Raw genomic sequence first — 115,343 nt, 5'->3', positions numbered from 1 at the left:
CCGCTCAAAAAGAGTGCCTGTCTAAAAAGGATGCCCTCGGGAACGAGGGCACCTCCACCACGGAGCAAAAGTGGAAACTATTCCAGGCGCACGGATGAAACGCTCTGCCGGTTTTTATTACTGACTGCGTTATTTACGTCATGCTTTTCTTTGATCAAGCTAGATCTCGCAAGAAGTACAGAACATTTGCCAGGTAAAACTCGGCGATCCGACGGTGGGCTATGGTGTTTGCAGGGATACAACTTTATCTAAACGCCTAGGAACAAAAACAGGTGACATCAGTCACCTGCCAGGTATCAAAATGTCGTAGCAAACACCAACTGGGTGTACACATTTGTATCGTTGTTACCCAACTGCGCCCCCCCCTTCTCTGCGCTCTTGTCTGGCTGGTAGATGCCTAACAACGGCAAAACGGTCAAGTGCTGATTAACGCGCCATTCGGCATACAAGTCGATTTCATGACCATCGCTGTTACGCACGTTACGATCAATGGTGTCGTAATTAAAGTACATGGCTCCGAGGGTCAGGCTTTCCAAAGGAGAGACCTTGAACGTGACGTTCTGGATACGAGCATTATTATTGAAGGGCCCGGCATAGTTACTTGCCACCTCACCTTGGAACCATGTGCCATAGCCACGGCCCGTTCCATAAAACAAGGTGTCATAACCCTCTGAAAAGCGGCTGTAGCGATAGCTGGCGCTCGGCTTCCACGGAGCATCAGCAAAGGTCCACCCTGCTTCCAGATACCAAGCGTCCTCATTCGCCGCATTCGGTTTGTTTTGCCTGGCGTATTCACCCGACAAAAACAGGTTTTCCACGCCCGCATTACCCACTGCGCGCACGCTGTAGGTCTTCATGCCGTCACGCTCAAGCTGCAGGGGCGAAGCGTACTGTTCAGCGATTTTCGTGGTGTTGACGTACGTCAGGCCAACCGTACCGGCTGCAGCCACGTGTTCCAGCGCACCGACGTACATCTCGGTATTGGCCTGAGAGGGATTATCGGATTTAAGCCACATCAGATCGCCACGCCAGCCCTCTTTACCGCCAATGCGCAACACGGCTGTCTTATCGAACGCTTTGCGGGCAGCCACGTAGAAAGCACCTCCACGATTGTACTGTCCGTCGCCGAGGCCGCGACCCGCACTGAAGGCGTCGCCCTGAATAAGGAAGCCGTCGCCCACTGCAATATTCTGTCGACCGAATGAAAAGTCGATGCCGTCTTTGCCAAGGACTTCAAACAGGTTGCCCGAGCGCCATCCCAGATAAGCATCTTCAATCTTGGTGGTGCGCTCAGATCCATCAGTGTAGCCTGCAGCGTCCCCGTCCCCCCAAGTGGCCGAACTGACCAGTGAGAAGGCGCCATAGGCCGTCCCTGCGCCTCGCAATCCCTGATCGCCGCTCACGCCATACTTGATGTAGCCCTCTCTCCATGAGGACGCTCCCTGTGTTAACCGGCCAGAGGCTGGATAACTTTCCCGACTGTGGAAAACGCCAAAAACCGCATCCAGGTTAGCATTGACATGGGTGTCATCTCGGGAAAAAAGCTCGTAAGCGCCCGCGGGAGTTGTAGCATTGAATAGTGCAGCGAGGGTAAAAAAGTGAAGCAGGGAATATCGACGCATGGTTGCATTTCCATTTTTTTTATTGGGTTAAGCGATACATTAAATGGGCTATTGCTCACCTGCATTTAAAGGCCGCCAGGATTCTGCAGTCGTTGGGGTAGTCAATGCGAACTACTGTTTAATAGTGCGCAGTCTATGCTTTAAACATCTGTTGCGTTTTTAAATTTTCACCTCCTCGCGATAGCTTGCTTGAATAGCTCTCTACCAGGCCTAACATGAGCATTATTATCTGTAAAGCAATCGCCTGATTGTCTGACGTACTTTTTTGTAGAGCATGTGTCAAGTATAAGAAGGGCTAGAAACTTAACCATGCTGAACCAACAGAAAACGCCCGCTTCTACAGAGACTGATATTTAAATCTATAACCGATACCCTCAGCAGACACTGTTTAAGCCCTATAAGGTGCCTTCCGATCAAAACGCTTGGCAAGTGTCAGAAGGCACCGCTCTTATAGCCGGCAGAAACAGTGCGGACACTCCTCGTCTCCGGCACCCGAACTTTCAACTTAAAGTATATAACCGATCCCAGCGAGCGCGTCGTCAGCATTAATCAACCGGATCAACTTACGCTGAATCTTGAAAGTGTCACTGACGCGCTCAAGCTCGTAGACGATGTCCGCGCTGTAATGTTTGAGCGAGTCCTTACGGAATTCGCGCAAGTTTTGCGCGCAACGGACCGTCACTTTTTCATTGCTTTCGAACAGCACACGAAAACGTGACAGGGTGCGCACGGTACGCGGCTGCGGGCTGGTGGAAATCGAATCACCTCCGGTCAGACGCTGGATTCGTAACTGACGCATGTGATGATCGTCATAGGCGTAGTTGAGGGTGTTTTCGAAGTCTTCTTCCTTGGGATTGATCGGGATAATGTAAGTACCCTTTTCGTTCCACAGGCTCAACCAGGTTTCGAATTCGCCATGGTCGAGCATGTCGCCTTCAGCCCAGATAAAAGCGGTGACTTGATTCAGTAATTGCAGGTTCATTTACTTAGTCTCTGCCATCATCATCTTTTTCCACTGCTGGTAAGCAGCGCGCATGCCGGTCTCGGCGCTTACGTCGCTGACCAGCCCGTCTTCGGTCGGTTTCTCACCCGGCAGGCCACGGTTCAACATGATCCACAGGTCTTCGCCAGCACTGGCGCCTTTCTGCACACGCTCCCAGGCTTCGGAATCGTCCGGAGTACCAAAGCCCATCGGCCCCTGGAAGTGCTCATGCAAACGCAGGCGGTAGCGGTTGGCTATAGCCGGGCCGCCGTCCATGGTGATTACCGAGTGATGAATTTCCGTCTCTGTCACCGATATCGGTTGCAGCGCGCGAAAAAACGCCATGGAACAGGCAACGTTGGGGAACAGGTTAAGATTGAAACCCGAGCCACCGACAGCACGAACAATACGGCGTACTTGCTGCTCTTTGATACCGTCTTCGCGCAATTGCGCAGCAAGCTCCTCGAAGCGCTCCGGGATCGGTTTGTCGAGATCGGCTTCAAGATCCACCAAGTCGGGGATCATCACCATTACGCTGTGCCCGTTACCAAGGTCTTCGACGTAACCCGGCCCTTCAACGAAGTCGAAAAGTTTAAGGGTTTGCTCATCTACCGATGCCAGGAATGACTTGTGCACCAGCGGGAAGTGGTAGGCGTCTGTGGTATTTTCCAACTGGATTTTCCAGTTGCCCGGAAAACGGAAACGGTGCTCGCCTGGGACCTTGATCGGGTAACCGGCGCCCTGTTTCATGAACAGGTCGATCCATTTCTTGGCAGGCCCGAGGAAGTCGACCAGTGGTTCGATGTCATCCTTGAGAGTGGCAAACAGCATGCCCGCATATTCTTCAACACGCAGGCTGACCAGAGGCAGCTCGCCCTTATCGAGGCAATCACCGTAGCTTTCAGGGCTCGGCACACCACGCAGTGAACCATCCAGCGCGTAACTCCAGCCGTGATATGGGCAGACAAAGCTGTTGGTCTTGCCCTTCTTGTGTTCGCATACCGTAGCGCCGCGATGGCGGCAGCGGTTGAGGTGCACATGGACCTGTTTCTTGCGGTCGCGCACCACGATCACCGGCTGCTTGCCGATGTAGGTGCTTTTGTAGCTGCCCGCCTCCGGGATCTCGCTGACGTGCGCGACCCAGACCCAGGTACTGTAGAAAATCTTTTCCAGTTCCATGTCAAACAGCTTGGCATCGGTGTACAACGACGTGTGCACGCGGTCGTGCTTGACCAAGCTTGCGGGCTCCATATCAAGCCCGACAACGTTAATTAAATCGCTCACAATTAATTACCTTTCTATCGCAATGTGACGAGAGTTATTTTGAAATAACCTTAAGCCCGCACCCACACCTCATCAACCGCCGACCGCGAGAGGTTTATTGTTTTAAAGACAACAAGCGTCAATCCACCTGGATCAAGCTTAACGGCGGTGTAGGCATGGCCTATATCATTTGATCCCGGACGAGTCAGCTTTCCTGATGCGCCCCTTGATTATCCCGTAGATAAATAAGACAACCAGAAGTAATGGAGTGCCATTGACCCAGGCAGATTCACTGCCCGTTAGCATGCCGTAATTATCGTAGATGAGATAAACGGCAGTACTCAGCCCAGCCAGTGCGATGAGCGGGCTGAGTAACGTTTTAAAATACCGTTTATCGTTGGCTCTTTTGAAGTGAACGACGACCCCCAATGTGACAAATGTCTGAAGCCCTATCAATCCAAGCGTCGACAATGCCACCGTTACGGGAAACAAAAATACAAAGGCGTCATAGCCCAGGGAGGAAGAGACGATAATGGTCAGCGCGACGAGCACGGTTACAAGAAGACTTGCATTGGCTGGAGATTTTTTCGTTTCATGAACATGTGAAAGAACATTCGGCAAGTGCCTGTCTTTGGCCAAAACTTGAACATACCGCGTCGCAGCATTATGCAGTGACAACAAACAGCAAAAGTTGCTGGTGCACAGCATGAGGGAAACAATTGTCGCCATCGTGCTACCCAAACGAGTCGTGAACAAATTGATGACCAACCCGCCCTTCGCTATTGCTGCCTCGTCCTTGATGGAGTCAAACCCAACCTCACCGATGATCAGCCAGATAATGATCAAGTAGGCGACGCCTACCAAAACGACCGCCAAACGAGTGGCATGCGGAATGGTTTTTGCTGGCTTCCTGGCTTCCATCGCATAAAGCGCGGCGGACTCGACACCGAGGAATGATGCCAGCGCCACCATGAGCCCAACCCCCAGCCCCGGCAACATTATTGCGTCTACCGAGATGGCTTGAACCGGGAAGGCGTTAAGACCTTTATCCAAGAATATGGAAATACCCAGTAGAAAAAGCACAAAAAACTCTGCAAGCACCAAAGGCACGAGGATCTTTGCCGCAAAATCAATATTCGCCCGACCCAGGTAACAAATCGCCCCCACGTATAAGACGGTCCATGCTGCCCAGCCGATATCAATACCAAACCCTTGCATGGTCATATTCGTGTAATACCCGGACGCCACAGCAATCGCCGTAGTAATCGCCAGATAAGAGGCTAAGGCAACCCATGCCGCCCCCGCTCCTACGCCCCGTCCAAAGATCACCGTGAGGTACTTGTAAAATGCGCCGGCCCCCGGGACCGCCCGGATTAATTCGCCATAGCCTATCGAGAAAAAAATCATCAGAATTCCCGCCAGCAGGAATGCTCCGGCAAGGCCAGCGCCATTACCGTGCTCAAAAGCGATGGGGGCCGCGGTGAGAACCGCCCCTAACGGTCCTGCGGCTGCAATCACCAATAACGCGATTTTATAAGCACTTAGATTACCTTCTAATTGCTGGCCGCCTGCAGGCACATCTGCAGATAGGGGTTCGGATAGCTCTGTCATCCCAATTCTCCACTCTAATTATTTTATGAATAACGGAAATAAATCGATGCAGCAGCGTCCTTGCGGACCAACGCGAGCGCTCCTCAAGCGCAAGCGATACCTGCCCGCTGCCCCTGAAAACCGCAGCCTGGCTATTCTTTATATCGCTCTTCACTCGTTGCCAAGTTCACCAAACTCTTATCTTGCCAAAAGGCGGGTACTCAGAAACTCAAACCAATCACTTGTCTTCGATGACACGATTCATGACGCCTATTCAACGAGGCATCAATGTCCAGTGTATATTCCTGGCCTTGGCAATCGGATTGAATCTGGTTCAAGCGTATCCTTCTAATTGTCGGCGCGATGTAGATTGCGCATCACAGGTAGCCGGCTTCATATGGGTGTACGGCCTACCGGTATCCTTGCAGTACTTCGCCACGAAAACGATGACACCGTAAGCGACATTCGTTGTACAGATTGCAACGCTGCAACCTTTTGGGTGACATCCCTGATCAGGTCCTTGGTCACCCGAGAAGGAACTGAGTCACTTTTTGATTGCACCGCCTGACCCGCGTGCTTGCTGCGCTCGATGACGAACGCTGATTTATTCAAAGGAACGCACCAGCAATGGCACACAGACGTGCATCGTCACCCTTTGCTCCGATGAGTTGCAGGCTGGTTTTAATGGAGGAACCCGGATAGGGAATTGGCACACTCAATGCCGGGTGCCCGCTCAAGTTGAACGGCCTGAGGAAGCGCGTCAGATCGATCACCGATTCACCCTTGCATAAATCAACCAATAGCGGTGGCAGACGAGGCAAACTCGGAAGGACAAGTGTATCGAAGCGCTCCAGTAAATGGTCTACCTGTTCGCTGAATGCCATGCGCACCGCATCCGCAGCTTGTACGGCTACGGCATCAGTATTGGCCGCACGCAGTAACCTCGCCTCAATATCGGCACCCAGTAAAGCCTGGCCGGTGTAATGACCATAAGCAGCCCACGTTTCAGCATTAATGACGGTCAATGCAGCTTCGAATGCCTGATCAAGAAGCGGCAGCGTGACGACTTCCCAGGCCCAGCCGCGACGATTCATCTCGTCCCGTATGGCTTGCTCAATCGCCGGATCGCAAGAGACATTGACTAAACCTACCCGAAATTTCCCGAGAGGCTTATGCGCCGAAAAAGTTGAGTCCATTGACGTCATCGCAGCCACGATCGTCTCGAGATCACGAGCCATGGGCCCTACAACATCAAGAGAACTGGAAGCCGGATACACACCGTGACGACTCAAACGACCGAACGATGGCTTGAGACCCAAGACCCCACAGCAGGCAGCCGGCATGCGCACAGAACCTCCTGTATCAGTACCCAATGCCACATCCACATTTCCCTGAGCAACGATGACCGCTGAGCCACTGGAAGACCCACCAGGTATCCGATCCGGTGCCTGTGGATTAACTGGCGTTCCAGCCCACTCGTTGATACCGGTCACACCGAAAGCCAGCTCATGCAGCACAGTCTTGCCAATGATTTGCCAGCCATCGTCGAGAAGCGCCTCCACAACAGTTGCATGGTCTTGGGCTGGCGGGGCGTGTTCGAAAGCACGACTCCCACACCGTGTTGGCCAACCTGCCACATCCAAAGAATCTTTGATGGCGACCGTCCGACCCGGCCCCCCGATGCAACCTTCAATGACCAGCGGGCTCACAGTGACGCCTCCTGGACATTCTCGAGACGAAAGGCATCAACGCGTTCAGTTGAAAAAGAGGAGATGCGCCAGGCGCCTGCCTCCCAGAGAAAATCAACGCTGAGGGCGGCGACAATTGATCCTGATTGGCCAGATTCGTAGCGACTGAGTTGCTGCATTACCCATCGGCCTTTGGCTTGAAAACCATCGACAGATATCTGCTCACCGGAAAGAAAGTGCATATTTGACAGAAAGTGTGGAGCTGGCGGCAGGTAACTCATGAGCATCGCCACTATCGCTTTGCGTCCGTCTAGACGACCAAACTTAAGGGCATACCGAGATCCGACCCCCTGCCACACTGCGTCCTGGCAGAACAATTGGCCCAGCTCGCTTTCACGTGTTTCAGGCCCGGGAACGTCGCACAAAAACATATACCGATTCAGTAAATGGCGAACCGCAGATTCGGCCTCAAGTACCCGAATACGCTCTTCCAGCAGGGAAATGTCAGAAATGAGGGGAATCATGAAAAGGCTCCTGTCGAATTTGCAAAAACAAGACAAGGAAATTACTGACATAGAAATCGGGCCACAATCACAGTAACCAGGGATCATGTTGCTTTTTAGGCAATGACGTTGATCGGTGCTTGACCGGAATAGCCTCTATACCCTGCTAGCGCAAGCGTTGTCATTACCACAACAAGTGTCGCCTCGAATGTCATCGAGTTCAAAAAATCGAACTGTAGGATAAGCGTGGTCTGTTACCTAGTTTAGCTTGAGCGCCAGAACTCATGCCGAATGCTCCAAGGCTGATTGGGAGCAGTTAAGCGCCGAAAAAAGCGCCTAACCGTCATGGCTCACCCGATTATTCGAAGGCCCTGCGGTTTGGACCGTTCGATTCAGAATGACAACGGCGTTGAAGGTTAGAGCGCAACCGGTCAGATCACGTCCCCGCTGAGAAGGGTTCGCATCAGCGGCAAGAGCAGTATTTCAAAATGAGCATCAACGACTATGCACAACTTACCAAATATTGATTTCATCTACCTCTCTGAACCGGACATGATTCAGGCGGGCGTTACCAATATGGCAGCCTGCGTTGACACGATGGAAGAAATGTTTTCCCTGATGTACCACGGCGACTACCGCATGGCAGGTCCCAATAACAATTCCCACGGATCTGTGGTGGTATTTCCCGAAGACTCACCTTTTCCGGACATGCCTAAACCTACCCCCGATCGACGCTTCATGGCGATGCCTGCGTACCTTGGCGGTCAATTTCGGACGGCCGGGATGAAATGGTACGGATCCAATATCGCGAATAGAGAGAAGGGTCTGCCCCGCTCCATCCTTCTGTTCGTACTCAACGATGCCGATACGGGCGCTCCTCTGGCAATCATGTCAGCGAATCTTCTTTCTGCTTATCGAACAGGCGCGGTGCCTGGCGTAGGCGCTCGCCATCTGGCCAAAAAGAATTCGAAGGTGGTTGGCATTCTGGGTCCAGGCGTGATGGCGAAAACCTCACTTTCGGCATTCGTTGCCGAATGTCCTGAGATTGACACAGTTAAAGTCAAGGGCCGCGGCCAAAAAAATATCGATGCGTTTACATCGTGGGTTCGTGAGACTTTTCCGCAGATTGTCAACATTCATGTGGTTGACACCAACGAAGCTGTGGTACGCGACTGTGACATCGTCACCTTCTGCAATTCCGGAGCAATTGGTGACGCCTCTGCCTATCCTGTGGTGAAGCGTGAATGGGTAAGCCCTGGTACGTTCCTGTCCATGCCCGCCTTGACGAGTATCGATGAAGGCATGCAGTCACCCGACATTCGCAAGGTTCTGGACAATCCTTCTCTCTACCAGGCATGGCATGAAGAAAATCCCAAGCCAGTGCACAACATCGTGCCAGTAGTGGGCATCCAATTCCTGGATCTGATCGACGAAGGAAAAATGTCACCTGACCAGCTCGAGGATCTGGGCAAGATTGTTGTCGGTGAAGCACCCGGCCGTAAAAACGACGATGAAATCATCATCATGTCGGTCGGCGGTATGCCAGTAGAAGATGTTGCGTGGGGCACCGTGATTTATCGGAACGCATGCGAAAAAGGCATAGGCGTCAAACTTAATCTCTGGGAAACCCCAACGCTAAGTTGAGCCCGCACGGCCACCGCGCCTTCTGAGTCTTCATTGAATATCGGACACTCCACATGAAAGAAGTTATCGACGTTATTAAAGTTAAAACCGGATCCAAGTTTGAGGAGCTGGGTAGCTATTCGCGCCTGATCGCCGTCGGCGATCTGATTTTCGTATCCAATACCGCCGGCCGCAATCCCGCCACAAAGGAAATGCCCGAAGACCCGGCTGAGCAGACGCTTCAAGTCTTGGCCAATATAGAACATGCCCTTTCGGCCGTTGACGCTTCGCTTGGCGATATCGTTGCCGCGCGCGTGTTCATACCGTTTGCGAAGGACATAGATATCGTAATGGCCACCTACGCAGAAAAAATGCGAGGCATTAATCCAACGCTGACGCTGACCAGCCCTCCCCTGGGATCTGAGATATACAAAGTTGAAATTGAAGTCACCGCCTATCGCGGGGTTTCAAAGGCCGATGTCAAAGAAATCACGATTACTCATAATAATACGTGACACTTAGCAGCCTCAGGGCGCAGCGATTCAGTGCACTTTCGATAACGTATACAATATCAAGGATAAGAAACTTGGCCCCCTCTATCTCTCCCGTTCAGACTTCTGTCGTTCTTCCTGCCTCCACGACAGTGGTGGTGATCGGAGGGGGCATTATCGGACTCACCGCGGCATTGTCGCTGGCAGAACGTGGCATACCCGTCACAGTACTTGAAAAGGGCCGAATTGCTGGCGAACAATCCTCGCGAAATCTGGGTTGGATCCGGAAAATGGGGCGGGACAAACTGGACCTCCCTCTTTCAATCGCTGCAGAAAAACTCTGGGGCACCATGGCGCAACGGCTCAATGCCGATGTTGGCTACAGACAGACCGGTATTTTGTATACCGCCAGTTCAGCCTCAGAAATGGCTTCACATCAAGAATGGTTGAACTCAGTCGCTGATGCCTCGCTCGACTCACGCCTGGTCACGGCGAGAGAAATCGCTGATCTTTCTCCAGGGTGCACCGTCGATTGGGCAGGCGGAATTTATACAGCCTCTGATGGCCGAGCAGAGCCTACTCTTGCCAGCAGCGCCATCGCACGGGCGGCTATTGCAAAAGGCGTTATCATCGTGGAGAACTGCGCGGTGCGAACGCTTTCCATGTCGGCAGGCAGCGTAAGCGGTGTTGTAACCGAGCGGGGGGAAGTGCGTTGCGATAACGTAATCCTTTCCGGCGGCACGTGGTCGAGACGCTTCCTGGCTACCTTGGGTGTTCCCCTCTTGACGTTGCCGGTAGTCGCCTCAGTCCTTCGAACGGCTCCGCTGACGATAGAGGGAATGACTGAGATCGCGGTAGGAACTCCAGATATCTCTTTTCGCAAACATCAGGACGGCGGATATATCATTACGAACCGGGGAGCTTTCATGGTGCCGATCGTACCTGACAGCTTGCTGATCGGGCATCACTACTTTTCCACACTGCGTTCCCAATGGAAAAACATGAATCTTTCCCTGGGACGAGAGTTCATGACAGAACTGGCCCTGTCGCGACGCAGTTCTGATCAAGGTAGCTCTGCTTTCGAGCGGAGACGGACAATAGACCCAAACGTCAATCACGGACTGAATCGGGCTGCATTACGCAATCTCACTGAAGCTTGGCCCGCCTTTAAAAAAGCCACCATAGAGCTCGAATGGGCTGGCATGATCGATGTAACGCCGGACGGCCTCCCAGTGATATCCCCCGTGGATAAAATCCCGGGCTTGACGCTTGCTTCCGGATTCTCAGGGCATGGTTTTGGCACCTCTCCAGCAGCCGGACAACTGGTCGCTGATCTCGTCACTGGCGACACACCCATAGTTAATCCCGCACCGTATCACCTCAAGCGCCAGCACAGCTGATCAAGCCAGGAAATCAGGGGTACCTCAGCAATCAAGCGTCCCATAGAACGTTAAACATGCAACCTGGAACCGCAAATTTCGGCGCAGACAGAAAAGCCTTCTTAGATCAAAAAGCTATAAAAATATTGTAGGTCACTGACCAAAAAAACTAGCCCGCGGTATTGCTTCCCGGCATTCACTAGCATAGATTCGTCAGCATAATAAAAACTTGATGATGCGAACCGTGCGAGGCACCCATGATGAATTCCCAAACTGAGCTTCAAGATCAACGCTTCAAGTATCTGTATTTAAGCTCCAGATTGGGAACCATGCGCGCGGCGGCCGAAGAGCTGGAGCTCGCCGTCTCCTCCATCAGTCGCCAGATTGCAAAACTGGAGTCCGATCTCGGTATTCAGCTCATACAAGAAGGTACTCACAGGATCTGCTTGACCGCCGCTGGTCAGGCTGCAGTTGATTATTATGTTGAGCGTATGGGTCATCACAATCTACTTTTGAAAAAACTCGGCCAACTCAAAGAAGGATATTTAAATAGAACAAGTATTGCGGTGGGCGAAGGACTGCTTAGCACTCAGGCCATAGGTGAGCTTTATCAATTTTTCAAAGCTAACCGACAATCGCACACTGAGCTTTTGATTGCGCCCTCTCACGAAGTTGAGCGAATGGTCGCTGAAGACGAAGCAGACATAGGATTGGTGTTTTCCCCTACCAAGACCGCAAACATCAATAGGCTCCATTCTTTCGATCAACCCATGAGAGCTATTGTCCACCCCGACCACCCGCTGGCGGGCAGATCGATACTCAGTCTTCAAGACTTGGCTGACGAAGATATTGTTCTACCCCCCCCTGAGTACCGGATCAGAGGGATTATTGATCAGTTGCGAAGTGAAAGCAGCGCTCACTTCCAGCCTTACATTACTTCAAACTCACTGAAGATAATGTTGGATCTCACGCGCAACGGCATAGCCTCGACAATACTCAGTGACTTCCCCGTCATTGATGAGTTATGCAATGGCACGTTAAAAGCTATTCCTATCGATTATCACGCGCTGAATGTAACACAAGTACAAATTATTTCGCGCCAATCCAGGAAGCTGTCCCCTCTTTCGCGTGATTTGGTGCATTACTTGGCAATGGCGATAAACGCACAGATTCGGCGCATTCGTGATTGCAACAGCAGAAACCCCAATAAGATTTTCTTGGTTCGGAAAAATGCCATCGCTACGGCAGTTGACTAGCCTCTTTTTTCTGAGCGATATTTTCCATGATTCTCCATATGATTGATTTAGCGTCTTGAACTATTCGTTCATAATTCTGTGCATCCGGCCAATCCACCATGTAAAGCACCATAATGCCATCGATGTGTAACAGCACCTGGGTTGCGACCCGTTTTATGGTCTCACGCGATGCATCAGGGTAAACCCTGGTAAGGATTGTCGAAAATTTTCGCCTATTGACTCTGTACAGTTTACGCTGAAAAAGGCGAGCCTCTACATCCCGGAGTGCCATCCCCCAGAGCTCGACGAAGATAGCTGTAACATCCAGTCGCATGAGATCGCTAAATAAATAATCCAACACAGCACACATCTGTTGCTCGGGACTGTTATAGGACTCCATCATTATGAGTTTATAATTTCTCAGATAGTCATTTACGGTGTACCTGACCATCTCCAAAAATAGTTGATCTTTGGTCGGAAAAAAATATTGAAGATGACTCAGCGACATATCGACTTTTTTAGCCACGCTTCTCATACTGAATCCAGCATTTCCCGAGTCGAGAAATACCATCCTTGCCTCGACCAAAATAGCCGTACGCCTCTCTTCAGTCTTTTGATTGTTTTTAGCAATCCTCATTGAGAATTTCCTTTTTCACCTAAAAATTTCCAGAAATTATACAACACTCTTAATTCGCCTTAAAGCCCATACTTGCTTGTATTACATACAGGTCAGATATACCTGGCCGGTTAGATGCACTACTTTTTTACCCGATATCGTCGTCTAAGCTTAGTGCAGTTGTGGTCCATGGCCTAGGGCACGATCAGCAAAAACCAATCCGTCCTACACGCAAGTGAGACATTGGACGCACCACCTGGATGATTCGCCTTTGTTGCAGCAAGGGCAACAATAGGTACCTCTGCTGTCATTGTTCAACTCTTGACGGTGCGGGATATTAATTTCCATTATATTCCGCTAGTACGATAGCGGCCCCTGAAACAATAACAATGGGCATTCGATCATGACATTGGCAAATAACTACGAACACCTCAGCGCTGGGGCTAAATCCAGGATCGGCAAACGCACTCAAATCTTCATTAATGGTGAGTTCAGGGACCCGCATTCAGAAAAATACTTTTCTATCGCCGATCCTAGTAACGGTCTTGAATTAGGTCAAATCGCACAGGCAGACCAATTTGACGTCGACCTGGCAGTGGCCGCTGCACGCAAGGCATTTGAAGACAGCACCTGGTCCAGAATGAGACCCTACCAACGTGAAGCTTTGATGCTGCGGCTAGCTGATTTGATTGCGGAAAATGCTCAGGAGCTTTCTGAACTCGAGACGCTCAGCAGTGGCCGCCTTATTCGAAACACTCGCGCATTCGATGCGGACCTGTCGGTTTATACGCTGCGTTATATGGCGGGGTGGTCCACCAAAATCTCTGGAAAAACCCTGGATTTGTCCGTTCCTTACCTTCCGGATCAAAAATTCTTTGGTTTCACAAAACGATCGCCTCTGGGTGTCGTAGCAGCAATTACCCCGTGGAACGTGCCGCTTTGCCAAGCGGTCTGGAAATTGGCACCTGTTCTTGCAACGGGGTGCACTGTTGTTCTCAAGCCCGCTGAGCAAACCCCGTTCACTACTTTGCGCCTGGCGGAGCTGTGTAATGAAGCTGGTATTCCACCTGGAGTTGTCAATGTCATTACCGGCCTAGGTCATGAAGTGGGTGCGGCGCTTGTTGAGCACCCTGGCGTGGACAAGATAAGTTTTACAGGCTCGACCGAGACAGGGAAACGAATCGCCGCAATAGCAGCGCCCCTGATGAAAAAGTACACGCTTGAACTCGGCGGAAAGTCACCGGTCGTCATCGCCGAAGATGCCGATCTGAACATCGCTATTCCCGGCGCTGCCTGGGCTATTTTCGGCAATCATGGTCAAAACTGCTGCGCAGGTTCTCGGCTGTACGTCCACGAACGCCACTACGCCGAAGTCACTGCGGGAGTCGCTGAAATCGCACGGACCATCAAAATTGGCCCGGGTCTGGATTTAAGTTCGCAGATGGGCCCACTCGTTCATCACGCCCACCGCGACAAGGTTATGAGCATGATCCACCAGGGCCTTGAGTCCGGTGCAGAATTACTGTGTGGGGGCGAAACGATCAACAGCCCTGGTGCTTATATTCAGCCTACCATTTTGACCGACCTTACAAACAACAGCATCACATCCCAAAAGGAGATTTTTGGGCCGGTGCTAACAGCCTTTTCCTTCAAGGACGACCGTGAGGTTATCCAGCGCGCCAATGCGACCTCATTTGGTTTGGGAGCCAGTATCTGGACCAAAAACGTCGATCGGATCACGAGCTTCTTCGGCGGCGTGAAGGCAGGCACTATCTGGATCAATAACCACAATGTGCTGGATCTCAGTCTCCCCTTCGGCGGCATGAAGGATTCGGGCGCAGGTCATGAATTGGGTGAAGAAGGCTTACTCGCCCACACGTCACTCAAGGCCGGTGTTATGCGTGTTTTTGATCAGGCTGAATGAAGATTGGCGAGCTTTTTTTAAACCATCAAGATGAATTGTCTTCCCGCGTGCGTACAGGTATTACCCGATGAATGAACTCCTAAACGTAGTCGTGCTTAAACGAGTGCTGCAAGGTGATGATGTGGTCGTCATCGAGCTGGCGCGGGCAGACCGCGGCAATTTGCCGACCTTTGAAGCCGGTGCCCATATTGATGTGCACCTCCCCTCAAGTGTGATCCGCCAATATTCGTTGTGCGGAGATCCCGCTGACGCAGGCATTTATCGCCTTGGGGTATTGAGAGATCCTCAATCCAGGGGGGGATCCATTGCAGTCCATCAGGAATTGCTTGAAGGCGTAAAGGTCAACATTAGCCTGCCTCGTAACCATTTCCCGCTGGACTTGAATGCCGAACGTTCAATCCTGCTCGGAGGGGGTATTGGCATCACACCGATGCTGGCCATGGCCTATGCGCTTGAAGCCAAGGGCAAGGCGTTTGAAATGCATTATTGCGCACGCTCACGTAGCCGAAGTGCGTTTCTTGAAGAGTTGGAGGGCTCCGTATTTTCCCAAGCCGTCCAGCTGCACTTCGACGATGAACCTGAAAGCAAACTGGACCTCAAACGCGTATTAGGAGGCAGCCAGGAGACGGCTCACATCTATACATGCGGCCCGGGAGGTTTTATGGAGTGGGTTATCAATAATGCTCTTGAACTCGGCTACCCTGATGCACACATTCACCGCGAATACTTTCAGGCCGACATTGATACCAATGGGTCTGGTTTTGAGGTTGTGGCGGCGCGCAGCGGTAAAACCGTCAATGTCATGACCGGGCAGACCATTTATCAAGCACTGGCTGAAGTAGGTATTGATATCGAAATATCCTGCGAGCAGGGTGTTTGTGGCACATGCCTTTGTGATGTTTTAGAGGGTGAACCAGACCATCGAGATGTGTATCTCACTGCTGATGAAAAAGCGGCGAACGATATGATATTAGTATGCTGTTCACGATCAAAATCTCCACGATTGGTGCTGGACATATAACGTCAAAATGGGTGCACCGCCGGCGTCATTTGCCTTGGGCGTCCTCAGCAATGTAATGACACACACAGGCTATGGCGCAGGGGCTATCATGCTTTGCCGCTCAAGCAAACCCATTGAGCCCACCGGGATTTTTTCCTGCCATATCGGCGATTGAAATCCCTCTGTCTTACACATGACTACTGCTTTGCGCCGGTTAGTGTTGGCGCTATCCATTCGGCAGTTTCAATCCAGCGCTGCCTGACAAAGTGCAGCTGAGAATTTTATGCTTAAGAATAACCTTCAGGGCTTATGGAAATATCGAGTGCCGTTGTTGGGCATATTCAGTATCGCGACTGCTCTTGTGCTGGCTTTTGCCTGGACAGGAGGATTCTTAGGCACCGGCGTTACCACAAAAGAATTTCTGGGTGATTCCCTGGATCATTTTCCGCCAGGCTATCGACGGGCCCACGGTAAGGGTATGTGTTTCAGTGGGACTTTTCATGCGAGCGGCGCAGCCGTCCCTCTGTCGACCTCACGTATTTTTCTACCGGCTAACATTCCCGCTGTCGGGCGTTTTTCAATCGGCACCGTGGACCCGCATGCGGCGGACAATTCGACGGCGACCGTCAGCATGGCACTCATGCTGGTAGGCGACGATAAGTCACAGTGGCGAATGAAGCTCAACAACGAACCCTACTTCGCGACTCGGGATGCTGAGGGTTTCCTGGCCCAGGTCGAAGCCTTTGAACCGGTGGCTGGGACTGGACAACCAGCCCCGGACAAGGTGGCCGCGTTTTTTCAAAAATATCCAGAGGCTCGCAAGTCTGTAGAGCGAGAGGCGAACGCAACTTGGCCGGCCAGTTTTGCAGGAACCGAATATAATTCCATCAACGCCTTCGTACTCATTGCAGCGGATGGAAAACGTCAACCTGTGCGCTGGTCCATGCGCCCTCGTGCGGCTGTAGAGATGTTGAGCAAAGAGGCTCATGCGCAAGCCAGTCATGACTTCCTGTTTGATGAAATAACTCAGCGTGTGGGTGTAGCACCCTTGTATTGGGATCTGGTATTCCAACTGGCCGAGGCAGGAGATCCGGTGAACGACCCTTCTCAACCATGGCCGAGCAATCGCAAGGAGGTAATCGCTGGGACGCTAGAGGTCAACCAGGTGGTAGAGCAAATTCATGGGGCATGTCGTGACATTAACTTTGACCCTACGCTTGTACCTTCAGGAATAGCACTTTCAGACGATCCGGTGCTTGCAGCCCGTGCGGGTATTTATTCCCAGTCCTATAACGCCAGGTTAAGAGAAATCGGTTTTGGTAAAGCCACTGACGCGGTTGGCAAAAAGGAAACCAAATAATGCATACCCAGCAGAAGCACACCGGTGTGCAAAATTTCAATTTCGCGGCACGGGTGCTCCATTGGCTCATGGCTGTACTTATCCTGGCCATGCTATTTATAGGCGTCGGCATGATGTCTTCTCTGAGCCTGCGTCCCTGGCTCATTGATCTTCATAGGCCTCTGGGAATCGCCATTCTTCTTTTGGCTATCCTGCGTCTAGGCAATCGGCTTTTAAGCGCCACGCCGCCATTGCCTGCCAGCGTACCGTACTGGCAGGCAATGGCGGCGCATGTCTCGCATCTATTGCTTTACATGCTGATGCTCTGCCTGCCACTGCTCGGCTGGGCGACGCTCTCTGCCGGCAATTGGCCTGTCACCATGTTCGCGGGCTGGAACCTTCCACCAATTGCTCCAGTCAGCTCCGTGCTTTACGCTTGGTTTCGGGCCGCACATGGGCTATTCGCCTGGCTTCTGTTTCTGCTTGTATTAGGACATCTTTGCGCAGCGCTGATACATGCCTGGATATACCGCGACGGCGTCTTCTCCAGCATCACGCGTAAGGCTCCTGGTAAATAATGACGCACATCAACATGGCCACGATCGATCTGAATCTTCTCAGGACTTTTGTGGCTATTTGGGAATACCGCAGCCTGACAATCGCGGCCGAACGCCTACACCTCAGCCAGCCCGCCGTCAGTCACGCACTGCGCCGACTACGTGATGTGTTTGACGATCCGCTGTTCGTACGAACAGCAACGTCGATGGAGCCTACTGACGCAGCTATTCGCCTGCACGGCCCCATTGAACATGCACTGATTATTATTCAAAGCGCATTAATGATGTTTTCGAACTTTGAACCTAAAACAGCGGATCGTACTTTTCGCATCTCCATGTCGGATATGTCGCAACTTTATGTGCTACCGACGGTGATGGAAGTGCTAGCGCGCGAGGCGCCGAAAGTACGCCTGGATGTGCGTCAAATGCCTATAGAACAACTGGCTATAGCATTGCGCAAAGGTGAAGTAGATATCGCGATAGGCTATCTAGTGGAACTTGGTGAAGAGTGCATCTACGAAAAATTTCTAGACGACGAATTCATTTGTTTGTTGCGCAACGGCCATCCTTTTCAGGAAGATGAATTGAGCGTTCAGGACATACTCGCCCTGCGCTATGTTGACGTTTCGAGCAATATTACCGGCCATGGCCTAACCGCCGATGCAGCATTCGGAAAGGCCGGCATTGCGCGCGAAATCGCTCTGAAAGTACCTAACTTCACGATCGCCCCGAAAATCGTTGCTAACACTAATCTGGCATTGATTCTGCCGCGTGTCATTGCCATGCAGCTAAACCGCGACCAGCGCTATCGGCTGCTGAGTCTGCCCATCGAATTGCCGTCAATCTCGGTGGGACTTTATTGCCATAGCCATTTCCTATCGGATGCCGGGATAACCTGGCTGCGCGGGTTAATCATTAGTCTGTTTGCCTCCGGCAGCCGTACTGGAGTTCACATCAAATGATGCGCGCGAGCATTATTCAAAACCATGTAACCCGCGAATGGGGAACTGCAATTATTCAGGACGCAGGAGTCTGCACGTTGGCGGCTGCAGCCCGCCCCAGACGGTGAAAGTTTCTCCCAAAGTAAATCAGACTCTCGCCCTCTTCACGGACCTGAATTTGGTTAATTTCGACAAATAATACCGAGTGCGATCCGACTTCCTTGATGTCTACTATGTTTCCTTCGAGGCTTGCTAGGGCGTCGTTCAACACCGGCAGGCCCGAGGAGCCTGTCCGCCAATCCTGGCCGGTAAAACGTTCAGCAGGCGGCAGGTCAGTCATACCAGCAAACTGTCGCGCAACACCCTCCAGATCACCGGTCAGTATATTTACGCACAACGCCCTGTTGCCCAGCAACGCCTCATGAATTGAACTGTTACGGTTGATGCAAACCAATAATGTTGGGGGCGTATCAGTGACCGAGCAGACCGCACTCGCAGTTAATCCGAAGCGACCATGGAGGCCATCGGTAGTAATGATATTCACCGCCGCAGACAACAATGACAGCGCTTGCCGAAAATGTTGTTTTGATTGATCGCTAACCATAACCTTCACCTTGTAATTATTGACTTGGTGAATCTATATTGAGACGGATTGTTCATCCGGTCAAATTCGCTTTACTCATACGAACTATTGACAGCAGGAATAGCCATCGCGCTTAAACGCCCTCCCCTTTAGAGGCGCATGGCACGACAGTTAATTCCCACAGATTATTAAGCTTATTCATATTCCGAATTTGATTTTTTCTTATCAGCTCACGCATCCTGAACGTGTATGCAGTCACCCTATCCAGAGAACAATAAACATGAACAGCAAAAACAATTTCGATGATCGTGACACACGTAAAGGCGCTCCAATCAGCATCAAGGCGATTTCCCTGGATGATGTGATCGCGGAGATTGCCGAGCGTCGCGGCGAGTTTAATCAACGCTCCCATGTCCCTTTAGACATGATCGAAAAAATGAAAGCAGTCGGTATCTTCCGCGCCAGTACTCCCAAATGTTTCGGTGGCGATGCGCTGGCTCCAGCCGAGTTCCTGCGCATTGTAGAGCGGGTTTCCGAAGCCGACGGTTCGGTCGGTTGGGTAACCGCATTCGGCTCAGCCAACATCTACCTGGCGGCACTCCCCCAGGCAACCCAAGCGTTGATTTATGCCAACGGGCCAGACCAGGTCTATGCTGGCGGCCTTTACCCTCTACAACCCGCCAAAGAGACTGAAAATGGCTGGGAAGTCAGCGGGCACTGGCGGTTTGCTAGTGGGTGCAAAGGTGCCAACTGGATTGGTGTAGGTATCGGTGGCACATCGGCCAACGGTGGAGGACCGACGGCAGGCAAACCGCTGACCGCTGTGTTCCCGGCAAGCGAAGTGCAGATCGTCGACAACTGGAATGTTGTCGGAATGCAAGGGACGGGAAGCCATGACCTCAAATTGCACCAAAAGAACATCCAACACGAGTGGACTTTCGTGCGTGGCAGTGCCTCCACAATTGACGAGCCCCTCTATCATTACCCGTCCGTTTCCTACCAGGCGCAAGTTCACGCCGCCGTTAACCTTGGGCTGGCACGCGCAGCACTGGACTTGGTGATCGCAATGTCGGGCAGCACCAAGACTGTCACCGGTGCCCCGCGCTTGGGTGATCGCGCTTATTACCGCAGCGAACTGGGTAAGGCAGAGGCGATGCTGCGAAGCGCCCAGGCGTTTTTCTACGAATCCGCCGAAGCTGTATGGGCCTCGCTTTTGGCCGGTAATCCGGTGACCCTGCAGCAGACAAACTTATTGCGCCTCAGCGCTACCCATGCCGCTCATACCGGAGCGGACGTAGTCATGAAGGCTTATCGACTGGCTGGGACTGCAGCCATCTTCAATGACAATCGTCTGCAATGGATCGTACGCGACTCCATGGTAGTGACACAGCATGCTTTCCTCGGCGAAGCGACTTACGACGGCGCTGGCGCGGTGTTCGCCGGCATCGAACCGACCATCCCCTATCCTTGAGCACCATTATGCACAGCAGCTTCTGCCACGCTGCCGCAGCCTCTAGAGCTGATTCTGTAGGAGAAATATGCAGCCTTGTTAGCGAGTCTCTACCAACTTAACGAAAATCGCGTTCAGGTCATTTGGGTTGAAGATTGTCGCAATCGGGCTGCATCGGGCCAACATCAATCGATGTGTGCAAGTTGGTGAGTGGGCAATATCAGTTTTAATATGCGGTACACAGCTGTTTTCGCTCAAGTGTGTCATCAAGCGACCGATAAAAACTTATGCGCTGGGCCATCCGCCGCTGCTTGCGGGGAGCACATTCCACGCTCTAGGAAAACCATGACAATAAGAACAATGAACATTGCTCCGCGCGCATTTCTGGGGTTCTCCCTGATAGGCGCGCTAATGCTGATTCTCGGCCTCTTCGCCCTGTCTCAGATGAGCAAGATCCGAGCAGCTGGCGACGACATTGCGATAAATGGCGTCCCTAGCTTTCAGACCCTGAATGCTCTCACTGTGACGGGCGTCCGCATGCGGGTTTTATCGCATCGGCTGTTGACTGATCGCGAACCGAATATTCAGAACAGGACCATCGAATTACTTGAGGAACAAAACCAACAACTTAACAAGTTGCAGGCAGCATACGCCAAACTGATTTCATCCCCTGTAGAGCAATCCGACTACAACGACTATATGCGGCTGATGGGTGAATATCGCAAAATTGAAACGCGCCTTGTTACCCTCAGTCGGGCTGGCGATCTGCAGGAGCTAACGCGCGTGCTGAACGCCGAGTCTGCGGCTAACGCTGAGCAGATCAACGTAGCGTTGAATAAGCTTACTGACTTCAATAACGCCCAGCTGGCTATCATCAATCAATCCGCTGCTGACCAGTACAGCTCTGCGTTCAACTGGGTTGTCGGCCTCCTCATTATTGCCTCGCTGCTGACCATGCTGTTTGCCTGGCTGCTGACCAAGAGCATCACCCAACCGATAGCGTTGGCACTTGAAGCGGCTGAAACCATCGCCGAAGGTAATCTGACCCGACCAATAAAGGTTGATGGCACTGACGAAGCGGGCCGGTTGCTGCTAGCCATGCAAAAAATGCAGGAGAAACTGCGCGATACCTTGATGCGTATTTCCGGATCCGCAACACAACTGGCTTCCGCTGCCGAGGAACTGAACGCAGTTACCGATGAAAGCGCCCGTGGCCTTGCGCAGCAGGACAACGAAATAGAACAAGCCGCGACTGCAGTCAACGAAATGACCAGCGCCGTCGAAGAAGTGGCGCGTAACGCAGTGAGCACTTCAGAGGCGTCAAAAAACGCGACGGCGTCAGCAGGCGATGGCCGGGATCTGGTTCACGAAACCGTCAACGCTATCGAACGCATGAGCGGGGATGTGCAAAGCACCGCCAATCTGATTGGTAATCTTGCGGAAGAGTCCCGCGACATCGGCAAGGTTCTGGACGTGATTCGTGGCTTGGCGGATCAGACCAACCTGCTGGCGCTGAACGCAGCTATCGAAGCGGCCCGGGCCGGTGAAGCCGGTCGCGGCTTTGCGGTTGTCGCCGATGAAGTACGCGCCTTGGCCCATCGCACCCAGCAGTCCACCAGCGAAATTGAACGCATGGTTGGCAGCATTCAAGGCGGCACCCAAAAAGCGGTCAGTTCAATGCGTAACAGCACTGAACGTGCTGAATCTACCCTGAACATTGCGAAAGGCGCAGGCTTGGCGCTGGAAACCATCAACACCGCAGTGATCGAGATCAACGAGCGTAACCTGGTCATCGCCGCCGCTGCGGAAGAACAGGCTGCAGTCGCCCGTGAAGTGGACCGCAACTTGGTCAACATCCGGGACCTGTCGACGCAATCTTCCAACGGCGCAGCCCAGACCAGCGCCGCCAGCGGCGAGTTGACCCGCTTGGCGGTTGACCTGAACAGCATGGTGTCGAGGTTTCGCTTGTAAGAGGTATCGGAGACCATCTGTTAGAGTGAGACTTGCCCGCGCGTGCGATGAAGAGGTCTGCCTGATACACCAAGGCGCCTAGATCGCAGGCAAATCTGGCTCTCACAGAGTTCAATTTGAACCCTGATCCTGCCCACAAAATTACGGCCATTGGCGCTAAGTGTCCCATTGGCGTGTGGGCCAACCGTGGCGCTGGATAACGGCGCCATATGGTCCTCTGTGTTGCCTCCAAATTGCCCCGACTACAACGAGATGGCCACCCTCTCCGCTCCCATCGCTGGTGCGGAAGGTGACTGCGTCTGTCGATACATCCAGTGCGCCAGGCTCGAACGCAGCGTGATCGATTTGGCCAACCCGTTTCTGCGCACTGAGTCGCTTAACTCGATCGCTTAAAAATGATGTTTCACAGATTCCGCTCATTTCAGCCGCTTCTTGAAAAAAACACTTTGAACTGAAGCCTAAAACACTTTCGTGCGCATGCCTTGCCCGGAGCGCTGGCAGGTGCTGCCTGGCCACTAAGAAAATAACGGCTTGACCCTGCCTCTCGGTTCTCGTTAACCTCACCAAACCATCCTACCTTCCGGTAGGACGCCTATCATGAGTTTGTTATGGAAAAGAGTCATTTCGGCAATCCTTCACTGAAGTTTGCCATTGCCTTGGGCGCCATCGCCGCACTGGGGCCCTCAGCCGTCGATATGTATTTGCCAAGCCTGCCCGAAATGGCGGTTGATTATTCGACCAGTGTTGCCAGCATTCAGCTGACGCTCACGGTCTTTTTATTGGCAATGGGGCTTGGGCAACTGCTGTTCGGGCCGGTAGTCGACGCCCTGGGCCGTCGACGTCCACTGATAGCAGGCTTGTTGCTGTTCAGTTTGAGTGCGCTGGCTGCAGGAGCGGCACCAACCCTTGAGTGGCTACTCGTGGCACGATTTGCCCAAGGGATAGGCAGTGCTTTGACGTTGGTAGTCATCATGAGCATGGTGCGTGACGTCACTCAGGGCGTTCAGGCAGCAAAACTTTTTGGCCTGCTGCTGACCATTCAAGGCGTTGCTCCCATCATCGCCCCGGGGTTGGGTGGTTACATTGAGGCGCATTTCGGATGGCGGGCCGTCATGCTGGTACTGGCTGTTCTCGGTGCGCTGGTGGCGGTGAATTCGATGGCTGTTTTGCCTGAAACACTCCCCATGCAAAAGCGCGAGCCATTGAATATGAGACTTGCGATACGCACGTATGCGCGCATCGCAAAAGACTGTCGTTTTCTAAGGCCAGCCTTAGCGCTGTCAGCCGTGTTCTTCTTTCTCTTTGCCTATGTGGGCGGCGCTACATTTGTTTATCAGAAGGAATACGGACTTCCTGCTGCCCAGTTCGGTACGCTGTTTGGCGCAACCGGCATCGCGATTCTCATAGGGGCCGTCGTGGCTACCAGACTTGTGGGCAAGTACGGTTTGGCCCGCATGGCAACGGCTGGAGCTTTTTGCATCTTTGCAGGTTCTGTCATGGCCTACGGCGCAGCAGTATCTGGTTCTAGTTTGTACTGGCTGGCTGCCGGTGTTGCGGTAGCACTGCTTGGATTGGGGATTGCAGAAACCTCACTGATGACGCTGGTGATGTCTTCGCAAACCACTGCCCTGGGTTCAACGGCTGCATTGCTCGGCGCGTTTCAGCTTGGCATCTCGGCCTTCGCCACACCGTTGACCGGCTGGGCGAGCAGCCATGGCGCCATTGCCTGGTGCGCATTCCTGATAGTCTGCGCCGTTATGGTGGGTGCGCTGACCTGGGTCAGTGTGCGCGAAGGCAGGGCCGAGCACATCACCGCGTTAAATCACTGAATTAAAAGGTCATCCCGATGAAAGTGCTGAGCCCTTCGGCAAGCAGAATCTGTGATATCGCTCTGGTGCATTTCGCTGAGCGGGGATACGACGCCTCTTCGCTCAATGAAATCGCTGTCGTGGCAGGTATGCGCAAGCCCTCGTTATACGCGCACTTCAAGAGCAAGGATGATCTGTTCAACGCCGTGCTGAATCTGGCGCTGGCGACGGAGAGGCACTATATCGAAGAGATGTTTGCAAGCGTCCCGGCGAATGATGACGAGCCCGGCAAGCTGTACACGGACAATCTTTCAAACCGCTACGAGTCTTCCGCTGCTCTGCGTTTCCTGCTGCGCACGGCATTCTTTCCGCCTTCGGAATTAAAGGCATCGGTTACAAGTGGCTTTGAAGCCTATCTGGACCGTCTTCGTGAACGCTTCGGCGTAAGCCTTGAGAACAGGTATCCAGCACTGTCGGCGAACGAGATTTCAATGTTTCAGGATGCTTATATCGCGGTTATCGATAGCCTTCATGTCGAGTTGATTTACTGTAGTGAAGGCACCTACTGTCGGCGTCTTACCGCTTTGTGGCGCATTCTTGGTGATTCGCTGTCTCTGGCTGTGGGAAAGGTGGCGCATGAGTAACTCATCCATGCAAACGGTGCAAAACGTAGCGAGCGAGTCGCTTACAAAGCGAACTAACATAGGCTTCACATTTTAAAGCACGACAATTAATTCCATGGAGATCACAGAATGAAGCTCTACTACAAGCCTGGCGCCTGCTCCCTTTCGCCACACATCGTTGCAAACGAACTTGGCCTCAATGTCGAATTCATCAAGGTCGACCTCAAAGATCATGTAACAGAACAGGGAAAGAATTTTTACAAGGTCAACCCGCACGGCTACATTCCTGCGCTTGAGCTTGATAATGGTGAACTGCTCTTGGAGGGAGTTGTAATCATTCAATATCTTGCGGACCAGCACCCCGAAATAGGCCTCGCTCCAGCCAACGGAACGTTTGAAAGATACAAGCTTCAGGAAATGCTCGCCTTCCTCTCAACGGAAATCCATAAGGGCTTTATTCCGCTCTTTTATGCTACTCCGGCAGGAGATTACATTGAGATCGCAAGACCGAAGCTGGAGAAACGCTACGCTTGGATTAATCAGCATCTCTCAGACAAACAGTTTCTTATGGGTGAAAAATTCACGGTCGCTGACACCTACCTGTTTGCGGTGACTGGATGGGCTAAGGCGTCCTGGCTTAAGTCCTACGAGGATACGCCACTTCATCTTGACAGTCTTCATCACCTGCAAGCTTGGTACGAGCGTGTGAAGAGCCGTGAAGCCGTGCAACAGTCCATACTTGAGGAAGGTCTCGACTTGAACTAGCGTCTTGATGACTGTTGCCAACGGGTAGCCCACTGCAGACAATCGCAGCTAGCAAACACCGAGCTTGTCCAAGTTGGCTACAGGCGTCCAGTGGATTGACGTTTCATAGCAGCGTATGCGTCCGGCCAAGTCATCTACCAGCGCCGGAAGTTGATCGGTATCCAGCTCCATTTCGCTGGATTGGGCACACTCCTGAATGACCTGGACTTTGAAGGAGTTGGAGTAGGAATAGCGTGTTGGCTGCATGAAATACCCGCTTAAAAGGCTAGAACTGGTGTCCACTTAAACTTAAGTGCATACCATGTCTGGGCTTTGCGGGGTTGGGTACCCCCTCTGCTCTGAATATCGTCTGGATGTCTGATGAACCTGCGCGCGATCCTTATTCTCGGTGCCTTGAGCGCCTTTGGCCCCTTGGCCGTCGACTTTTATCTTCCTGGCTTCCCGGCCATTGCCCTGGCGTTTGGCACTGACGAGAAGCATGTCCAGTTGACCCTGGCGTCATATTTTCTGGGCTTGTCCATCGGTCAACTGGCTTACGGGCCGGTGGCGGATCGCTTCGGCCGACGTATCCCGCTGCTGTTCGGGGCTTCGCTCTTCACCCTCGCATCGCTGGCGTGTGCCTTCGCGCCGAATCTGGAATGGCTGATCGGCGCGCGCTTCGTTCAGGCGCTGGGCGGCTGTGCGGGGATGGTGATTGCCCGAGCCATTGTCAGCGACAGGTGCGATGCCGTTCAGTCGGCCAAAGTATTCTCGCAATTAATGCTGGTGATGGGCTTGGCGCCGATTCTGGCGCCCATGCTCGGCGGCTTGCTGGTCAACCTCTATGGGTGGCAGTCGATCTTCATCAGCCTGACGGCGTTCAGTGCGCTGGCTTCAATAGCCGTGGCGCTGGGCCTGCCGGAAAGCATGCCCGCCACTCATCCTCGCCAGCCTTTATCAGGCGCACTGACTCAGTACCGCCGCTTGTTGGGCGATCGTATTTTTCTAGGCCACGCGCTCACTGGCGGGATCGCCATGGCTGGGATGTTTTCTTACATCGCCGGTTCGCCGTTCGTGTTCATCAAGCTGTACGGAGTGCCGCCTGAGCACTATGGCTGGCTGTTCGGTACCAATGCGGCGGGTTTCATTCTGGTCTCGCAGCTCAATGCCCGGTTGGTGGGCAAAAAGGGGCCTGCGTTCCTGTTGTCGCGGGTTATCTGGATGTACCTCGCTGCTGCACTGGCATTGTTGGCGATTGCCGGTCTGCGCACCGAACAGCTCTGGCCCCTGCTGGTGCCCTTGTTTATTTGCATTGCCTGCCTGGGCTCCATCACCCCCAATGCCTCAGCCTGCGCTATGAACGGGCAATGGGCGCGTGCGGGCAGCGCGTCAGCATTGCTCGGTTGCCTGCAGTTCAGCGTGGCGGCAGCAGCGGCCGCGCTGGTGGGTGTACTTCACGATGGTACGGCGTTGCCAATGGCGCTGGTTATCAGCTCATGCGGTGCGTTGGCCGTGACGCTTGCAATGCTGACCCGCCGTTTGCAGCACAAACGTGATGTAGCGCTCCCGGGCTCATAGAAGGTTACTCGATGCTTCACCGCCGAGTAACAAAACCTGCACCTACCCCGATGGTCAACCTGTCCTTCAGGGCAAGTTCACCCTCATGTCGAGAGCGACCAATATCCAATCTCATTTCATCGCCACTGTTTCGTATCGAAGAGTTTCCTGACCGTAGATGCATACGTTTGCGATGAGCAAGACAATCTAGTGTCATCTCTGCATGTTGTCTCGCACGTGGCTGAGAATCTGGCTGACCCGGTCCTGGAATTGCAGGTTGACCAACACTTCGGTCATCTCGTCGCGAATTCCGTAGCTTTCCTGATTGAGCAGGTCGGCGGATTCGGCCATGGGCTCGGTGGCAAGCCAGATGTCGTCGATACGGATCAATGGGCAAGCTCACGGATAAAACGAGCGCATCCTTCAGGGTTTGAAGAGAGCCAGTGCACGGTCAATTTTTGCTGCCCGAAAGGGATCTCGATACTGACGGGCATTTGCTGATCGAGCTGGATCGCGGGCGCTAGTTTCATCGGGACGAAAGCGGGCAATGCCGACGCCTGATGATCACGATATGCGGGTATCCGCTTTCGAACTAAATTGGCGTTGATGCCGTGCCGCAGGGCTACGCTGGCCATAGACACGCCAGGTTGCAGACATTCTTGGACGACTTGGGCTTTAAAGGGTTTGGGATAGGAAGTTCTTTGGCGCATGGTAATCCTGACAATAAGGGTGATGGTGTCCACGTATTTTTAGGTGGAGAACATCGCCCTTATCGCTGGGATCGGATAGGTGACTTCGCTGAACGCTTACGTCCAAATCACAGCGGGTACGACCGGGATGAAAGCGAACCAGCGAAAACGCGGATAACCGGGAGGGGGGATGCGGCTAGATTGGCGCTGGGTCATGGGTTCGATCCTTGAACTTTGTTGCGGATATAAACAACATAGGAGTTTTCTGCCCTGTGCGTAACAACTTTAGATATCCAATGTGCCTTCCGTCTGATTTATGAGCAGCAGGTCACTGTTTCTTGGGTCTACCTACAGAGCCTAGGTTTCGCATGAGCCGAACCAACGACACCGGCAGTGACAGCTTTCTTGGCAAAGATATTTTTGGGTGCTAAATGCCGAAACGAAGAGTTCATTAAAATGACACTCGCGGTGCTGATGGCGCCGGAGTGACGTCGGCTAGGCGACACATGCGGAGCGCTGCCTGATGCCTCCGAGGGGAAAAATACCAAACAATCCCGTTGGGTAACTGCCTGAAAAATGCTTCTGTAACTCGACCGCTGATCCCCTCCTCCGACTGCCTTTATCTGTTGACAACAGGCAACAATCGGCCAATAGCGGACTCTCAGCCACGGCCAAAAGCGGACGTTCACATACCGTTTGGGAGTTTTAAAGCGTGAGAAAGGTGCGTCATCAAGCTAATTGACACACCCGTCAATCCGCAGAGACTACTGCGTGCCATTAATAGCAAAGTCGAAGATTTGGTAGCTCTTGATTTCGCTGCAAGCGACTTGCTGGCGGTATTCTGTATTCAATGGTCGGTTAAGAATGAATGGAACCCGCGTTTCCGAGACGCCGCCATGGGTTCGTAGGCGGTTGCCTTTCAAGCCCTCCAGGTCATGCAGCTTGGCAGAGCTGCCGAGGCAGACATCTTTTCTCGACACCACTATCACATCCGCCTCGCGATCTTCCGGCAGCTCGAACAGTCGACATGCGGTTTTCTTGTCCAGGGACAGATCAACTCCGTCGATCGCCGCTACTCGATCAATGACCGCTTGAGCGCTGACATTGCCTCGTGTCCAAACCCGCACAAACCCGCCAAGTGCACCGTGGTGGGCAACAAATGCGTCGGTGATGGGACAGATCACTGTGGTTTCGCCCGCTCCAAATTCCGCATCGAGAATATCTTGTAGCCAGATTACATTAGGTTCACCGTCTTCGTTGCTTTTGTCACTCATGCCGTGATCGGCGATCAGTCCCAACACAATGTCTTCGTTGACCAGCCGGCCGAAGGCATCGTCCAATGCTTGGTAGAACTGCCGAGCCTGGTCGTGATCGGGTGCCCACTTGTGTTGAACGAAGTCGGTCAGTGAGAGATACATCAGGCTCGGGCGCAGGTCCTGAAGCAACTTGATCCCCGCTTCCAATACGAATAGCGAAAGCTCCATTGAGTACATGTCAGGCCTGGGCATGCCGACATATTCCAATACGTTTTCAATACCGTTTTCCGCCAGCGTACAACGGTCGGCGAATTCCGATGAGAACGACACATGACCCTGGCTGACATCCAGCCCCTTGCCCAGTTGGCGGCGCAGTTTGTCCTTGGCCGTAATGGTCACCACTTTGGCACCGGCGTCGGCAAATCCGGCCAGAATTGTTTCGCCGCGCAGCAGTTCAGGGCCCGTCATGACGACCGGTTGCCAGGTAGCGGTATCCAGGTAGTAATTGCCGGATATGCCATGCTTGGCCACGGGCGTTCCAGTAATGATCGACATGTTGTTCGGGCAAGTGAACGAAGGCATCGACCCCATGGCGACCGTGGAGTAACCCTCTTCAACAAACCGCTGGATATTGGGTACCGTCCCCTCTGCCAGAAACTGGTGAAGATACTCCGGGTCTCCTCCATCGATGCACACCACTACGACGGGGCGTTCAGGTTGACGGTAGGATTTACCATTGATGGTGATAGTGCTGTTCATGATGACTCCTTTTGAATAATTCGAATGAGGCGTTTAGCGCCGTTTTTTGAGTAACGCTACGCGTGCGTGTGACGAGAGTTTTTCCACTGACAGAACCAGCAGGAACACCAGCAGAATGATGGTGGCGGCTTGGTCGAAGCGGAACATTTCCATGGCCGTCGCCAGTTCCGCACCAATGCCGCCGGCGCCTACCAGGCCCAGTACAACGGAGGCACGTACGGATTTTTCAAGGGCGAAAAGGCTGGTATTGATAAGGCTCGGCATTGCCATCGGCAGCGCGGCGCAGACCACTATCGAAGCGCGAGGCGCACCGATGGCGGTCAATGCTTCGGGCGCCCCGTCATCAACCTCCTCAATGGCCTCGGCAAAAAAACGCGCGCAAAAGCCCACGGTGTCCATGACCAGGGTCAGGGTGCCGGCAAAGGTACCCAGGCCCACGGAAGCAACGAAAAACAGTGCCCATGCCAAATCCGGAACGGTTCGGATAAAGCTCACCACGCTGCGAACGAAGGTGCGCACCAAGGGATGCGGCGTGTAATTACGCGCCATCAGCACCGCCAGGGGCAGGCTGATCAGCACGCCCAGTACAGTACCGACCAACGCCATCTGGAAAGTGACCAGCACTGCCACCAGCATTGGGCTTATGCGGTCCGTGGCGGGTGGCACCATTTCTCCGGCAATCTTCGCCATGTTCGGCAAACCGCTGAGCAGTTGCGGCAACGACAGGCCCGCCGCCGAGACCGACCAACAGAACAAGGCGATAAAACCCGCGAACAGCAAGGCTGAAACCAGTGAGGGTCGCTCGAAACGAGCTGGCAGGCCGGCCGTGGATTTATCACTCATACAGGCCTCGCAATTGCTGAACGCTTAACTGCTGGCTCACCGCATCCAGATGCAGCTTGCTGTCGCGCAGTCCCAGTACGCGGTCGGCGTAGTGCAAGGCGTGATCCAAGTGATGGGTGACGAATACCAAGGTCAGGTTCTGGCTGCGCACTAACGCCGAGAACACCTGCATTACGTCCTCTCCCGCCTGTGGGTCGAGGCTGGCGACGGGCTCGTCGGCAAAGATCATTTTCGGTTTTTGCATCAGTACGCGAGCAATGGCCACTCGTTGTGACTGGCCACCCGACAGTTCGCCGGCATAGCGACCACTCAAGTGCCCGAGATGAACTTGCTCCAGGCAATGCATGGCGTAGTCGAGGTGTTCGCGAGTGGCGATGGAGTGGAACCACAAGCGCGGCGTCCGCGAGTAGGCCATCGCGCCGTGCAACACATTTGTCAACACCGAAAGGCGGCTGACCAGATTGTGTTTTTGAAACACAAAGCCCACCTGCGAACGCGCTTTGGCGAGCGGCCTCAGGCCCAGGCCAGTGACGCTATGCCCAGCGAATTCGACGCTGCCGCTGTCAGGTTCTACAAGCCGCATGCAGCAACGCAACAGGGTGCTTTTGCCGGCGCCGTTTCCACCCACAATGGCGACCCGCTGACCTCGGGGAACATCGAAGGAAACATTGGACCACACGGGTGTGGGAGCACCTTCAAACTGCTTGCTCAGGTCACGCACCCGCAATGCGGTGTTCGAAATATTCGGAGGTGCCGAGGCATTCATGTCACTCACCTATGAAGTCAGAAAATTCCGGATACCCCACAGTGCGATACATCGAGCGCACCACGTTGTAATCCTTGTCGGCGATAGCGGAGAGAAAGCGCATGCCCTGATAACGTTTCACTTGCTCGGGACCTTGGCTGATGCTGTTGATCAACGCTGCCGAGTTATCCACGATCGCCTTGCGTAGACTCGCAATCGTTTCGGCGGGGACATGCTCACCCGCCATCAGCAGATCGCTCGGCAAATCACCGCCGCGTGCCAGCACACGAAAGGCATTACGTTGGTCTTGCGGCTCCTGCGCAATAAAGGTTTCGTAGTCCGAGCGGCCCATGCCCATGGCGCTCAGGTCGCCCCGTTTAAGGCCCTCCCATGCCAAGCGCAAATTGGTGTTGGTGACACTGACGTCTTTGAGCGGGTCGAGGTTGGCATCGGCGAGTAACTGCATGGGGCCGAGTTGGCGCGAGGTCGAACCGACCGGTCCCATGCCCAGGCGCTGCCCCTTGAGTTCTTGCAGAGAAAACACAGGGCTATCGGCTTTCACCACGATCATTGAGTAGTAATTAGGTCGATATAAGCCCGCTACCACGATGGCATTCGCACGCTTGTGCATCACCACATATTCCGCTGGACCCGCCAGAACAAAATCCACCTTTTTAAAGCGAAGAGCCTCCAGGGCGGCAGTGCGATTGGTCACAGGCAAAAAATCAATGCTCAGCCCACTCGCACGCTCCAACTCGGCTTTAAACGGACCAAATTCGCGCTGTAGCTCTTCAAGCCCAACAAGGTCAGTGACGGCGAGCTTGACGGACTCCGCCTGGGCGACCAGAGAGGTGCTCGTAAGCGCAAGCGCCATTGCGCCGGTATGCAGAAGCTTTCGAAACATGGTCGGATGTCCTTAACAGTTTGCGGGGTATGGGGGCATCCTAGGCGTCATTTATTGCATATTGTTGACAATATGCAAATCTATTGAAGGTTTGGTAGGCTTTGCCACCTATCTCTAAGCTGGACGTTTTTGATGAGTTCTCTCGACGCCATAGCTCTGTTGCGTACCCAATCGCTTACCACATTGGCGCATGAGCGCCTTGAGCAGCGCATTGCCACCGGCGAACTAGCGCCTGGCGATCCTTTACGCGAAGCGGCGATTGCCAATGACTTGGGGATTTCCAGGGGGCCGGTGCGCGAGGCGTTTCGCATGCTGGAAGAGCGAGGCCTGGTGATTTTCGAGAAGAATTGCGGGGTTCGTGTGCGCCAGCTTGACTTGAGTCAGGCCGTCCAGATCTATCAGGTACGAATTTCGCTCGAAAGTCTGATAGGCGAATTGGTCACTCAACATCTAACGCCAGATGCTTGCGCTCACATCAGCAGCGTGCTCGATAGCATGGCTGACGCTGTCCAGCGAGAGGATTTTTCGGCCTACATTATCCTGAACTTCGAGTTCCACGATCTGCTCGCCCGGTTCACGACCAATGAAGCGCTATACGACACTTATCGTCGTTTGGTAGTGCAACTCAAACTGTTCAGAAGCTATTCGTTGCGACACACACCGCAGTCCATCCATATCTCGTTGGGCGAGCACCAGGCAATCTTCAAGGCGATAGTGGATTCAGACGCAGTGTTGGCCGGGGCGCGTCTGCGCCAGCACTCGATTGACAGCCTGGAACGGCTGCACGCTTCTGTAGCGCGTTGAATTGCTCATCCAATTGATCAGACGCGAGCTCAATTAACGGGTGCTATTCAAGCCCCAGCTTTCGGTCTTGGCCAGGTTGCCTTTGCAATACGCATGAAATTATTGCCGCAGATCGCCTGGATATCCGCATCTGCATAACCCAAGCGCGTTAATTGTTGTGCAACCTCACCCAGTGTCTCTGGCTGCAACTGGGTGTGTCCGTTCATCTGGCCATAGTGTTCAATCGGCCACCAGTCGTTCTCTTCTTCACCTTCCGGCAGATCTTTATGCTCAGGGTGCAACTCGGTATCCAGACCTATTCCGATATGGCTCGTCCCGATGCGCTCTGCCAGATAGTCGATCTGTCGAATGTAACTGTCCACCGAAGCGGAGGGATCGCCCAGGAATATGCCCAAGCCTGTCAGTCCGATCACTCCACCTTGAGCGGCACACGCGAATATTTGTTCGTCGTCGATGGTTCGCGGGTGGTCAAAAATCGCTTTAACGTTGGTGTGAGAGAAAACCGCGGGGTGCTGTGAAATTTCCATAATCTCAAGACTTGAGCGTTTGCTGGCGTGCGAACAGTCAATGACAATTCCTGCTGTATTAATACCCTGTACGATCTTGCGTCCCAGGGGGGTCAATCCGGTACCTGCTCCATGGCAGCCGCCAGCGCAACTGTTGTCGCGGTTGTAGGCGAGCAACATTTGGCGAACCCCTAAGCTTGCGAACAGTGCCACCATCGCAGGATCCTGTAGCAGCATATTTGAACCTTCGATGTCAAAGGAGACCGCGAGCTTTCGATACGTGCGCGCGTGGTAGATATCGTCGACGGTGTCCACCAAGACAAAGTCTTCCGGGTGATCAGCCAGCCAGCTTCTAAACCCCGCAATCGTTCGCATCACAGTTTCAAACGGGGTCATGTCCATGCCAACGTTGATCGACACATGATGGAAGCCGGCTTTTCGATACCTGTTCAGGCGGGACATATCCTGTCCGGGAATCAATGGCAAGCACGCATGGGCCTCCCATTGAATCACCGGGGCCTTACTGACTCCTGATGGGTCAAGCTTCATCATTTAAACCCCGTCTTATCGCTTTGCTGTCCGCGAGTGCGCTAATGATGCCACCGCGCATTTCGCAATCTGAGCATCCTGTACGCCCAAGCCTGTAAGGTCTGCAATGGTAATCTGCGTGTCGTCCTGTCGTCCGATGGCGTGACCGCTCAGTACGCTGCCGAGTACTACAAGGCTGCCTTTGTCGATCAGGCCGGATTTGAAGGCTCCTGAAATCTCACCGAATTGGCAGCATTGCTCTATTGAGTCCACAGCAATGACATCTGCACGTGCAACCAGGTGTACATCCAGCTCTTGCTTGCCAAGGCTGTCTGCGCCAATAGCCGTGATGTGTGTCCCTGGGTTGACCCATTCATTCGCTATGATGGCTTCGCGAGAGGGTGTCGCCGTGATGATCAGGTTGGAGTGGGTCGCAACGTCCTTTGCATCTTGGGTGGCAACAACATCAAAGCCTAAAGCTTCGGCAAACTCACAGTATTGTTCCAAGCCTTGCCGGTTGCGACCGTAAACCGTCAAGCGTCGACATGGCGTGACGGGCATCAGTTGTTCCAGTTGCATGCGTGCCTGATCGCCGGTACCCACCACACCAATGCCTTTCACCTGTGAAGGCGCCATAGCTCTTGCCACGATTTGCCCCGCCAGCGCTGTACGCATTGAGGTCAGCCAGCCGCCATCCCGAAGCAAAGCGACGGGTTGCCCCGTCAAGGCCGAGAAAATCAGCGTCAGCCCATCATTACTGGAAAAACCCTTCGCAGGATTGTCGTAGAAACCCGCCGAGACCCTGACTGAAAACACCTCGTCTCCAAGCATCCAAGCCGACTTCACGCAGCAGTCACCGTTGCTGTCCGGAAACTGAAAGCTTTGAACCGGAGGTAGTTGCCCCCGTCCGTTAGCATGAGCAATGAATCCTGCTGCGATCAGCGCAGCAGCGTCTCTCGGGCACAAGGCACTGATGATTTGCGCTTGGGTGTAGATATTCATCGATTGCTCCATCGGCTATTGAAAGACGGGCGTTGCGCTTACCCGGCTGACTGGCGGCTACCCGCCGCCGTTAGACGGGATATGGCGCTACAATCGGGCGCTTCAGTAAAAGCGGAATAACCATAGCACAAAAATACAGTTAGTATCCCGAAGACGTTTTGTGTTTTTTTTCGAGGCATATTTTTACCGTGAATAAACATCTGGATAATTACATCAGCAGCGCCCAGGCGATTGCGAAGCTCCTGGATCCGCACGCCGAGGTCATTATTCATGACTTGGCCTCCGGAAAGATTGCACATATCTTCAATGTGTTCTCTCAGCGGCGGGTCGGCGACAGTTCATTGACGGATATCAACGACGGGGCATCATTCGAGGGAGATGTGGCGGGCCCTTATAGAAAGGTGAATTTTGATCGCCGGCAGCTAAGGTCGGTTACCGCGGTGCTCCGGGATCCTGACGGAATTCAGATCGGGCTCTTATGCGTAAATTTTGACATCACGGTCATGAGCGGGATGGCAGAAATCGCTGCATCATTTTTAGGTATTGAACAGACCGTCGAGAAGCCTCCAGCATTGTTCGCCACAGATTTTCAAGAGTTAGCTCATTCTGTCATGGATGAATTTTTGAGGGCTCGCAGGGTGACGTTGGGGTCGCTTACGTCAGAAGAAATGGTGGCACTGATTGGCGAAATGGATAAAGGCGGCGTCTTCGCGCTGCGCAATGCAACCCATTATATTTGCGAGCTGTTATCGCTATCACGGGCTACCGTATATAAATATTTAAGGCGTTCTAGAGCAGCCACTGGTGATTAGTACGAGTTCGCCATACGGATTTCAAGGCGCTGTTGAATAAGCGTGGTTCTGGATGCTTCAACGGGATGAAGGTGTTCATCACTGCACCTTCGCCTTGCGATTTTTGGGTCTCAGATAACGGCTTTCCTCCTGAGTCTATCCGCCTGACTTGCTGAGATTCACTACCAGCAGGCCAACAATAGTGAGGCTTGCACCCAGCAGAAATCCGTAACTTGTTTTTTCTCCAAGCCATAGGTACCCCATGAGTACGCCAAAGAGCGGACTCATGAAAGCCAGCACGCCAAGGCGAGCTGCGAGGTAGCGACGAAGCATCCAGAACCAGATCAAGTAGCTTGCTACTGACACAACCACTGTTTGAAAAATCAAGCTGACCACAGCATGGGTTGAAAAGGTCACTGCGTTCTGGCCTAGCAGCAGACTCAAGGGCAACAAGAGGAGAAACGCGCCCGCGAGTTGGTAGAACAGAGTCTGGGTTGCGGGTGCCTCACTGAGGCGGCTGGTACGCACCGCCACGGTTGTGAATCCCCATGCGGCACCTGCGCACAAACCCAACAGATCACCCAGCAGACTGTCTGCTATGGCTAGCTGAGTAGCTACCCCCTCACGTGGCATGAGAAAGGTGATGGCAATACCCGCGAACGCTAGAGACATGCCAAGCCATTGAATTGCACCAAGGCGCTCCTCCGTCAGGCGCAGATGCAGGCCGATGGCGGCGAATAACGGCGCTGTATACAGAAAAACCGTCATATGCGAAGCACTTGTCCAGCGTAGTCCTTGCGCAACCAGCAGAAACTCAGTGGCAAATAAAACGCCCACGACTAACCCGGAGCGGCACCAAACGTTTGGTAACCACACCTCCCGCATGATCCATTTTCCTATTAGCCAGACCAGGAATGCAGCGACGCCGGAGCGAGCGGCGACCTGCATGATAGGGGCTATGTCGTCCGCAACCGCTTTGATCGCCACTTGCTGAGCACCCCATATGAGGCATAGCAGAACCATCACCGCTGTGGCGGTTCCGTCTACTGACTTTCTCATTTATCGATACCTTTTGATTTGGGCAACCCTTTATGGGGCTGCGACGACCTGCTTTTCACCGCTAGTGATTTATCGTCAAACCAGGTTGCTCGAACAATCGGCATTGGTCTTTCCTTGGAAGTTGGGATGTGTTGTTGCCTTGCGGCGAACTTCGATTGTGCGAAAGTAAGCAAGCCGCTACAAATCACGTGTTTTCAGCCTATAGAAGAGAAAAACTACGTTATGAGAGCTGATACGCCCCTTCGGGCCATAGCTTGTTTTGATGCGGTCATGCGAACGGGAAGCGTCAGTCTTGCGGCGAGCCAGTTGTTTGTGACGCCGGGAGCCGTAGGGCAACAAATTCGCAAGCTGGAAAGTTGGCTGGGAACGCCGCTGTTTGTGCGTGCTGCGCGCAGGCTACGACCGACCACTGAAGCGCTGAGCTATTGGGAGCAAGTCAAGCCGGCGCTTCGCCAGCTAGAGACCGCCAATCTCGCCGTCCGCGGTATCAGGGAGAAACAGGTACGTTTAAGCCTGCCGCCGGCGTTCGCTAACTCCTGGTTCGCACAGCGCATGCCTCTGTTCACGGAACGTCATCCAGAGGTGCAACTGCACGTGAGCGCATCTACCGAGGCTGTGGATTTCAATGACGCTACTTGCGACCTGGCAGTGCGGCATTTCGATGGATATGGCAGTGACGTGAACGCAGAACTGCTCTTGCCGGACGAGGTAAGGGTTTATTGCAGCCCGGCTTACCGCGAACGGCTCCAGTTGCATAGCCTTGATTGTTTGCTGGGAGCAACCTTGCTCTATACGACGTCTCATGCCCACTGGTCTCAATGGCTATCATCGGTCGGGATGTCTCCCGATAGCTTCTCCAGCAGCCTCAAATTCGATCAGTCTGAGCTGGCAATCGACGCGGCCCGGCGCGATCAAGGTCTAGTGCTCACCAGCCCTTGGCTGGTTGAGGAAGACGTACAGCGAGGCCTTCTCGTACCGGTCTTTGACGCTGTACTAAAGACGGGTAAAGGCTATTACGTGGTGCAGGCCAACGATGTGGTGTTGGGCGAGGCGGCCCAACTGTTGCGCCGGTGGCTTTGCGATGTAGCGCAGCGAGTTCAACAAAACTGATGACTTAAGGGCGATGCTTTCTACTTAACGTGAACGGCAGGGGTCGAGAAGGTGACTTTGCCAGACGCCTTTCGCCAAGGCGCCAGGATGAGTGCAATCGCGCAATGCAACCTCACAGGTTCACCGGACGACCGGACGAAGGTGTACACCATTCTGGAGCCCCATTTATGGAGCGGCATGGTGGTGCCGCTCAACAGTTGTCGGCCATGTGCGGTCTCATTAGTCGTTATGACCTCAAAGTCGTATTTGAGCGAGTTGGTGGTAACGTCGTACTGTCCAGCTCGCTGCCATTTTTTTATCTGGCTCAATCTGTATTGTGTATTCAGTACTCGTCGCGGGTGCTCCTGGAACGGTGCCTTCATTTCTTCGTAGATGTCCATCGTCCTTTCTTACCCGAGCGCAATTTGCCGGCGAGCCATGACAGCGTTATGGCCGGAATTGAGAGAACGGCCGCAACGATGATACCGGCAGCTAGCAACGGGGATGTACCAGAAGTCGCCAAAACCACGGGGACCTGAGAGAGCATTACGATGGCGCCTGCGGACCACTGTGAGCTTTTTAGAACGGCTCCAAGGATCACGGACAACGCTAGCGCGGCGGGATAGATGATGGTCCAGTAACTGGCCAGGTCCCAAGGCTCCTCAGCTCCTGTGATGGCTGAAACAACAGTCCAAAAAAACAGAGAAACAACACAGGCAACGATGAATGGCATAACAATTCCTAGACCTTCCGAGCCAGTCGGCGTTGGTCGTAATCGTAATCGTAATCGTAATCGTGGTGGAGGGTCCGGTCTCTTGATTTTGTTCTTAAACACTTCGTAGAAAAATGACAAATTCCCGCGATTGCAGCCATCAATTATGAAGAGGGGCGCCCAAATTCCAGCAATGGCTTTTTGGTCTACGGGTTGTCCGGCGATCAAAGCCAAAATAACAATAGCCAGCTTAGAGGTTTCCAGCCTTTAGCCCATGTCGTCGGCGTATCTGCGCCAAAATACCCAATATGAGCCTTATAACATTAGTATTGATTACGCACTCCATCGCTGAGTTTACTGATCCAGGCGTTGACGAAACCGAGGAATAGCAAAATCCAGGAATCGCCTCATTTTCAGGGGCATATGCCCAGGTGAGATGTGGATCAGGTTGATAGGCGCCGACGAAGGCTCATATTTTTCCAGCACAATTTCCAGCAGTCCCTCGCTGATCGCTTTCGCGACTTGGTAGTGCAATAACTGAACGACTCCCACTCCATCAGTGGCGGCCTGCGCCGCTGCTTCAGCGGTCGTCACCGATAAGCGCGGGGTCATCCGCCTCGTTGATTCCGCCACGCCATGTTTTGAGTGTTGAAAAGGCATAGGGGCGTCAAGTCGCACGGTTGGCAAATGCTGCAGATCTGCGGGACATTCAGGTCTTCCATACTCGTCCAGCAGCCTGGGACTCGCGCAAATGACAGTTCTCATGGCCCCCACGCGAGTGGCGATCATGCCGCTATCAGCGAGTGCTCCAATGCGCACTGCCATGTCCACGTGGTCTTCAACGAGGTGAGCGTTGCGATCAGAAAGCAAGAGCCGGATGTTGATTTCGGAAAACTCTCCTAAAAACGCGTTGACGATCGGCAGCACATGCAGCCGGCCGAACATGATTGGCGCGGTCAGGACCAGTTCGCCTTTGGGGACAATGAATTCTCCGGCAGCTTCGCGTTCGGCAACCTCCAACTGCTCCAGTATTCGGCGCGCAGCAGCCACATAAGCCTCTCCTGCATCGGTCAACGAGAGCCTACGCGTGGTTCGAATCAATAAACGGCTACCTATCAGCATCTCCAGGTCAGAAATTTTCCTGCTGATGGTGGGGAGAGGGATACCGGCTAGCCGTCCGGCTGCCGTCAGGCTGCCAGCATCAATCGCCGCCACGAGCAGCTTCATTGCCTCAAATCTGTCCATGGATTATTCCAATATCTGGTAGGGAGATTACCGAGATTCTCAGATTATGTTGATTGATTGAAATAGGCAATATAGCCCTATCAAGTTGGTGCGCCTGACGCCCGATAAGCCATGAACTCACCGCCTGATAAACCACTTATCTTTTTCATTCAGTGTCGAAGGAGTTTGCATGAGCATCAAGACTTTGTTAGCCGCAACTGCCCTCAGTGCCGCGCTCGCCAGCGCAGGCGTGGAAGCAGCCGAAATCAGCCACCAAAGGGTAACCGACGTCCAACACCATTTTGTAGAGGTAAAAGGGGTCCGCATTTTCTATCGGGAAGCGGGCGACCCATCGGCGCCAACCATCGTATTGCTTCATGGATTCCCTACCTCATCATTCATGTATCGCGACTTGATTGCGAAGCTGGCGGACCGTTACCACGTGATTGCCCCTGACTTCCCAGGGTTTGGCTTCTCGGACAGCCCTGATCGGGCGAAGTACTCATACACGTTCGACAACATCGCCAAAACCATGGACGGATTTACTGAAGCACTTGCGCTGAATCGCTACGCCCTTCAAGTGTTCGACTACGGTGCGCCTGTAGGCTGGCGGATGGCCGTCGCACACCCCGATCGAATCAGCGCAATCATCAGCCAGAACGGGAATGCTTACGTTGAAGGCCTCAGCGAGGGCTGGAACCCGATTCAACGTTACTGGAACGCTCCAACTGCCGAGAACCGCAACGCATTGCGCGAGCTGCTCAAACCAGAATCAATCAAGTGGCAATACACGCATGGCGTAGCGGACCCTGACAGTATCGCGCCTGAAACTTACACCCTGGATTACGCGTTCGTTTCGCGACCAGGTAACGATGAAATCCAGCTGGACCTGTTCGCAGACTACGCCACCAACGTGAAGCGCTACCCCGAGTTCCAGGCGTATTTCCGCAAATATCAGCCGCCGATGTTGGCCGTCTGGGGAAAGAACGATCCATTTTTTCTCCCTGCAGGCGCGAAAGCATTCAAGCGTGATATTCCCAAAGCCGAGGTACATTTCTACGACACCGGGCACTTCGCACTGGAAACACACTTGAACGAGATCAGCAGCGAAATCCACAATTTCCTGGACCGGAATGTGGTTCGGCAAAAATAAGCCCCGCCACACGTCTGCAACGGCGGGCCGTGCGCTCGCTGTTGCTGGTCCTCTATACTCACTCGTTAGTGTGTGGTGTGTTACGTGACTGAATAGCCCCTAGCTTCGTAGAAACAGTCGACTGACTCCTTTTGGCCCAGAGTGTGTAAAAACGCTCAAGGCCTCATCGTCTTGGACCATTCACGTTCGTGGCTGAAAGATCGCATGGCAAATGCTGCGTATTGCATCAGTCGCGACCGGGAACACGTCAACGCTGTTTTTACAGCCTCTTGGATGGGCCAAAATCAGCTTTTTTATGCCGATAGCGCATTCATCAAACCGTGAGCACCGATGATTTTCATGACCCGTTTCATGTTGTAGGCGAGCACATTTAAACTCATCTCCGCGCCCACCCCGGCCAGCTTTCGCGTCAGGAAGTGCGTCGCACCCATCCATTGTTTGAGCGTCCCGAAGGGATGCTCAACCGCCCGCTTTCGGACTCGCATCATCTCCGGTGCGTTGCTCAGCCGAAGCTGCATCTCGTCCAATACGGCTTCATGCTCCCAGCGTCGAACCCGCCGTTGTGTGCTCGGTGTGCACTGCGGCTTCATTGCGCAGCCCCGGCATTTCGAACTCCAGTAACGGTGCAACGCAGGCCTTTCCTGAGCAGTTCGATCCTGTTCATGCTTCTGTCGCAACGCCTGAGAATCATGCTGAAGTGCGTGGTTTGCTGTTGGATATCATGCCCATCACGCAACAGTACATCACGCTGGCGCTGCAACTCCTCAATCTGTGTCGTGCGCTCTTCCAAAAGCAGCTCCAGATCCGCTAAGCGAGTTTCGCTAACTTGCTGGCCATCGTATGTTGCCGAGCGAGCGCGGCGTCTTGACGCGCCTGGTCCTCGACGGAGGCGACGCGCTCGCGTTCGGCAGCCAAGACCTGACGCTGTTCGGACAGTGCCTGCTCAGCAACGCTTTGTGCCAGATGGATCGCCTTTTGCCACACGGCAACAAAGGCCTGTGACACTTCACCGGGTAATGTCGGCAAGCGATTCTCACCGCTCAGCCGTTCGGCCGGGCGTGCCCGCCATTGATCGAGCAGACCACCGACGCGAGCCGGACTGCCTCGCCCTAACTCGAGATGTACACGTTCGACCGTTGGCCGTTCGCCGCGGGCCAACACTGCGTCCGCGGCGGAAAAAACGTCGTTTTCCGGCCCCCCTACTGCCATGACTCCCCTCAGCGTATATTAGGTCTGATAATTAAATGTTATCCGACCTCATCTTCCTAAATATGGATTTAAAATACGTTGGACGTATTAAATATTACAAACCAGATTTCGCAGGTCGACGAAACGCCGCTGGACCTGCATTTTCTGACGCTAAACGCCCAGGAGGCAGCCGCAGCCTTTATTGCAGCAGGCACGGCGGCCAATACTGTGCGCAGCTATCGGAGTGCCCTCGCCTATTGGTCGGCGTGGTTACAACTGAGATATGGACACGCGTTAGGCGATACGCATTTACCCGTCGAAGTGGCGGTCCAGTTTGTGGTTGATCACCTCGCCCGTCCGACGGACGACGGCAAATGGGTGCATTTATTGCCAGCATCCATTGATGCTGCGCTTATCCGCGCAAAGGTCAAAGCCAAGCCGGGTGCGCTGGCCTATAACACCGTCAGTCATCGACTTTCGGTGCTGGGCAAATGGCATCGATTGAATAGCTGGGATAGCCCCACCGATGCACCGGTGCTCAAGAGCTTGCTACGCGAGGCACGCAAGGCGCAGTCACGCCAAGGGCTATCGGTGCGTAAGAAGACCGCCATCGTACTTGAGTCTCTACAGGCACTGCTGGCCACCTGCACTGATGGTCTTCGCGGTCAGCGTGACCGCGCCCTCCTCCTGCTGGCCTGGAGCGGCGGTGGCCGACGGCGTTCTGAGGTGGTGAACTTACAAATTAGCGATGTACGCCAACTGGATACCGACACCTGGTTGTATGCGTTGGGTCTGACCAAAACCAACACCGGCGGGGTACGCAGAGAAAAGCCGCTACGCGGTCCCGCGGCTGAGGCACTTAGCGTTTGGCTATTGGCAGCACCGGCGGAGTCAGGACCTTTATTTCGACGTATGTATAAAGGAGACAAAGTTGGATCAACGGGTCTGTCCGCTGACCAGGTGGCGCGGATTGTTCAGCGCAGAGCCAAATTGGCGGGCCTCGAGGGCGATTGGGCAGCGCACAGTTTGCGCTCAGGCTTTGTGACCGAGGCTGGCCGCCAGGGTGTACCGTTGGGTGACGTTATGGCAATGACCGAACATCGCAGTGTGAGTACGGTGATGGGCTACTTTCAAGCGGGTGCACTGCTCGAAAGCCGAGCCACCACCCTACTCAAGTTCTCAACAGTTGAGAACGAAGATACCTCCGGGGGGCATCACCTTGCCAGTGACTCAAAGAACCAAGCGTAATAGCCGCTAAAATGGACTCTCAATATGTGCGTCGATACGTCGAGACTTGCCGTTACATCAGCGATTGGTGGCTTCTTTTCGCACACTTGATTTTTAATCATTCGGGGGAACACGGGTTGCTCATGGCCTCAGTTGAGGCTAAGAGGTGCCCATAAATTCTGCTCCTCCGCGCCCGCCCGACTAGTGCCTTCCAAGAGCATGGTAATGGCTTTGTGATTTCAGTCCGGTTACGCTGATGCGCATCAGGGAGGAAGCGCGATGAGTCAGTATCTGTTGAGTTTTGCCAGACAGAACCTTGAAGGGCGAAACGAGCCTTATCTTATCCTCCTCTGGTGCATGTACCAAGCGAACCAGAGCAAGGGCCGCTATTCCGATCACATTAAAGCCCACATCACGGCAGCAGCAGATCAACTGCTGGGGCGGGATTATCAGCGTGTCGCCGCGCGCTTCAAAAGGGTGCTCGAAAATAGGCCCGAACTGGATCAGATCCCACCGTCCGATCTAGGTGCGTTGGACTACCTTCGCGTAAAAAACTTCCGTGGATTCGGAGAGTTCGGCTCTGACGACAAGGGCAATTTCATTCGCTTCAGCAAACTGAAAAACATCTTCTATGCGCCCAATGGAGGCGGTAAATCGTCGCTGTGTGAAGCGTTGGAATTAGGCACCACCGGAGACATCAAGGAAGCTGCCCGCCGCAAAACTAAGGTAAAGGAGTACATTTCACGGGGAGAGATTAAGCCCCAATTAATGCTTATGGGCAAAGACGGGAGCAAGGTCAATCAGAGCATCAGTTGGTCTAGTTGCTTCATCGACCGCAACCGGCTTCAAGAATTCTCGCTATTGGGTTCCAAGGACACGGGCAGCGGAGAAGGTGATGTGCTGGCCACCCTGTTCGGCTTAGAAGAACTACAAGAAGTCATCTCCCGTTTTGTTCGCCCGGAAAGCTTCACTCTTAAAACCTCTATGCGTACCGACCGGGCTGAAGCCCTCGCTGCCTTGGAGCGTGATCGGGCACAGCTCGGGCAGGCGCTGCGCCGACACAAGCATGACCTGCAGCGTAAGCGTCCGGCAGACACACCTTGACCACACCATTCTCCCCCGTGCTCCTCAAAACCACGCTCATTTGCAAGGCTTTAGTAAGCGCTTGGTTAAGTCACCGTGGTTCGGAATTCGCGCTTAGAAAACTCAATAGATAGTGAAGTGGGACGCCTCAGACCTCGGCAGATGGTGCGGATAAGATAAAGATTCGGTCGTCTTGGATTACCAGACCCATTCTCCGCGCCTTAGCTTCGGTTATCAGCGCCCATTATCAGACTGAGGAGCTTTTTAGCAGGTCAACTCCGAGCGCGAGAACGTTCGTTCAGCTACTGCCCTTATGCTGATGAGGTTGCCAGATTTGCACGGGCCCACTCCTCAGCGGTCGTGACTTGAGTCGACTGCTGCGCGTTGAAAGTGCCTGCTTTAGGCCAGGCCACGCCTCTGCCCTGGGCGAACACAGCGCGGTACTTCTTGATGTGATGCGTTGGGTCTCTCTCCAATTCTTGGAGCAAGTACGGAACAGTCCACACGTTACGTTTGAACGGGCGACCCAGTACACGTTCGAGGAGGCTCGCAACCTCTCCGTACGTCACTGTATCTCCCGAGAGGTACACAATCTGATCGCGGAAGCGAGGTTCGAAGAAAACAATTTCCGCTGTCAACGCACCAATGTCTTCTGGAGTCGTGAGCGTCACGCTGGTCTCAAGACTGCCTAGCGCGTTCACGGTATCGTTTTCGAAGTCAACCACCTCGAATACTGGCTCGAATAGAAAGCTGGTGAACATACCCGTCGAGATGATTACCCATTCAGTTTTATCCTGGGCGCGAAGCAATTCGCGTACATCAAGCTGAGCATCGAACAGATCTTGAGGACTGCCCCGACCGATTACCTCGAAGTCGACACCAAACTGCCAAGGAAAGTAGCGCTTCACACCGGACTTGAGAGCTGCTGTAGCCAGCTTCATCGGGGTTTCCCGGCCTGCAACCATGCCTGCGCAGCCTATTACGGTATCGAACCGTGCGAACACTTCAGCCAACTGATCGATTGAATTATTCACGAGATCTGCGGCCACCATCTGGATGCCAAGATCTCGAAGCTCATCGATTTCGACCTTTTTCTCGGGCACCTGAGTGTTGATGGTCGAATCCCTGAGCAGGACGCTGATTGTGGAGCCGGGCGCGCGCTTTGCTACTCGCGCAAGATTGCGCAGAACCGGCAGCCCAAGCTCACCGGCGCCTAGAACGAGAATGGATTGGGGGGAAAGCTGGGTCACTTCGGTCATGATTTCTCCTGAGACCTGTTGCCTGTAAGATGAACAAATGCTTGCACGATTAGGCAACGTTCGTAAGAAGGCACACCTGTGATACCAGAGAATGAAATGACCGATCAGGAGGCTCTCAGCCAGGCAGAAACAATTTGCCGAACGCTTAGAGAAGACGATGATGGCGTCAGACGAGAAGTGCTTGCTCACGCAGGTAGCCGCTGGTCGTTAGGTATTCTGCATGCCCTGGGGGTTTACGGCACGATGCGCCATGCCGAAATAAAAAGGCAGATGACTGGGGTGACTCAGCGGATGTTAACCAAGACGCTACGCTCCATGGAGCGGGATGGGCTAGTGGTTCGGCGGGAGTTCGGTGAGATTCCGCCACGTGTCGAGTATGAGCTGACGCCGCTGGGTATGGGACTGTTGATCCGCATGTCACCTATCTGGACTTGGGTTGTCGAGAACGTTGAGGATTTCCGCAAGGCGCGGCGTATTTTCGACAGTCAGGATGACAAAAAACCCGCATGGCAAATACCTCCATCGACACCATTAGATTCAGACGCGTCGGACTGAATGTAGCTCATAGCGTGTTAGGAGCCCTGTGCCCATTGATGCGGTAGTAATTGGTCAATTGCACTGGCCCTCTGTGTCGGCAACCGCGTCAGTACATCCTTGAGATACGCGAACGGATCATGCCCATTCATGCGTGCCGATTGAATCAAGCTCATAATTGCCGCCGCTCGTTTACCGCTGCGCAGTGATCCGGCGAAGAGCCAATTCGAACGGCCAAGGGCCCAAGGCCGGATCGTATTTTCGACCCGATTGTTGTCGATGGGCACAGCACCATCATTGAGGTAGCGCGTCAGCGCTACCCAGCGTTTCAGGCTGTAATCCAGAGCCTTGGCTGTGGCCGAGCCCTCGGGCACAAGTTCGCGCTGAGCCAGCATCCACTCATGCAACTTCTCCGCGATAGGAATCGCCATTTCTTGACGTAATCGCCAGCGATCTTCATCGCTCATCTCTTTGGCCTTTCGTTCAACCTCGTATAGGCCGCCGATTGAGTGCAGCGCCTGTTCGGCCAGTTGGCTTTTGTTCGCCACATGCAGGTCGAAGAACTTGCGGCGAGCATGGGCCATGCAGCCGATTTCGGTGATGCCCCCTTCGAAGCCGGCCTTGTAGCCTGCGAAGCCATCGCAGACCAGCTTGCCGTTCCAAGTGCCCAGGAAGTTGCGCGCATGGAGCGGTTGCAGTTGTACGCCGGTTTGACCCACCCACTGCGCCAGTGTCGAACGGGCGATGGGCAGCCCGGCGCGGCCGAAGATTTTCTCTTGGCGATACAGCGGCAGATGGTCGGCGAACTTGGCCACCATGATGTGGGCCAGCAGGCCTGCGGTCGGGACGCCTTTGTCGATGACGTGCGCCGGTACCGGCGCCTGGATTAGCGTTTCACACTGCTCGCAGGCCCACTTTCCACGGATGTGACGCTCGACGGTGAATACGCCGGGCGTGTAGTCGAGCTTTTCGCTGGCGTCTTCGCCGATGCGCTTGAGGGCGCAGCCGCACTGGCAGTGGCTGTTGTCCGGTTCGTGATGGATCAGTGTGCGAGGAAACTGCGGTGGCAGCGGTGCGCGCTTGGGTTGCTGGCGCACTTTGGCTTCGACAGGTGCCGGTTGCAGAGCCTCAAGTTCGGCTTCGATAGCGGCGATATCCGTATCGATCAAGTCGTCGAGCAGGCTGGCTTGATCCGGGCTCAACTGCTCGCTGCGCTTGGCAAACTTGAAGCGTTTGAGCAGCGCGATCTCGTGGGCCAGTTTCTCGTTGACCGACTTGTGATGAGTGATTTGCTTGTCCATTGTCTCGACGCGCTGGATCAACTGCGCCGCCAGGGCACGCAGTTGTTCAGGGTTTAATTGATCGAGATTTGGATGCAAAGTCATGCCGCCGATTTTGCCAGAGAGGGCTGATGGCGACGATAGACTGATGGGCCAATTGCGCTGGCAAGCACGCCATGGCAGATGTTAAAGCATCGAGATGATTCCGCCTGCACCGACGCGCTGCCAAGGTAAACCGAGCACCAGGGCCTGAAGTTGCTCGGCATCCAACTCAACTTCGGAGCCGTGTCGCACACCCGGCCAGAAGAAGCGTCCTTGATTCAAACGCCGGGCGGCAAGCCAAATCCCCACGCCGTCATGCACCAGCACTTTCATTCGATTGGCGCGGCGGTTGGCGAACAGATAGGCACAGTGCGGCTTCGCCGCACCGAACACCGCCACGACTCGTGCGAGCGCGGTTTCAGTGCCGGCGCGCATGTCCATGGGCTCGGTGGCGAGCCAGATGGAATCGACGCGGATCATCGCAGCAGGTCTCGTAGGAAAGCAGAACACGCCGCTGCATTTTCTGCTGGCCAACTCACCACGACTACACCTTTTGGATGCGGCACTTCGATTCGGATCGTGGCAGGAAGGGCCTGATGCATCGGCACCGGCGGCGAAGTCTTGACCGGGATGAAGGCAGTTTGCAGTGCCAGGTTTTTCTGCGCATGCACCCGAATCCATTTATGGACGAGGTTTGCATTGAGGTTGTGGGTCAAGGCGACATTGGCAATTGAAGTGTCAGGATGGGCGCACTCAGTAATGACCTGGGCCTTGAAGGACTTGGAATAGGAACGGCGTTCTTGTGGCATGGGCGTCCGCTTAAAAAGGCTAAAAATGGTGTCCACTTAAATTTAGGTGGACACCATCGCCTTAACCGATGGCATCAGGAAGATGTGTTGCTCGGACGGTTACCCTGCAGCGATCCATCTGCGAGACTTGTAAGCTGCTGGGCCTGCGACCAGATCAAGATTTTGAGATTCGTCCCAAGGTTAAGCGGCTGCGCCAATTGATAGACATGCATATCCGTGGAGCTGAACGACTGCGGGCAGCCAAAGCCCCTGTTGCTATCCCCGAGAAACAAGTCTGGCGTACTTGTGCCATTGCCAAGCGATTACTCCGTCGCCGTGCCCTCATCGAGCGCGCGTTGTTGGATAGGGCCAGCGAGATCAACTATCGCGCTATCTTCGACGCGCTGGAGGCTATCGAACAGCATGTCGGGCAGGCCTGCCCAGCATGCCTGACCCCTCTCGATCAGGTCGTCATGAACCCGTTCGAGAGGGCGCGGGAACAGCTCAAGTCACTCAGCGCTCTGGAGTTTTTGAAGCAATCCAGGCAACGGAGTGATGCTCGGATCGCACTCTGGGCTTCAAAGATCGCGACGGGCATCAACGATATACAGCGCAATGAGTATGCCGACATTTCCTGCCCATTGAAGATGGATGAGCTGGTGGGAATGCTTGCTGAGTTTCATGCAGCTACCGATCGCTCGAAGGTCGCACCATCCGTTCTCGAGTCGTTCCTGACGCTGTGTGATGCCAATACCGAACTGATTGAAGCCTATCTGCGAACTTGTGAGCGCCGACGGTTGGAAGTTGGTCAGGCAGAAACTCAGGCGTCCCGACTCGATATCCAGGTGGATCGGCTCAAGAAAGTTGATGATTTGCTGAAGCGGTTATTCGAGAGTAAAGCTCGGGCGGAGACTGAGTTCAAAACCGCTAACCTCAATATGGCGCAATTGATAGGGCAGAAAACCGTCCTACTCAATGATGCGGTTGATAACAGGCACTTCAACCAGTTGCTTAAGGATCTGGAGACCGAATATCGAACGCTTTACAGCGATCTGCTGGACTACAAGCTACAGCTCGAAAAAAACCGCATCACAGGGATCGAAGCCAAGGCTGCCGAGTACTACCGGGCAATTAATAACCATGACGACGACCATGAGCAGATTCAGGCACTGAGCTTCCATAAGCTTGCTGATGGCTACCGGATCAAGATGACAAACATGGATGGATCCTTAGTTGATGCATTCTCAATGCTTAGCGAAGGGCATCTGCGGACACTGGGTCTATCAATCTTGTTGGCAATGGCCGAGAAAAAAAATTTTCCGCTAATCGTGTTTGACGATGTCGTCAATGCCATCGACACGGATCACCGATCCAATATCATTGATCTGTTTTTCAACGACGCCTACCTACGCCGCATCCAGATGGTGGTCACCACCCATGACCGTCTGTTTTGGGAGCGTTTCTGCATCATCGCCGACCGGCATCCTCAACGCGACCAGCATTCGAACCATGTGCTCAGCTACACAAATAAGGGCATCGTGGTGATCGATCATGCCGGTGGTTTTCAGAAGAAGGTGCAAGTGGCGTTGTCAGTCTTCGATGTTCGCCAGGCGTTGCTGTACTGCCGTGTCTGGTTTGAGTCAATGGTGCTTGAGTTCTGCATCGAGAAAGGTGTGCAAGTGACCGCGAACTTCAATAAGTCCCAACTCAAAAAGAGCATGTACCTACAAGTCAGCTTGGAACACACGTTTGACTTGATTTTACCGTATATTGACTACGACCTGTCACACTTCAATGTTATCAAGAAAGATCTTGTAAACTGGCGCGGACAAAATCAAGAGCACCATGCGTTTGATGAGGGTAGTTTAAACTTTGTACACTCGAAGACGAGCAGTGAGGTCTTGAGAATTTACGACGCCATTCGCTTTCTGGAATGCCAGCTCTTCGCCGCCGAGAAAAAAGAGTCCAGAGTAAAATACATTGCCGAGGTCAATGAAAAAATTCAGAGAGGTCAGCGAAAACTGCTAGGCCTAGCCGAAGCACCCCAAGAGGCAAAAGACAAACATATTGCGGCCTTGAGAGTTCTGGAAAGGGACGCTGCTGAGGCCTCTCAAGAACTTCAGTTCATTGAACGATACGATGCACGACCTAGGACTTAAAAGAGTTGGTGTAAATTTTTTGTTGAAGCATAAAATCCTTGTGATTAGGGTGATCGCGTCCGCTTGAAATAGACGAATACAATCGTCTTTAATACGGGGATTCGAAATTTGTCGTCGCCATCTTCTAAAGAGATTCCGCGAAATTCGGAGTCTTCACTTGTCCAGAATTAGGAATTTAGGAAGCAAGGAATTCCTATCTCTGCCTTCAAATCGCTCAATGAATACTGTTTCAATCAGGACTTCGGGCGGGGTCATTCAGCTGATTGAGCTCTCCAAGCATACTTGAACGTTCGTACCCATGAATTAGCACCTACGCACAAAGGCACAGCAGCCTACTTCAAAGGCCCTACGTTCTCGTCGTACGCGGCTCGTCATAAATGCCTACCTTCGAAAGAGCTAGCGACCAAACCGAAGCTGGCTATAGAAAATGCGTGAGCCGATATTTTTTTCAAAACGCGTAAAGAGGCAATCAAGCTTACTACCCCTCTTTCGAGGAAACTTCCCTAAATAGCTATGCAAGAACTCATAATCCGCCGGAGTTGCACAACCGAAATGTATCATTGGAATAATTTCTTCTGCTTTAGGAAACGCTATATGGTGCGCCATGCAAATAGCCCGCAGTTGCAAAATTTCCTTTTCTTGGACCCCACCAAGAACGTAGGCCGCAAGCATCTGGCTGCCAAATCTTGCTCGCACATCACTTAGTTCAGCGCCATAAAGAACTGCGTCCTCAAATGTAACAATTTGACTGTATTTTTTTGCAGGTTTGCGGCCAAAAAGTAGACGTGCTACACCGGCTTCATGATTGTAGGTCGGCGCCAGGAGGAAGAGATCATATAGATTGTCAAATAACTTACATGTACGTTTATTCTGACGCTTACGCCAAAGTTGGACGCGATGAATTAAATTTCTGCGCAGTCTCTGAAAACTCATGCTCTGCCAAGGATCGAGGGCTATATTAGGCTGGACACTTTGTACGTAAGCATCCCAACTCTTTCGGAACGTCGCATTTGTCCGCAGACTTGATAGATCTACTCCATGGAAAGGGCATAGTACAGCATCTCTTGCGCACCAACTTCTACGCCATCCTGGCATTTGGCCCTTTGCAACGTCCTCACGCAAACAAATAGAGCAGAAATGCGTTCTTCGGCCAGGATTGACAAGAGCTATATTTTTTGATCTAAAAAAACATTTGGTCAGCTGTGTATTTAACGTTAAGGAAATAGTATTCTCTTTAAAGTAGTTAGTCGAGAAATCAAAGTCTAGATCTTCATCAACGACATTAACTCCGCCCCATGCTGCCCTTGGTCGTGCCAAGAGCAGTTCGCGCTCTCTCACAACTATTCGATGTTTCAAAGATATTCGATAGAACCATGATGTTAACGTTTCATCATAAAAGGGTGAAGGTAGGCCACATAATAAACTCATTAGTAAGACCAAGGCTTTTCTGCTGCAGCCTTCAAACATTCTACATCTATGCGTTCCTTGCCATTCTTGAGTGCGTAACATCCGGCGCTGCGTATCAGGTCTATGACTTTATCCATGCGGCCGTGAGTACTTTGCAAAATAACCCTTACTATATTTTTCTCGTAGAGCTTGGAGGGTTCCCTTAGCGGTAGCTTCTCTTCAATAGAAAGTAGAAACGATCTAAATTCTTCAGTTTCTCTCCAGTCATTTAGCAAAACCTCAGTGAAACGTCGTTTAGTTTCAGGCTTTGCGCCTAGTACAGTAGTAGCGCCTAAAGTACCAAATCCAAATAAACACAAAGCGTATTTTTCACCGATCAACGTTTTGAGAATCGATCCGTTAATTCGCTGCTCGTCTTTCTTCACTAACAGCAATTCATGTATTTCATCGATAACCAACCCCCAGATTTGCCTTAGCTTCAAAATGTCTGCAAGTTCATGCGAAACCCACCGCCCTTCCTTTGGTCTGGAGGATCTATCAGCTGGTATTTCTAACGCCCTACACAATTCGGAGTGAAAGGTCTTTCTGATATGAGGATTTTCTGGATCGAGCGCCATATCCAGAAACAAAAGGCCATCACTTTTCTCAACCCTCTTCGATATTTGACGTATGATTGCCGTCTTACCTACCCCCCCTACCCCTGCAACCATAAGTGCAGGGGCCGTAATACGTCTCGGTACGCGAGAAATATTATTCATTATTTTGAATACTTCCTCACTTGGAGAATAGTCAACCCAAACATCTTTATTTATTAATGAAATTCTATCTTGGACAGAAAGCTCTCGTAAATCTTGAGGGTAATCACTCATACTTTATCACTCACACCAAATTTTTTGGGGGGCTGTGAATAATCCGGAACATTTTTTTGTTCGGCGGTTTTCTTACTTGGGTAAAATTCTTTTTCGTACTCTTCTTGTGCTGCAACCTGCCTTCTCGCTCTTTTTGTTTCCTTGACGCTTCTAATCTCGATCGCCTCAGCCTCTCGAAAGGCAGCCGGCCCTTCTGGCGTTGTGAAGGCACCTGGTGTTTTATGACCGCTGTGGAACGCAGCCGCACGGTACTCTTCGTAGGTGTAATCAGGGTTGCTCATATCAGCGAATGGGATAGGTACATACCCAGATGGAAATTTCACCCATATTTGCTTCATTGAAAAAGGATCGTACTTTATTGTGGCCTTTCCTGTTCCCACCAGCGGCGAAAGCACATTATCCCAATAAAACATATTCTTGAACTCTATCCCTTTAGCTTGCACAGCTCTTTCTTTAGAAGGCATAAAGTTCAATCTAAATTGTTGAGGATCCGTCGTGAATGGAGGATAAGGAGTTATACCAGCCGGATCGAAATATTGCGTCCATGCTTCTGCAGGCGACTTATTAATCTCAGAATGAACGGTATTGTGATAGTCGTACACTTGCAAGGCAAACCATCGGCAAAAGTCGGAGAATGTCATAGTAGGAACCGCGGAAGAATTCAGATTTTTACGCGCCACGGTATTTGACATTGTTGTTCCTGACAAAAGATGCAATCTTCCCATAAATGTGCCAATAACTCTTTCTACATGTCCCCCGTAATGCTTTCTTCCTGGAGGGCGATGCTTGTATGCGATCTGGGCCTTATCTAAATCCAATAGAAATCTACTACTCCTAAATTCTTTAGCGTTATCCATCCCGAGTAACTGGGGTACCCCATAAAACGGATAGCTGAATTTATCTAAATCCAGCCTTCCCAGAAAGTCCCATTTTGGAAGTACGGCATGAGTTAAGGCTGAGGCAACAGATACCGAGTTAGGAACGTGCAGACTCAAATAATAGCCTAAAACTACGCGGGTATACCTATCGAGCACAAATGTTACCCATGGCCTGCCAATCGGGTGAATTCGATCGTTCGCTAAAAGCACAATATCAGCTAATGTATGATCCATTTGAACAGCTTCTAATGGATAAGTCAGAACCTGCGATCCTGGTTTTGCATGATGTTTTTGTCTGGCGGCTTCTTTCCCTTTACGTAAAGATGTGACTTGTGGTGCAGATAATGTTGAAAAAATTCGTTGTCTCACGGTTGGCTTCGATGGCGTCTTGAATCCTTCCTCTTTACACACCACCTCAACTCTTTTCCATATCGTTGAAAACGGTACGGCTTCTTTATTTTTGTATACTTCTATAGCTTCGCTGATGATCTTTTCTATTTGCGGGCTAAGTCGCACTTCACCCTTTTTAACTCCTCGGCTTCTCCTTGTTATCGCAATCGGTCCTCTAGCAGCGTCGAAGTCTCTTAGAATCTTATAGATATGGTTCACGCTGACACCGACTTCCACCGCCGCTTGCTTATGAGAAATCTCTCCATTTTTAAGCCGAATGAGAATTTGATGCCGGCGTTTGGCTTCATTGAACTCATCATCTGATACTTCGAAGCCACGCTTAGTCGACCAAGCAATACTATGCTGATCCGCCTCCATTAAAAACTCGATTTCCTTAACTTCTACTGGCACAATTTCACCGGTCGATGAAACTCGCACCATGACATGTTCCGAGTCAATGATAGAAGATATAACCGCGCCTTTTCCGCGCGCTATTACTTGAAGACCTTTTTTTAGCTCAATAAACATGAATAGGGCCCATTGGTTTCCTATCACCTATATAGCTCACCACAGATCATGTTTTTTGACACGGGTTTGGAACGGAGGCGGCTGCCAAGATAACCATCTGAATCGCAATGCTTTTTTTATTATAAAATGTTGTATTTAAAAATCAGAGTCGTGTATCCGTTACACGCTTAGATAAAACTGTTTTGGGATATACGCGAAAGTTAAAAAAGATAAACCCCTCTGGAATCTTGGTGATTTCATCCTTTTTAGATTACAATACCGTCTAGGTTATTGATTTTGCTGCCAATGATTAATAATCCTTAATGATTTACCGCCACAGCAATTATTCGCACTACCCCCAAGCCACTCAACTAAACCGAATATCCAACGACCGCAAATACGTTTGCAGCCCCGCATCCTGAATCGGGATCAGGAATGCCTCCGTGTCTGCCTCATTGAAGTGCGCATGCCAGTACCCTGGCGGGGTCACGAACGCCAGGCCAGGTGACCAGTCCACTCGCACCGGGTTGCGGATCTGGCCATCCGCATCCAGTTCAGTGCCCACCAGCGAGTAACACCCCACAGGGCAATCGATAATGAAATCCAACGCAATCGACTGATGCCGATGGGGCTTTTGCACCGACCCTGCTGGCAGAATTCCATACATTGCCCACAGAACATGAGTCACTGTGCGGGTCTGTGGAAAGTTGCGATTACCCAACAGGATACTGATGCGGCTACGGTCCTGCGCATGCGGGTCATCGGCCGCTTCACGCAGTTTCGCGTTCGCCACGTCTGCGGGATAGAGCGTCGGCGCAAAGCGATCACTGCTGCGCGTCACGCCCAGGTAGCGCAACAGCGGCTCATCGTGCACATAGTAAAACCGAGCATCCTGCGTTGCACTCAGACGTGCCTCGTGCAGGCCAGGCAGCGCGATAAAGCAGCCTTTGGACCATTCAATGGCATGCTCGCCCTGAACGACGCGGCCCTCCCCCGCAATTACATAGAGCACTTGAGACGTCGCGTTGGGCTGCAAGGTGAGGGTATCGCCGGCGTTGAGCCGAATGAAGTTCGCGCACAGCCCAGGGCCAGTCGCCGGGCCTTCGCAGCCCAGGGCTTCGCTGAGGTCCAGTGGCACCACCCTGGAGGGGCCGCTGTCATACAGCGAAGCCGGGAAGCTCTGATAGGGAATCCGGGTGATCAAGTTCGCGCTGATCGGATTGGCCGCTTTGCTGTATTCGAAATACTCGGCGTCGATTGGGTCGGTACGGGTCCTGCCCGGCGTGGATTCGCTGTTCATTCGGGTCACCTCACTCTTATGCTCAGGAGATTTTCTCAGCGTAGACGCTTAATGCAGCCTAACCCGCTGGAGCGGTGAAGCGTCGAGAGATAACGCGAGCCACCCACCACAGCATCACTGCCGGGATCGAAAGCAACAGGCAATACACAATGCCAACTGCCAATAGCGGCCCGGTTTCAGATGTGATCATCACACACGGAATCTGCCCGAACATTACGATGGGGCCCGCCAGCCATCCGCGTTTCTGAAACAGCAGACCCAGCGTCAGTGTGAGCGCCAGGACGCCGGATATAGAACAGCAAAATAACAGTGCGCGTCCCACGGCTCATTCACTCCGGCCAACCGTGACGCCGTCAGCCAAAAGCCCACACTGATGACGCACGTTACTATCGTCGCCAGCCACATACTTTTCGACGTTCCAGCTGAATGCACACATCTCACCTTCGCGCACTCCAAACAACACAACTTCGAAGCGTTCGAAGGCGAGCTTCAGGAAAAACCCCTCAAGGTTTCTCCCCCCAACTCAGCGGCGCAGCAGACGATCCAGCACCAGCAGCGCTACCGCACCAATTGCCAGGGCTGCAACCGGCTTCTCTTTAACGAATGTAGACACACTGTCAAGCGCATCGCCATAGGTCTGGGTCAACTGACCAGCCGCCTGGCGTCCAGCCCCTTCAGCTTGCAGCTTCGAATCACCAAACAGTTTCCCGACAGCGCTCTGTGCCTTGCCTGCGGCCTTTTCTACAACACCTTCTACTTGTTCACTTTTCATAATCACAAAACCTTTGCGTGTAGTGAGCAACCCGGCGTCAATCCGGGTTGGCGATTAGCTGCACAGCGTTAGGGCGGATGGCGCGGTGATTAGTTCAAGTTGAAGTGCCGCATTTAGCCAAGCCCCGGGAACTAGATTTTTCCAGTCTTCTCAAACCTGCGTGCATGTATCGTTCACGGCTCTCCCGTCTCAACTTGAACAGGCGCGCAGGACGGTACTCACGCTACACTTTCTGCGTGTTGAGCAGTCGGGCGACAGTGACGGGCCAATTTGTACAGTTCCCCAGGAGCAGCGCTTATGATTCCTCGTATCATCATCGCCGACGATCACCCTGCCATCCTGCACGGTTGCCAGGTTGTACTGTTGAATGACAGCAGTTTTGCCAAAATCCAGGCAACCGCCACCAGCGTTCCGGAACTCTTCACCGCGCTGGAAAACCATGAATGCGACGTGCTGATCGTCGACTATTCGATGCCCGGCGCCGACATGGATGGCCTGCACATGCTGGGTTTGCTCAACAGACGTTACCCGAACCTGCCGGTGCTGGTGCTGACGGGTGAAGAGAACCTCGGCATTCTGAGGCTGATTCTGGAGGCGAAAGTGCGTGGCATCATTCAAAAAAACAGCGACATTCTCTGCCTGCCAAAAGCCGTGCGCACCGTGCTGCGTCGGGGCATCTATTTGAATGAAGCCTTGAAAAAGGCGCTGGCTGAATCGCCCCGCAGCCCGGCAGGAGAAGCGCAGCTGAGCCCCAGGGAGCTGGAAATCGTGCGGCTGCTGGCGTCGGGCAAGTCGCCCGAGGACATTGCAGAGACCCTGCATCGCAGCGTCAAGACGGTCAGCTGGGGCAAGAACTCGGCCAAGCGCAAGTTGGGTATACAGTCCGACGCGCAGCTGTATCAGTATTACGCCTCACTGAGCAAATCCACCGTCGAGCACTCCGGGTGATAAACGCCCTGCGCAGGCTATTGTGGCTGACATTGTTGGTGTCGAGCCTGTGCACGGCGTCAACACAAGCCCCGGCGGCGTTGGGCAACCCTGTGGTAGTGGTCGGCCTGCCGGTGCAGACCACCCCTCCCCTCGGCTACTGGGTCGGCGACAGCCCGGCCGGGTTCAGTATCGACTACCTGCGTTACCTGGCCGACCAATTGAATCTGAAACTGGAGTTTCGCCAGTTCGCCACTTTTGAACAAGCCACCACCGCACTGTGCGAAGGACGCATCGACATCGTGCCGGACTTGCAGACCAACGCCGAGCGGCAACGCTGCATGGACTTTTCCAGTCCCTACCTGCTCTCCCCCCTGGTGTTGGTTGTACGGCACGGCAGCGCGGCGATCACACCTGCCGACTTGTCGTCACATTCATTCGTCGCCGAGCAGGGCTATACCACTGCTCAATGGCTGAGCCAACGCCTGCCGCCCTCTCAACTGCGAATCTACGCGGACACCAAGGCTGCCCTGGACGCCTTGCAGCATGGCGAAGGTGACGCCTACCTGGGCGAGCCGTACCAGCTCGAAGCGCTGTTCAGCAGCGGACACTACAAGTCCCTTGAGGTCAGGCAGCAGGATATTTACGACAACGCCGGCCTGCACTTCGGTATCAGTTCACTGCGGCCCGACGTGCGCGACGCCCTTGCCGCAGCCATGGCCCGTACCCCGTCCGACTTTCTCAACGACCTGCAGTTGCGCTGGCTGGACAAGCATTCGATCAATCAACGCATGCAGCCCTCCTCCCACCTGACCACCGCGCAGCGCCAATGGGTGGATGACTTGCCGATGCTGCGCGTGAGTTATGAAACCACCTTTCGTCCCATGTCGTTCCTCGACGAACACGGTCGCCCCAATGGCCTGAGCTACAGCTACCTGAAATACCTGGTGAATGCGCTGCGGCTCAAAGTGGTTGAAATACCCGCGCCAAGCGGCACGGCTGCGCCTTCTGACGAGATTGACCTGCGTATTCCGGTGGACGCGTCCACCGAGCACTTGCCCGGCTGGCGCTACACGCAGCCCTTCGTGAAGATTCCCAACGTGCTGGTGACACGCCTCGGAGAACCCGCGAAAACCGCCATCGAAGAGCTCAATGGCGCGACGCTGGTCGTGCCGGACAATCCGAAGTTCGCGCAACGCCTCCAGCAACGGGTGCCCGACAGCTTGCTGCTGCGGGTAACCGACCCGGCAGATGGCTTTGAGCTGGTGCGCACCGGCAAGGCCGATGGTTACGTGGGCAACCTGATAACCGTGGACCGCTTACTGGAGAAAGGCTGGTCGGACAGCCTCAAGATTGCCGCAGCCACCGATCTGCCGCTGGAGTTGTCTATCGCGGTGACCGAGCGTCACGCGCAATTGGCGGCCCTGCTGGATCAACTGATCCAGAGCATTCCGATAGAACAGCGCGACCTGTTTGCCCAACAGTGGCTGCGCAATACCTATGAAATCGGCGTCTCCCCACAACGCCTCTGGCGTATCGTCGGCAGCATAGGGTCCGCAGCCCTGCTGATCATTGGCGTATTGCTCTACGCACACCTGTCGCTCAAAACCCGCCAGCGCGCCCTGAGGGAAACGCAACAGCGGCTGTCCGCGCAATTGCGCTTCAGCCGCGAACTGCTTGAATCGTATCCGTACCCGGTGGCAATCAAGGACCGTCAGCGCCGATACCTGATGCTCAATAAAGCCTATGAGCGAACCTTCAACGTCGAAGCGGCCCAGGTGCTGGGGCGCTCCGTTGACGAAATCAGCTACTACCCTGCGCAGGTACGCCAGCGGATCTCGAAAATGGTCGACCGGGCGCTGCGCGACGATGAACGCCAACAAGGCGAGCATATCCTGGTGGGCGAAGATGGCAGCGACCAGCACTGGCTGTACATCGTCACCCCCTATCGGCTTGACGGCGCCGAACCCCAGGGCGTGCTCACCACGTTTATCGACGTCACCAGCATTCGCGCCGCCGAACAGCTGGCTGAACAGGCGGCCGAGGCCAAGGCGGCGTTTCTGGCCACCATGAGCCATGAAATTCGCACGCCGATGAATGGCATTCTCGGCCTGCTCGAATTGATGAGCGACTTGCACCTGCCCACCGATGCGCAGGAAATGCTGACAATGGTCAACGAATCGACCCGCTCGCTCCTGCAGGTACTTGACGACACCCTGGATTTTTCACGCATCGACTCCGGCATGCTCGTCGTGTCGCCCGAGCCTACCGACCTGCGTCAATTGCTCGACGGCGTGCTGCGCCTGATCGGTCATCAGGCGCACGGCAAAGGCCTCGGGCTGCACAGCCTGATTGATCATCGCATCGCCGGGCTGCTGGAAGTCGACGGCAGCCGCCTGCGCCAGGTGCTGCTCAACCTGCTCAGCAACGCCACCAAGTTCACCCAAAGCGGTCATGTGCGCCTGGAACTGAGCGTCAAGCACGATGATGGCGAGCAGCACCTGGAATTCCTGGTTGCGGACACCGGCATCGGCATCAGTCAGGCGCAGCAGGAGCGTCTGTTTCAACCCTTCATGCAGGCGGACAGCTCCATTACCCGCCGCTACGGAGGCTCGGGCCTGGGCCTGATGATTTCGCGTCGACTCGTGCAACTGATGGGCGGTGAACTCTACCTGCACAGCTGCCTCAATGAAGGCACGCGCATCACTTTCACCCTCAGCCTGCCCGTCGTCGCCGCGCTTGAAAAACCTTTCGCGTCCCACTCGGTAAAGCTCGCGTCCGATCTTGCGCCCTGTCAGGAAGCCCTGGCGCAGCACCTGCTGGCGCTGGGGTTTCAGTTCACGTCGGAGCAGCCGGACCTGCTGATCACCACCGACGAGGCATCCGCCGGCAATCCCGGGACGCTGCTGATTACCACCGAAGACTTACCTGCCGGCTATGCGGTCGGCCCCTCGTCCACCCGGCTGAGCGTTAACCCGCTGACCTGGGGCGGTTTGCAGGCCGCGCTTGAGCAACTGCTGCTGGGGCGCAACAGCAGCCGCCGAATTCCGTTGCCCCGTTCCAGTTACCCCAAGGGCCATAAAGTGCTGATCGTGGAGGATCACCCCACCAATCGACTGCTGCTGAAAAGGCAGATGGAGCACCTGCAATGCGCCTTCGACCTGGTGGAAAACGGCCTGCAGGCGCTCGAGCGTCTGCAAACGCAGCAGTACACGCTGATCCTCACTGATTGCTATATGCCGGAACTCGACGGCTACGCCATGACCCGCCAGGTACGCGACTCACAGCTCGAGGCCGCGACAATCCCCATCATCGGCATGACGGCGAGCATCCACCCGCAGGAACAGCAGCGTGCCCGAGCGGCCGGCATGGACGAACTCATCCTCAAGCCCATCGTCCTCAGTGCGTTGATTACCTTGTTCGAGCGTTACCTGTGCGCGCCGCCTGAAGACTCGGCAGTCACCAGCATGGGCGATCTGAAGGCCGTGATGTGGGACAGTTTTTGCGCAGAGAGTCGCAAGGACCTGCTGGCCATAGAGGCCGCACTGATCAGTGACGATGCCGAAACCCTCGGCCATCTGCTGCACAAACTCGCCGGAGCGTTGCAACTGGTCGACCTGACCGAACTGTCCCGTCAGGCGCAGCATTTGCACCGTGAAGCACTGCACCACTCGGTGGTGCACGCGGCGGTACGCGACTTCGTTTACCAACTTCGCGCCGCCGGTGTTTGACGGTTCGCACATCATCCCCGTGTGCACGCCCAGCTGTCCTCGTTAACAGCAGAACTGGAATATTCCAGGTAACTAGCACTTTTTGCACTCCTATAATTTCGCTGCTCTTGAATGGTGTCGATTTCATTATCGACGTTGCCATCTCGACGCGTCTTTTAATTATTCATAGGAGTATGACTTTGAAACGTTTCAAACTGGGTACGACATTATCCGTTGCCGGCTTCGCTGCCCTCGCCCCTTTTATCGCCCATGCCGCCAGCGAGATTAACGTTAAAGGTATTATCACGCCGGCCGCGTGCACGGTTAATGTCCCAACTGGCAATGATCTGGACTGGGGCGAGATCACTTGGGACTCACTTAGCAAAACCGATTTCACCACACTCCCCGCAAAAACAGCGAGGATCGATATTAACTGCCCGGAAGGCACAACCACGAAAACCGCCATGTGGATCGTCGATGCGGACCCTACCAGCGCCATGATCGGCAAGAATAGCGCCGGGCGCACCGACCACGCCGATTCAGGCCGTATCTTCGGTATCGGCTTTGACCCGGTGACCAAGAAGCAGATCGGCAACTTTGTGCTGAAACCGGTCAGCACCATCGTCGACGGCGCAACCAACACCACCAGCTTTGGTTATAACCGCGACGCGGCCAACCATATGTCTACGCCCAGCAGTCGAGCGTTGATGTCCAGTTGGGCTTATTACACCAAAGAAGAGTGGAGCCCTCTGGACACCGCTGGCAATCCGGCCAGTGGCAATGCGTTCACCTGGAACTTTGAGGTTGAACCGCAAATAAACATCGCCAGCCAAATCAGCGCGACCACGCAAGTTCCATGGAACGGCACGGCACAAGTGAACGTTCGTTACTACTAATTTATTGTGGGTTCGCAAATGTCCTGCCTGACGGTGGGACATTTTTATTGCCATGAAACTTGTCCACTCCTTACTGCTGATCTTTTTCATCTCGATGAACGCTCACGCGCAACTCAAATTTGACAGCAAGTTGCTCGGCATCAATGGCATCAGTGACCAGCAAGTTGAGGACGCCCTTCACGACACGGAACTTTATGCTGGCGATAACGCGGTCCATCTCTACGTCAATGATCGCTTCATTGCCAAGACCGTGGTTTATCGCGCGCCCGGAGGACAAGCGGGCTATACCGCCCATGACCTTGAACGGTTCGGTCTGAAGAAAGAAGCCTGGGGTCAGCGCATTCAAAATGGCGCTGCGACCTACGTGCTGCTGACTGATCGGATCAAGCCCAATTTCAGCCGCAGCGACCGCAGCCTGAAGCTCACGGTACCGCGCGCGCTGCTGGAAAACCCCGATTTCATTCAACACCAAAAGGGCGGAACCGGCGCCTTCGTCAACTACAACACCTACTATTCGTCGTACGACTCCAGCGGTTCGAGTAATGACTCACTGAGCGCAAATTATCAAGTCGGCGCCAACGCAGACAACGCGTTGCTGCGCGCCAACGGCACCTTCAGCAGCTTTACGTCCAGAACCCAGCGCTACAGCAATAACAACGTCCAGTCGTTTTATCTGGATCGCGATTTCGACATTGGCCGCGTCAAAGCCGGTCGCCTGAACTCGCCCGACGGCGGCTTCGGCGTGGGGTATGTGGATGGCGTGGTCTACAACACCAAGGGTGCGCCATCAGGCATTGGCAGCGTGGCCTTCACCTACGACAGCGATGCGCCGGCGGTGATCGAGTTCTACCAGCGAGACCAACTGGTCTACACCCTGAACGTCAACCGCGGCCACAACAACCTGGCCGCAATACCGGTGACATCACTGACGTCGGACGTGGTGGTGGTGATCAAACGCGATGGCCAGGTGATCGATACCCGCCAGATTTCCCGTGCTCGCATCAGCCGTGCGACCACGCAAAGCAGTGGACTGTATGCATTTGCGGGGCGCTCGAACACGGATGCGCGCGCCGTGACAGCCGGTGCGGGTTATTCAAAGCGCTACAGCGATGCCGTGAACCCCACCGTCGCGGTCGTCGCCCAACAACATTATCAGGGCGTCTCCGTTAACAACACCCTCAATAAAGGCGGTCTGCAGATAACCACGTACGGCCTGTTATCGAGGAATGAGCACAATAAACTCGGCGCCAACTTTAACGCCACGCTGAGTTACGGCGGCACCGACCTTACGTACCAGGCAATCAGCCGCAATTTCTCCTATGTCGGCCAGGTTCTTTATGATTACCAAGCCGATATAAAAAGTACCCTGAGTATCGCGCACAGTTTTGTCGTGGGTGACAATAATGCGTTCAGCATTTCGCTCGACCGGAACGACTTCTACAACCGCGCCAGTTATTCGACGTGGTCGGTAGGCTATTCCACAAACATCAAAAAAGCCTCACTCAGCCTGAGTGCCGGGTCTACCCTGCAAGCGCCCGGTGATACCCAGCGTGACAAAATGACGTTGAATGCCAGACTGTCGATTCCATTTGAAGTGGGCGGCCGCCGTGTTGACTACCGATCGCAATACAACGCTTACAGCAATAGCCAGCGCCTGGATAACTACCTGACCACCCGGGTCAACAGTGATTACAGCGTGACCGCTGGCCATGTGCAGCGCACTGCCAATCGCAGCGAATCCACAGAAAACTATATAAGCAACGACTTCAATACACCGTACACGCATGCCGGCCTGACGGTTTCCAAGTCCGAAAGCGACAGCCGCAGCGCAACGTCAAACAACCTGAGCCTTTCGGGTTCAATCGCCGCCAATCACAAGGGCGTGGTGTTTACTCCTGAACAACTCAAAGACACCTATGCCATTGTCGACACTCACCTCAAGGGTTTCGTCAAGGTCAGCAGCCAGCGCAGCTCAGCCAGGACCAACTATAACGGCAAAGTGGTGCTGGCCAATATCTCCGATAACAAGCCTGACTTTGTCAAAGTCAATCCCAAGGGGTTGGACGATGACGTGTACTTCCAAAACAACCAGATGGACTTTATCAGCGACCGTGGCGCGGTGTCCTATTTCGACTTCGAGCCCACCACTAATAAGAACGTGTTGATGCGCTGGACAAACAAGCCACAAGCGCTCAGTTCTCGCACGGTGTTTTATGACCAGGACGGCAACTTGATCGCCAACTTTATCGACCAGAACGTGCTGCTGGTTAAACAGGACAATATTAAACAACTGCAAACGTCAGGCATGTTCGATGCGTCCGACAGCACCTTGATGTGCAAACTTCCCACTCAACTGGAGATCTCCAATGAACAAATTATCGATACAACCTTTGACTGCTCTCGGCAAAAAATGCCTGTGGCTGGCCTGCCTGACAGCCATGCCCCTGCTGGCTGAAGCCCAGGTGCAACCCAGCGCCTCTGCGGTGCTGATTGAAAAAGGACAGAAAGAGGCCACCATCGACCTTAAAAACAACAGTGACGAAGCCGTGCTGCTCTACAGCAAAGTGAGCAAACTGCCGGATGACGACCTCGACGGTGGCGTGTTGTACACCGTGCCGCAAACCGTGGTGGTCGCGCCCGGTAAAAACCAGACCGTGCGCGTGATCTTCCGTAGCAACAAGCCCCTCGACAGGGAACACATCGCACGGGTGCTGTTTTCAGGATTGCCCCCACAGCAGCAAGCCGCAGGCAAGGTGAAATTCGTCATCGGGCAGGATCTGCCCGTGATCATTGGCGTCGATCCCAACGTGTCCGAGGTCGACACCTGGAAGCAAATCAGCTTTAAGCAAACACAGGGGAAACTCTGTATGAGCAACCCGTCACGCAAGGTATTTCGTTTTGATCCGACTATGTCGAGCGCGCCGACCAAGGCCGACATTACCTTCAACAAGGCTTACGTGTTACCGGGCGAAACGCTCTGCCAAGCGCTGACATCACCGCTGGCCGCTAACGCCTCGTTGAAATTCAACAGCGTGTCCAGCTTCAACTTCATGCTGCAAACCCATGTCATCCAGTTATCCGACCAGGCGTCGAAGCCTTGATGATCAAACCGAACGCGCTGCCTCAAACAGGATCTGCGCCACAAAATCAATCTCCTGCTCGGTGATGATCAGCGGCGGTAGAAAACGCACGGTGGCGCCATGACGTCCGCCCAGTTCCACGATCAACCCGTGCCTGAGGCACGCCTGCTGGAACGCCTTGGCGCGTACCGCGTCGACCGGCGGATGCCCTTGTACGTCCGCGAGCCCATGGGGGTCGACGATTTCCATGCCCAGCATCAGGCCGCGTCCGCGCACATCCCCGATCCAGGGGAATTCGCCCTGCAGCGCCTGTAGCTGTTTGCGCAGGTGCGCGCCCACGGTTTCGGCGTGGGCCACCAGGTGATTGTCGCGAATAAAACGCAAGGTCGCGGTGCCGGCCGCCATGGCCATCTGGTTGCCACGGAAGGTGCCGGCATGGGCGCCGGGCTGCCATACATCCAGTGAATCGTTGTAGACCATCACCGACAGCGGCAAGCCGCCACCGATGGCCTTGGACAACGTGATCACGTCCGGAGTGATGCCCGACTGCTCGAAGCCGAACATGCGTCCGCTGCGCCCGATGCCGCACTGGATTTCGTCGACGATCAACGGAATGCCGTGGGCGGCGGTCAGGCGTCGCAGTTCCTGCAGCCAGCGGTCCGGCGCGGCGATCACCCCGCCCTCCCCCTGGATCGGTTCAAGGATCATCGCACCCGGCAGGGTCACGCCGCTTTCCGGGTCGTTGAGCAGGTGCTCCAGGTAACGCAGGTTGAGAGTGACGCCCTGCTCGCCGGCGACGCCGAACGGACAGCGGTAATCATGGGGGAACGGCAGGCGCTGCACCCCCGGCATCAGGGCGCCGAGGGCATTTTTGGGTGACAGGTTGCCGCTGATGGCCAGCGTCCCCAGCGTCATGCCGTGGTAGGCGCCCTCGAACGCGAGCACCGAATGCCGCCCGGTGGCGGTGCGGGTCAGTTTGAGCGCGGCTTCCACCGCGTCCGCCCCGCTGGGGCCGCAAAACTGGATGCGCGCATTGCGCGCGAAATCCGCCGGCAGGCAGCCGAAGATTTCCTGCACGAAGGCGTCCTTGACCGGTGTCATCAGGTCCAGGGTGTGCATCGGCACGCCGGCGGTCATCAATTGCGTGATCGCTTCAATGATCACCGGGTGGTTGTGGCCCAGCGCCAGGGTACCGGCGCCGGCCAGGCAATCGACAAACACCTGGCCGCGACTGTCCTGTACGTAGATGCCGTGGGCCCGTTCAAGTACCAACGGAATGCGCCGTGGGTAGCTGCGCGCATTCGATTCCTGCTGTTGCTGGCGCTCGAGCATCGGCGTCAGGTCCAGGCAATAGGGCTGGGACAATCCGGTGTGCGACAGGCGTAGCTGTGCTGCCCCGCCCGTCGTGGCATTCGAAACGGCGTTCATGAAGTCCTCCAGGGACGCTGGATGTGGAAGCAGAATGCGCCAGGCAAAACCGGACGCCGGGAACCTGGGCCCCCGGCGTCCAGAGGTTTACATGTCGTAACGCAGCACCAGGCCGAACGTGCGTGGCGCGCCCACATCGATGATGTCGCCGATGCGGTTGCTGGTGACGTATTCCTTGCCGAACGCGTTTTTCAGGTAACCGGACACCGCGACGTTCTTGGTGACCTTGTATTCGGTGCTGAAGTTGGTCAGCACGTAGTTGTCACTGCGACGCACCTTGCTCACATTGCCAGCAGCGTCGAACTCGAAGTCAGACGGCGCGGTGCTCTGGTAGGTCAGGTCGGTGTTGAGGGTCAGGCGGTCATTCCAGCGGTAGGTGCCGCCCACCGACATCTTGTATTTGGGCGAGTAGAGGAACGCCTGGCCGCTGCGGTCGGTGCCGTCACCGGTGTTGAATTCCTTGTACTTGGAGTCGGTGACCGCGCCGCCGACATTCAGGGTGAACTGCTCGCCAAAGTCTTTTTCGACGGACACTTCCAGGCCCTTGATGTCGCTGCGACCGGCGTTGTAGACCAGGAAGAAATTACCCGTTGGATCGAGCACGCTGACCTGCTGATCCTTCCAGTCGGTGTAGTACAGGTTGGCACGCGCGCGCAGGCTCTTCTCGAGGAACGAACCGCGGTACGACAGCTCGTAGTTGGTGGTGTATTCCGGATCGTAGGCGCTGTGACCGCCACCGGCCCGCACGTTCACGCCACCGCCTCGGTAGCCCTTCTGCACCATGAAGCCGACGTACTGGTCAGGCATGAACTGATAGTCGACGCCGACTTTGGGCAGGAACGCATTGAAGCTCTTTTTCACCTTGCCGGGGCTTGAGAAGTCGTCCTGCTTGACGTCGGTATCGTTGGTCTCGTAGTCGTAGCGCAGGCCCGTGATCAGGGTCCAGTTCGGCGCAAAATCCCAATCCACTTCACCGAACACCGCAGCGTTCTTGACGTCCACATCGCCCTTGGCGGCGCCGCGCTGCACGTTGTTGAACAGCAAGCGGTCATGGAAGCTATTGGTGGTGTTGCCCAGGTACAGCCCGCCGAAGCTGCGCACCGTGTCGTTCTGGTACGCCAGGCGCAGTTCCTGGCTGAACATGTCGCCGTTCTGCTCGCGCAGGATGACGTTGTTGGCCGTGGCGGTCTGGTCGAAGTCCTTGCGCGCGGTGTAGCCCGAGTGGGTGTAGCTGGTCATGTTGGTCAGCGTCCAGGCGTCGTTGAGGCGCCAGTCGATCTTCGCGCTCACGGTGTCCTGGTTGAGGTTGTCATAGGCCTTGGTGTTGGACGCAATCTTGTAATACTGCACCTTGTCGCCGATACGGGTGATCGAGTTGTCGCCCTGGCGGTGCTCGTTGTGTGCGTAGGTCAGCAGCACATCGGTGTCGTCGTTCGGGGTGATCAACAACTTGCCGCGATAGTTGCTGGTGCGGTGTGGGTTGGCGTCGTCGTTATTGGTGGTGTTGCGGATATAGCCGTCGCCGTCCTGGGTATCGATGGCGATTCGGCCGGCGACCTTGTCGTCGATGATCGAGCCACCGCCGGCCACGGCCACGCCGTGCTCACCGTAGTTGCCGATGTTGGTCTGGGCGGAGAAGGTAGGTTCGAAAGTGGGGTTGCGGGTGGTGATCACCACCGCACCGGCCAGGGAGTTGCGCCCCTGAGTGGTGGACTGCGGGCCGAGGAGCACTTCGACCTGTTCGGTATCCCACAGGCCAACCGGGCTCAGCGTCAGCGCGCGGTTGGGTTGCTGGGCGCCATCGACATACACCGAAATCGCACCGTTCAAGGTTGCCGGGCCCTGGTCATCGAAACCGGACACCGGAACGCCACGAATACCCCAGTTCTCATTACCCGACTGGTTGTACACGCCTGGCGTACGGGCAAACACGTCGATCAGGCTGTGATCGGCCTTGTCGCGCAGTTGCTGCTCCGTCACCACCGCCACACTCGACTGGGTCTTCTCGAGCGAACGGTTCATCTTTTCGCCCGTGACGGTGACTGGAGCGATCTCCAGCGCCGCTGGCTGATCGTCCGCCCATGCAGTATTCATAAGGCAGACGGCTGATGCTACCGCCAACGCCAGTGTATTGATTTTGTGATTCACGCCCCGCTCCCCTACCGCAATTATTTGAGTTTTTATCCGTTGGCAAACACTGTTTTTTTCCCCAGCGGGGCGGAGTCTAAGCCAAAAAAAATATTAAAGGAATACTATTGATAATCCCTCTCATTAACACCTAGTATGCCCTTCGTACTGACATAAACACATTTTGTTAAACGTTTTGTGAAGGCCTCTGCCCGGTTTTCAAGGCCTGCTGTCACGTTGCTGAAAAGCCAAAAGCATAAACAGGATGTGCAAGACAATGACCTCCATCGAACACCCGGACGGACGTTTCAAGCCCATGTTGATCACGGATGATAACCACGGCGCCACCCTGCCCCAGTGCGTGCAGGCCAGCCCCGGCCAATCGATCCATGCGCTCGATCAGTCGGTACGCGACAGCCTCGACGCCAGCTTGCGCACCGTCGGCGGCGTGCTGTTGCGCGGCTTCACGGTCGCCACCCCCATCGACTTCAAACGCTTTGCCGCCAGCTTCGGCGCGCCCCTGGCCAGCTACGAATTCGGCTCGACGCCGCGCAGCAAAGTGTTCGCCGGGGTCTACAGCTCCACCGAATACCCGGCGCACCAGTTCATCCCCTTGCACAACGAGCAGGCCTACACCCGGCCCTGGCCTTCGCGCATCTGGTTCCACTGCATCAAGGCCAGTGACACCGGCGGCGAGACGCCAATCTGCGACAGCCGCCTGATCTACCAGCGCATGCCCGCCGAGATCCGCGAGCTGTTCGCCAGCCGCGAACTGCTCTACGTGCGCAACTACAGCGGCGCCCTCGACCTGCCCTGGCAACAGGTGTTCAACACCGAAGACCGTGCCCAGGTCGAGCGCTACTGCCAGGACCACGGCATCGAGTGGGAGTGGAAAACCGACGGTGACCTGCGCACCCGCCAGCGCTGCCCCGCCGTGCTGCAGCACCCGGAAACCGACGAGTGGGTCTGGTTCAACCAGGCGCACCTGTTTCACGTCTCGGCAATCGAGCCCGCCGTGCGCGCCAGCCTGCTGGCCGCCGTGGGTGAGGAAAACCTGCCGCGTCACGTGTACTTCGGCGACGGCTCGCCCATTGCCGACGCCCTGCTCGACAGCGTGCGCGCCGTGTATGACCAGACCGCCGTGAGCTTCCCCTGGCAGGCTGGCGACATCCTGATGCTCGACAACCGACTGGTCGCCCACGGGCGCAATCCTTATACCGGTGACCGCAAAGTCATCGTGGCCATGGCATGAATCCCACCATGTTTGCATTCAATCATTGGATAGACGTGCTGGAGGCCAACGCCCTGCACTTCCCGCAGCGTGCCGCGTTGCATTTTCTGCCCGACGGCGTCGACGTCGGCGAAACGCTCACCTTCGCCCAACTGCACGAACAGTCCCGATCCCTGGCCGCGGCCCTGCAAGCGCGCTACAACCCGGGCGAGCGTGTGCTGTTGATGCTGCCCAGCAGCCTCGACTATGTCCGCACCTTCTGCGCCTGCCTGTATGCCGGGTTGATCGCCGTGCCATTGTTCCCGCCGCCGTCGCGCAAGCCGCGGCATCTGGACCGCGTGCGCAACGTGGTGATCGATGCACAGCCGGCGCTGATCCTGGCGCCCGTCGAACACTGCGAGGCCCTGCGCGAACTGGTGGACCACCGCATCGACGTACTGACCGTGCACGACCTCGGCACGCCGCCCGCCGGCCAATGGCAACGCCCGTCCATCGACGCCGCCACGGTGGCATTCCTGCAATACACCTCGGGCTCCACCGGCACGCCCAAAGGCGTTGAAGTGCGCCAGCGCAACCTGATCGCCAACGTCGAGCTGATGCGCCAGGCCTACGGTTTCGATGAACACGGCGCCATGGTCAACTGGCTGCCGCTGTATCACGACATGGGCCTGATCGGCGGCGTGCTGGCGCCCCTCTACAGCGGCATGCCGTGTTACCTGATGGCCTCGCAGACCTTCGTCAACGCGCCCTCCACCTGGCTGCAGGCGCTGAGTCGCTACCGCGCCACCGCCAGTTTTGCGCCCAACTTCGCCTACGCCCTGTGCAACCGCGTGGTCAGCGACAGCCTGATCGCCCAGCTCGACCTCAGCGCCTGGCGACACGCTATCAACGGCGCCGAGCCGATCCACCCCGGCACCCTCGACGCCTTTGCCCAGCGCTTCGCCGCCTGCGGTCTCAACCCGTTGGCCATCAGCCCCGGTTACGGCCAGGCCGAAGCCACCCTGTGCGTCAGTGCAACTCCGGCCGACGCGCTGCCGGTGGTGCTGCGCCTGGACAAACAGGTGCTGGAAACCGGTCGTGTGGCCCTGGCCAGCGGTGATGCGCCCGCAGTGGAGTTTGTCGCCTGTGGCTACCCCCAGGCCCATCACGCCATTGCCATCGCCAACCCGCACACCTTCGAGCGCTGCGCCGCCGATCGCATCGGCGAAGTGTGGCTGCAAGGCCCGAGCAACGCCGAGGCCTACTGGCAAAACCCCGAGGCCAGCCGCATCGCCTTCCAGGCGCAGATCGCCGGCGAGCCCGGCCATTACCTGCGCTCCGGCGACCTGGGCTTCATGCATCAGGGCCAGGTAGTGATCTGCGGGCGTCTCAAGGACCTGCTGATTCTCAACGGCCGCAACCTCTACCCCCACGATATCGAGTTTGCGATCACCGACAGCGAGCCCGGCATCCGCACCGGTCGCATCGCTGCCTTCTCGGAAATGGACCCGGTGCTGGGCCGCGAAAAACTGGTGATCGTGGCCGAGCCGCAACGCAAGTTCGTCGACCCGGCCCATCACCCGGCGCTGTTTGCATCGATGCAAAGCGCGGTGCGCGAAGCGGCTGACTGCGGCATCGATCAGATTGTGCTGGTGCAGGCCGGCACCATTCCCATGACCACCAGCGGCAAGATTGCCCGCCAGGGTGCCCGCACCCAACTGGCGGCCGGCACCCTGAGCATCATCGCCCAGAGCGGCGCCACACCCGCCTCGCCCGCAAAGCGCCTTGACGTGGCGCAATTGCGCGAGCAGCCCGACCTTGCCACCTGCCATCAATGGCTGGCGCAGACCCTGCTCGCGCTCAACCCGTACCTCAGCGTGAATACCGAACTCAGCCTGATCGGCCTGGGCCTGGACTCGATCGGCCTGGCCGATTTCGCCGCACGTCTGCAGCGCGACCTTGGCTGGGAACTGGACACACAAAGCCTGTTCGGCGAACAGACCCTCGCGCACTGGGCGCAGGCGCTGCTGATCTACCTCGGCACCGCTGCCCCGCTCGCCAATCCCGCACCCGAGACTGACCTCAACCATAGTCACCAGTCCTTCGCCCAGCGCCGATTATGGTTCCTGCATCAACTCAACCCGCAGGACACCCAGCACAACCTCGTGCTGCACCTGACACTGCACGGCGCGCTGGACACGCAAGCCCTGTCGCAGCGGCTCGACGCGCTGGTCGAGCGTCACAGCGTGCTGCGCACGGTCTATCACGACGGCGTCGACGGCCCGCAGCAGCAGGCAATGCCCGCCAGCCCCGTGCAGTTGCTCGTGCAGGACAACCTGCAGGATTGCCTGGCCCGGGAACACGCAACCGCCATCGACCTGCAACACGGCCCGCTGCTGCGCGCGCACCTGATCAGCCAGGGCGACAGGCATGACCTGCTGCTGACCCTGCACCACATCGCCTTCGACGGCCGTTCCGCGCAATTGCTGCTCGCCGAACTGGCGGCGCACACCTCGCCTGATCGCCCTTTGCAATACCTCGACTTCGCCCGCTGGGAAGCGGCGCACTGGACGCCCTCGCGCATCGCCGCGCAGCAGGACTTCTGGCGCGCACACCTGGCCGACGTCCCGCAAACCCTGGCATTGGGTGGCAGCGGCGCGTCGCCGGGGCAGCACCGCCTCGACTTCAGCCTGCCTCAATCGCGCTGCGATGCGCTGTCCGCTCTCGCCCGTGAACAGGGCATGACCCTGTTCATGCTGCTGCTGGCCTGCTACCAGCTGGTGCTCAAGCAATTGGGAGGCCAGCCGCGCTTTTTGCTCGGCACCGACGTCAGCGGTCGTCCGCTGGCGGCGCATAACGAGGTGATCGGCTTCTTCGTCAACCAACTCACCCTGCGCTGCGAGGTAGAGGGCGAGTCAAGCCTCGGCGAGTTTTTCCAACAGGTGCGCGAGCAGGCGCAGCAAGCCTACGCCCATCAGGACCTGCCGTTCGACCTGGTGGTCGCCGCGCTGGCCCCCGCACGACGTCCGGGCCACGCGCCGCTGTTCCAGGTCAAGCTGAACTATCAACCGTCACGTTCAGCGCCGACGCTGATTGCCGGCGCGCACCTGCACACGCTCGATGTGGCCCAGGCACCGGGGGATTTCCACCTGGTGCTGGACCTGGTACATGCCGGCCATGGCATCGACGCCACGCTGAAATATCGTGGCGAGCACTTCGATCAGGCCCGTGCCTTGCGCCTGCAACACCTGTGGACGCGTCTGCTGGACGAGGCCGGCGACTGGTTGAGCGAGTCGCTGCCCGCACTGGCGGCGCGCCTCGACACCTGGGACCAGGCCTTCCAGCGCGAAAGCCAGCACACCCAGGTCAGCGCCGGGCGCAGCCAGTTGCTGCAGACCAAACGACGCTCACTGACCCTTTGACAGAGGTGGATGCCTGTATGCCAGACGTACCCCCAACGCCGCGCACCCTCGGCGGTGTACGCCGCAAAGCGATGAACGTCGCCCCACGGCAACTGGTCAGCGAACGCCTGCTCAGCGCCGACCACGCCCTGCCGCTGGTGATCGAACCGGCCGTCGAGGGCGTTGACCTCGCCGCGTGGGCCGCCAGTGAGCGCGACGCCCTGGAACAGAAACTGCTGCAACACGGCGCCTTGCTGTTTCGTGGTTTCGGCGTCACCTCGGTGGAACAGTTCGACCAGGTCATCGCCGCGCTGTCCCCCGGCGCCCTGGAGTACATGTTCCGCGCCTCGCCGCGCACCCGGGTGGGCGGCAACATCTACACCTCGACCGACTACCCGGCCGACCAGATGATCTTCCCGCACAACGAGCACTCCTATTCGCCACGGTTTCCGCTGCGGCTGTTCTTCTACTGCCAGTTGCCTTCCGAGACCGGCGGCGAAACCCCGATTGGCTCCACCCGCACGGTCAAGTCACGCATCAGCAGCGAGATCCAGGCGCGCTTTCGCGAAAAAGGCGTGCTCTATGTGCGCAACTACGGCGACGGCTTCGGCCTGCCGTGGCAGAGCGTGTTCCAGTCCAGCGAGCGCAGCGACGTCGAAGCCTACTGCGCCAGCGTCGGCATCGAGGTCGAGTGGAAGGCAAACAACCGATTGCGCACTCGCCAACGCGGTCCGGCCGTGGTGCGCCACCCGCGTACCGGCGAAGAGGTCTGGTTCAACCACGCGACGTTCTTTCATATCAGCACCCTGCCGGCGGCGATCCGCGATTCGCTGCAAGGCAACTTCAACGACCTCGACCTGCCCACCAACACCTTTTACGGCGATGGCACGCCCATCGAGCCCCAGGTGCTGCAAGCGCTGCGCGCCGCCTACCTCGATTCGCTGGTGCGCTTCAGCTGGCAACAGGGCGACGTACTGTTTATCGACAACATGCTCGCGGTCCACGGCCGCGAACCCTTTACCGGCAAGCGCGCAATCATGACCGGCATGGCCGAGGCCCTGCTGTCCAGCGACGTCGCCGTGTGAGCGCTCTCCACCCTATTTTGCAGTTGAGTTGAACATGAACGGACTTCAAGGCTTTCGCATCTCGCCGCAACAGGCTTCCCTTTACCCACACCTCAACGGCGGCAGCCGGCACCCGTTCGGTTGCCAACTGCAATGGGCCGTGACCCAGCCGGTCGACGCCGACACCCTCACACAGCGCCTGCAAGCGCTGGCGGGCGGCAGCGAGATCCTGCGCACCCAACTGACGCCGGTGCCCGGCTTGCGCCACCCGGTGCAGGTGATCCATGACGCGTGCGCGTTGCGCGTCAACGGGGCGCAGCAGATTCCGTCGCTCCCGCAGGACTGGACACAGCCACTGACGGTCACCCTCGTGCAACGGCCCGACGGCCAGGTGCTGCACCTGGCCGCCGCCAGCAGTCACCTGGACCTCGCCAGCCTCACACTGCTGGCGACAGCCCTGCTGCAAGACACCCCGCCGGACCTGGCCGACAGCTTGCAATACGCCGATTACGCCGAATGGCGCTGGAGCCTGGTCGAAGACGCACCGCAGCATCCCGGCGCGCTGTTCTGGAACCCTGCGGCCGAGCACGAACGGCACGCCTTGCAACTGTCACTGGAAACACCCGGTGACGGTGGATTTGCCCCCGCACATCTGGACATCAGCCTGCCCAATCACCCGGCCTTCACCGCCCACCTGATGCTGACCGCCTGGGCCGTGCTGCTTGGGCGCCTGTCCGGGCAACAGCAAGTGCCCATTACTCTGATTCACCCCAGCCGTGGACCGGAACTCGACAGCGCCGTGGGCCTGTTCGAGCAGAGCCTGCCCCTGCGCATCGACCTGCAGGCGCAGGCCACCCTGCAGGAACAGAGCGCCCACATCGGCACCCTGGTAGAGCACGCCGCCGGCTGGCAGGACTATTACACCGGCGACCTCAGCGGCGGTTATGCCTTCGCCTGGCGCGCCAGTGACCCGCGCGAACGCGAGGCCAGCGCGGTGATGAGCCCGGCCAAGGCGTGCCTGCAGGTCCATCAGGGCGGCGACCGGCTCCGCGCGCAGTTGGTCTACGACTGCAATCAGCTCAGCACTGAGGCGGCCGCCTGCCTGGCCGAGCAATGGGCGCAACTGCTGCAGGCCGCGCTGGCCAACCCGCAGCAGCCCTGGGCGCAACTGCCCATCAGCGGCCCGCAGCAAGCGGCGATCATCGCCGCACCGACACAGCCGCCGGTGATCGAAGCGGTGACGCTGGTGGAGCTGATCGCTCGCCAGGTGCAGCGCCAGCCCGATGCCGTCGCCCTCAGCGATCAACAGGGCGACCTGACCTACGCGCAACTGGACGCCAGCGCCACACAACTGGCGCACCAACTGGCGCACGCCGGGATCGCCGCCAACGTGCCAGTGGGCATTCTGTTCCCGCGCGGCAACGCCGCCATCGTCGCCATGCTCGCCGTAATGAAGGCCGGGGGCGCCTACGTGCCGGTCGACCCCACTTACCCGCAGGACCGTCGCGCCTACATGCTCGCCGACAGCGCCATCGCGCACATCATCGTCAGCCCCGAGCTGGCCGACAGCGTTCCGGCCGGCCTGCAACGCTTTGTGCTGGCCGATCTGCACGCTGCCAGCGCCCTGCCGCCATTGCCCCTGCCCCACAGCGACGACCTTGCGTACCTGATTTATACCTCCGGTTCCACCGGCGCACCCAAAGCCGTGGAAATCAGCCACGGCGCCCTGAGCCATTCCACCCAGGTGCGCATGGCCGCGTATGAGGCGCCCGTGAGCGCCTACCTGCTGCTATCGTCATTTGCCTTCGACAGCTCGGTGGCCGGGATTTTCTGGACCCTGGCCCAGGGCGGTCGCCTGGTCTTGCCGGCGCCCGGCGAAGAATTGGACATGGCGCGCCTGGCGCAACTGATCGCGCAGCACCGGGTCAGCCATGGCCTGTCGCTGCCGTCGCTGTACCAGGCGCTGCTGGATCAGTTGGGCGGCGCCGACAGCCTGCGCTGCTGGATCGTTGCCGGTGAGGCGTGCCCGCCGTCGCTGATTGCCCAGCACCGCAACGCCCTGCCCGAGGCCTTGCTGGTCAACGAATACGGCCCCACCGAAGCCACCGTGTGGGCCACTTACGACGTGCTCGACAGCGACCGCGCCCTGACCATCGGCCGCCCGATTGCCGGCATGGACCTGCGCGTCCTCAATGAACACGAGGTCGCCAGCGGCATCGGTGAGCCGGGCGAGATCATTCTTGCCGGCCCGACCCTGGCCCGGGGTTACCGCCACAAACCCGAAGAAACCGCCAAAGCCTTCGTCACCCTCGCCGATGGCACCCGCGCCTACCGCACCGGCGACCTCGCCTGCTGGCTGGCCGACGGGCGCCTGGCGTTCCTCGGGCGCAAAGACCATCAGGTCAAGTTGCGCGGCTACCGCATCGAACTCGGCGAGATCGAGCGCCAACTGTGCAGCCACAGCGACGTGCGTGAAGCGGCAGTGATCGTGCAGGACCAGCCCGCCGGCAAGCGCCTGCTCGCCTACGTGCTCGCCGCCCACGGCTATGCGCCGGATTCCGAAGCGCTCAAGCGCTACCTCGGCGAGCGCTTGCCGTCGTACATGGTGCCCACCCGCGTAATCACCCTCGGCGCCTTCCCGCGCACGCCCAACGGCAAGCTCGACCTCCAGCAGTTGCCCGACCCGGATCAACTTGACCAGAGCAGCCATGTGGCCCCGCGCACGCCGATGGAAACCACGCTGCACGCCATCGTCGCCAAGGTCCTGAAACTGCCCCGTGTCAGCGTCACCGAGAGCTTCTTCGCCATCGGCGGCGACTCGATTCTCAGCCTGCAAGTGGTGGCCCAGGCTCACGAACAAGGTATCGCGCTGTCGGCCAAGCACGTGTTCGAGCACCAGAGCATCGCCGCCATGGCCAGCGTCGCCCAGCCGCTGGACGCAAGCCCGGCGCAGGCGCAAAGCGCCGAGTTCAGCGCCTCCGGCATGTCGGATGACGAACTCAACGCGCTGATGGCCGAGCTCAACGACGCCGACCTGTAACCGCCGTCGCCCCTATTTCTGCAGGACGTTTTGAATGACCACCGACAACACCACGCGCAATCCGATCGAAGATGTCTACCCGCTGTCACCGCTGCAACAAGGGATGCTGTTCCACTCCCTGCTGCACGAGGACTCCGGGGTGTACCTGATGCAGGATCGCTACCGAATCGGTGGGGCCATTGACGAGACCGCGTTTCTTGAAGCATGGCGCCAGGTGGTGGCGCTGCACCCGTCGCTGCGCGCCAGCTTCCAGTGGAAAACCCAGAAGCAGCCGGTGCAGGTGATCCACCGCGAGGTCAAGGTGCCCCTTGATACCCTCGACCTGCGCGGGCTGGCGCCCCACGAGCAGCAGGCGCGCATTCGTGTGCTGCTGGAGGATGAGCAGAAAGTCGGTTTCAACCTGTCCAAGCCGCCGCTGATTCGTTTTCGTCTGGTGCGCCTGGCCGATGAGGCCTATGAATTCATCCGCAGTTTCCACCATATCCTGATGGACGCCTGGTGCATTTCCCTGGTGACCGTGGACTTTCTCAAGGTCTACGAGGCGCTGTGCAACCAGCGCACGCCGCAGATCAGCGCCCCCCGGCCGTTTCGCGACTACATCCAATGGCTGCAACGCCAGGACGCGGGCAAGGCCGAGCAGTTCTGGCGCGGCCAGTTGCACGGGCTCAACGCGCCGACGCCGCTCACCGTGGACAACGGCGTGGCGCGCGACCGCTATACCGATGCAGTGCTGGTGGACGATCAACTGATCCACCTGGACGCGCAGCACACCCAGGCGCTGGCCAGTTTCTGCCGCAGCCGCCGCATCACCCCCAACACCTTTTTCCAGGGCGTGTGGTCGCTGCTGCTGGCGCGCTACAGCGGGCAACGCGACGTGGTGTTCGGCGTCACCGTGGCTGGGCGTCCCGCCGAGCTCACCGGCGTCGCCGAAATGATCGGCCTGTTCATCAACACCCTGCCCTTGCGCGTCAGCGTCGATCCCGAGGCACGGCTGGGCGACTGGCTGGGGGACTTGCAGGCACTCAACGTGCAGATGCGCGACTTCGAGCACACGCCGCTCACCGATATCCAGGGCTGGAGCGACTTCCCCCGTGGCGAAACCCTGTTCGACAGCATCCTGGTGTTCGAGAACGCCCCCATCGATGAGCAGATTCTCGACGGCGGCTTTCAGTTCAGCCTCGACGGCATGGACCACAGCGTGCACACCCACTACGGCTTGACCGTGGTGATCCTGCCCGGCGAGCAACTGGGCATCCGCGTGTCGTACGACCGCGAGCGCTTTACCGCCGAGACGGTGCAGCGCCTGCTCGGCCACCTGGCCAGCCTGGTGCGCGGCATGCTCGCCGCGCCAGAGGCAGCGCTGGGCAGTTTCGAGCTGCTGGCCGCCGATGAACGCGAGCAATTGCTGGGCGACTGGGCGCTCAACCGCCACGACTTTGCGCTGGATAAAAGCTACGCCGAACTGTTTGCCGCCCAGGTCGCCGAACGCGGCGATCAGGTGGCCGCGATCTGCGACGGCCAGTCCCTGACCTACGCCGAACTGGACCGGCGCGCCACGCGCCTGGCCCACGCCCTGCGTGCGGCCGGCGCCGCCGAAGACCGCTTGGTGGCGCTGCTCGCCCCACGTGGCCTGGCGCTGTTGACCGCAATGATCGCGGTGTTCAAGGCCGGCGCGGCGATGCTGCCGCTGGAGGTCAACCACCCGCCGGAGCGCCTGCGCGAAATCCTCAGCCTGTCCCGCGCACCTTTGCTGGTCGCCAGTGAAGACTGCAGCGGCCTGCTCGATCAGCTGCTCAGCGGCCTCGATCACGCGCCCCGGGCGCTGTTCGCCGAAGCGGCCTGGAACATCCCCAACGATGCACCGCTGGCACTCGCCGGCGCCCCGCACAGCTTGGCCTACGTGCTGTTCACCTCGGGCTCGACCGGTACGCCCAAAGGCGTGATGATCGAACAGCGCAGCATGCTCAATAACATCTTCGGCAAAGTCCCGGCCCTGGGCCTGAACGCCGCTGACCGCATTCCACAGACCGCGTCGGTGGCCTTCGATATCAGCGTGTGGCAGTTCCTCGCCGCCCCGGTACTCGGCGCCACCGTGCACATCCTGCCGGACGAGGTCGCCCACGACCCGCAACGCCTGCTGCAGGTGCTCGCCAGCGAGCGCCTGAATGTGCTGGAAATCGTCCCGAGCCTGATGCGCACCCTGCTTGCGCTGTGCCCGTGCGACTTGCAACTGCCCGACCTGCGCTGGGTGCTGCCCACCGGCGAAGCGCTGCCGCCGACCGTGGCCCGCGACTGGTTTGCGCGGTTCCCCGCTATCGCGCTGATGAACGCCTACGGCCCCGCCGAATGCGCCGACGACGTGGCGTTCCAGCCGATCACCGAAGCGCCGCACGCCAGCGTCAGCCACATGCCCATCGGCAAGCCCACCGCCAATAACCGCCTGTACGTGCTCGATGAAGCACTGCGCCCGGTGCCCGTTGGCGTGGCCGGGGAAATCTGCGTCGGCGGCGTCGGCGTGGGTCGCGGCTACCTGCACGACCCGCAGCGCAGCGCCGAAGCCTTCATCGAGCATGCGCAGATCGACGGTCGCCTGTACCGCACTGGCGACCTTGGCCGCTGGCGTGCCGACGGGGTGATCGAATACCTCGGTCGCCGCGACCAGCAGGTCAAGCTGCGCGGGCACCGCATCGAACTGACCGAAATCGAACACCGTCTGGCCCAGCACCCGAACGTGCGCGAAGCGGCCGTGCTGCTGCGTGAAAACAGCGTGGGCGAAGCCTGGCTGGTGGCCTACTGGTCGGCCCATGACGAAAGCCTGGGCAACCATGGCTTGAGCGAACACCTGCGCGCGCAGTTGCCGCCGTACATGGTGCCGGCCGCCTTTGAATGCCTCGACCGCCTGCCGCTGAACAACAACGGCAAGGTCGACCGCAAGGCCCTCGCCGCGCTGCAACTGACCTGGCAGGCAGACGCCAGCGAAAGCCTCGCGCCGCGTAACGAACACGAAGCCGCCATTGCCGCCATCTGGGCCGAAGTGCTGGGCCGCGACAGCGTGGGTGTGGAAGACAATTTCTTCACCCTCGGCGGCCATTCACTGCTGGCGACGCAGATCGTCGCGCGCCTGCGCAGCACGTTCAAACTCGAGCTGCCGCTGCGGGTGCTGTTCGAACAGCCCACCGTCGCGCTGCTGGCGGTGGCCATCGCCGAGCGTGAGGCGCAGGCCGCAGCACCGCAAGCCGTCGCGGCCGATTCGCTACAGGCCAGGCCACGCCCGGCCCTGCTGCCGTTGTCGTTCTCCCAGCAACGCCTGTGGTTTATCGAGCAACTGACGCCCGGCACCACGCTGTTCAATATCCCGTTTGCCCTGCGCCTCAGCGGGCAACTCGACGTGGCAGCCCTGCACGCGAGCCTGAATGACCTGCTGGCGCGCCATGAAATCCTGCGCACCGGCATTCGCAGCGTGGACGGCGTGCCGAGCCAGCACATCAGCGCGGCGCTGAACATCGAGCTGCCGTTCGAAGACCTGTCGAACCTGGCCGCCACCGCCCGTGAAGGTGCGCAATTCAACGCCCTGCAAGCCACCTTCGAACACCCCTTCGACCTGACGGCGCCGCCGCTGCTGCGCGCGCGCCTGCTCAAAGTGGCGCCGGACGAACACGTGCTGGGCATTGCCCTGCATCACCTGGTGTCCGACGCCTGGTCGGCCACCATCGCCCTGCGTGAGCTGGCGCAAGGGTACGAAGCCCGCCGCCACGGCGCCGCCGCGCAATTGCCGGCCCTGCCCCTGCAATACGCCGACTTCGCCCTGTGGCAGCGTGATCACCTGCAAGGCGCTGAACTTGCGCGCCAACTCGACTACTGGACGCGCACCCTTGACCGCCGCGACCAGGACGCCAGCCCCCTGCTGGCCTTGCCCACCGACCATCCACGGCCGTCGGTGCAGAGCTACCGCGCGGGGCTGGTGCAACGCGAACTCAGCGCCGCCCTCAGCGGCCGCGTGCAGGCACTCGCCAGTCGCCTGGGCACCACGCCGTTCAGCGTCCTGTTCGCAGGCTTTGCGGTATTGATGCACCGCTTGAGCGGCGACGCCACCGTACTGATCGGCACCCCGGTTACCCACCGTGAACAGCCGGGCACCGAAGGCCTGCTGGGGATCCTGCTGAACAACTTGGCGATCCGCGCCGACTTCAGCGCCCAGGCCGATTTCAACGCGGTGGTTGTCCAAGTCGCCACGCGTTTGCGCGAAGGCCTGCAACACCAGGACCTGCCGTTCGAACAACTGGTGGACAGCCTGCAACTGCCGCGCAGCCTCAGCCATGCGCCGTTGTATCAGGTGATGGTTGCGCAGCAATTGGGCATGGAGGCGCGCCTGCAGTTTCCGGGGCTGGCCTTCGAAGCGCTCGACACGCCGCTCAAGCACTCCGAATGCGACCTCGACCTGCATGTGCTGTGCCCGGCGGATGCGCCGATTCAGCTCGAGCTGATGTTCGCCCTCGACCTCTTCACCCAGGACAGCGCACGGCAAACCCTGGCGCGCCTGGAACACCTGCTGGAACAGCTGCTCGCCGCGCCGCAACGCGCGGTCGCCACCCTGCCCTTGCTGATGCCCGCCGAGTGGCAGCGCACGGTGGTGGAGTGGAACCGTACCGAAATGGACGTGCCGCAGCACCTGACCTTCGCCCAGCTGTTCGAGCAGCAGGCCGAGCGCACGCCTGAGCGTGACGCGCTGTGCTTTGAAGGCCAACGCCTGAGCTACGCCGAACTGAACCGCCGCGCCAACCAGGTCGCCCATTACCTGCGCGGGCAAGGCGTGGGCGCCAACCGCCCGGTGGCGCTGTGTGTGGAGCGTTCGCTGGAATTGCTGATCGGCCTGCTGGGCATTCTCAAGGCGGGTGGCGCCTATGTGCCGCTGGACCCGAGCTACCCGGCCGAGCGCCTGGCCTACATGCTCGACGACGCGCAACCGTGGTTGTTCGTCGGCCAGCAGGGCCTGCTCGAGCAGCTGGGCAGCCACCTGCCACGCCTGCATCTGGACGCCGACGCCGCACTGCTCGCCAGCCAACCCGAGAGCAACCCCGCCGCGCTGGCAGGTCCCGATGACCTGGCCTATATCATGTACACCTCCGGCTCCACCGGTAAGCCCAAGGGCACGCTGGTCACCAACGCGTCGGTGGTCAACCTGGCCTGGGCGCGCATTCACGGTCTGTACCGGCGCTACACCGACCAGCCGATGCGCACCAGCTTCAACTACTCGTTCGCCTTCGACAGCTCGGTGGCCGAACTGATCCTGCTGCTCGACGGCCACAGCCTGTACCTGACCCCGGAAGACGTGCGCTACGACCCGGCCGCCCTGGCGCAATTCTTCAAGGACACACGCCTGGACGCCTTCGAATGCACCCCGGCGCAGCTCAAGAGCCTGCTCGAAACGGACGGTGTGCGCCGTGGCGAGACCTACCTGCCGCGTTTCGTGCTGTTTGGCGGCGATGCGGTGGACGCGCAGCTCTGGCAACGTCTGCCGTCCATCGCCGGCAGCCGCTTCTTCAACACCTACGGCCCCACCGAGTGCACCGTGGACGCGACTGGCTGCGCAGTGGATGACTTCCCGCAGCGGCCGATCATTGGCCGGCCGATTGCCAACGTGCGCACCTACGTGCTCGACGCGTTCCTCAACCCGCTGCCGGTGGGTGTGCCCGGCGAGCTGCATATCGGCGGTGCCGGCGTGACCCGCGGCTACCTCAACCGCGCCGAGCAGACCGCCAAGGTATTCATCGACGATCCTTTCTCGCCGCTGCCAGAGGCACGCATGTACAAGTCCGGCGACCTGGTGCGCTGGCTGCCCGGTGGCCAGCTCGAATACCTGGGCCGCATGGACCATCAAGTGAAAATCCGTGGTTTCCGCGTGGAGCTGGGCGAAATCGAAGCCCTGCTCGGCGCGCAACCCGGCGTACGCCAGGCGGTGGTGCTGGCCCGTGAAGACGTGCCCGGCGACAAGCGCCTGGTGGCCTACGTCAGTTGCGCCCAGCCCGACCTCAGCGCGTGGCGCCACGCCCTGGGCGCCGCCCTGCCCGACTACATGGTGCCGTCGGCCTTTGTGGTGCTGGACTCGTTGCCCCTGACCGATAACGGCAAACTCAACCGCAAGGCCTTGCCCGCGCCGCACACCCAGGCCGAGCCGGACGCCACGGACCCGCCGCGCACCGACGCCGAATGCCAGCTCGCCGCCCTGTGGGCCGAGCTGCTGAAGCTGCCGTTGAGCGCAATCGGGCGTGACAGCCAGTTCTTTTACCTGGGTGGCCATTCGCTGTTGGCGGCCGTGCTGTTTGCGCGCCTGCGTCAGCAATTTGCCACGGTGCCACCGCTGCGGGCGGTGTTCGAGCATCCCACCTTGCAGGCGCTGGCGGCGTTGCTCGCGCAGCCGCTGCAAACACCCCGCGACACCTTCGTGCCCGCCCCGCGCCCTGCGCGCCTGCCGTTGTCGTTCGAACAACAGCGCCTGTGGTTCCTCGAGCAACTGAGCGGCGCCAGTGAGTACAACGTGGTCAGCGCCGTGCAGTTCGACGGCGAACTGCACGTACCGGCGCTGCAAGCGGCGCTGAACCACGTGATTCAACGCCACGAAATCCTGCGCAGCCGCATCGTGCGTGAGCCGGCCGGTGAACTGGCGCTGGTGATCGAACCCCACGTCGAGCTGACGCTGGCCACGACGCACTGGGACGCCGTCACCGACACGCACTGGCAGCAACTGAACGAAGACGCGATCCAGGCCGCCACCGCGCAGCGTTTTGACCTGGCCCGTGAAGCACCGATTCGCGCGCGCCTGCTCAAACGCAACAGGCAGGCGTTGCTGGTGCTGACTCTGCACCACTGCGTGAGCGACGATGCCTCCACGCAGAACCTGCTCGACGAACTGGCCCGCTGCTACAAAGGCGAGCAGCACAGCCTGCCGGCGCTGGCCCTGCAATACCCGGATTACGCGCTGTGGCAGCGCGAAGCGGCGCAGCAGGCGCGGTTCGACAGTCAGTTGGCCTACTGGCGAACGCAACTGGAGGACGGCAGCTACCAGCTGGAACTGCCCACCGACCAGCCACGCCCGCACCTGCTCGACCCGCGTGCCGGCTCGGTGCAGCTGCAATTGCCCGCCGAGCTGACCTCACGCTTGCGCCAGTTTGCCCAGCAGCGCGGCGCAACCCTGTACATGCTGCTGCTCAGCGCCGCACAACTGTTGCTGGGACGCTACGCCAACCAGCGCGATGTGCGCGTCGGCAGCCCGGTGGCGCAGCGGCCATTGGCCGAGTTGCAGCCGCTGATCGGTTGCTTCGTCAACACCCTGGTGATGCGCGCCGACCTGGCACCGGGGCTGGACTTCGCCGGCTTGCTCGACCAGGTGCGCAACACCGTGCTCGACGCCCAGCAGCATCAGGACGTGCCGTTCGATCAACTGGTCGAACACCTCGCGCCCGAACGCAGCCTCGGCCAGACGCCGTTGTTCCAGGTGCTGTTCGTCATGCAGAACGGCACTGCCGACGCCAGCCAGTGGCCGCACTTGCAGGTGCGTGAACGGGCAGTGACGGCCGCCGCCACCAAGTTCGACCTGAACTGGGAAGTGCACGACGGTGAAGTGCTGTCGGTGTTGCTGGAATACCGCAGCGCGCTGTTCAGCCAGGCCACTGCTCAACGCTGGTTGACGCAATGGCAGGCACTGCTGCAAAGCATGCTCGACGCACCGCAGATGCTGATCGCCGACTGGTCGCCGCTGACCGACGCCGAGCGCCTGCAACAGCAGGCGTGGAACGCCACCCAACGGCATTACCCCGGCCCGACCGACCTGCGCACGGCCCTGAGCCAACAGGCGGCACTCACGCCGAATGCGCCTGCGTTGATCTTCGAAGACCAGCGCCTGAGCTACGCCGAGCTGGACCAGCGCGCCCAACACGTCGCCCGTGCCCTGCGCGCGGCCGGCATTGGCCGCGAATCGATTGTGCCGGTGTGCATGGAGCGCTCGGCGGAGATGGTGGTGGCCTTGCTCGGCATTGTGCATGCCGGCGCCGCCTGGCTGCCGCTCGATCCCGAGTTGCCGGCCGCGCGTCTGGCATTCCTGATCGAGGATGCAGATGCTCTGGTCACGTTGACCCAGCCCCAGTGGCTGTCGCACCTGCCCGCAGGCCATAGCGCATGGACGCTGGACGCACTGCCCGACGCGGGCAACGTCGAACCGCTGAAGATGCAGGCCAATGACCTCGCCTACGTGCTGTACACCTCCGGCTCCACCGGCCAGCCAAAAGGCGTGATGAACGAACACGGCGCGCTGATGAACCGCCTGCACTGGATGCAGGATGCCTATCCGATTGGGCCTGACGATCGCGTGCTGCAAAAGACGCCGTACAGCTTCGACGTGTCGGTGTGGGAATTCTTCTGGCCGCTGATCACTGGCGCCACGCTGGTGGTGGCGCGTCCCGATGGCCATCGTGACCCGGCCTACCTCAGCCAACTGATCCAGCAGGAACAGGTCACCACCCTGCACTTCGTGCCGTCGATGCTGCGCGCGTTTGCCGAAGAACCGAGCCTGGCCGCCTGCCGCAGCCTGCGTCAGGTATTCGCCAGCGGCGAGGCGCTGCCAGCGGATCTGGTGCAGTGCTTCATGAGCCGCCACCCGGCGGCGCTGGTCAACCTGTATGGCCCGACCGAAGCGGCGATTGACGTGTCGGTGTGGCGTTGCTCGGTCGACGACCCTGTGGTGCCGATCGGCAAGCCCATCGCCAACCTGCAGTTGCATATTCTGGATGACCAGCAGCAGCCGTTGCCCATCGGTACGGCCGGCGAACTGTATATCGGTGGCGTCGGCGTTGCGCGCGGCTACCTGAAACGCGACGACCTCACCGCCGAACGCTTCCTCACGGTGAACGGCGAACGCCTGTACCGCACCGGTGACCGTTGCCGCTTCCTGCCTGACGGCAATATCGACTACCTCGGCCGCCTCGACCATCAGGTCAAGCTGCGCGGCCAGCGCATCGAACTCGGCGAAATCGACGCTGCCCTGCTGGCACGGCCGCAGGTGCGCGAAGCCGCTACTTTGCTGCTCGACCAACGTCTGGTGAGTTTCTGGAGCGGTGACGCCAGCGAAGCCGAACTGCGCGCGGCGCTCGCCCGCGAACTGCCGTCCCACCTGCTGCCGAGCCTGCTGGTGCAGCTCGATCACCTGCCGCTCACTCCCAACGGCAAGCTCGACCGCAAGGCGCTCGCCGCCATCCGCCTGCCCGACGCAAGTCGCGAGCAGCCGCACCGTGCGCCGCGCAACGCCAACGAAACGCTGCTGTGCGAGGTGTTCAGCGAAGTACTGCAATGCCCGCAGGTGGGCATCGACGACCACTTCTTCCAGCTTGGCGGTCATTCCCTGCTGGCCACGCAACTGGTCGCCCGGGTGCGGGAACGCCTGGGGGTGACCTTGCCGTTGGCACGGGTATTTGCCCAGCCGACCGTCGCGGCCCTGGCCGCGCAGCTGGACGACGCCTTGCCGGGTGAACAGATCACGCCGCAGCCACGTCCGGCTGCCCTGCCGCTGGGCCTGGCGCAACAGCGGTTCTGGATGCTCAGCCGACTGGTGCCACAATCGCGCGAATACCACATGCCGTTCGCGCTGACCTTGACCGGTGCGCTGAACCTGCCGGCCTTGCGCGCCGCCTTTGATCAGCTCAGCGAGCGCCATCTGGTGCTGCGCAGCCGCATTAGGGAAGTCGCAGGCCAGGCGCAGTTGCTGATCGATGCGCAAGGCCCGGCGCTGCAGGTGACATCGGTTGCCGAGCGCGACTGGGACAGCGCGTGCAACCGCGCGCAGACCGAGTTGATGGCCCCCTTCGACCTGGCAAACGCCGCCCCCTGGCGCGCGCATTTAATGCACCGCCAGGGCCGCGACGAGCACCTGCTGCTGGTGTGCCTGCACCACAGCGCCACCGATGGCTGGGCCATGCGCCTGCTGATCGACGAACTGGCCCAGGCGTACCGCGCCGGGCTGCACGGGCAGGCGCCCGACTGGACGCCACTGCCCATCGACTACGTCGACTTCGCCCTGTGGCAACAGCACCCGCACACCCAGGCCCGGCGCGCGGCCAGCCTGACGTACTGGAAAAACCACCTGGGCGAGGACGACTACCGCCTCGAATTGCCGCTGGACCAGCCACGCGCCGCTGAAGCGGATCGGCGTGCCGGTCAACTGAATCTCAGCCTGGGCCGCGAACGTTCGGCGGCGATTCGCCACTTCGCGCGGCAGCGCGGCACCACGCCGTACGTGGTGCTCGCCAGCGCCTTGAGCGCCCTGCTGGCCCGCTACAGCGGCCAGCGCGATATTCGCCTGGGCACTCCGGCGGACCAGCGCGACCAACCGCAAACCCAGACCCTGCTGGCCTGCCTGGTCAATACCCTGGTAATCCGCAGCGACGTCGACCAACAGGCCCCGGCCGCAACCCTGCTGGCTGCGATAGAAGCCGATCTGCGCGCGGCCCAGGCCCATGCCGACCTGCCGTTCGCCAGCCTGGTCAGCGCCGTGACCCAGCGCCGCGACCTCAACCGCACGCCGCTGTTCCAGGTGCTGTTCTCCCTCAATCACGGCCATATGGACAGCCGCCAATGGCCGCGGCTGGCCCTTGAAGAACGCACCCTGCCGGCCATCGACGCCAAGTTCGAACAAAGCTGGGAAGTGCACGACGACGGCAGCGACATGACCCTGGCGCTGGAATACCAGGCCGCGCTGTTCAACCCCGCCACGATGCAACGCTGGAGCGCACAATGGTGTGCGCTGCTCGATGCACTGCTGGCAACGCCGGAGCGCGCGTTGGTCGAGCTGTTCCCGCAGCAGCAGGATCAGGCGCAGCTGGCGCAATGGAACGCCACCGAGCGGCATTACCCTGGCCCGACCGACCTGCACACGGCCCTGAGCCAACAAGCCGCACTCACGCCGAATGCGCCTGCGTTGATCTTCGAAGGCCAGCGCCTGAGCTACGCCGAGCTGGACCAGCGCGCCCAACACGTCGCCCGCGCTCTGCGCACCGCCGGCATTGGTCGCGAGTCAATTGTGCCAGTGTGCATGGAGCGCTCGGTGGAGATGGTGGTGGCCTTGCTCGGCATCGTGCATGCCGGTGCTGCCTGGCTGCCGCTCGATCCGGAACTGCCGGCCGCGCGCCTGGCGTTTTTGATTGACGATGCGGATGCCCGGGTCACCCTGACCCAGCCTCAGTGGCTGTCGCACCTGCCCGCAAACCATACCGCCTGGACGCTGGACTCACTGCCCGCGGCTGACAACGTCGAACCGCTGAACGTGCAGGCCAACGACCTCGCCTATGTGCTCTACACCTCGGGTTCCACCGGCCAGCCCAAAGGCGTGATGAACGAACACGGCGCGCTGATGAACCGCCTGCACTGGATGCAGGATGCCTTTGCGATTGGGCCTGACGACCGCGTGCTGCAAAAGACGCCGTACAGCTTCGACGTATCGGTGTGGGAATTCTTCTGGCCGCTGATCACCGGCGCCACGCTGGTGGTGGCGCGTCCCGATGGGCACCGTGATCCGGCTTACCTGAGCCAGTTGATCCAGCAGGAGCAGGTCACCACCCTGCATTTCGTACCGTCGATGCTGCGCGCGTTTGTCGAAGAACCGAGCCTGGCCGCCTGCCGCAGCCTGCGTCAGGTGTTCGCCAGTGGCGAGGCGCTGCCGGCGGATCTGGTGCAGCGTTTCATGAGTCGCCACCCGGCGGCGCTGGTCAACCTGTATGGCCCGACCGAAGCGGCGATTGACGTGTCGGTGTGGCGTTGCTCGGTGGACGACCTTGTCGTGCCGATCGGCAAGCCCATCGCCAACCTGCGCCTGCATATTCTGGATGAGCAGCAGCAGCCGTTGCCGATTGGCAGCATCGGCGAGCTGTATATCGGTGGCGTCGGCGTTGCGCGCGGCTACCTGAAGCGTGACGACCTTACCGCCGAACGCTTCCTCACGGTAAACGGCGAACGCCTGTACCGCACCGGCGACCGCTGCCGCTTCCTGCCTGACGGTAATATCGACTACCTCGGCCGCCTCGACCACCAGGTCAAGCTGCGCGGCCAACGCATCGAACTGGGCGAAATCGATGCCGCGCTGCTCGGTCAGCCGGGCGTCAGCGGCGCCTGCACGCTGGTGGTCGACAATCGCCTGGTGGCGTTCTACAGCGGCGCTGCAGCCGAGACGGCGCTGGGCGCCGCACTCAGCGGTCAACTGCCGGCTTATATGGTGCCTGTCGTGTGGGTGCAACTGCCAAGCCTGCCGCTGACCACCAATGGCAAGCTCGACCGCAAAGCGCTGGCGGCGCTGCCTCTGCCGCAGCACCAACAGGCGTCGGTCGCACCACGCAATGCCCTGGAAGGCCTGGTGTGCCAACTGTTCAGCGACTTGCTCGGCGACAGCCTCACCGGCGGCCGCGCGGTCGGCACCGCGGACAGCTTCTTTGCCTTGGGCGGTGACTCGATCCTCGGCCTCAAGCTGATTTCGCAGTTGCGCGACCACGGTTATGCCCTCACGCCCAAGGACCTGTTCCGCGCCCAGACCCCGGCGGGTCTGGCGCAGCTGATCACGCCGCTGCTGGCCGTGGCCGAGCAAGGCGAAGTCCGCGGTGCGATGCCGTTGATGCCGCTGCATCAATGGTTCTTCGACCAGCAGCAAGCGCAGCCTGCCTACTGGAACCAATCGGTGCTGGCCGACAGCGCGCGTCCACTGCAAGCGGCGCTGGTGCAGAAGACACTCGATCATCTGGTCGCCCATCACGACGCCCTGCGCCTGCGCTTCAATGCCGCGCACGGCCAGTGGCAGGCGGAGATTGCAGCGGTCGAACCGGCGCGACTGACCCTGGCAAGCCAGGCGCAGCAATTACACGAAGTCGCGGGCAGTCTGGACCTGCAACACGGCCCGCTGTTCGCCGCCGCGCTGCTGCAAGGCACGCCACAGCGCCTGTACCTGGTGGCCCATCACCTGGTGATCGACGCCGTGTCGTGGGGGCCGTTGCTGGAAGATTTCCAGCAGGTGTATGCCGCGCTGGAAAGCGGCGCGCCCGTGGTGCTGCCGGCGAAAACCACGTCCTATCGGCAATGGGCCGAGCAGTTGCATGGGCGGGCCGCCAGTGCCGCCGTCGAGCAGCCTTACTGGGCGCGCCAGCTCGCCGTCACGCCGATGCCGCAGGCCACGGTGGCCGAGCGCCAGACCCTCTCGGCGCGCTGGGATGCCACGCGCACCCAGCAATGGCTGACCGAGTCCCACGCCGCCTACCGCACCCAGCCGGAAGAACTGCTGATCGCCGCCCTGGTCGCGACCCTCGCCGAAGCCGAGCAGCGCCAGGACATCGTCGTCGATCTGGAGCGCCATGGTCGCGATGCGGGCTTCGAAGGGCTCGACGTGAGCCGCACCGTTGGCTGGTTCACCACCCTGTTCCCGTTGCGGGTGAATGCCCGAGGCACGCCCGGCGACTGGGTGCGCCAGGCCAAGGAAGCGTTGCGCGCGGTGCCTGGACAGGGCCTGGGATACGGCTTGCTGCGCCTGCGCGGTGCGCTGCCGGCCGGCAACGGTGACGTGCTGTTCAACTACCTGGGCCACGAGCAAGCGCCAGCCGGCTGGTTGCGCGCCAGCACCTTGGCGGCGCCGGCGGAGGTTGCGCCTGCCAACCGTGTGAGCCATGCCCGTGAAGTGGTGGCGTGGCTGGAGGACGGCGTGTTGCAGCTGCATTGGCACAGCATCAGCGCCGAGGCCGACCGCGACCTGCCCGCGCGCCTGCTGACGCACCTGCAAGCGCTGCTCGAACATTGCCTCGATCCCCAGGCGGGCGCGCTGATGCCGTCCGACTTTCCGTTGGCCAAGGCACTGAATCAGAAGTCCCTCGACACGTTGCTGGGCAAGCTCAAGAGCAAACCGAATTCCTGAGAACGGCGCGCCGTTCTCTCCAAGCATTTGAAATGGATCGCACAACCATGAACAACATCGAAGACATCTACTCCCTGTCGCCGACCCAGCACGGTTTGCTGTTTCACAGCGTGGTCGAGCCCGATTCACGGGTGTACTACCAGCAACTGAGCCTGGACATGCATGGCCCGCTGCAACTGCCGGCGTTTCGCGCCGCCTGGCAGGCCCTGATGCAACGCCACGCGGTATTGCGCAGCGCGTTTCTGTGGGAAGACCTCGACGATGCCTACCAAGTGGTGCAGTCCGAGCTGAACCTGCCGTTGAGCGAACTCGACTGGCAGGGCCGCAGCGACAGCCACACCGCCCTGCCGCAACTGGCCCTTGAACAACGCGCCGAACCGCTGGAGCTGAACGACGCGCCGCTGATGCGCCTGGCCCTGGTACGCCTCGAACCGCAGCGCTGGCACCTGATCTGGACCTTCCATCACATCATCATGGACGGCTGGAGCGTGGGCATCGCGATCCAGGAATGGCTGGCGCTCTACTACGAACACGCCCACGGCCGCCCGGCCAATCTGCCGCCGACCCGCGCCTACCGCGACTACATCGCCTGGCTGGCCGAGCAGGACATGGCCGCCACCGAAAGCTTCTGGCGCGGGCAGTTGCAGGATGTCAGCGAACCGACCCCGCTGCCCGACTTCGGCCTGCGTCTGGCCCCGCCTGCCGACGCGCCGTGCGCCGAACGCGAACACCGCCTGAGCATCGAGGAAACCGAGCAACTGGCGCAGTTCGCCCGCCGCCATCACCTCACCCTCAACACCTTGATCCAGGGCGCCTGGGCGCTGCTGCTGGGCCAGCACGCCGGGCGCGATGACGTGATCTACGGCGTCACTGTGGCCGGTCGCCCGGAAAACCTGACCGCCATCGACAGCACCGTCGGCCTGTTCATCAACACCCTGCCCCTGCGCGTGCAATGGTCCGAAGGCCCGGCGCTGGTGGACTGGCTGCAACAGTTGCAGCAAGCCAACAGCGACCTGCGCCACCACGCCTATCTGCCGCTGGGCAAGCTCAAGTCGATGAGCCGCATCGCCGCCGAGCAGGCGCTGTTCGACTCGATCCTGGTGTTCGAGAACTTCCCGGTCACCGACGCGCTCAACCAGGACGCCGGTGGCCTGAGCTTCGCCGATCCGAACCGCGAGCACGCAAGCGATGGCCTGACCCTGACCCAGGGGCGCAACCATTTCCCGTTGTCGCTGATCGTGGTGCCGGGCGAGCAACTGCATTACCTGTTCAGCTACAACCGCAGCCGTTTCAGCGACGAGGAAATCGCCCTGCTGTCGGCGCAATTGCGCACGGTGCTGCTGGCCATGGCCGCGCAGCCGCAGTGCCGGGTTGCGGATCTCGACTGGCTGGGTACGCAGGAGCGCGAGCAACTGCAAGCCCTCGGCCGTGGTGCGGCGCTTGCGGTGCCCGACCTGTGCCTGCATCAGCGCGTTGAACAGCAGGCCGCCGCCGCACCGCAGCAACCGGCGCTGCGCGACCGCGACAGTGTGCTGAGCTACGGCGAACTCGATCAGCGCGCCAATCGCCTTAGCCAGCATCTGTGCGCCCAGGGCATCGGCCGTCACAGCCTGGTGGCGCTGGCGCTGGAGCGCAGCGCCGATTTTGTGATCGCCCTGCTCGCCACCCTCAAGGCCGGCGCCGCCTACCTGCCGCTGGACCTCAAACAACCCGCCGGACGCCTGGCCGACGTGCTGCAGGACAGCCGCGCCGCGCTGTTGATCGGCGCCACGGCAACGCCCCTGCTGACCCGCCTGGGTGAGCACACGCCGCTGCTGTGCCTGGACGCACAGGCCGAAGCGATTGCCGCCCAGCCCGCCAGCGCGCCAGTGGTTTCCCACCGCCTGGATGACGCGGCCTACGTGATCTACACCTCCGGTTCCACCGGCACGCCCAAGGGCGTGGTGGTCGAACACCGCGCCATCGTCGACTACCTGAGCGCGGTGCACAGCGTGCTGCAGCCGCCCGCCGCCGCGCGTTATGGCCTGCTGTCGAGCATTGCCGCCGACCTCGGCCACACCCAGCTGTTCGGCGCGCTGTGCAGCGGCGCCAGCCTGTTGCTGGTGGATGACGAGAGCGCTTTCAGCCCGCTGGCCCTGGCGCAGCTGTTCAGCGAATTCCCGGTGGACGTGCTGAAAATCACCCCCAGCCACCTCAGCGGGCTGTTGCAGGCACTGCCGGATGCGCGGTTGCTGCCCACGGCCCTGCTGGTGTTTGGCGGCGACGCCCTGAGCCCGACGCTGCTGGCCCAGGTCAACGCGCTGGCGCCCGGCCTGCGGGTGTTCAACCACTATGGGCCGAGCGAGGCGACGGTGGGGGCGATTGCCACCGAACTCACGGCGGGCCAGCCACGCATTGCCCTCGGCCGGCCGCTGCCGAACCGCCAACTGCGCGTAGTCGACGCCCAGGGGCGCGACGTGGCCACCGGCATCAGCGGCGAACTGCTGATCAGCGGCGCCCTCGCCCGTGGTTACCTGCACCGCGACGACCTGACCGCCGAACGCTTCCACCTGGATGCCCGTCAACAGCGCTGGTACCGCACGGGCGACCGCGTGCGCTGGCTGATTGACGGACAACTGGCGTTCCTCGGCCGCGTCGACAGTCAGGTGAAGATTCGCGGCAATCGCCTGGAATTGGGCGAAGTCGAGGCGCAGATTCGCCGCCTGTCGCCGCTGATCGAACAGGTGGTGGTGCGCGCGCTCGAGCTGGAAGGCAGCCTGCGTCTGGTCGCCTATCTGGTGGCCAGCCAGTCACTGTCGGCGCTCAAGCTGCGCAACGACCTGAGCAGCCGCGTGCCGGACTACATGGTGCCGGCGCACTTCATCACCCTCGATGAACTGCCCCTGACCCGCAACGGCAAGGTCGATGTGCAACGCCTGCCACTGCCCCACGCCACCCGCGACGACAACGCCGATTATGTGGCGCCGCGCAACGACGTCGAACGCCTGCTGGCGGCGATCTGGCAGGACGTGCTCAAGCGCGAACAGGTTGGGGTCAACGACAACTTCTTCGCCATCGGCGGCGATTCGATTCTGAACCTGCAGATCATCGCGCGAGCCAACCAGCAAGGCCTCAAGCTCACCCCACGGCAACTGTTCGAGAACCGCACCGTCGCCGACATCGCCCGTGTGCTCGGCGCCGATGCCAGCCACACCGTGGCGCAGCAGCAAGCCGACGGCTATGCGCTCCCCCTCGGCGCCGGCCAGCGCGCGCGTCTGGAACAAGGCCCGCTGACGGCCACCTGGCGCTGCGTGGCCCTGGCGCAGCCGCTGGACCGTGCCTTGCTCGGCCAGGCCCTGGGCGCCTTGCAGCAGCATCATCAGGCCCTGCGCCTGGGGTTCGACGCGGGCTGGCAGCAGCGCGTATTGGCAGCGCCCAAGGCGGCCGCGATCAGCAGCGGCGAATACCTGCCGCACTCATTACAGGCCCTGGCCCAGGCCGCAGTCGACGAACTGGACCTGCACGCCGGGCAAAGCCTGCACGCCAGCCTGCTGGGCGACGCGCACCTGCTGCTGGCCGCGCATCCGCTGTGCGTGGACGACGCCTCGTGGCCGTTGTTGCTCACCGACCTCAATCTGGCGCTGAGCCAGTTGCGCCTGCAACGGCCGGTGCGGCTGTCCTATCACGGCGGCAACTTCACCCCCTGGGCGCGCCATCAGCAAGACCACGCCCACAGCGATGCCCTCGATGACGCCTGGGAACACTGGCTGCAATTTGCCGGGATGGACACGCTGCAACTGCCCGCCAGCCAGCAACCGAGCCAGGTGATCGAACACAGCCTGAGCAGCCAGACCTCCGGCGCCTTGAAACGCCTGGCCGAGGTGCTGCACCTGGACTGGAACAGCCTGCTGGCCACCGCCGTGGCCGAACAGTGCGGCAACGGCCTGCTGGCGCTGGAGCTGTACGCTGCGCGTCCGGCCATTGAGCGCCTGCCGGTGCAGTCGCCCATCGCCCTCGCCGATCTTGAGCCGCAACGCATCATCGGTGCGCTGGACCTGCCGGTGCCGGTGTTCCTGCACACCGACGCCGTCACCGCGCTGCAACGCCTGCACGCCGTGGCCGCGCAACTGCGTGCCTACCCGCAACACGGCGCCGACTATGGCGTGCTGCGCTACCTGTCGGACAACACCTACCTGCAGGAACCGCTGCGCGATCTGCCCACGGCGGATATCGCGATTCACTGGCGCGGCGACCTCGACAGCCACCGCGAAGCCCACGGCGCGCTGGCGCAGGTCACCGCCGCCGACCTGCCGCCGACCACGGCCCATGCCCTGCGCGTCGAAGCCCACTGGCAGGACGGCCAACTGCACCTGCGCTGCGAAGGCCGCTTGGCCGCCGACTGGACCGCGCCACTCGCCGAGCGCCTGGCAAGCCTTGCTGCACTTGCGGCCGCGCCTGAGCTGCGTCCCCACAGCGACGCCTTCCCGCTGTGCCACCGGCAAGCCGCAACCCTCGCCGCCGAGCCGCTGGACTGGTCGAACCTCGAAGACGTCTACCCGTTGTCGTCGATGCAACAGGGCATGCTGCTGCACACCCTGCTGCAGCCCCACAGCGGCATCTACCTGATGCAGCAGCGCTACAGCTGGGACGGCGTGCTGCAACGCGCGGCCATGGAAACGGCCTGGCAGGTCTTCCTCGACCGCCACCCGATGATGCGCACCGCGTTCCGGTGGCAGGACGACCACGAGCCGTTGCAGTGCGTGTACCGCCACACCGCGCCGGCGTTCGACTGGCAGGACCTGCGGCACCTGGATGATGCGCAGCAACGCCTGGCCATGGACCAGGCGCTGGAGGCCCAGCGCGTGCAGGGTTTCGACATGGCCGTGGCGCCGTTGACGCACCTGCGCGTGTTCCAGCTCGATGAGCGCCGATTCGCCGTGGTGCGCAGCTTCCACCATATCCTCACCGATGCCTGGTGCTTCGGCCTGTTGATGGAGGACCTGCTGGCGATCTATCAGGCGGTTGTGCATCAGGAACCGCTGGCGCGCCCGCGCTTTCGCTCGTTCCGCGGCTACATGAGCTGGCTGGAACGCCAGGACATGGCCGCCGCGCATGCATTCTGGCAAGCGGACCTGGCCGGTTTCAGCGAGCCCACGCCGTTGCACCTGGACAGCGCCCTGGCCCGCGCGGAACAAGCACCGGAAGCGGTCGGCGACCTCGACCAGACCCTGAGCATCAGCCAGACCCAACGGTTGCAGCAGCTGTGCCAGCACTACCAGTTGACGCCCAACACCTGGATCCAGGGCGCCTGGGCCTTGCTGTTGTCGCGCTACAGCGGCAATCGCGACGTGCTGTTCGGCGTCACCGTGGCCGGTCGCCCCACCGAGCTTGCCGGCGTCGAGGAAATGGTCGGGCTGTTCATCAACAGCCTGCCGCTGCGCCTCGACGTCGACCCCGAAGCGCCGGTCGCCGGCTGGCTGCAGGCGCTGCTGTCGCACAATGCGCGGCTGCGTGAACACGAAAGTGCCTCGCTGGTGGACATCCAGCGCAGCAGCGGCGTGCCGCGCGGGCAGCAGCTGTTCGACAGCCTGGTGGTGTTCGAAAACGCGCCGCTGGACATCAGCAGCGTGCAGCTGGACGCCTTCAGCATCGACATCTATGAAGACCGCGTGCACACCAACTTCCCGATGACCGTGGTGCTGTACCCCGGCGACCGCCTGGGCATTCGCCTGTCCTATGACAGCCAGCGGTTCAGCGCCGACAGCGTGCAGCGCATGCTCGGGCACCTGGTGCAGTTGTTGTCGAGCATGCTCGAGGCCCCCGAGGCAACGCTGGGCAGCCTGCACATGCTGGCGCCCGCCGAGCGTCAGCAACTGCAGGTGGAGTGGAACCGCAGCGCGGTCGACTTCCCGCTGACCGAGGGTTACGCCGCCTTGTTCGCCGAGCAGGTGTGCCGCCGGCCGCAGCAGATCGCCGCCGTGCACGGGCAGGAGTCCCTGACCTACGCCGAACTGGACCGCCGCGCCAACGCCGTCGCCCATGCCCTGCACAGCGCCGGTGCCGGCCCGGAAACCCTGGTCGCGCTGTTTGCCGAGCGCGGCCTGAGCTTGCTGACCCTGATGCTCGGCACGCTCAAGGCCGGTGCCGCGTTCCAGGCGCTGGACATCCAGCAGCCGGCCGCGCGCCTGGCCGAGCTGCTGAACCTGGGCGAAGCGCCGCTGTTGCTGGTGTGCGACAGCGCCAGCGGCGTGCTGGAGGGCGTGCTGCCGCAGTTGCTCAAGCAGCCGACCTGCCTGGTTGCGCAAACGCTGTGGCAAGGCGAGGCCCGGCCCGCGGTGACTTACGCGCACAACCCCGACCAGTTGGCCTATGTGATTTTCACCTCGGGTTCCACCGGTACGCCCAAAGGCGTGATGGTGGAACAGCGCGGCATGCTCAATAACATCTTCGGCAAGGTGCCGGCCCTGGGCCTGGGCGAACACGACCGCATCGCCCAGACCGCCTCCGCCGCGTTCGATATTTGCGTGTGGCAGTTCCTCGCCGCGCCGCTGGTGGGCGCCACCGTGCATATCCTGCCGGACGCCCAGGCCCATGACCCGCAGGCCTTGCTCGATGCGGTGCAAGCGCAGCAGCTGACCCTGCTGGAAACCGTGCCCGCGCTGATTCGCGGCCTGTTGCAGGAAGCCCGCGACGAGCACCGCCTGCCCAGCTTGCGCTGGCTGCTGCCGACCGGCGAGGCACTGCCGCCGGCGTTGGCCCGGGACTGGTTTGCGCGCTTCCCGACGATCCCGTTGATGAACGCCTACGGCCCTGCCGAGTGTTCGGATGACGTGGCGTTTTACCCGATCACCCAGGCACCGGACGCCGACTGCCTGCACATGCCGATTGGCCGACCGACCGCGAACAACCAGGTGTTTGTGCTCGACAGCGCGCTGCGCAGCGTGCCCATCGGCGTGCCGGGCGAACTGTGCATCGGTGGCGTCGGCGTCGGCCGTGGCTACCTGCGCGACCCGCAACGCACCCGCGAAGCCTTCGTTGACCATCCGTTCGAGCCGGGCGCGCGCCTCTACCGCAGCGGCGATATCGGCCGCCTGCGCGCCGATGGCGTGCTCGAATACCTGGGCCGGCGCGATCAGCAGGTGAAGATTCGTGGCCATCGCATCGAACTGGGCGAGATCGAAAACCGCCTGATGCAGCACCCGGCCGTGCAGAGCGCAGCAGTGCTGGCCCTGCCGGATGCCCGTGGTGCGCTGCAACTGGTGGCGTTCCATGTGCTCGACAGCGCCGTTGATGGCGATGCGCAGTCGGTCCTGAGCGCTCATTTGGCCACGCAACTGGCCAACTACATGGTGCCGGCGCGCTGGGTGGAACTGGCGCAGCTTCCGCTGAATGCCAACGGCAAGGTCGACCGTCGGGCTCTCGCCGCGCTGGATCTGCCACAGGCCGCAGCCGCCGATGGCGTGTCGATTGCCCCGCGCACGCCGACCGAAAAAGTGCTGGCCGAGCTGTGGCAGGCCATTCTCGGCGTGCCCAGTGTCAGCGTGCACGATGACTTCTTTGCCATTGGCGGCCACTCGCTGCTGGCCACGCAGATGCTCTCGCGCATTCGCCGCCGCTTGAACGTCAGCCTGCCGCTGCGCGTGCTGTTCGAAGGCGGCACCCTTGAGCACCTGGCGCAGGTGGTGGATCAACAGGCCCAGGTGGCCGACGAGGACGAGATCGTGCCGGTGCCGCGCGACCGGCCGCTGGCGCTGTCCTACGCCCAGCAACGGCTGTGGTTCCTCGACCGTTTCGAGGGGCCGAACGCGGCCTACAACATGTCCAGCGTGGTGCGCCTGCGTGGCGCACTGGATATCGCCGCCTTGCAACAGGCGTTGCAGCGGGTGCTGGAACGGCATGAATCGCTGCGCACCCGCTTTGACTTGCACGGCGACCAGCCGTGCCAGGTGATCCATCCGGCGCCGACGCTCGACCTCACGCCGTTCACGGTGCAGCCGCAAGCCCTGCAGGCAATGATCGATCAACACTCGGCGCAGCCGTTTGATCTGCAGCAGGCGCCGATGCTGCGCGCGCATTTGCTGCACCTGGGCGCGGATGACCATGTGCTGCAACTGGTGCTGCACCATATCGCCACGGACGCCTGGTCCATGGGCATCCTGATGCAGGAATTGATCACCGGTTACCAGGCCTACGCCAGCGGCACCACGCCGGTGTTTACCGCGTTGCCGATCCAGTACGCCGATTACGCCCAGTGGCAGCGCAGTGAAGCGCAACAGCGCCAATTGGCGCGTGCCATCGACTATTGGCGGCGCCAGCTCGACGGCGCGCCGATGCTGATCCCGTTGCCGCTGGATGCGCCGCGTCCGGCCCAGCCGGATTATCAAGGCGCGCTGTTGACCCAGCATTTCACCCCGGCCCAGACCCAGGTGCTCAAGGCGTATGCCCAGGCCCACAAGGCGACGCTGTTTATGCTGTTGCTCAATGCCTTCAACAGCCTGTTGCAGCGGGCCACGGGCGCCAATGACTTTATCGTCGGCACGGACCTGGCCAACCGCGAGCAGGCGGCGCTGGAAAACCTGATCGGCTTCTTCGTCAACGTGCTGCCGATCCGCGCACGGCTGGATGCCGGCGATACCTTCGACAGCCGCCTGCAACGCCTGCGCGAGGATTGCCTGGCCGCGTTCCAGCACCAGCAGGTGCCGTTCGACAAGCTGGTGGAGGCGCTGCAACCGCCGCGCACTCCGGGCGTCAACCCGCTGGTGCAGGTGCTGTTCGTGATGCAGAACACCCCGCAGGGAACGGCCAGCCTGGCGGACCTGGCGGTGGAACACCTGGCGCCGCAGCAGCAGACCAGCAAGTTCGACCTGGCCGTGTTTGTCGAGGAAGACGACAGCGGCCTGCAGGTGCGCTGGGTGTATCGCACCAGCGTGTTGCAGGCGCACACCGTTGAACGCCTGGAGCAAGGCTTTGCGCAACTGCTCGACAGCCTGACGTTGCAGGACTGGACGTGGCGCCTGCACGCGGACGCCCCGGCGGCCATCGATGAGACCCAAGCGCGCAGCGAGCGCAAGCAGTCGAAGATGAGCAAACTGAAGAACACCCGCGCCACCGCCGTCAGCCCGCTGGCCCACGAACAGGTGCGCACCCGCACCCTGGGCGAGGCGCAACCGCTGCCGCTGGTGATCGAACCGTTGCTGGCAGACCTTGACCCGGTGCACTGGGCGGTGCAGGCGCGCGAGTGGATCAATGCGCAGTTGCGCACCCACGGCGGCCTGCTGTTTCGCGGGTTCAACCTGCCGAATGCCGCCGCTTTCGAGCAGTTCGCCCAGGCCATCGAGCCGGACCTGTACGGCACCTACGGCGACCTGCCGAAGAATAAATCCGGCAAGAATATCTACCACTCCACACCGTACCCGGAACAGCACATGATCCTGTTCCACAACGAGAGCTCGCACATGGCGCAATGGCCGCGCAAGCAGTGGTTCTTCTGCGAGATCCCGGCGCCACGGGGCGGTTGCACGCCGATCGTCGACTGCCGCCAGGTGCTGGCGCAGTTGCCGCCGGACATCGTCGAGCGCTTCAAGGCCCTGGGCCTTTTGTATGTGCGGCACTTCACCGACAAGCTGGACGTGCGCTGGCAGGACTTCTTCAAGACCGAGCAGCGCGAAGAGGTCGAGCGTCAGTGCCGCCAAGCGGGCATGCAGTGGGAGTGGCTGGGTGCGGACAACCTGAAGATCGCCCAGCAATGCCCGGCGATTGTGGCGCACCCGGACACCGGCGAAGCGTCGTTTTTCAACCAGGTGCAGTTGCACCACAGCGCGTGCCTGGAGCCGGAGGTACGCAGCAACCTGATCAACCTGTTCGGCGCCGGCAACCTGCCGCGCAACGTGTATTACGGCGATGGCAGCGTGATCGAAGACGCGGTAATGGACGTGATCGGCGCCGCGTACGAGGCCTGTGCGGTGCGCTTTGCCTGGCACAAGGGCGACATGGTGATGCTCGACAATATGCTGGTGGCCCATGCCCGCGACCCGTTTGAAGGCGAGCGCAAAATCTGCGTGGCCATGGGGCAGATGATGAACCGCGAACAACTGGGGGAACAGCCATGAGCAACCACGAGGCAGCGTTCGCCCTGTCGCCACAGCAACGCAGCCAATGGCTGGCGAATGCGCCGCCGGCCCGCCTGGTGCTGGAGGTGCGTGGCGCCACCGCGCTGGCACAATTGCGTGAACGGCTGGCGGCGCTGGCGCAGGTGCATGACGCATTGCGCCTGCACACTCGGCCCGAGCCGGGGATGCAGGTGCCGTTGCAACGCGTCGCCGTCGCAAGCGTGGTCAGCATCGACGTGCAGGCGCTGGACGCCGAGGCGCAACGGGTGACCTTGCAACTGCCCGCGCTGGCGGCCGACCGTGGCACGCTGCTGCGCCTGGCGCAGGCGCTGGGTTCGGCGCAGGCACAGGATTTGGCGCAGCCGCTGCTGGCTGACGCCGAGGCGATGACCTACACCCAATACAGCGCCTGGATTCACGACCTGCAGGCGGATGACGACGCGGCGCAGGGACGCCAGTACTGGGCCGATCTGGCCCTGGGCCAACAGGCCGGCACCGAGCTGCTGTACCGCGAAGTGCGCAGCGACAAGGCCGACACGCCGCTGACCACCTGCGTGATGCTCGACCCCGCGTTGAGCGCTGCGTTGCACGCCCAGGCCGCCCCCGCCGAACACCTGCTGATGGCCGCCTGGGGCGTGCTGTTGCAGCGGTTGAGCGCCACTGACAGCCCGGCTCTCACCCTTAACTGGGTGCATGACTGCCGTGACGACTACGAAGAACTGGCCGACTGCTGGGGATTGTTCGCCAAGGCCCTGCCGCTGCCGTGGCAGCCGGCGCTGGAGCGTCCGTTCGGCGAGGCCCTGGCGGCGCTGCAAAGACGTTGTGAGGACGTTGGCGAATGGCAGGAATACTCGCCGGCCGACATCTCGGCACCTTATGGTTTCCAGTGGAGCCCGGCGCTGGATGCGCCCGCCAGCCCGTTCAAGGTGCTGGAAGTGTGTGCAATCCCGGCCGGCATGGAGCTGCTGCTGATCGCCGAAGATCAGCGCCTGACGCTCTGCCATCAGGCCAACCGTTACAGCACCCGGGCCGCTGCAACCCTGCTGGAACAACTGCAATCGCTGCTGCTGGACGCCCTCGCCCACCCCGCCACCCCGCTGGGCGAACTATCGCTGGCGGCGCCGGGCTTTGCGGCGACACTCGCGGCACGCCAGCAGCGCGTCACGCCGCCATTCGCCAGCGTGCCGGCGCGCTTCAACGCCTGCGCCGCAGGCTTTGCCGAACACCTGGCCCTGCGCGATCCGCACCAGCACCTGAGCTACGCCGAGCTGCACGCGCGCAGCAACCAGTTGGCGCATTACCTGCGCGGCCAGGGCATCGGCCGTGAGGACCGCGTGGCGCTGTACCTGGACCGTTCGGCGCCGATGGTGCTGGCGATGCTCGCCGTGCTCAAGAGCGGCGCGGCCTTTGTGCCGCTGGACGTGCACCAGCCCGCGCAACGCTCCCTGGCGATCCTGCAACAGGCGCAGCCGCGCTTTGTGCTGACCGGGGCCGCCGGCAGCGCGCCGCTGCTGGCGTCGATGGGCAGCCTCGACCTGCGCGACACCGCCGTGTGGCAACAGGCGCCCATGACCGACCTGGGCGACGACGTGCTGCCCACGGATGCGGCCTATGTGCTGTTCACCTCGGGCAGCACCGGCGTGCCCAAGGGCGTGATCGTCGAGCACGCGCAACTGGCCAGTTATGTCTCCAGCGTGGCCGCGCGCCTGCAGCTGCAAGCCGGCGAACGCAGCGCCGTGGTCACCTCCCTGGCCGCCGACCTGGGTTACACCCTGCTGTTTCCCGCCTTGCTCAGCGGCGGCGAACTGCACCTGCTGGACAAGACCACCGCGATGGACGCCCAGGCCTGGGCCGCCTGGCAGGCGCAGTACCCGGTCGACCATCTGAAAATCGTGCCGTCGCTGCTCGATGCCTGGCTGATGCACGCACAAAGCGCCGCCGTGCTGCCGCGCAGGCAACTGATCCTCGGCGGCGAGAGCTGTTCGCGGCGCCTGCTGCAGTCGATCCGCCAGTTCGCGCCGACGCTGACGCTGTTCAACCACTACGGGCCGACGGAAGCCACCGTCGGCGTGGCCATGCACAGGCTGGACCCGGCCTGTGACTACCGCCGCCTGCCGCTGGATGATCGGCTCGACGGCATGCGTTTGTATCTGCTGGATGAACAGCAGCAACTCGCGGCGCCGGGGCAGCACGCCGAACTGTATATCGCCGGGCCGCACCTGGCGCGCGGCTATCTCGACGCGCCCCACACCGCCGAGCGCTTTATCGAACGCGACGGCGAGCGGCTGTACCGCACCGGCGACCGTGCGCGCTATCGCCACGACGCCAGCCTGGAAATCACCGGCCGTAGCGACCGCCAGGTCAAAGTGCGCGGGTTTCGCATCGAGCTTGACGAGATCCAGGCGCAGCTTGCCGGCCTGCCGGGCGTGGCCCAGGCGGCGGTGGAGTGCCTGCCCAAGGGTGAACTGGGCCCGCAACTGTTTGCCTTCGTGACCCTGGCGCCGGGGCACTCGGTGAGCGTGGCGCAATTGCATGGCCAGGCCCAGGACCGCCTGCCGGACTACATGCTGCCGAGCCTGCGCATCGTCGAGGCGTTGCCGCTGATGGGCAACGGCAAGCTCGACCGCAAGACCCTGCAGCAATGGGCCGATCAGGTGCAGGGCGGCGTCGGCGGTGCATTGCCGCGCACGCCGCTGGAGGCGCTGCTGGCCGAGACCTGGGCGCAGGTGCTGGGCCTGGAGCGGGTGGGCATCGAAGATGATTTCTTTGCCCTGGGCGGGCATTCGTTGGCGGCGGTGAGCCTGGCCAGCCGCCTGCAAACGGTGCTGGCGGCGCCGGTTACGGTGAACGCGGTGTTCAATGCACCGAGCGTGGCAGCGTTTGCCGCGCTGGTGCAGGCCGAGTTCAAGCTGTCGCCACTGGTGCGCCTGTCGGCACCGGGCGCGGGGGCGAATCTGTTCTGTTTTCACCCGTCCACCGGGCATGTGCAGGATTACCGCGCGCTGCTGCCCCATCTGCCGCACTGGCAACTGTGGGGGTTGCAAAAACTGGGTGACGACGACACGGTGGACGGCGGCGATATCGAAGGGCTCGCGGCGCGCTACATCGAGCACATGCGTGCTCAGCAGCCGCACGGGCCCTATCACTTGCTGGGCTTTTCCCTCGGCGGGCTGCTGGCGATCACCGCTGCAGCGCAGCTGGAGCGGTGCGGCGAACAGGTGGCGTTTCTCGGCATCCTCGACTCGCAGTACGCGCGCAGCGCCGATGAAGACAGCATCGAGACCCTGCTGGCCGACGCCACGCAGGCGCTCACGGCAAACAGCCAGGCGCTACTGCGCGGCTTACCGGCGCAGGCGCTGGCCGAGTTGACCGCGCAACTGGCTGCCCTGCCCACCGCGCAGCGCCTGCCCGCCCTCGCGCAATGGGCGCAGCAGCAAGGTCTCCAGCTCGACGGCGACAGCTGGGAACACCTGCACACGCGGCTTGGCCATCAGCAACAGACCCGCCAGTTGCTCGCCAGCTTCCAGCCGCCACGGCTGCACTGCCCGGTGCAGGTGTGGTGGGCGGACGCCACGCTGGGCGCGGCGGATTTTGCCGACCCGCAGTGGCAACAGTTGAGCAGCGGCGCGTACACCCGTGAAGTGGTGCAGGCGCAGCACTTGAACATCCTTGCGCAACCCTCGGTGCATCAACAGCTGGCGGCCGGCCTTGCGGCCCTGGCGACAGACGGAGCAGTTTGAATGGATTTGCTGATACTCATGGCCAAGCGCTCGTGGCGCGCCCTGCTGGTGGCAACGCTGACCGGGCTGGCCTGCGGCCTCGCGGCGGCCGGGTTGATCGCGATGATCAACCACAGCCTCACGGTGTTCGACCAGTTGCGCCCGATGGATGGCCTGTACTTCGGCGCGCTGGTGCTGCTGGTGGCGGTGTCACGGATCATTTCCGACATCAGCCTGCTGCGCCTGGGCCAGGCGACGGTCAACGATATGCGCCTGCACCTGAGCGCCAAACTGATCGACACGCCCTACGCGCAATTGCAGCGCCTGGGCAAACACCGGCTGCTGGCGGTGCTGACCGACGACACGCAAACCATCAGCCAGGCGGTGGAGTTGGTGCCGGTGCTGCTGGTCAACGGCGGGATCATCCTCGCCTGCCTCGGTTACCTGGGCTGGTTGAGCCTGCCGTTGCTGGGCCTCACGGTGTTGCTGATCGTGCTCGGCAGCCTGAGTTTCAACTGGCCGCAGCGCAAGGCGCTGACCTCGATCTCCCGCGCGCGCGAACTCAAGGACCAGTTGTTCGAGCACTATCGCCTGCTCACCGATGGCAGCAAGGAGCTGCAGCTGAACCATCCGCGTCGCCAGCACTTTTTCAGCCGTCTGCTGCTGCCGACCAGCCAGCAGTACCGGCGCGACTTCGTGCGTGGGATGAGCATTTACGCAGTGGTGCTCAACTGGGGCAACGCGGTGTTCTACCTGCTGATCGGCGTGGTGCTGTTCGTGGCGCCGCGCTTTATCGACCTGAGCGTGAGCCTGGTGACGGGCTATATCCTCGCGATTCTGTACATGATCACGCCGCTCTCGGAACTGATGCACGCGGTGCCGACCCTGGGCCGCGCCAGCGTTGCGCTGAACAAGATCCGCGCGCTCGAGGGCCAGATGCACAGCGTCGAGGAAAGCCTGGAAACCTTCGCGCCAACGCGCGTGCGCAGCCTGGTGTGCCGTGACGTCACCCACACCTACTACCGCGAGCGCGAGGACGGGCATTTCACCCTGGGGCCGATCAGCGTCACCTTGAAGGCCGGCGAAGTGGTGTTCATCGCCGGCGGCAATGGCAGCGGCAAGACCACCCTGGCGCTGCTGTTGACCGGCCTGTATCGCCCGGAGAGCGGTGAGGTGATGCTGGACGAGCAAGTGTCTTCAAGCGCTGACAACCACCATTTCCGCCAGCACTTCTCGGCGATTTTCACCGACTTCTGCCTGTTCGAAAACCTGTTCGACGGAGACAACCCGAAGCTGGTGCAGCAGGCGCAGGATTACCTGGTGCACCTGCAACTGGATCACAAAGTGCAGATCGAACAGGGCCGCCTGACCACGCTGGCGCTGTCCACCGGGCAACGCAAACGCCTGGCGTTGCTCAGTGCCTATCTGGATGACCGACCGTGCTACCTGTTCGATGAGTGGGCGGCGGATCAGGACCCGGTGTTCAAGCACTTTTTCTACACGCGGATCCTGGCCGACCTGCGTGGACGGGGCAAGCTGGTGATCGTGATTTCCCATGACGACGCGTATTTCGGCCTCGCCGACCACCTGCTGCGCATCGAACACGGGCGCCTGAGTGAGGCGCCGCTGGCAGCCGGCGTGGCGCTGGAAGCTCAGTCATAGAGCGAGTGCAGGTAACTGACCTGCTCGGCCAGTGGCAAACGGTGCAGTTTGGGGCAGGATTCGCACAGCACCAGCGGCTCGCCTTCCACCAGCGGGTGCAGTTGATAGTGCAGGCAGCAATGCCGACGCAGCGGCAGCTGCGGGCAAATCTCGGGGGCGGGCGACGGCACCTGGCGTTGCAGGCCGCGCAATTTCAGGCGGCCGTGGTTGACGCTGACCGGTTCCAGCCAGCGGTGCGCTTCGGCAAAGCCTGGGCGGGACAGGTCCGGGTCGAGCCGGGCGAAGGCGCCGTCCCAGATCGCGACAAAATTGCCCCACAGGATCTTCGGCGCCAGGCCCCCGGCCAGCGCCAGGGTGGCGAACAGGGGTGCGAGGTGCTCGTGCACCCAGCGCGAAAAGTAGTCGGCCCGCTCGGCGGCGGCAAGGGCTGGCAAGCGCCTGGCAAAGTGCAACGCCAGCGGCTGACCGGCGTCCAGGCGCAACACGCTGTCGTCGCTCCAGAAGTCGATGGCCTGCTCGCGGGTGAGCACGCAGGCCAGGGTGGCCGGCACCACGATGCTCATGTAGTTCATCGACCACTGCGACACCACCGCCGCGTTGTTGACGCCGGGGTAACGCAGGGCGAACTCGGCCAGCACCGGCTGCAGCAGCGCCGGCTCGGAGACGCGGCTCAGCGCGAGAAAAGGCTGGTCATTCGCGTCAAGCTGGATGACCCGCTGAATCGGCGGCCACGCCTGCTTGAGCCATTCTGGAAATTCGATACCGATGCTCCTGTGGCTTTCCCTTATGAATGCAAGCGATTAGCATTGGCGGATCCTATCCTCCCTCCCCTGCAAACTCAACGTCGCCAACGACCGGACATCTTCAGCCCCCATGCATACACTTCGCAATTTCTGGCGCCTGGCACGACCGTTCTGGACCTCGGAACAGAAATACCCGGCCCTGCGGTTGCTGCTGGGCACGGTGCTGATGAACCTGTGCCTGGTGGGCGTCAATATCCTCAACAACTTCTGGAACCTGCATTTTTATAACGCGCTGCAGGCCAAGGACTACCCGGGTTTCATGCTCGGTACGGGGCAGTTCATCCTGCTGCAGGTGGCCCTCGCCGTGTTCACCGTGGGGGCGTTTCACTTCCAGCAGAAGCTGACCATCGTCTGGCGGCGCTGGGCCACGCGCAACACGCTCGACCAGTGGCTGGGCAGCCAGCGCTACCAGAAGCTGAAAATGAGCGAAACCGAGGTCGACAACCCCGACCAGCGCATCGCCGAAGACATCGACCTGTTCATCATCAAGTCGCTCAAGCTCAGCCTGGGGCTGCTGACGGCCGTGGTGTCACTGTTTTCGTTCCTCAATATCCTCTGGCAGGCCTCCGACCTGATCCGCATTCCCCTGGGCGATAGCGGCCTGGTGATTCCCGGCCTGTTGGTGTGGGTGGCGCTGGTGTATGCGCTGGCGGGCACCGGCTTCGCTTTCTGGCTCGGTCGCGCCCTGCCTCACCTGAACTTCATGCAGCAGCGGCGCGAGGCCGATTTTCGATTTTCGTTGATGCGCCTGCGGGAGAACGCCGACTCGGTGGCCCAATACCGTGGCGAAGCGGTGGAAAACCAGCGCTTCAATCTGCGCCTGGAAGCCGCCCTGAAGAATTTCTGGGTGCTGGTGAAAAAGCAGAAGCTGATCATGGGCTACTCGACGTTCTACCTGCGCAGCGCCACGGTGATTCCGATGTTGATCATGGCGCCGCAGTTCTTTGCCGGGGTCTTTACCCTTGGCCGTCTGACGCAGATCAGCGCCGCCTTTGGCGAAGTGCATGCGGCCGTGGCTTACCTGGTGGGCGTGTTCCCGGAGCTGGCCGAATGGAAGTCGGTGATCGACCGGCTGCACGGGTTCCAGAAGCGTCTGGATAACGTCAAGGTCGATTCCGCCGTCGTGCTGACGCAACAGCGCGACGGCTTGCAGGTGCGCAACCTGGACATCTGGCTGCCGGACGGCCGCCGTCTGTTCAGCGGCTTCAACCTTGCGCTCAAGCCCGGCGACAGCTTGCTGATCCGCGCGCCGTCCGGTTATGGCAAGTCCACCCTGATTCGCGCCCTCACCGGGCTCTGGCACCATGCCTCGGGGTCGGTCGCCTATGACCGTGAGGGCGCCCTCACCCTCTCGCAAAAGAACTACCTGCCCCTGGGCAGCCTGCGCGAAACCCTCTGGTACCCCAACCCCGCACCGGCCGAGCAGGACGCGGTGGTACAGCGGTTCCTCGACCAGCTCGACCTGGCGCACCTGGGCACGCAACTGGCCGAGGAGCGCGACTGGGCGCAGACCCTGAGCATCGGCGAGCAACAGCGCTGCGCCTTTGTGCGTGCGCTGCTGGCGCGGCCGGCGGTGCTGTTTCTCGACGAGAGCAGCGCGGCGATGGACGCGGCCAACGAAGCGCGTTGCTACCAGTTGCTCAAGGCAACGCTGCCGCAGACGATCTTCATCAGCGTTGGCCACAATGCCGCGCTGGAGCGGTTTCATGGGCAGGTGCTGGAGCTGCGCGACGAGGTGGAATGGGTGCGCCGCGCGGTGAGGCAGCCGGTCTAGGCGCCCTCACTGGCACACGCTGATCAGCCCATCCAGCCCACGGCGGTCTTCGGAATCACCTCCGACTCGTCCAGTTTCGAGGCAAACATGCTCACCGCCTGCACCGCGTCGCTGGTGCTGGTGCGGATCTGCAGGATCACCGAACCGGCCTGGTCGGCCAGGCTGACGCCACGTTGCGCGCCTTCCTGAGTGGAATTCATGCTGGAGACCGCATCGCGGGTTTCCGAAAGGATCATGCCGATCATTTCGGCAATCTCGGCGGTGGAGCGGCTGGTGCGCCCGGCCAGTTGCCGGACCTCATCGGCCACCACTGCGAACCCACGGCCCTGGTCCCCCGCCCGCGCGGCCTCGATGGCGGCGTTGAGCGCCAGCAGGTTGGTCTGGTCGGCGATCCCGCGAATGGTGTTGACGATGGCGGTGATCTGCTCGGAACGCTCGCCCAACTGCCCCACCAGCTTGGCGGAAGCGCCGATGTTTTCGGCGATGCGGCGCATTTCCGTGGCGGTGTCGTGAATCACCTGGGTGCCGTGCTCGGCGAAGCGCTCGGTTTCGGACGAGATGTGATAGGCCCGGGAGGCGCCGCGTGAATCTTCCTCGAACTTCTCCACCCGCTCGGTGATGTCGCTGGCGAACTTGACGATCTTGATCAGTTTGCCGTCGCTGTCGAACACCGGGTTGTAGCTGGCCTCCAGCCACACCACGCGGCCATGCTTGCCCAGGCGCTTGAATTGGCCGGTGAAGAACTCGCCGTTGTTCAACCGGCGCCAGAAGTCGGTGTATTCGTTGCTGTTGATCAGCGCCGGCTCGCAGAACAGGCGGTGATGCTTGCCCTTGAGTTCTGCCAGTGAATAGCCCATCACGTTGAGAAAGTTGGGGTTGGCGTCCAGTACTTGGCCGCCGAGGTCGAACTCGATCACGGCCATCGCGCGGTCCAGCGCCACCAGTTTGCTGCGGGTGGCGGCCTCCTGCTCAACGTTGGCGGTGACGTCCAGGGCGTACTTGACCACCTTGAGCACCTGGCCACGCTCATCCAGCACCGGGTTGTAGCTGGCCTCCAGCCAGATCACCTTGCCGTTTGCGTCCACCCGTTTGAAGGTGCCCGACACAAACTTGCCGGCCCTGAGGTCCTGCCAGAACGTGGCGTAGGCCGGGCTGCCCGTGAGCGCCGGCAGGCAAAAATCGCGGTGGGTCTTGCTGGCCAACTGCGCGGCGCTGTAGCCCAGGGTCCGCAGAAAGTTTTCGTTGGCGCGCAGCACCTTGCCGTTGAGATCGAATTCGACCACGGCCATGGAGCGCTCGAGCGCAGCAATCAGTCCTTTGTACTCGGTGACTTCGGCCGTCCTGGCCGCCAGTTCTGTCTTGAGTGATTTGTTGAACATGACGTGCCCTCAGCGCGCGGATAAACAGTTGTATCAATGCCGCTATCGGCCGCGAAATACGCGACTTTAAGCGGCTGGCCTGTTTATTTATTGACGTCAAAATAAGCGCCCGGAACGGCTGCCCGGGTTTGCCCCGGCGGGGCTTTTCAGGGACCATGGCGCCTCTGTTTTTTTGCCAACAAGAGGCGCCCATGGCCAATCACGACCTGTCCTTCACCCCTGATCCCGACGCCGACTCGATTTCCTCGGACGTTATCGGCTTCAACGGCATCCTGGTGTCCACCCAGATCCCGACCCGCGTCGACGGCAGCCTGGAACTGGGCGACATCACCCTGCAAAGCGAATGCACCCTGCAAGCGCTGAAAGTGGCGCTGGAGAAGGCCGGCAGTTCGATGGACCGGGTGATGCACCTGACCATCTACCTCACCGACATGGCCGACCGCGCCGCTTTCAACGCGGTGTACACGCGCTTTTTCGCCAAGCCATGGCCGGTGCGTGCGGCAGTCGGCGTGGCTGAACTGGCCGTCAAAGGCATGCGCGTGGAAGTCACCGCCATGGCCGCCATGGCCTGACAGCCCTGCGGTAGATGCCGGTCAGGCATTTCACGGCTACAATGCGCGCCTCAACCGTGACAAGCCTGACTAAAAAAACTATGTCCTTGCCCAAGCATCACCTTGAATTGCTCAGCCCGGCCCGCGATGTCGCCATCGCGCGCGAGGCCATCCTGCATGGCGCCGACGCCATCTACATCGGCGGGCCAAGCTTCGGCGCCCGCCATAACGCCTGTAACGAGGTGAGCGATATCGCTCAATTGGTGGAATTCGCCCATCGTTACCACGCGCGCGTCTTCACCACGATCAACACCATCCTGCATGACAACGAACTGGAGCCCGCGCGCACGCTGATCCATCAGCTCTACGACGCCGGCGTCGACGCGTTGATCGTGCAGGACCTGGGCGTGATGGAGCTGGATATCCCGCCCATCGAGCTGCACGCCAGCACCCAGACCGATATCCGCACCCTGGCCCGCGCCAAATTTCTCGATCAGGCCGGTTTCTCGCAGCTGGTGCTGGCCCGCGAGCTGAACCTGCAGGAAATCCGCGCGATTGCCGACGAGACCGATGCGGCCGTCGAGTTTTTCATCCACGGCGCCCTGTGCGTGGCGTTCTCCGGGCAGTGCAATATCTCCCACGCGCAGAACGGCCGCAGCGCCAACCGTGGCGATTGCTCCCAGGCCTGCCGCCTGCCGTACACCTTGAAGGATGATCAGGGCCGCGTCGTGGCCTTTGAAAAGCACCTGCTGTCGATGAAGGACAACAACCAGAGCGCCAACATCCGCGCCCTGGTCGAAGCCGGCGTGCGCTCGTTCAAGATCGAAGGCCGCTACAAGGACATGGGCTATGTGAAGAACATCACTGCCTATTACCGCCAGCGTCTGGACGATGTGCTCGAAGACCGCACCGATCTGGCGCGCGCGTCCAGCGGGCGTACCGTGCATTTCTTCCTGCCCGATCCGGAAAAGACCTTTCACCGGGGCAGCACCGATTACTTTGTCAGCGACCGCAAGATCGACATCGGCGCCTTCGACACCCCGACCTTCACCGGCCTGCCGGTGGGCACCGTGGAAAAGGCCGGCAAGCGCGACTTGCAGGTGGTGACCCATGAACCGCTGTCCAACGGCGACGGGCTCAATGTGCTGGTCAAGCGTGAAGTGGTGGGCTTTCGCGCCAACATCGCCGAGCCCAAGGGCGAGTTCGAGGAAGACGGGCAGAAGCGCTACCGCTACCGCGTCGAGCCGAACGAGATGCCCGCCGGCCTGCATCAGCTGCGCCCGCACCATCCGCTGAACCGCAACCTGGACCACAACTGGCAACAGGCCCTGCTCAAGACCTCGGCCGAACGCCGTATCGGCCTGGCCTGGGTCGCCCGTCTGCGCGAAGAACAGCTTGAAGTCACTGCCACCAGCGAAGAAGGCATCCGCGCCAGCATCACCCTGCCCGGCCCGTTTGGCGTGGCCAACAAGCCGGAACAGGCGCTGGACACCCTGCGTGACCTGCTCGGCCAGCTCGGTACCACCGAGTACCACGCCACCGATATCGCGCTGGATGCACCGCAGGCGTTCTTCATCCCCAACTCGCAACTCAAGGCCTTACGCCGTGAAGTGATCGAAGCCCTCACCGCTGCCCGTGTTGCCGCGCACCCTCGTGGCGGGCGCAAGGCCGAGACCACACCGCCGCCGGTGTACCCGGAAGCGCATCTGTCGTTCCTGGCCAACGTCTACAACCAGAAGGCCCGCGACTTCTACCACCGTCACGGCGTGAAGCTGATCGACGCCGCCTTCGAAGCCCACGAAGAAACCGGCGAAGTGCCGGTGATGATCACCAAGCACTGCCTGCGTTTCTCGTTCAACCTGTGCCCCAAACAGGCCAAGGGCGTGACGGGTGTGAAAACCAAAGTGGCGCCGATGCAGTTGATACACGGTGATGAAGTGCTGACGTTGAAGTTCGACTGCAAGCCCTGCGAAATGCACGTCGTGGGCAAGATCAAGGGGCATATCCTGGGGTTGCCGCAACCGGGCAGCGTGGTGGAGCATTTCAATCCGGAAAACATCATCTTCCAAGGCACGCACTAACACCTCTGTAGGAGCGAGCTCGCTCGCGAAAAACGCAAAAACACCGCGTTTAACCAGAACGCCAGCGTTACCGTTGGCGTTCTTCGCGAGCAAGCTCGCTCCGACCTGGGTTGAGTGGCCACCACCAGCCTCGCTGCAACCCGGCAGCCGCCAGCAGAATCGCCGCCACCCCCAGCCACTGCAGCCAGCCCAGGCGGTGACCAAAGGCAATCCAGTCCACAAAAATCGCCGCAATCGGGTAGATAAACGACAACGCCCCGGTGATGGCGGTCGGCAATTTCTGGATCGCCCCGTACAACAGCACATACATCAAGCCGGTGTGCACCACGCCTAGGGTGATCAACGCAGCCCAGGCAGTGTTTGCCACGGGCAAGTTGTTCCACGATACCAGCGGCGCCAGCAACACTGCGCCGGTGGTCACCTGGATCAATGCCATCAAATGCGGCGGCACGGCCTTCAAACGCTTGATGATCAGTGCCGCAATCGCATACAGAAACGCGGCGCCCAGCGCCAGTGCGATACCGGCCAGGTAATCCCCGCCGCCCTGCTGTTCGCCATGGGCGGTAACAATCGCCAGCATCCCCAGGAACGCCACGCTCAACCACGCCAGCTTCTGCACGGTGATCTTCTCGCCGAGAAACGCCGCCGCCAGCATCACCAGCATGAACGGCTGCACGTTGTACACCGCCGTGCTGATGGCGATGGACGCACGCGAGTAGGATTCGAACAGCAGCAGCCAGTTGTCGACAATGGCCACGCCGCTGAGCACCGCCAGGCCAAGCTTGGCCCAACTGAGCAGATCCAGGCGCAGGTAGCCAAGCAGCGCACACACCAGCAGCAGCGTCAGCGCACCGATCACGCAGCGCCAGAACACTACTTCGATTACCGACACACCAGACACCAGCACAAACCAGCCAATGGTGCCCGAAATCAGCATGGCGGCGACCATTTCCCATGACCCGCGACGGATGGATGCGTCCATGTTTGCAGCTCCTCAAGTGAGACTCAATTATGGCAAGCTGGCGCGCAGCCGCTCCAGCGACTAAAAAAGGCCAGACGGCGGAATTACCTGTTCTTATTAGGTGAACAGCATGATTGACACTATCGACCAGCAACTGATCGCCGCCTTGATGGACGACTCGCGCCTGTCCCTCAAGGCCCTGGCCGGCATCACCGGGCTGTCGTCCCCCAGTGTCGGCGAACGCCTGCGTCGCCTCGAGGAGCGCGGTGTCTTGAC

The 115,343-nt window shown here is 58.9% G+C and carries 70 protein-coding genes and 6 pseudogenes (1 of these 76 running past the window's edge); 41 read left to right on the top strand and 35 right to left on the bottom strand.

The features are described 5' to 3' along the window. Positions 1–296 precede the first annotated feature (296 nt). The 6 genes from JOE32_RS04785 to JOE32_RS04760 all read right to left on the bottom strand — a co-directional run bounded on the left by JOE32_RS04785 (position 297) and on the right by JOE32_RS04760 (position 7,669). On the bottom strand, positions 297–1,622 hold the full coding sequence (locus JOE32_RS04785) for a hypothetical protein (protein ID WP_209981895.1): 1,326 nt from the start codon (positions 1,620–1,622) through the stop codon (positions 297–299). A 505-nt stretch (positions 1,623–2,127) separates the two neighbouring features. Further along, positions 2,128–2,604: an aromatic-ring-hydroxylating dioxygenase subunit beta gene (locus JOE32_RS04780; RefSeq protein WP_003173913.1), complete on the bottom strand. Its 477-nt coding sequence runs from the start codon at positions 2,602–2,604 to the stop codon at positions 2,128–2,130. Then, on the bottom strand, positions 2,605–3,888 hold the full coding sequence (locus JOE32_RS04775) for an aromatic ring-hydroxylating dioxygenase subunit alpha (RefSeq protein ID WP_209981893.1): 1,284 nt from the start codon (positions 3,886–3,888) through the stop codon (positions 2,605–2,607). A gap of 165 nt (positions 3,889–4,053) precedes the next feature. After that, positions 4,054–5,478, bottom strand: a complete 1,425-nt coding sequence (locus tag JOE32_RS04770; protein ID WP_065884345.1) for an APC family permease — start codon at positions 5,476–5,478, stop codon at positions 4,054–4,056. Positions 5,479–6,065: 587 nt separating this feature from the next. Next, positions 6,066–7,166: an amidase gene (locus JOE32_RS04765; RefSeq protein WP_209981890.1), complete on the bottom strand. Its 1,101-nt coding sequence runs from the start codon at positions 7,164–7,166 to the stop codon at positions 6,066–6,068. Then, positions 7,163–7,669, bottom strand: coding sequence for a nuclear transport factor 2 family protein (locus tag JOE32_RS04760; RefSeq protein ID WP_003173917.1), 507 nt, complete (start codon positions 7,667–7,669; stop codon positions 7,163–7,165). Before JOE32_RS04760 ends, JOE32_RS04765 begins: the two co-directional genes overlap by 4 nt. 483 nt (positions 7,670–8,152) lie before the next feature. Here JOE32_RS04760 and JOE32_RS04755 point away from each other — a divergent pair, with 483 nt between their 5' ends. From JOE32_RS04755 to JOE32_RS04740, 4 genes are all read left to right on the top strand, one after another. Beyond that, positions 8,153–9,292, top strand: a complete 1,140-nt coding sequence (locus JOE32_RS04755) for a tyramine oxidase subunit B (protein ID WP_003173918.1) — start codon at positions 8,153–8,155, stop codon at positions 9,290–9,292. Positions 9,293–9,345: 53 nt separating this feature from the next. Then, positions 9,346–9,786 (top strand): Rid family hydrolase, encoded by a 441-nt coding sequence (locus tag JOE32_RS04750; RefSeq protein WP_003173919.1) that lies wholly within the window; start codon positions 9,346–9,348, stop codon positions 9,784–9,786. A gap of 71 nt (positions 9,787–9,857) precedes the next feature. Further along, a complete protein-coding gene (locus tag JOE32_RS04745) occupies positions 9,858–11,162 on the top strand; it encodes an FAD-binding oxidoreductase (protein WP_124377926.1) in 1,305 nt (434 codons plus the stop codon). 236 nt (positions 11,163–11,398) lie between these two features. Then, positions 11,399–12,397 carry a LysR family transcriptional regulator gene (locus tag JOE32_RS04740; protein ID WP_232291304.1) on the top strand — a complete coding sequence of 333 codons (999 nt, stop codon included), beginning with the start codon at positions 11,399–11,401 and terminating at the stop codon, positions 12,395–12,397. On the opposite strand, the gene JOE32_RS04735 is transcribed toward JOE32_RS04740, so the two are convergent. Then, positions 12,381–13,013, bottom strand: coding sequence for a TetR/AcrR family transcriptional regulator (locus JOE32_RS04735; RefSeq protein ID WP_003173921.1), 633 nt, complete (start codon positions 13,011–13,013; stop codon positions 12,381–12,383). The two genes, JOE32_RS04740 and JOE32_RS04735, sit on opposite strands and share 17 nt — an antisense overlap. 382 nt (positions 13,014–13,395) lie before the next feature. Here JOE32_RS04735 and JOE32_RS04730 point away from each other — a divergent pair, with 382 nt between their 5' ends. The 5 genes from JOE32_RS04730 to JOE32_RS04710 all read left to right on the top strand — a co-directional run bounded on the left by JOE32_RS04730 (position 13,396) and on the right by JOE32_RS04710 (position 18,774). Beyond that, positions 13,396–14,916 (top strand): aldehyde dehydrogenase family protein, encoded by a 1,521-nt coding sequence (locus tag JOE32_RS04730; RefSeq protein ID WP_209981888.1) that lies wholly within the window; start codon positions 13,396–13,398, stop codon positions 14,914–14,916. A 67-nt stretch (positions 14,917–14,983) separates the two neighbouring features. Continuing rightward, a complete protein-coding gene (locus JOE32_RS04725; RefSeq protein WP_209981886.1) occupies positions 14,984–15,937 on the top strand; it encodes a PDR/VanB family oxidoreductase in 954 nt (317 codons plus the stop codon). A gap of 262 nt (positions 15,938–16,199) precedes the next feature. Next, positions 16,200–17,276: a catalase family peroxidase gene (locus JOE32_RS04720; protein ID WP_209981884.1), complete on the top strand. Its 1,077-nt coding sequence runs from the start codon at positions 16,200–16,202 to the stop codon at positions 17,274–17,276. After that, positions 17,276–17,833 (top strand): cytochrome b/b6 domain-containing protein, encoded by a 558-nt coding sequence (locus JOE32_RS04715; RefSeq protein ID WP_042944675.1) that lies wholly within the window; start codon positions 17,276–17,278, stop codon positions 17,831–17,833. The genes JOE32_RS04720 and JOE32_RS04715 overlap by 1 nt, the downstream gene beginning before the upstream one ends. A gap of 14 nt (positions 17,834–17,847) precedes the next feature. Beyond that, the gene (locus tag JOE32_RS04710; protein ID WP_232291305.1) at positions 17,848–18,774 is read left to right on the top strand and encodes a LysR family transcriptional regulator; all 927 of its coding nucleotides are present in this window, start codon (positions 17,848–17,850) and stop codon (positions 18,772–18,774) included. A 55-nt stretch (positions 18,775–18,829) separates the two neighbouring features. Here JOE32_RS04710 and JOE32_RS04705 read toward each other — a convergent pair whose 3' ends face one another. Then, the gene (locus JOE32_RS04705; protein ID WP_042944676.1) at positions 18,830–19,357 is read right to left on the bottom strand and encodes a flavin reductase; all 528 of its coding nucleotides are present in this window, start codon (positions 19,355–19,357) and stop codon (positions 18,830–18,832) included. A gap of 259 nt (positions 19,358–19,616) precedes the next feature. Between JOE32_RS04705 and JOE32_RS04700 the strand changes: the two genes are divergently transcribed. The 7 genes and pseudogenes from JOE32_RS04700 (at position 19,617) to JOE32_RS04675 (ending at position 27,510) form a co-directional block, all read left to right on the top strand. Beyond that, positions 19,617–20,807 (top strand): acyl-CoA dehydrogenase family protein, encoded by a 1,191-nt coding sequence (locus JOE32_RS04700; protein WP_209981882.1) that lies wholly within the window; start codon positions 19,617–19,619, stop codon positions 20,805–20,807. A gap of 324 nt (positions 20,808–21,131) precedes the next feature. Continuing rightward, a complete protein-coding gene (locus tag JOE32_RS04695) occupies positions 21,132–22,757 on the top strand; it encodes a methyl-accepting chemotaxis protein (protein ID WP_209981880.1) in 1,626 nt (541 codons plus the stop codon). 285 nt (positions 22,758–23,042) lie between these two features. Continuing rightward, positions 23,043–23,193 (top strand): annotated as a pseudogene (locus JOE32_RS24930) (transcriptional regulator FeaR); the annotation flags it as partial. Between the two features lie 172 nt (positions 23,194–23,365). Next, positions 23,366–24,586: a multidrug effflux MFS transporter gene (locus tag JOE32_RS04690; RefSeq protein ID WP_209981878.1), complete on the top strand. Its 1,221-nt coding sequence runs from the start codon at positions 23,366–23,368 to the stop codon at positions 24,584–24,586. A gap of 17 nt (positions 24,587–24,603) precedes the next feature. Continuing rightward, entirely contained in the window at positions 24,604–25,209 is a 606-nt protein-coding gene (locus JOE32_RS04685) for a helix-turn-helix domain-containing protein (RefSeq protein ID WP_209981876.1), read from the top strand. Between the two features lie 108 nt (positions 25,210–25,317). Further along, a complete protein-coding gene (gene gstA / locus JOE32_RS04680; protein WP_209981874.1) occupies positions 25,318–25,953 on the top strand; it encodes a glutathione transferase GstA in 636 nt (211 codons plus the stop codon). 360 nt (positions 25,954–26,313) lie between these two features. Then, entirely contained in the window at positions 26,314–27,510 is a 1,197-nt protein-coding gene (locus tag JOE32_RS04675; protein ID WP_209981872.1) for a multidrug effflux MFS transporter, read from the top strand. A gap of 201 nt (positions 27,511–27,711) precedes the next feature. Here JOE32_RS04675 and JOE32_RS04670 read toward each other — a convergent pair. From JOE32_RS04670 to JOE32_RS04645, 6 genes and pseudogenes are all read right to left on the bottom strand, one after another. After that, positions 27,712–27,840, bottom strand: a pseudogene (locus JOE32_RS04670) (chemotaxis protein); the annotation flags it as partial. Positions 27,841–27,875: 35 nt separating this feature from the next. Continuing rightward, a complete protein-coding gene (locus tag JOE32_RS04665) occupies positions 27,876–28,199 on the bottom strand; it encodes a transposase (RefSeq protein ID WP_209990344.1) in 324 nt (107 codons plus the stop codon). Positions 28,200–28,942: 743 nt separating this feature from the next. Further along, positions 28,943–30,193 (bottom strand): phosphonoacetate hydrolase, encoded by a 1,251-nt coding sequence (gene phnA, locus JOE32_RS04660; RefSeq protein WP_209981871.1) that lies wholly within the window; start codon positions 30,191–30,193, stop codon positions 28,943–28,945. A 33-nt stretch (positions 30,194–30,226) separates the two neighbouring features. Then, positions 30,227–31,036 (bottom strand): phosphonate ABC transporter, permease protein PhnE, encoded by an 810-nt coding sequence (phnE, locus tag JOE32_RS04655; protein WP_209981869.1) that lies wholly within the window; start codon positions 31,034–31,036, stop codon positions 30,227–30,229. Continuing rightward, the gene (locus JOE32_RS04650) at positions 31,029–31,802 is read right to left on the bottom strand and encodes an ATP-binding cassette domain-containing protein (protein WP_209981866.1); all 774 of its coding nucleotides are present in this window, start codon (positions 31,800–31,802) and stop codon (positions 31,029–31,031) included. Before JOE32_RS04650 ends, phnE begins: the two co-directional genes overlap by 8 nt. Position 31,803: 1 nt before the next feature. Continuing rightward, positions 31,804–32,685 (bottom strand): PhnD/SsuA/transferrin family substrate-binding protein, encoded by an 882-nt coding sequence (locus JOE32_RS04645; RefSeq protein ID WP_209981864.1) that lies wholly within the window; start codon positions 32,683–32,685, stop codon positions 31,804–31,806. A 132-nt stretch (positions 32,686–32,817) separates the two neighbouring features. Between JOE32_RS04645 and JOE32_RS04640 the strand changes: the two genes are divergently transcribed. After that, positions 32,818–33,489: an FCD domain-containing protein gene (locus tag JOE32_RS04640; protein WP_209981862.1), complete on the top strand. Its 672-nt coding sequence runs from the start codon at positions 32,818–32,820 to the stop codon at positions 33,487–33,489. 47 nt (positions 33,490–33,536) lie between these two features. Here JOE32_RS04640 and JOE32_RS04635 read toward each other — a convergent pair whose 3' ends face one another. Both JOE32_RS04635 and JOE32_RS04630 read right to left on the bottom strand, forming a co-directional pair. Beyond that, the gene (locus JOE32_RS04635) at positions 33,537–34,547 is read right to left on the bottom strand and encodes a membrane dipeptidase (protein ID WP_245228971.1); all 1,011 of its coding nucleotides are present in this window, start codon (positions 34,545–34,547) and stop codon (positions 33,537–33,539) included. Positions 34,548–34,559: 12 nt separating this feature from the next. Then, a complete protein-coding gene (locus tag JOE32_RS04630; RefSeq protein ID WP_209981860.1) occupies positions 34,560–35,525 on the bottom strand; it encodes an ornithine cyclodeaminase family protein in 966 nt (321 codons plus the stop codon). A 188-nt stretch (positions 35,526–35,713) separates the two neighbouring features. Here JOE32_RS04630 and JOE32_RS04625 point away from each other — a divergent pair, with 188 nt between their 5' ends. After that, positions 35,714–36,337, top strand: coding sequence for a PAS domain-containing protein (locus JOE32_RS04625; RefSeq protein ID WP_209981858.1), 624 nt, complete (start codon positions 35,714–35,716; stop codon positions 36,335–36,337). A gap of 135 nt (positions 36,338–36,472) precedes the next feature. On the opposite strand, the gene JOE32_RS04620 is transcribed toward JOE32_RS04625, so the two are convergent. Continuing rightward, positions 36,473–37,375, bottom strand: coding sequence for a DMT family transporter (locus JOE32_RS04620; RefSeq protein WP_209981856.1), 903 nt, complete (start codon positions 37,373–37,375; stop codon positions 36,473–36,475). Between the two features lie 18 nt (positions 37,376–37,393). Between JOE32_RS04620 and JOE32_RS04615 the strand changes: the two genes are divergently transcribed. After that, positions 37,394–38,485 (top strand): LysR substrate-binding domain-containing protein, encoded by a 1,092-nt coding sequence (locus tag JOE32_RS04615; protein ID WP_245228969.1) that lies wholly within the window; start codon positions 37,394–37,396, stop codon positions 38,483–38,485. Between the two features lie 358 nt (positions 38,486–38,843). Here JOE32_RS04615 and JOE32_RS04610 read toward each other — a convergent pair whose 3' ends face one another. Next, positions 38,844–39,197 carry a hypothetical protein gene (locus JOE32_RS04610; RefSeq protein WP_209981854.1) on the bottom strand — a complete coding sequence of 118 codons (354 nt, stop codon included), beginning with the start codon at positions 39,195–39,197 and terminating at the stop codon, positions 38,844–38,846. Positions 39,198–39,530: 333 nt separating this feature from the next. Beyond that, a complete protein-coding gene (locus JOE32_RS04605; RefSeq protein WP_209981852.1) occupies positions 39,531–40,421 on the bottom strand; it encodes a LysR family transcriptional regulator in 891 nt (296 codons plus the stop codon). A 169-nt stretch (positions 40,422–40,590) separates the two neighbouring features. On the opposite strand from JOE32_RS04605, the gene JOE32_RS04600 reads away from it, so the two are divergent. Beyond that, a complete protein-coding gene (locus JOE32_RS04600; protein WP_209981850.1) occupies positions 40,591–41,553 on the top strand; it encodes an alpha/beta hydrolase in 963 nt (320 codons plus the stop codon). Positions 41,554–41,846: 293 nt separating this feature from the next. Here the strand turns inward: JOE32_RS04600 and JOE32_RS04595 are convergent. Further along, positions 41,847–42,182, bottom strand: a pseudogene (locus JOE32_RS04595) (transposase); the annotation flags it as partial. A 9-nt stretch (positions 42,183–42,191) separates the two neighbouring features. Further along, positions 42,192–42,762 (bottom strand): annotated as a pseudogene (locus JOE32_RS24925) (DNA-binding protein); the annotation flags it as partial. 78 nt (positions 42,763–42,840) lie between these two features. Here JOE32_RS24925 and JOE32_RS04580 point away from each other — a divergent pair. Both JOE32_RS04580 and JOE32_RS04575 read left to right on the top strand, forming a co-directional pair. After that, positions 42,841–43,989 carry a site-specific integrase gene (locus JOE32_RS04580; protein ID WP_209981848.1) on the top strand — a complete coding sequence of 383 codons (1,149 nt, stop codon included), beginning with the start codon at positions 42,841–42,843 and terminating at the stop codon, positions 43,987–43,989. 258 nt (positions 43,990–44,247) lie between these two features. Beyond that, a pseudogene (locus tag JOE32_RS04575) lies at positions 44,248–45,042 on the top strand (ATP-binding protein); the annotation flags it as partial. Positions 45,043–45,362: 320 nt separating this feature from the next. On the opposite strand, the gene JOE32_RS04570 reads toward JOE32_RS04575, so the two are convergent. Then, the gene (locus tag JOE32_RS04570) at positions 45,363–46,310 is read right to left on the bottom strand and encodes an aromatic alcohol reductase (protein WP_003173940.1); all 948 of its coding nucleotides are present in this window, start codon (positions 46,308–46,310) and stop codon (positions 45,363–45,365) included. Positions 46,311–46,406: 96 nt separating this feature from the next. Between JOE32_RS04570 and JOE32_RS04565 the strand changes: the two genes are divergently transcribed. Next, positions 46,407–46,865: a helix-turn-helix domain-containing protein gene (locus tag JOE32_RS04565; protein ID WP_003429427.1), complete on the top strand. Its 459-nt coding sequence runs from the start codon at positions 46,407–46,409 to the stop codon at positions 46,863–46,865. A gap of 17 nt (positions 46,866–46,882) precedes the next feature. On the opposite strand, the gene JOE32_RS04560 is transcribed toward JOE32_RS04565, so the two are convergent. From JOE32_RS04560 to JOE32_RS04550, 3 genes are all read right to left on the bottom strand, one after another. Continuing rightward, positions 46,883–48,229 (bottom strand): IS66 family transposase, encoded by a 1,347-nt coding sequence (locus tag JOE32_RS04560; protein ID WP_209981846.1) that lies wholly within the window; start codon positions 48,227–48,229, stop codon positions 46,883–46,885. An 81-nt stretch (positions 48,230–48,310) separates the two neighbouring features. Further along, a complete protein-coding gene (gene tnpB / locus JOE32_RS24920) occupies positions 48,311–48,646 on the bottom strand; it encodes an IS66 family insertion sequence element accessory protein TnpB (RefSeq protein ID WP_003177794.1) in 336 nt (111 codons plus the stop codon). Next, positions 48,643–48,975 carry a transposase gene (locus JOE32_RS04550; RefSeq protein WP_003173944.1) on the bottom strand — a complete coding sequence of 111 codons (333 nt, stop codon included), beginning with the start codon at positions 48,973–48,975 and terminating at the stop codon, positions 48,643–48,645. Before JOE32_RS04550 ends, tnpB begins: the two co-directional genes overlap by 4 nt. Positions 48,976–49,079: 104 nt before the next feature. Here JOE32_RS04550 and JOE32_RS04545 point away from each other — a divergent pair. After that, a pseudogene (locus JOE32_RS04545) lies at positions 49,080–51,113 on the top strand (AAA family ATPase); the annotation flags it as partial. Positions 51,114–51,509: 396 nt separating this feature from the next. Here JOE32_RS04545 and JOE32_RS04540 read toward each other — a convergent pair. The 5 genes from JOE32_RS04540 to JOE32_RS04520 all read right to left on the bottom strand — a co-directional run bounded on the left by JOE32_RS04540 (position 51,510) and on the right by JOE32_RS04520 (position 57,236). After that, on the bottom strand, positions 51,510–52,580 hold the full coding sequence (locus JOE32_RS04540; RefSeq protein WP_209981841.1) for a TniQ family protein: 1,071 nt from the start codon (positions 52,578–52,580) through the stop codon (positions 51,510–51,512). Beyond that, a complete protein-coding gene (locus tag JOE32_RS04535; RefSeq protein ID WP_065935489.1) occupies positions 52,541–53,389 on the bottom strand; it encodes a TniB family NTP-binding protein in 849 nt (282 codons plus the stop codon). Before JOE32_RS04535 ends, JOE32_RS04540 begins: the two co-directional genes overlap by 40 nt. After that, positions 53,386–55,185: a Mu transposase C-terminal domain-containing protein gene (locus JOE32_RS04530; protein ID WP_209981839.1), complete on the bottom strand. Its 1,800-nt coding sequence runs from the start codon at positions 55,183–55,185 to the stop codon at positions 53,386–53,388. Before JOE32_RS04530 ends, JOE32_RS04535 begins: the two co-directional genes overlap by 4 nt. A gap of 346 nt (positions 55,186–55,531) precedes the next feature. Then, positions 55,532–56,464 carry a cupin gene (locus tag JOE32_RS04525; RefSeq protein ID WP_209981837.1) on the bottom strand — a complete coding sequence of 311 codons (933 nt, stop codon included), beginning with the start codon at positions 56,462–56,464 and terminating at the stop codon, positions 55,532–55,534. A gap of 523 nt (positions 56,465–56,987) precedes the next feature. After that, on the bottom strand, positions 56,988–57,236 hold the full coding sequence (locus tag JOE32_RS04520) for a CsbD family protein (RefSeq protein WP_209981835.1): 249 nt from the start codon (positions 57,234–57,236) through the stop codon (positions 56,988–56,990). 297 nt (positions 57,237–57,533) lie between these two features. Here JOE32_RS04520 and JOE32_RS04515 point away from each other — a divergent pair, with 297 nt between their 5' ends. The 5 genes from JOE32_RS04515 to JOE32_RS04495 all read left to right on the top strand — a co-directional run bounded on the left by JOE32_RS04515 (position 57,534) and on the right by JOE32_RS04495 (position 65,870). Then, a complete protein-coding gene (locus tag JOE32_RS04515; protein WP_209981833.1) occupies positions 57,534–58,184 on the top strand; it encodes a response regulator transcription factor in 651 nt (216 codons plus the stop codon). Continuing rightward, the gene (locus JOE32_RS04510) at positions 58,181–61,894 is read left to right on the top strand and encodes a transporter substrate-binding domain-containing protein (protein ID WP_209981831.1); all 3,714 of its coding nucleotides are present in this window, start codon (positions 58,181–58,183) and stop codon (positions 61,892–61,894) included. The genes JOE32_RS04515 and JOE32_RS04510 overlap by 4 nt, the downstream gene beginning before the upstream one ends. Positions 61,895–62,073: 179 nt before the next feature. Then, on the top strand, positions 62,074–62,769 hold the full coding sequence (locus tag JOE32_RS04505) for a DUF1120 domain-containing protein (RefSeq protein WP_209981830.1): 696 nt from the start codon (positions 62,074–62,076) through the stop codon (positions 62,767–62,769). Positions 62,770–62,821: 52 nt separating this feature from the next. Next, positions 62,822–65,224 (top strand): fimbria/pilus outer membrane usher protein, encoded by a 2,403-nt coding sequence (locus tag JOE32_RS04500; protein WP_209981828.1) that lies wholly within the window; start codon positions 62,822–62,824, stop codon positions 65,222–65,224. After that, positions 65,208–65,870 carry a fimbria/pilus periplasmic chaperone gene (locus tag JOE32_RS04495; protein WP_231421260.1) on the top strand — a complete coding sequence of 221 codons (663 nt, stop codon included), beginning with the start codon at positions 65,208–65,210 and terminating at the stop codon, positions 65,868–65,870. Before JOE32_RS04500 ends, JOE32_RS04495 begins: the two co-directional genes overlap by 17 nt. A gap of 3 nt (positions 65,871–65,873) precedes the next feature. On the opposite strand, the gene JOE32_RS04490 is transcribed toward JOE32_RS04495, so the two are convergent. Next, the gene (locus JOE32_RS04490) at positions 65,874–67,277 is read right to left on the bottom strand and encodes a diaminobutyrate--2-oxoglutarate transaminase (RefSeq protein ID WP_209981823.1); all 1,404 of its coding nucleotides are present in this window, start codon (positions 67,275–67,277) and stop codon (positions 65,874–65,876) included. A gap of 87 nt (positions 67,278–67,364) precedes the next feature. Continuing rightward, positions 67,365–69,425: a TonB-dependent receptor gene (locus JOE32_RS04485; protein ID WP_209981821.1), complete on the bottom strand. Its 2,061-nt coding sequence runs from the start codon at positions 69,423–69,425 to the stop codon at positions 67,365–67,367. 256 nt (positions 69,426–69,681) lie between these two features. On the opposite strand from JOE32_RS04485, the gene JOE32_RS04480 reads away from it, so the two are divergent. The 8 genes from JOE32_RS04480 to JOE32_RS04445 are packed head-to-tail and all read left to right on the top strand — an operon-like array spanning position 69,682 to position 107,518. Then, positions 69,682–70,656 (top strand): TauD/TfdA family dioxygenase, encoded by a 975-nt coding sequence (locus JOE32_RS04480; RefSeq protein ID WP_209981819.1) that lies wholly within the window; start codon positions 69,682–69,684, stop codon positions 70,654–70,656. 8 nt (positions 70,657–70,664) lie between these two features. After that, a complete protein-coding gene (locus JOE32_RS04475) occupies positions 70,665–74,036 on the top strand; it encodes a condensation domain-containing protein (RefSeq protein ID WP_209981817.1) in 3,372 nt (1,123 codons plus the stop codon). A gap of 17 nt (positions 74,037–74,053) precedes the next feature. Next, positions 74,054–75,100, top strand: a complete 1,047-nt coding sequence (locus tag JOE32_RS04470) for a TauD/TfdA family dioxygenase (RefSeq protein ID WP_209981815.1) — start codon at positions 74,054–74,056, stop codon at positions 75,098–75,100. 34 nt (positions 75,101–75,134) lie between these two features. Next, positions 75,135–78,119 carry an amino acid adenylation domain-containing protein gene (locus JOE32_RS04465; RefSeq protein ID WP_209981813.1) on the top strand — a complete coding sequence of 995 codons (2,985 nt, stop codon included), beginning with the start codon at positions 75,135–75,137 and terminating at the stop codon, positions 78,117–78,119. Positions 78,120–78,153: 34 nt separating this feature from the next. Then, the gene (locus tag JOE32_RS04460) at positions 78,154–92,049 is read left to right on the top strand and encodes a non-ribosomal peptide synthase/polyketide synthase (protein ID WP_209981811.1); all 13,896 of its coding nucleotides are present in this window, start codon (positions 78,154–78,156) and stop codon (positions 92,047–92,049) included. 47 nt (positions 92,050–92,096) lie between these two features. Continuing rightward, complete coding sequence (locus JOE32_RS04455; RefSeq protein ID WP_209981810.1) at positions 92,097–102,137, top strand: non-ribosomal peptide synthetase; 10,041 nt, start codon at positions 92,097–92,099, stop codon at positions 102,135–102,137. Then, the gene (locus JOE32_RS04450; RefSeq protein WP_209981807.1) at positions 102,134–105,877 is read left to right on the top strand and encodes a non-ribosomal peptide synthetase; all 3,744 of its coding nucleotides are present in this window, start codon (positions 102,134–102,136) and stop codon (positions 105,875–105,877) included. The genes JOE32_RS04455 and JOE32_RS04450 overlap by 4 nt, the downstream gene beginning before the upstream one ends. After that, positions 105,878–107,518 carry a cyclic peptide export ABC transporter gene (locus JOE32_RS04445; RefSeq protein WP_209981805.1) on the top strand — a complete coding sequence of 547 codons (1,641 nt, stop codon included), beginning with the start codon at positions 105,878–105,880 and terminating at the stop codon, positions 107,516–107,518. Here JOE32_RS04445 and fhuF read toward each other — a convergent pair. Further along, positions 107,509–108,165, bottom strand: a complete 657-nt coding sequence (gene fhuF, locus JOE32_RS04440; protein WP_245229189.1) for a siderophore-iron reductase FhuF — start codon at positions 108,163–108,165, stop codon at positions 107,509–107,511. The two genes, JOE32_RS04445 and fhuF, sit on opposite strands and share 10 nt — an antisense overlap. 226 nt (positions 108,166–108,391) lie before the next feature. Here fhuF and JOE32_RS04435 point away from each other — a divergent pair, with 226 nt between their 5' ends. After that, positions 108,392–110,095 (top strand): ABC transporter ATP-binding protein/permease, encoded by a 1,704-nt coding sequence (locus JOE32_RS04435; protein WP_209981803.1) that lies wholly within the window; start codon positions 108,392–108,394, stop codon positions 110,093–110,095. A 23-nt stretch (positions 110,096–110,118) separates the two neighbouring features. Here JOE32_RS04435 and JOE32_RS04430 read toward each other — a convergent pair whose 3' ends face one another. Beyond that, the gene (locus JOE32_RS04430) at positions 110,119–111,474 is read right to left on the bottom strand and encodes a PAS domain-containing methyl-accepting chemotaxis protein (protein ID WP_209981801.1); all 1,356 of its coding nucleotides are present in this window, start codon (positions 111,472–111,474) and stop codon (positions 110,119–110,121) included. A gap of 191 nt (positions 111,475–111,665) precedes the next feature. Here JOE32_RS04430 and JOE32_RS04425 point away from each other — a divergent pair, with 191 nt between their 5' ends. Together JOE32_RS04425 and JOE32_RS04420 are read left to right on the top strand one after the other, a co-directional pair. Continuing rightward, a complete protein-coding gene (locus JOE32_RS04425) occupies positions 111,666–112,046 on the top strand; it encodes a RidA family protein (protein ID WP_209981799.1) in 381 nt (126 codons plus the stop codon). Positions 112,047–112,126: 80 nt separating this feature from the next. Next, positions 112,127–114,106: a U32 family peptidase gene (locus tag JOE32_RS04420; RefSeq protein ID WP_209981797.1), complete on the top strand. Its 1,980-nt coding sequence runs from the start codon at positions 112,127–112,129 to the stop codon at positions 114,104–114,106. Positions 114,107–114,173: 67 nt separating this feature from the next. Here the strand turns inward: JOE32_RS04420 and JOE32_RS04415 are convergent, their stop codons facing one another. After that, entirely contained in the window at positions 114,174–115,088 is a 915-nt protein-coding gene (locus JOE32_RS04415) for a DMT family transporter (RefSeq protein ID WP_209981796.1), read from the bottom strand. A 109-nt stretch (positions 115,089–115,197) separates the two neighbouring features. Between JOE32_RS04415 and JOE32_RS04410 the strand changes: the two genes are divergently transcribed. Then, positions 115,198–115,343 carry the beginning of an Lrp/AsnC family transcriptional regulator gene (locus JOE32_RS04410; RefSeq protein ID WP_209981795.1) on the top strand. Its footprint extends 295 nt past the window's final position, so 146 of the gene's 441 nt are visible here — the first part of the coding sequence; it begins with the start codon at positions 115,198–115,200; its stop codon lies beyond the right edge, outside the window.

Origin of the sequence: Pseudomonas sp. PvP025 (assembly GCF_017832155.1) — a bacterium.
Classification (GTDB): domain Bacteria; phylum Pseudomonadota; class Gammaproteobacteria; order Pseudomonadales; family Pseudomonadaceae; genus Aquipseudomonas.
The sequence above is the reverse complement of the archived record's forward strand: the minus strand, read 5'-3'. Positions and strand labels throughout refer to the sequence as shown.

Coding starts and splice junctions, on each gene's coding strand:
- JOE32_RS04785 (WP_209981895.1), bottom strand. CDS start 1,622: ATGCGTCGATATTCCCTGCTTCACTTTTTTACCCTCGCTGCACTATTC.
- JOE32_RS04780 (WP_003173913.1), bottom strand. CDS start 2,604: ATGAACCTGCAATTACTGAATCAAGTCACCGCTTTTATCTGGGCTGAA.
- JOE32_RS04770 (WP_065884345.1), bottom strand. CDS start 5,478: ATGACAGAGCTATCCGAACCCCTATCTGCAGATGTGCCTGCAGGCGGC.
- JOE32_RS04760 (WP_003173917.1), bottom strand. CDS start 7,669: ATGATTCCCCTCATTTCTGACATTTCCCTGCTGGAAGAGCGTATTCGG.
- JOE32_RS04755 (WP_003173918.1), top strand. CDS start 8,153: ATGCACAACTTACCAAATATTGATTTCATCTACCTCTCTGAACCGGAC.
- JOE32_RS04750 (WP_003173919.1), top strand. CDS start 9,346: ATGAAAGAAGTTATCGACGTTATTAAAGTTAAAACCGGATCCAAGTTT.
- JOE32_RS04740 (WP_232291304.1), top strand. CDS start 11,399: ATGATGAATTCCCAAACTGAGCTTCAAGATCAACGCTTCAAGTATCTG.
- JOE32_RS04735 (WP_003173921.1), bottom strand. CDS start 13,013: ATGAGGATTGCTAAAAACAATCAAAAGACTGAAGAGAGGCGTACGGCT.
- JOE32_RS04730 (WP_209981888.1), top strand. CDS start 13,396: ATGACATTGGCAAATAACTACGAACACCTCAGCGCTGGGGCTAAATCC.
- JOE32_RS04725 (WP_209981886.1), top strand. CDS start 14,984: ATGAATGAACTCCTAAACGTAGTCGTGCTTAAACGAGTGCTGCAAGGT.
- JOE32_RS04720 (WP_209981884.1), top strand. CDS start 16,200: ATGCTTAAGAATAACCTTCAGGGCTTATGGAAATATCGAGTGCCGTTG.
- JOE32_RS04715 (WP_042944675.1), top strand. CDS start 17,276: ATGCATACCCAGCAGAAGCACACCGGTGTGCAAAATTTCAATTTCGCG.
- JOE32_RS04710 (WP_232291305.1), top strand. CDS start 17,848: ATGGCCACGATCGATCTGAATCTTCTCAGGACTTTTGTGGCTATTTGG.
- JOE32_RS04705 (WP_042944676.1), bottom strand. CDS start 19,357: ATGGTTAGCGATCAATCAAAACAACATTTTCGGCAAGCGCTGTCATTG.
- JOE32_RS04700 (WP_209981882.1), top strand. CDS start 19,617: ATGAACAGCAAAAACAATTTCGATGATCGTGACACACGTAAAGGCGCT.
- JOE32_RS04695 (WP_209981880.1), top strand. CDS start 21,132: ATGACAATAAGAACAATGAACATTGCTCCGCGCGCATTTCTGGGGTTC.
- JOE32_RS04690 (WP_209981878.1), top strand. CDS start 23,366: ATGGAAAAGAGTCATTTCGGCAATCCTTCACTGAAGTTTGCCATTGCC.
- JOE32_RS04685 (WP_209981876.1), top strand. CDS start 24,604: ATGAAAGTGCTGAGCCCTTCGGCAAGCAGAATCTGTGATATCGCTCTG.
- gstA (WP_209981874.1), top strand. CDS start 25,318: ATGAAGCTCTACTACAAGCCTGGCGCCTGCTCCCTTTCGCCACACATC.
- JOE32_RS04675 (WP_209981872.1), top strand. CDS start 26,314: ATGAACCTGCGCGCGATCCTTATTCTCGGTGCCTTGAGCGCCTTTGGC.
- JOE32_RS04665 (WP_209990344.1), bottom strand. CDS start 28,199: ATGCGCCAAAGAACTTCCTATCCCAAACCCTTTAAAGCCCAAGTCGTC.
- phnA (WP_209981871.1), bottom strand. CDS start 30,193: ATGAACAGCACTATCACCATCAATGGTAAATCCTACCGTCAACCTGAA.
- phnE (WP_209981869.1), bottom strand. CDS start 31,036: ATGAGTGATAAATCCACGGCCGGCCTGCCAGCTCGTTTCGAGCGACCC.
- JOE32_RS04650 (WP_209981866.1), bottom strand. CDS start 31,802: ATGAATGCCTCGGCACCTCCGAATATTTCGAACACCGCATTGCGGGTG.
- JOE32_RS04645 (WP_209981864.1), bottom strand. CDS start 32,685: ATGTTTCGAAAGCTTCTGCATACCGGCGCAATGGCGCTTGCGCTTACG.
- JOE32_RS04640 (WP_209981862.1), top strand. CDS start 32,818: ATGAGTTCTCTCGACGCCATAGCTCTGTTGCGTACCCAATCGCTTACC.
- JOE32_RS04635 (WP_245228971.1), bottom strand. CDS start 34,547: ATGATGAAGCTTGACCCATCAGGAGTCAGTAAGGCCCCGGTGATTCAA.
- JOE32_RS04630 (WP_209981860.1), bottom strand. CDS start 35,525: ATGAATATCTACACCCAAGCGCAAATCATCAGTGCCTTGTGCCCGAGA.
- JOE32_RS04620 (WP_209981856.1), bottom strand. CDS start 37,375: ATGAGAAAGTCAGTAGACGGAACCGCCACAGCGGTGATGGTTCTGCTA.
- JOE32_RS04610 (WP_209981854.1), bottom strand. CDS start 39,197: ATGCCATTCATCGTTGCCTGTGTTGTTTCTCTGTTTTTTTGGACTGTT.
- JOE32_RS04605 (WP_209981852.1), bottom strand. CDS start 40,421: ATGGACAGATTTGAGGCAATGAAGCTGCTCGTGGCGGCGATTGATGCT.
- JOE32_RS04600 (WP_209981850.1), top strand. CDS start 40,591: ATGAGCATCAAGACTTTGTTAGCCGCAACTGCCCTCAGTGCCGCGCTC.
- JOE32_RS04570 (WP_003173940.1), bottom strand. CDS start 46,310: ATGACCGAAGTGACCCAGCTTTCCCCCCAATCCATTCTCGTTCTAGGC.
- JOE32_RS04565 (WP_003429427.1), top strand. CDS start 46,407: ATGACCGATCAGGAGGCTCTCAGCCAGGCAGAAACAATTTGCCGAACG.
- JOE32_RS04560 (WP_209981846.1), bottom strand. CDS start 48,229: ATGACTTTGCATCCAAATCTCGATCAATTAAACCCTGAACAACTGCGT.
- tnpB (WP_003177794.1), bottom strand. CDS start 48,646: ATGATCCGCGTCGATTCCATCTGGCTCGCCACCGAGCCCATGGACATG.
- JOE32_RS04550 (WP_003173944.1), bottom strand. CDS start 48,975: ATGCCACAAGAACGCCGTTCCTATTCCAAGTCCTTCAAGGCCCAGGTC.
- JOE32_RS04540 (WP_209981841.1), bottom strand. CDS start 52,580: ATGTTTGAAGGCTGCAGCAGAAAAGCCTTGGTCTTACTAATGAGTTTA.
- JOE32_RS04535 (WP_065935489.1), bottom strand. CDS start 53,389: ATGAGTGATTACCCTCAAGATTTACGAGAGCTTTCTGTCCAAGATAGA.
- JOE32_RS04530 (WP_209981839.1), bottom strand. CDS start 55,185: ATGTTTATTGAGCTAAAAAAAGGTCTTCAAGTAATAGCGCGCGGAAAA.
- JOE32_RS04525 (WP_209981837.1), bottom strand. CDS start 56,464: ATGAACAGCGAATCCACGCCGGGCAGGACCCGTACCGACCCAATCGAC.
- JOE32_RS04520 (WP_209981835.1), bottom strand. CDS start 57,236: ATGAAAAGTGAACAAGTAGAAGGTGTTGTAGAAAAGGCCGCAGGCAAG.
- JOE32_RS04515 (WP_209981833.1), top strand. CDS start 57,534: ATGATTCCTCGTATCATCATCGCCGACGATCACCCTGCCATCCTGCAC.
- JOE32_RS04500 (WP_209981828.1), top strand. CDS start 62,822: ATGAAACTTGTCCACTCCTTACTGCTGATCTTTTTCATCTCGATGAAC.
- JOE32_RS04495 (WP_231421260.1), top strand. CDS start 65,208: ATGCCCCTGCTGGCTGAAGCCCAGGTGCAACCCAGCGCCTCTGCGGTG.
- JOE32_RS04490 (WP_209981823.1), bottom strand. CDS start 67,277: ATGAACGCCGTTTCGAATGCCACGACGGGCGGGGCAGCACAGCTACGC.
- JOE32_RS04480 (WP_209981819.1), top strand. CDS start 69,682: ATGACCTCCATCGAACACCCGGACGGACGTTTCAAGCCCATGTTGATC.
- JOE32_RS04475 (WP_209981817.1), top strand. CDS start 70,665: ATGTTTGCATTCAATCATTGGATAGACGTGCTGGAGGCCAACGCCCTG.
- JOE32_RS04470 (WP_209981815.1), top strand. CDS start 74,054: ATGCCAGACGTACCCCCAACGCCGCGCACCCTCGGCGGTGTACGCCGC.
- JOE32_RS04465 (WP_209981813.1), top strand. CDS start 75,135: ATGAACGGACTTCAAGGCTTTCGCATCTCGCCGCAACAGGCTTCCCTT.
- JOE32_RS04460 (WP_209981811.1), top strand. CDS start 78,154: ATGACCACCGACAACACCACGCGCAATCCGATCGAAGATGTCTACCCG.
- JOE32_RS04455 (WP_209981810.1), top strand. CDS start 92,097: ATGAACAACATCGAAGACATCTACTCCCTGTCGCCGACCCAGCACGGT.
- JOE32_RS04450 (WP_209981807.1), top strand. CDS start 102,134: ATGAGCAACCACGAGGCAGCGTTCGCCCTGTCGCCACAGCAACGCAGC.
- JOE32_RS04445 (WP_209981805.1), top strand. CDS start 105,878: ATGGATTTGCTGATACTCATGGCCAAGCGCTCGTGGCGCGCCCTGCTG.
- JOE32_RS04435 (WP_209981803.1), top strand. CDS start 108,392: ATGCATACACTTCGCAATTTCTGGCGCCTGGCACGACCGTTCTGGACC.
- JOE32_RS04430 (WP_209981801.1), bottom strand. CDS start 111,474: ATGTTCAACAAATCACTCAAGACAGAACTGGCGGCCAGGACGGCCGAA.
- JOE32_RS04425 (WP_209981799.1), top strand. CDS start 111,666: ATGGCCAATCACGACCTGTCCTTCACCCCTGATCCCGACGCCGACTCG.
- JOE32_RS04420 (WP_209981797.1), top strand. CDS start 112,127: ATGTCCTTGCCCAAGCATCACCTTGAATTGCTCAGCCCGGCCCGCGAT.
- JOE32_RS04415 (WP_209981796.1), bottom strand. CDS start 115,088: ATGGACGCATCCATCCGTCGCGGGTCATGGGAAATGGTCGCCGCCATG.